General features: G+C 42.7%; 96 protein-coding genes, 1 pseudogene, 1 riboswitch and 1 other annotated feature (2 of these 99 cut by a window edge). Of the genes and pseudogenes, 11 read left to right on the plus strand and 86 right to left on the minus strand.

The features are described 5' to 3' along the window. The 6 genes in view from INP51_RS10060 to INP51_RS10085 are tightly spaced (at most 41 nt apart) and all read right to left on the minus strand, a layout consistent with a single transcriptional unit that may run on beyond the window. Nucleotides 1–678: the 5' portion of a phosphate acyltransferase gene (locus INP51_RS10060; RefSeq protein WP_193734722.1), read on the minus strand. 228 nt of this gene lie to the left of the window's left edge; only the first 678 of its 906 coding nucleotides appear in the window; the start codon lies at nt 676–678; its stop codon lies off the left edge, out of view. A gap of 10 nt (nt 679–688) precedes the next feature. Then, entirely contained in the window at nt 689–1,234 is a 546-nt protein-coding gene (locus INP51_RS10065) for a 2-oxoacid:acceptor oxidoreductase family protein (RefSeq protein WP_193734723.1), read from the minus strand. Beyond that, nucleotides 1,234–1,989, minus strand: coding sequence for a thiamine pyrophosphate-dependent enzyme (locus INP51_RS10070; protein ID WP_193734724.1), 756 nt, complete (start codon nt 1,987–1,989; stop codon nt 1,234–1,236). The genes INP51_RS10065 and INP51_RS10070 overlap by 1 nt, the downstream gene beginning before the upstream one ends. A 12-nt stretch (nt 1,990–2,001) precedes the next feature. After that, nucleotides 2,002–3,078 carry a 3-methyl-2-oxobutanoate dehydrogenase subunit VorB gene (gene vorB / locus INP51_RS10075; protein WP_193734725.1) on the minus strand — a complete coding sequence of 359 codons (1,077 nt, stop codon included), beginning with the start codon at nt 3,076–3,078 and terminating at the stop codon, nt 2,002–2,004. Further along, on the minus strand, nt 3,071–3,301 hold the full coding sequence (locus INP51_RS10080; RefSeq protein WP_193734726.1) for a 4Fe-4S dicluster domain-containing protein: 231 nt from the start codon (nt 3,299–3,301) through the stop codon (nt 3,071–3,073). The genes vorB and INP51_RS10080 overlap by 8 nt, the downstream gene beginning before the upstream one ends. 41 nt (nt 3,302–3,342) lie before the next feature. Next, nucleotides 3,343–4,032 carry a hypothetical protein gene (locus INP51_RS10085; protein WP_193734727.1) on the minus strand — a complete coding sequence of 230 codons (690 nt, stop codon included), beginning with the start codon at nt 4,030–4,032 and terminating at the stop codon, nt 3,343–3,345. A gap of 282 nt (nt 4,033–4,314) precedes the next feature. On the opposite strand from INP51_RS10085, the gene INP51_RS10090 reads away from it, so the two are divergent. Beyond that, the gene (locus tag INP51_RS10090) at nt 4,315–5,208 is read left to right on the plus strand and encodes a LysR family transcriptional regulator (RefSeq protein WP_193734728.1); all 894 of its coding nucleotides are present in this window, start codon (nt 4,315–4,317) and stop codon (nt 5,206–5,208) included. Nucleotides 5,209–5,230: 22 nt separating this feature from the next. Here the strand turns inward: INP51_RS10090 and INP51_RS10095 are convergent, their stop codons facing one another. Continuing rightward, nucleotides 5,231–6,184 (minus strand): N(5)-(carboxyethyl)ornithine synthase, encoded by a 954-nt coding sequence (locus INP51_RS10095; RefSeq protein WP_193734729.1) that lies wholly within the window; start codon nt 6,182–6,184, stop codon nt 5,231–5,233. A 412-nt stretch (nt 6,185–6,596) separates the two neighbouring features. Here INP51_RS10095 and INP51_RS10100 point away from each other — a divergent pair, with 412 nt between their 5' ends. The 4 genes from INP51_RS10100 (at nt 6,597) to INP51_RS10115 (ending at nt 9,392) form a co-directional block, all read left to right on the plus strand. Then, a complete protein-coding gene (locus INP51_RS10100) occupies nt 6,597–6,950 on the plus strand; it encodes a PadR family transcriptional regulator (RefSeq protein WP_193734730.1) in 354 nt (117 codons plus the stop codon). 8 nt (nt 6,951–6,958) lie between these two features. Continuing rightward, nucleotides 6,959–7,345: a DUF6120 family protein gene (locus INP51_RS10105; protein ID WP_193734731.1), complete on the plus strand. Its 387-nt coding sequence runs from the start codon at nt 6,959–6,961 to the stop codon at nt 7,343–7,345. Then, nucleotides 7,342–7,821, plus strand: a complete 480-nt coding sequence (locus INP51_RS10110) for a hypothetical protein (protein WP_193734732.1) — start codon at nt 7,342–7,344, stop codon at nt 7,819–7,821. Before INP51_RS10105 ends, INP51_RS10110 begins: the two co-directional genes overlap by 4 nt. A gap of 173 nt (nt 7,822–7,994) precedes the next feature. Further along, nucleotides 7,995–9,392: a hypothetical protein gene (locus tag INP51_RS10115; protein WP_193734733.1), complete on the plus strand. Its 1,398-nt coding sequence runs from the start codon at nt 7,995–7,997 to the stop codon at nt 9,390–9,392. A gap of 194 nt (nt 9,393–9,586) precedes the next feature. Here the strand turns inward: INP51_RS10115 and INP51_RS10120 are convergent, their stop codons facing one another. The 41 genes and pseudogenes from INP51_RS10120 to INP51_RS16565 form a co-directional block, all read right to left on the minus strand. After that, the gene (locus INP51_RS10120) at nt 9,587–15,217 is read right to left on the minus strand and encodes a Spy0128 family protein (RefSeq protein ID WP_193734734.1); all 5,631 of its coding nucleotides are present in this window, start codon (nt 15,215–15,217) and stop codon (nt 9,587–9,589) included. After that, nucleotides 15,205–15,591 carry a hypothetical protein gene (locus INP51_RS10125; protein ID WP_193734735.1) on the minus strand — a complete coding sequence of 129 codons (387 nt, stop codon included), beginning with the start codon at nt 15,589–15,591 and terminating at the stop codon, nt 15,205–15,207. Before INP51_RS10125 ends, INP51_RS10120 begins: the two co-directional genes overlap by 13 nt. Further along, the gene (locus INP51_RS10130) at nt 15,572–15,958 is read right to left on the minus strand and encodes a hypothetical protein (RefSeq protein ID WP_193734736.1); all 387 of its coding nucleotides are present in this window, start codon (nt 15,956–15,958) and stop codon (nt 15,572–15,574) included. The genes INP51_RS10125 and INP51_RS10130 overlap by 20 nt, the downstream gene beginning before the upstream one ends. Before the next feature lie 342 nt (nt 15,959–16,300). Beyond that, complete coding sequence (gene iolE / locus INP51_RS10135; protein ID WP_193734737.1) at nt 16,301–17,200, minus strand: myo-inosose-2 dehydratase; 900 nt, start codon at nt 17,198–17,200, stop codon at nt 16,301–16,303. Nucleotides 17,201–17,210: 10 nt separating this feature from the next. Continuing rightward, nucleotides 17,211–18,221: an inositol 2-dehydrogenase gene (iolG, locus tag INP51_RS10140; RefSeq protein ID WP_193734738.1), complete on the minus strand. Its 1,011-nt coding sequence runs from the start codon at nt 18,219–18,221 to the stop codon at nt 17,211–17,213. A 45-nt stretch (nt 18,222–18,266) separates the two neighbouring features. Then, nucleotides 18,267–19,052 (minus strand): 5-deoxy-glucuronate isomerase, encoded by a 786-nt coding sequence (locus INP51_RS10145; RefSeq protein ID WP_193734739.1) that lies wholly within the window; start codon nt 19,050–19,052, stop codon nt 18,267–18,269. A 12-nt stretch (nt 19,053–19,064) separates the two neighbouring features. After that, nucleotides 19,065–20,582: a CoA-acylating methylmalonate-semialdehyde dehydrogenase gene (locus INP51_RS10150; protein ID WP_193734740.1), complete on the minus strand. Its 1,518-nt coding sequence runs from the start codon at nt 20,580–20,582 to the stop codon at nt 19,065–19,067. Between the two features lie 22 nt (nt 20,583–20,604). Then, complete coding sequence (iolD, locus tag INP51_RS10155) at nt 20,605–22,539, minus strand: 3D-(3,5/4)-trihydroxycyclohexane-1,2-dione acylhydrolase (decyclizing) (protein WP_193734741.1); 1,935 nt, start codon at nt 22,537–22,539, stop codon at nt 20,605–20,607. Beyond that, the gene (gene iolC, locus INP51_RS10160; RefSeq protein WP_193734742.1) at nt 22,536–23,582 is read right to left on the minus strand and encodes a 5-dehydro-2-deoxygluconokinase; all 1,047 of its coding nucleotides are present in this window, start codon (nt 23,580–23,582) and stop codon (nt 22,536–22,538) included. Before iolC ends, iolD begins: the two co-directional genes overlap by 4 nt. A 25-nt stretch (nt 23,583–23,607) precedes the next feature. Beyond that, on the minus strand, nt 23,608–24,528 hold the full coding sequence (locus tag INP51_RS10165; protein WP_193734743.1) for an AraC family transcriptional regulator: 921 nt from the start codon (nt 24,526–24,528) through the stop codon (nt 23,608–23,610). A 32-nt stretch (nt 24,529–24,560) separates the two neighbouring features. Then, a complete protein-coding gene (locus INP51_RS10170; protein ID WP_193734744.1) occupies nt 24,561–26,201 on the minus strand; it encodes a hypothetical protein in 1,641 nt (546 codons plus the stop codon). Next, nucleotides 26,185–27,309, minus strand: a complete 1,125-nt coding sequence (bglB, locus tag INP51_RS10175) for a beta-galactosidase BglB (RefSeq protein ID WP_193734745.1) — start codon at nt 27,307–27,309, stop codon at nt 26,185–26,187. Before bglB ends, INP51_RS10170 begins: the two co-directional genes overlap by 17 nt. Nucleotides 27,310–27,329: 20 nt before the next feature. Continuing rightward, on the minus strand, nt 27,330–28,022 hold the full coding sequence (locus INP51_RS10180; protein WP_193734746.1) for a hypothetical protein: 693 nt from the start codon (nt 28,020–28,022) through the stop codon (nt 27,330–27,332). Beyond that, nucleotides 28,003–29,583 (minus strand): extracellular solute-binding protein, encoded by a 1,581-nt coding sequence (locus INP51_RS10185; RefSeq protein ID WP_193734747.1) that lies wholly within the window; start codon nt 29,581–29,583, stop codon nt 28,003–28,005. The genes INP51_RS10180 and INP51_RS10185 overlap by 20 nt, the downstream gene beginning before the upstream one ends. 58 nt (nt 29,584–29,641) lie before the next feature. Next, nucleotides 29,642–30,508 carry a carbohydrate ABC transporter permease gene (locus tag INP51_RS10190; protein ID WP_193734748.1) on the minus strand — a complete coding sequence of 289 codons (867 nt, stop codon included), beginning with the start codon at nt 30,506–30,508 and terminating at the stop codon, nt 29,642–29,644. Further along, on the minus strand, nt 30,508–31,440 hold the full coding sequence (locus tag INP51_RS10195) for an ABC transporter permease (protein ID WP_193734749.1): 933 nt from the start codon (nt 31,438–31,440) through the stop codon (nt 30,508–30,510). Before INP51_RS10195 ends, INP51_RS10190 begins: the two co-directional genes overlap by 1 nt. A gap of 34 nt (nt 31,441–31,474) precedes the next feature. Further along, entirely contained in the window at nt 31,475–31,996 is a 522-nt protein-coding gene (locus tag INP51_RS10200) for an HAD family hydrolase (RefSeq protein ID WP_230406764.1), read from the minus strand. A gap of 345 nt (nt 31,997–32,341) precedes the next feature. Continuing rightward, a complete protein-coding gene (locus tag INP51_RS10205) occupies nt 32,342–33,274 on the minus strand; it encodes a metallophosphoesterase family protein (protein WP_193734751.1) in 933 nt (310 codons plus the stop codon). A gap of 275 nt (nt 33,275–33,549) precedes the next feature. After that, the gene (gene leuD, locus INP51_RS10210) at nt 33,550–34,044 is read right to left on the minus strand and encodes a 3-isopropylmalate dehydratase small subunit (RefSeq protein ID WP_193734752.1); all 495 of its coding nucleotides are present in this window, start codon (nt 34,042–34,044) and stop codon (nt 33,550–33,552) included. Then, nucleotides 34,041–35,327, minus strand: coding sequence for a 3-isopropylmalate dehydratase large subunit (gene leuC / locus INP51_RS10215; RefSeq protein WP_193734753.1), 1,287 nt, complete (start codon nt 35,325–35,327; stop codon nt 34,041–34,043). Before leuC ends, leuD begins: the two co-directional genes overlap by 4 nt. A gap of 72 nt (nt 35,328–35,399) precedes the next feature. Further along, nucleotides 35,400–36,500 carry a 3-isopropylmalate dehydrogenase gene (leuB, locus tag INP51_RS10220; RefSeq protein ID WP_193734754.1) on the minus strand — a complete coding sequence of 367 codons (1,101 nt, stop codon included), beginning with the start codon at nt 36,498–36,500 and terminating at the stop codon, nt 35,400–35,402. Nucleotides 36,501–36,514: 14 nt separating this feature from the next. Then, nucleotides 36,515–38,173 carry a 2-isopropylmalate synthase gene (locus tag INP51_RS10225; protein ID WP_193734755.1) on the minus strand — a complete coding sequence of 553 codons (1,659 nt, stop codon included), beginning with the start codon at nt 38,171–38,173 and terminating at the stop codon, nt 36,515–36,517. 85 nt (nt 38,174–38,258) lie between these two features. Next, nucleotides 38,259–38,518, minus strand: a binding site (T-box leader). Nucleotides 38,519–38,582: 64 nt separating this feature from the next. After that, nucleotides 38,583–40,223: a DUF4091 domain-containing protein gene (locus INP51_RS10230; protein WP_329602299.1), complete on the minus strand. Its 1,641-nt coding sequence runs from the start codon at nt 40,221–40,223 to the stop codon at nt 38,583–38,585. Between the two features lie 77 nt (nt 40,224–40,300). After that, nucleotides 40,301–40,723: an IS200/IS605 family transposase gene (gene tnpA / locus INP51_RS10235; protein ID WP_193734757.1), complete on the minus strand. Its 423-nt coding sequence runs from the start codon at nt 40,721–40,723 to the stop codon at nt 40,301–40,303. Between the two features lie 139 nt (nt 40,724–40,862). After that, complete coding sequence (gene lpdA, locus INP51_RS10240) at nt 40,863–42,272, minus strand: dihydrolipoyl dehydrogenase (RefSeq protein ID WP_193734758.1); 1,410 nt, start codon at nt 42,270–42,272, stop codon at nt 40,863–40,865. A gap of 29 nt (nt 42,273–42,301) precedes the next feature. Continuing rightward, nucleotides 42,302–43,300: a lipoate--protein ligase gene (locus INP51_RS10245; protein ID WP_193737335.1), complete on the minus strand. Its 999-nt coding sequence runs from the start codon at nt 43,298–43,300 to the stop codon at nt 42,302–42,304. Further along, nucleotides 43,284–44,753, minus strand: coding sequence for an aminomethyl-transferring glycine dehydrogenase subunit GcvPB (gene gcvPB / locus INP51_RS10250; RefSeq protein WP_193737334.1), 1,470 nt, complete (start codon nt 44,751–44,753; stop codon nt 43,284–43,286). Before gcvPB ends, INP51_RS10245 begins: the two co-directional genes overlap by 17 nt. Continuing rightward, nucleotides 44,754–46,073 carry an aminomethyl-transferring glycine dehydrogenase subunit GcvPA gene (gene gcvPA / locus INP51_RS10255; protein ID WP_193734759.1) on the minus strand — a complete coding sequence of 440 codons (1,320 nt, stop codon included), beginning with the start codon at nt 46,071–46,073 and terminating at the stop codon, nt 44,754–44,756. Nucleotides 46,074–46,082: 9 nt separating this feature from the next. Further along, a complete protein-coding gene (gene gcvH, locus INP51_RS10260) occupies nt 46,083–46,469 on the minus strand; it encodes a glycine cleavage system protein GcvH (RefSeq protein WP_193734760.1) in 387 nt (128 codons plus the stop codon). Nucleotides 46,470–46,494: 25 nt separating this feature from the next. Further along, entirely contained in the window at nt 46,495–47,583 is a 1,089-nt protein-coding gene (gcvT, locus tag INP51_RS10265; protein WP_193734761.1) for a glycine cleavage system aminomethyltransferase GcvT, read from the minus strand. A gap of 161 nt (nt 47,584–47,744) precedes the next feature. Continuing rightward, nucleotides 47,745–47,829: riboswitch (glycine riboswitch) on the minus strand. 372 nt (nt 47,830–48,201) lie between these two features. Then, complete coding sequence (locus INP51_RS10270) at nt 48,202–49,407, minus strand: MalY/PatB family protein (RefSeq protein WP_193734762.1); 1,206 nt, start codon at nt 49,405–49,407, stop codon at nt 48,202–48,204. A 55-nt stretch (nt 49,408–49,462) separates the two neighbouring features. Then, nucleotides 49,463–50,959: a glycerol kinase GlpK gene (gene glpK, locus INP51_RS10275; protein WP_193734763.1), complete on the minus strand. Its 1,497-nt coding sequence runs from the start codon at nt 50,957–50,959 to the stop codon at nt 49,463–49,465. Between the two features lie 147 nt (nt 50,960–51,106). Next, complete coding sequence (locus INP51_RS10280) at nt 51,107–51,856, minus strand: DeoR/GlpR family DNA-binding transcription regulator (protein ID WP_193734764.1); 750 nt, start codon at nt 51,854–51,856, stop codon at nt 51,107–51,109. Between the two features lie 20 nt (nt 51,857–51,876). Next, nucleotides 51,877–53,241 (minus strand): GntP family permease, encoded by a 1,365-nt coding sequence (locus INP51_RS10285; protein ID WP_193734765.1) that lies wholly within the window; start codon nt 53,239–53,241, stop codon nt 51,877–51,879. Between the two features lie 26 nt (nt 53,242–53,267). Continuing rightward, nucleotides 53,268–54,572, minus strand: a complete 1,305-nt coding sequence (locus tag INP51_RS10290; protein WP_193734766.1) for a four-carbon acid sugar kinase family protein — start codon at nt 54,570–54,572, stop codon at nt 53,268–53,270. A gap of 80 nt (nt 54,573–54,652) precedes the next feature. After that, entirely contained in the window at nt 54,653–55,645 is a 993-nt protein-coding gene (gene pdxA, locus INP51_RS10295; RefSeq protein WP_193734767.1) for a 4-hydroxythreonine-4-phosphate dehydrogenase PdxA, read from the minus strand. A gap of 261 nt (nt 55,646–55,906) precedes the next feature. Further along, nucleotides 55,907–56,635 carry a glycerophosphodiester phosphodiesterase gene (locus INP51_RS10300; RefSeq protein WP_193734768.1) on the minus strand — a complete coding sequence of 243 codons (729 nt, stop codon included), beginning with the start codon at nt 56,633–56,635 and terminating at the stop codon, nt 55,907–55,909. Nucleotides 56,636–56,656: 21 nt separating this feature from the next. Continuing rightward, entirely contained in the window at nt 56,657–57,208 is a 552-nt protein-coding gene (locus INP51_RS10305) for a glycerol-3-phosphate responsive antiterminator (protein ID WP_193734769.1), read from the minus strand. An 80-nt stretch (nt 57,209–57,288) separates the two neighbouring features. Then, nucleotides 57,289–57,651, minus strand: a complete 363-nt coding sequence (locus INP51_RS10310) for a DUF1667 domain-containing protein (RefSeq protein WP_193734770.1) — start codon at nt 57,649–57,651, stop codon at nt 57,289–57,291. A gap of 6 nt (nt 57,652–57,657) precedes the next feature. Continuing rightward, nucleotides 57,658–58,974 carry an NAD(P)/FAD-dependent oxidoreductase gene (locus tag INP51_RS16560; RefSeq protein ID WP_230406942.1) on the minus strand — a complete coding sequence of 439 codons (1,317 nt, stop codon included), beginning with the start codon at nt 58,972–58,974 and terminating at the stop codon, nt 57,658–57,660. Nucleotides 58,975–59,013: 39 nt separating this feature from the next. Then, nucleotides 59,014–60,354 (minus strand): annotated as a pseudogene (locus INP51_RS16565) (FAD-dependent oxidoreductase); the annotation flags it as partial. Nucleotides 60,355–60,796: 442 nt separating this feature from the next. Between INP51_RS16565 and INP51_RS10320 the strand changes: the two are divergent. Both INP51_RS10320 and INP51_RS10325 read left to right on the plus strand, forming a co-directional pair. After that, a complete protein-coding gene (locus INP51_RS10320) occupies nt 60,797–61,249 on the plus strand; it encodes a LytTR family DNA-binding domain-containing protein (protein ID WP_193734771.1) in 453 nt (150 codons plus the stop codon). Between the two features lie 4 nt (nt 61,250–61,253). Continuing rightward, nucleotides 61,254–61,961, plus strand: a complete 708-nt coding sequence (locus INP51_RS10325) for a LiaF transmembrane domain-containing protein (protein ID WP_193734772.1) — start codon at nt 61,254–61,256, stop codon at nt 61,959–61,961. A gap of 68 nt (nt 61,962–62,029) precedes the next feature. Here INP51_RS10325 and INP51_RS10330 read toward each other — a convergent pair whose 3' ends face one another. From INP51_RS10330 to INP51_RS10400, 15 genes are all read right to left on the minus strand, one after another. After that, nucleotides 62,030–63,277, minus strand: coding sequence for a M28 family metallopeptidase (locus tag INP51_RS10330; protein ID WP_193734773.1), 1,248 nt, complete (start codon nt 63,275–63,277; stop codon nt 62,030–62,032). 24 nt (nt 63,278–63,301) lie between these two features. After that, nucleotides 63,302–65,800 carry a transglutaminase-like domain-containing protein gene (locus INP51_RS10335; RefSeq protein ID WP_193734774.1) on the minus strand — a complete coding sequence of 833 codons (2,499 nt, stop codon included), beginning with the start codon at nt 65,798–65,800 and terminating at the stop codon, nt 63,302–63,304. A 5-nt stretch (nt 65,801–65,805) separates the two neighbouring features. Next, nucleotides 65,806–66,561, minus strand: a complete 756-nt coding sequence (locus INP51_RS10340) for a copper homeostasis protein CutC (RefSeq protein WP_193734775.1) — start codon at nt 66,559–66,561, stop codon at nt 65,806–65,808. A gap of 224 nt (nt 66,562–66,785) precedes the next feature. Then, nucleotides 66,786–68,090: an alpha-L-fucosidase gene (locus INP51_RS10345; protein ID WP_193734776.1), complete on the minus strand. Its 1,305-nt coding sequence runs from the start codon at nt 68,088–68,090 to the stop codon at nt 66,786–66,788. Further along, on the minus strand, nt 68,077–69,081 hold the full coding sequence (locus INP51_RS10350) for an ABC transporter ATP-binding protein (protein WP_193734777.1): 1,005 nt from the start codon (nt 69,079–69,081) through the stop codon (nt 68,077–68,079). The genes INP51_RS10345 and INP51_RS10350 overlap by 14 nt, the downstream gene beginning before the upstream one ends. Next, nucleotides 69,078–70,079 (minus strand): ABC transporter ATP-binding protein, encoded by a 1,002-nt coding sequence (locus INP51_RS10355; protein ID WP_193734778.1) that lies wholly within the window; start codon nt 70,077–70,079, stop codon nt 69,078–69,080. Before INP51_RS10355 ends, INP51_RS10350 begins: the two co-directional genes overlap by 4 nt. 10 nt (nt 70,080–70,089) lie before the next feature. Next, nucleotides 70,090–70,992: an ABC transporter permease gene (locus INP51_RS10360; RefSeq protein ID WP_193734779.1), complete on the minus strand. Its 903-nt coding sequence runs from the start codon at nt 70,990–70,992 to the stop codon at nt 70,090–70,092. Between the two features lie 10 nt (nt 70,993–71,002). Beyond that, nucleotides 71,003–71,923: an ABC transporter permease gene (locus tag INP51_RS10365; RefSeq protein WP_193734780.1), complete on the minus strand. Its 921-nt coding sequence runs from the start codon at nt 71,921–71,923 to the stop codon at nt 71,003–71,005. 84 nt (nt 71,924–72,007) lie between these two features. Continuing rightward, nucleotides 72,008–73,684 (minus strand): ABC transporter substrate-binding protein, encoded by a 1,677-nt coding sequence (locus tag INP51_RS10370; protein WP_193734781.1) that lies wholly within the window; start codon nt 73,682–73,684, stop codon nt 72,008–72,010. 310 nt (nt 73,685–73,994) lie between these two features. Next, nucleotides 73,995–75,173: a serine hydrolase domain-containing protein gene (locus INP51_RS10375; RefSeq protein WP_193734782.1), complete on the minus strand. Its 1,179-nt coding sequence runs from the start codon at nt 75,171–75,173 to the stop codon at nt 73,995–73,997. Between the two features lie 103 nt (nt 75,174–75,276). After that, nucleotides 75,277–75,690 (minus strand): EamA family transporter, encoded by a 414-nt coding sequence (locus tag INP51_RS10380; protein WP_193734783.1) that lies wholly within the window; start codon nt 75,688–75,690, stop codon nt 75,277–75,279. A gap of 279 nt (nt 75,691–75,969) precedes the next feature. Beyond that, on the minus strand, nt 75,970–76,971 hold the full coding sequence (locus tag INP51_RS10385) for an ABC transporter permease (protein WP_193734784.1): 1,002 nt from the start codon (nt 76,969–76,971) through the stop codon (nt 75,970–75,972). Between the two features lies 1 nt (nt 76,972). After that, nucleotides 76,973–78,472: a sugar ABC transporter ATP-binding protein gene (locus INP51_RS10390; protein ID WP_193734785.1), complete on the minus strand. Its 1,500-nt coding sequence runs from the start codon at nt 78,470–78,472 to the stop codon at nt 76,973–76,975. A 29-nt stretch (nt 78,473–78,501) separates the two neighbouring features. Continuing rightward, entirely contained in the window at nt 78,502–79,485 is a 984-nt protein-coding gene (locus INP51_RS10395) for a substrate-binding domain-containing protein (protein WP_193734786.1), read from the minus strand. Nucleotides 79,486–80,006: 521 nt separating this feature from the next. Continuing rightward, nucleotides 80,007–80,570 (minus strand): TetR/AcrR family transcriptional regulator, encoded by a 564-nt coding sequence (locus INP51_RS10400; RefSeq protein ID WP_193734787.1) that lies wholly within the window; start codon nt 80,568–80,570, stop codon nt 80,007–80,009. 129 nt (nt 80,571–80,699) lie between these two features. Between INP51_RS10400 and INP51_RS10405 the strand changes: the two genes are divergently transcribed. After that, on the plus strand, nt 80,700–81,479 hold the full coding sequence (locus INP51_RS10405; protein WP_193734788.1) for a hypothetical protein: 780 nt from the start codon (nt 80,700–80,702) through the stop codon (nt 81,477–81,479). A 178-nt stretch (nt 81,480–81,657) separates the two neighbouring features. On the opposite strand, the gene INP51_RS10410 is transcribed toward INP51_RS10405, so the two are convergent. The 7 genes from INP51_RS10410 to INP51_RS10440 all read right to left on the minus strand — a co-directional run bounded on the left by INP51_RS10410 (nt 81,658) and on the right by INP51_RS10440 (nt 90,042). Next, nucleotides 81,658–82,122: a flavodoxin family protein gene (locus INP51_RS10410; protein WP_193734789.1), complete on the minus strand. Its 465-nt coding sequence runs from the start codon at nt 82,120–82,122 to the stop codon at nt 81,658–81,660. A gap of 49 nt (nt 82,123–82,171) precedes the next feature. After that, nucleotides 82,172–82,732 carry a flavin reductase family protein gene (locus INP51_RS10415; RefSeq protein WP_193734790.1) on the minus strand — a complete coding sequence of 187 codons (561 nt, stop codon included), beginning with the start codon at nt 82,730–82,732 and terminating at the stop codon, nt 82,172–82,174. Nucleotides 82,733–82,749: 17 nt separating this feature from the next. Then, the gene (locus INP51_RS10420; RefSeq protein WP_193734791.1) at nt 82,750–85,146 is read right to left on the minus strand and encodes a glycoside hydrolase family 3 C-terminal domain-containing protein; all 2,397 of its coding nucleotides are present in this window, start codon (nt 85,144–85,146) and stop codon (nt 82,750–82,752) included. A gap of 62 nt (nt 85,147–85,208) precedes the next feature. Next, nucleotides 85,209–86,168: a D-2-hydroxyacid dehydrogenase gene (locus INP51_RS10425; protein WP_193734792.1), complete on the minus strand. Its 960-nt coding sequence runs from the start codon at nt 86,166–86,168 to the stop codon at nt 85,209–85,211. An 82-nt stretch (nt 86,169–86,250) separates the two neighbouring features. Continuing rightward, nucleotides 86,251–87,123, minus strand: coding sequence for a VIT1/CCC1 transporter family protein (locus INP51_RS10430; RefSeq protein WP_230406766.1), 873 nt, complete (start codon nt 87,121–87,123; stop codon nt 86,251–86,253). An 88-nt stretch (nt 87,124–87,211) separates the two neighbouring features. Then, a complete protein-coding gene (locus INP51_RS10435) occupies nt 87,212–88,639 on the minus strand; it encodes a glutamate synthase-related protein (RefSeq protein WP_193737337.1) in 1,428 nt (475 codons plus the stop codon). 230 nt (nt 88,640–88,869) lie between these two features. Further along, a complete protein-coding gene (locus INP51_RS10440) occupies nt 88,870–90,042 on the minus strand; it encodes an iron-containing alcohol dehydrogenase (protein ID WP_193734793.1) in 1,173 nt (390 codons plus the stop codon). Between the two features lie 270 nt (nt 90,043–90,312). Between INP51_RS10440 and INP51_RS10445 the strand changes: the two genes are divergently transcribed. Further along, complete coding sequence (locus INP51_RS10445; protein WP_193734794.1) at nt 90,313–91,656, plus strand: TRAP transporter large permease subunit; 1,344 nt, start codon at nt 90,313–90,315, stop codon at nt 91,654–91,656. Between the two features lie 71 nt (nt 91,657–91,727). Here INP51_RS10445 and INP51_RS10450 read toward each other — a convergent pair whose 3' ends face one another. The 4 genes from INP51_RS10450 to INP51_RS10465 form a co-directional block, all read right to left on the minus strand. Beyond that, the gene (locus INP51_RS10450; protein WP_193734795.1) at nt 91,728–92,570 is read right to left on the minus strand and encodes a YitT family protein; all 843 of its coding nucleotides are present in this window, start codon (nt 92,568–92,570) and stop codon (nt 91,728–91,730) included. A gap of 90 nt (nt 92,571–92,660) precedes the next feature. Continuing rightward, nucleotides 92,661–93,446, minus strand: coding sequence for an ABC transporter ATP-binding protein (locus INP51_RS10455; protein WP_193734796.1), 786 nt, complete (start codon nt 93,444–93,446; stop codon nt 92,661–92,663). Continuing rightward, complete coding sequence (locus INP51_RS10460; protein ID WP_230406767.1) at nt 93,443–94,462, minus strand: FecCD family ABC transporter permease; 1,020 nt, start codon at nt 94,460–94,462, stop codon at nt 93,443–93,445. The genes INP51_RS10455 and INP51_RS10460 overlap by 4 nt, the downstream gene beginning before the upstream one ends. A 14-nt stretch (nt 94,463–94,476) precedes the next feature. Continuing rightward, entirely contained in the window at nt 94,477–95,619 is a 1,143-nt protein-coding gene (locus INP51_RS10465) for an ABC transporter substrate-binding protein (protein ID WP_193734798.1), read from the minus strand. 207 nt (nt 95,620–95,826) lie between these two features. Here INP51_RS10465 and INP51_RS10470 point away from each other — a divergent pair, with 207 nt between their 5' ends. Further along, entirely contained in the window at nt 95,827–96,429 is a 603-nt protein-coding gene (locus INP51_RS10470; protein ID WP_193734799.1) for a nucleoside-triphosphatase, read from the plus strand. A 12-nt stretch (nt 96,430–96,441) separates the two neighbouring features. After that, complete coding sequence (locus INP51_RS10475) at nt 96,442–97,335, plus strand: class I SAM-dependent methyltransferase (RefSeq protein ID WP_193734800.1); 894 nt, start codon at nt 96,442–96,444, stop codon at nt 97,333–97,335. A gap of 21 nt (nt 97,336–97,356) precedes the next feature. Here INP51_RS10475 and sdaAA read toward each other — a convergent pair whose 3' ends face one another. From sdaAA to INP51_RS10535, 12 genes are all read right to left on the minus strand, one after another. Next, nucleotides 97,357–98,262, minus strand: coding sequence for an L-serine ammonia-lyase, iron-sulfur-dependent, subunit alpha (sdaAA, locus tag INP51_RS10480; protein ID WP_193734801.1), 906 nt, complete (start codon nt 98,260–98,262; stop codon nt 97,357–97,359). A gap of 70 nt (nt 98,263–98,332) precedes the next feature. Further along, entirely contained in the window at nt 98,333–98,995 is a 663-nt protein-coding gene (gene sdaAB, locus INP51_RS10485) for an L-serine ammonia-lyase, iron-sulfur-dependent subunit beta (RefSeq protein ID WP_193734802.1), read from the minus strand. Between the two features lie 165 nt (nt 98,996–99,160). After that, nucleotides 99,161–101,464, minus strand: a complete 2,304-nt coding sequence (locus INP51_RS10490; protein ID WP_193734803.1) for a hypothetical protein — start codon at nt 101,462–101,464, stop codon at nt 99,161–99,163. A gap of 6 nt (nt 101,465–101,470) precedes the next feature. Continuing rightward, nucleotides 101,471–102,361 carry a carbohydrate ABC transporter permease gene (locus tag INP51_RS10495; protein ID WP_193734804.1) on the minus strand — a complete coding sequence of 297 codons (891 nt, stop codon included), beginning with the start codon at nt 102,359–102,361 and terminating at the stop codon, nt 101,471–101,473. A gap of 15 nt (nt 102,362–102,376) precedes the next feature. After that, entirely contained in the window at nt 102,377–103,303 is a 927-nt protein-coding gene (locus INP51_RS10500) for an ABC transporter permease (RefSeq protein WP_193734805.1), read from the minus strand. Nucleotides 103,304–103,316: 13 nt separating this feature from the next. Next, nucleotides 103,317–105,056: a type 2 periplasmic-binding domain-containing protein gene (locus tag INP51_RS10505; protein WP_193734806.1), complete on the minus strand. Its 1,740-nt coding sequence runs from the start codon at nt 105,054–105,056 to the stop codon at nt 103,317–103,319. 116 nt (nt 105,057–105,172) lie between these two features. Further along, a complete protein-coding gene (locus INP51_RS10510; protein ID WP_193734807.1) occupies nt 105,173–106,459 on the minus strand; it encodes a glycoside hydrolase family 30 protein in 1,287 nt (428 codons plus the stop codon). After that, the gene (locus tag INP51_RS10515) at nt 106,428–107,849 is read right to left on the minus strand and encodes a response regulator transcription factor (RefSeq protein WP_193734808.1); all 1,422 of its coding nucleotides are present in this window, start codon (nt 107,847–107,849) and stop codon (nt 106,428–106,430) included. Before INP51_RS10515 ends, INP51_RS10510 begins: the two co-directional genes overlap by 32 nt. Nucleotides 107,850–107,851: 2 nt before the next feature. Further along, nucleotides 107,852–109,636 carry a sensor histidine kinase gene (locus INP51_RS10520; protein WP_193734809.1) on the minus strand — a complete coding sequence of 595 codons (1,785 nt, stop codon included), beginning with the start codon at nt 109,634–109,636 and terminating at the stop codon, nt 107,852–107,854. Nucleotides 109,637–109,860: 224 nt separating this feature from the next. Continuing rightward, nucleotides 109,861–112,071, minus strand: a complete 2,211-nt coding sequence (locus tag INP51_RS10525; protein WP_193734810.1) for a family 43 glycosylhydrolase — start codon at nt 112,069–112,071, stop codon at nt 109,861–109,863. Between the two features lie 46 nt (nt 112,072–112,117). After that, complete coding sequence (locus INP51_RS10530; protein ID WP_193734811.1) at nt 112,118–115,240, minus strand: glycosyl hydrolase; 3,123 nt, start codon at nt 115,238–115,240, stop codon at nt 112,118–112,120. Then, on the minus strand, nt 115,233–115,343 hold the 3' end of the coding sequence (locus tag INP51_RS10535; protein ID WP_193734812.1) for a family 78 glycoside hydrolase catalytic domain. The gene runs 2,520 nt beyond the window's last position; only the last 111 of its 2,631 coding nucleotides appear in the window; its start codon lies off the right edge, out of view — the gene reads right to left on this strand; the stop codon is at nt 115,233–115,235. The genes INP51_RS10530 and INP51_RS10535 overlap by 8 nt, the downstream gene beginning before the upstream one ends.

Below are 115,343 nucleotides of genomic sequence, written 5' to 3' on the forward strand. Positions count from 1 at the left end.
GATCTCTTTGTCCATAGCACAGTCATAGGAGATCGGTCCTTCGACAATACAATTCTTAATTTCACCGTCTTTGTTCATCTGTGCAAGCTGTGCAGCCTCGACGGTCTCGGGCATCTTCGGGTTTACCTTTTCCACGCAGGTTAAAACGCCAACCTTCGGACAGTCATATCCCATCGAACGCAGGGTATCGACGGTATTCTCAATGATCGCTTTCTTCTGATCCAGCGTCGGATAGGCAACCATTCCGCCGTCAACCGGTACAAGAATCTTCTTATATCCCGGAACTTCAAACATAGAAAAGTGAGACATCAATCCGCCTTTTTGAAGACCTGTCTCTTTGTTTACCACAGCCTTTAAGATCACCTTGGTATCCAGATACCCTTTCATCAAAAAGTCTGCCTTTCCCTCTCTCACCAGCGATACAGCGAGTTCTGCCGCTTCTTTATTATCAGCCGCGGCATAGATATCTTCCTCGGGAACCTCTTCGCCGAGCTTTTTCAATATGGCATGGATTTTCTCGATATCTCCGACAAGAATCGGTTTTGCGATTTTATCTCTTCTGGCATGAAGAGCCGCCTGCAAAGTGTGTTCTTCTCCTGCAGCCGCAATTGCCATTCTCTTCATGGTCGGATACCCTTTTACTCTGCTCACCAGTTCATCAAAATTATTATAAACCATCCGTCTCTCCTTATCTCTGCGATTTTCCTAATTCAAGACCTCTTTCAAAAGCCTTTTTATTAAGGGGAAGAAGTTTTGGTTTCCTGCTCATCTTCTTCTCAACTGCAGACCATACGATATCTGCATCGATAACATTGGTATAACCGATATATACTCCGAGCATGATGATGTTGAGTACCTTCGAATTGCCAAGTTCCAGTGATATATCTGTTACCGGAGCTTTTACAATCTTTACGTCATCACGGCCGACCTCATCGGATACAATGGAACTGTTGATAAAAAGAGTTCCGCCCGTCTTCAAAGTTCCGATAAATTTTTCAAGAGACGGTCCGTTCATGATGATCAGGTCATCCATCACATCACCAAGCGGAGCTCCGATCTCATCATCTGAGATCACAACGAAACAGTTCGCCGTACCGCCTCTTTGTTCAGCCCCATAAGAGGGAAAGAATGTAACATGTTTATCGGTAGAATCGCAGGTTGCCTGGGCAAGGATCTTACCCAAAGTCATAACGCCCTGTCCGCCGAATCCTGCCACGCATAAATTTGTCTCCATTACTTTGTCTCCTCCTTATCACGATCTCTGATAACACCCAGAGGAAATTCTTTTAACATCTTCTCATCTATATAATCCAGTGCCTGAATCGGATCCAGTCCCCAGTTTGTCGGGCAGCTGGTCACGATCTCAACCATTGAGAATCCCTTACCGTCAAGCTGATTCTGAAATGCCTTTTTGATGGCTTTTTTTGTTTTCATTACATTTGCAGGAGAGTTGCAGCTGGTACGTTCCAGATAATAAGGCGCTGTCAGCTGATTCAAAATCTCACACATATGCATCGGATATCCATGCTCTTTCGGATCACGCCCTTTCGGTGAGGTCGTTGACTTCATCCCGACCAGCGTAGTAGGAGCCATCTGACCACCTGTCATGCCATATATCCCATTGTTAATAAAGATGACAGTAATATTATCTCCTCTGTTAGCCGCAGACATAGATTCTGCCAGACCGATAGAGGCAAAATCTCCATCACCCTGATAGGTAAACACCAGACTGTCCGGGTTTGCCTTCTTCATACCATTTGCCACTGCACAGGCACGTCCGTGAGGAGCTGTAGTATTATCATAGGCCATATAGTCCATCTGAAGACCACAACACCCGATGCCAAGTACACATGCTGCGCGGTCGACCACATTCATCTCATCAAGCACTTCACCGATCAGTTTCATCACGGTGCCGTGCATGCACCCAGGGCAAAAGCCTGAAACTTTGTCTTCCTGAATTGTTTTTGTTCTTGCATAAATCTGTTTCATCTTTTCCTCCTGTTACGCCAAGATTTTCTTTACAGCGTCTATCACGGCTTCGCGGCTCATGATATTACCGCCTGAGCAAAGACACGTCTCAATTGGACATCGATCCTTAACACCGGCCTCAACATCTGTTACAAACTGTGCAGGAATCGACATCTCAACATCCAGAACAGCCTTTATGTTCTTATAATCGATATGTTCAAAAGCCTGATAAGGGAATGGATGAACTGTAATCGGACGAAGCAGTCCGACTTTGATTCCCTCTTTACGCAGAACATCTACCGCCGATTTGGCGATACGAGCGGAAATACCATAAGCTGTAATGACAATTTCGGCGTCTTTTAACATATACTCTTCTGCTTTTGCGTCTTTTTCCCAACTCTTGTAAAGTTTCGCAGCATCTTCGTTCGCTTCCTGCATATCCGTCGTCTTCCAGTGACCCGGCTGAATCCAGGAACGATTCTCATAATCCAGAGGATGTCCGATACAAGCCCAGTCTTTCTTAGACTCTTTGATCGCGGCGATCTCTTCGTCTGATTTCATATCAGGCAGAACCACAGGCTCCATCATTGTCCCGATCACACCGTCTGCCAGTATCAGCACCGGATTTCTGTCCTGATCCGCATAGTCAAAGGCAGCGTAGGTCATATCTACCGCTTCCTGTACTGTGGAAGGAGCAAATACACGCATCTCGAATCCGCCATTTCCGGAAGCCTTTGTTGCCTGATAATAATCCATCTGAGCAGGCTGAATGGATCCGACACCCGGACCCCCTCTTGATATATTCGCATAGACCATAGGTATTCTGGCTGATGCACAGTAGGAGATTCCCTCACTCTTAAGGGCAATTCCCGGACTTGAAGAAGATGTCATCGCTCTGACACCTGCACTCGCCGCGCCATATACCATATTCACGGAGGCTACTTCCGACTCTCCTTGTACAAAATTACCTCCAACTTCCGGCAGTCTTCTCGCAAAATATTCCGGAATTTCATTCTGAGGTGTGATCGGATAGCCGGCAAAGAAACGACATCCGGCTCTCACAGCTGCTTCTGCAATTGCCTCACAGCCCTTCATAAACACTCTAGACATTCTTTTTGGCCCCCTGTTCTTCTTTATAAATTTCTAATGCACCTTCCGGACACATTCTTCCGCAGATGCAGCATCCGATACAGTTCTGTATATTCTTTGGAGTTACATATTCATACCCCTTAGAATTCACTTTTGTTCCGATCTCCAGAACATTTTTAGGACAGAATTTCACGCAATAGCCGCAGCTTTTACAGCGTTCTGATACTACTTTTACTTCAGGCATATCTTTTATTATCCTCCTTCACAGATAGATTTTTTCCTGTGCTAGTCCCAGGGATAGGTAAGATATAGATGAAGAGGCATGACAGGAAGATCAAGTCTTTGTCTTGCTTCCTCATACAGTGCTTCCCTTACACAGACAAAATCCAGTTTCTTATAAGGTGATATCAGTTGATTTAACTTCGTATTACCTTTCACTATTTCATCAATATCCGTCTGAAACCCCATGTTCGGATTGCTGATCATGTGGATTTTCTTGATATCAATATGAGAGACGCCAAGGACTTCACCTAAGACCAGATCAATATGATCCAGGTCATAGGACCACGGGCGATACGGGTTGATCACATAATAGATCAGCGTATCCTGCCGGTTGATCATCGGTGCATAACCACCGATTGATCTGGCACCAATATAATCCCCTCCCACATCCAGAACCGTGTAAATCGACGTATCATTCAACTGCTGATTAACACCGCCTGTAAGAACAGGTGCATCCATAAACTGCTCCTCAAAGTGGACGTGAAGCCCAAAGCTTTTCAGTTCTTTGGTCAAATCTCTAGATCGAAATAAAGGCTTCGTCATATCCAGATCGAAGAAATGAACCTCTTTCTCATTCAAATCGGCAATCCGCCTTGCAAAGTTTACTGCAATCTCACTTTTTCCGCATCCGGCTTCACCTATAAATAAGAAATTGTTGTAACCCTTACAACTCTCCAGTATTTCATTGTCCATAGAACCTCTCCCTTCCAACGAAAGACTTTCATATCTAACTTTCATTTCTCTTATATCATAACTTGATCTTTCATCAAATTCAAATATCCGTTTTTCATTCAGTCATAAGTTAAAGTTATTTGTTTGTTATATTTCACAAGTTTTGTGTTCACAATTTGTACAGGTTACCTAATAGCAAATATCTCGCTTTTCAAAATCTCATTTTTGATTTATAATAACAATTAATTATTAATGGAGTCTATGACTGCCGATTACAGTCATTAGTAAAATATGGAGGTTCATATGAATTTACGTCAATTAGAATATTTTGTATCTGTCGCAGAGACCTTGAGTTTTACCAGAACAGCCGAGAAGTTTTATATCTCGCAGACGGCCGTGACACAACAGATTAAGACACTTGAGAATAATATTGGCGTCAAGCTTTTAAGACGCACGAAACGACATGTTGAACTCACACCTGCCGGAAATGTTTTTCTGTCGGAAGCAAAGGCAATCTTAAATCGCACACAAGATGCAATCAAGAAGGCCCAGAAAGCAGCCACCGGATTTACCGGGAATCTGAATCTGGGAATCGTGGAAGGATATGACAATCCCGATCTGCCTGAAATACTCCGCTCTTTTAAATCGGGCTATCCGAATGTATCACTTTCAATAGTTGAAGCTGATACTTCCACCTTATATACGAGACTTCTCGACAACACGCTCGATGTCGTCTTGAACGTTCTCTTTGCCTACAGCAACCTGGAAGAAAAGGAAATTCTATATAAAGAAATTAATAAGTACAATCTGATTGTTCTGCTGCCCACCTCGCACCCGCTGGCATACCGCAGTGTTTTGAAACTGTCAGATCTTAAAAATGACTCTTTCATTCTTACGGCAATGGGTGACCCGGAGGACAGTTTTGGACAATATGAAAGTACGATGGCACACTTTATCCGATCAGGATTCACACCAAATATCGTACAGCAGACTTCAAAATTTGACACCACTGCGCTCATGGTCGCGGCGAATATGGGAGTTGCCATTGTTCCTTCCTATGCCTTATCTTCAAGCAGAAACACCAGAAGTCTTGTGAAAATTCCTCTCGATGAAGATACCGAAAAGTTTGAGATTGTGGCTGCAAGATACAAGGAAAATCAAAACCCGACAATAGAAAAGTTCTTGTCTTATATTTGAAACGCAGTTATCGGAAAACAAATCAGCGGTTTTGAAACTTCACGATCTCCGGATCGATAATCTTTCCCTCTCTGACAACCTGGGCATCCTGAAGTACCTTATCTTCTTTGCCTTCTATGAGCTGATCCAGATATGGATACAGTATCTCACTGTTACAGTAAGTAAATGTCTTATAGAAAATGGCCGGAGTATGGTCCACGACATAGTGAAGAATGCCTTCAACCATATAGGTTGGATCATCAATCGTGGTGGGAACGCTGGTTTCCACTGCGCCGTTCTTATCGCAACTCACATCGATGATCATAGACCCTCGTTTCATCTCAGACAGATCACTTTTATAGATGATATGCTCTTTACGGGTGATATCCCACAGAACACAGATCACCACCACATCATACTTCGACAGCTCTTCTTTAAAGAGTTCGACCGTATTTCGATTATACTGCGTTACAGATGCCCCAAGTTTATTTAATATCTTTATCGCCCCGCGGGCAGTATTGCCACGTCCCAACACTGCTGCTTTCACCTCATAAGGCATCTTTCCATAACATTGAAATGCATGCAGCACAGCCGCCTCACCTGCGAGTTCATTGTTCTTCCAGAAGACGTGTCTGCCGCGGTCATACATCTTCTCCCAAGCATACGCTGTAATCTTTCCCTGAACTAATTGATCGGTCAGTTCTTTATTCTGTGTTGCATGAACCCACCCAAATATTATCTGGTTTTGCAGTCTGCCAATATATTCGGCATCTCCTATTTTTGGCGCACATATGATATCCTGATCCAATGTCTCTTCTCTGCTTATCATATGGCATCCACAGGCCCGATACTCTTCATCACTGATTCCCAGAACTTCCCCATATCCTTTTTCAAAACACAATTTATCTGCATTTTTCATGCGCATGATGTGTCGGGGAAGAACCGTCCTCCTTTTTTCATTTTCTTTGTGACAGATTGGAAATCCAACCGTTTTCATAAAATCCTCTCCTCTCTTTTTTGCAGAACATATGGAATTAAAAAAACGTATACATGAATCAGAAGTTCTGTTCGACAAAAAATTAAGAACTTCTAACAAATTAATTATATGATTTATACATTATTGATTTCATATCAGATATTTTTGATCAACAAATATCCCAGATCTATACGCGTAATAGAAATGTTTTATAACACTAATAACCATAACACTTATTTTGATCCATTGCAAGTGCCCTCCCAGGGGTTCACTATGTTTTTCGGACAAACTTCTTTTTGTGACTTGTTGTTCATGTCAACCCCCCAATATTTTTTATTATTCATGTCGCAAATACAAGATTTTTCATAAAAATCAAAATTTATTGTTGAATTATTTTAGAAATTATGTATAATAAGTAAAGTGAGGTGATCAAATGGGAAAATATTGCGAAAAGCTAAAAAGAGGCAGCATAGAATTACTATTGCTGAAATTATTATCAGAAAGCGATTTATACGGTTATCAAATTGTTCAGCTTTTTAACGACCTGACGAATGAGACTATTACTCTTACCATCGGGAATATGTATCCGACTTTATATAAACTTGAAGAAAAAGAGTTTGTAAAAAGCTATCGAAAGTTAACCGGAAAAAGGATGGAGAGGGTTTACTACCATCTCACAGACCTTGGCAAGAAAGAACTAAAGGAAATGATTCATGATTATAACTCCGTTATTGACGCAACAAATAATATTCTTAACTATAAAAGCATAATATCCGAAGCAGAATAAGGAAATAGATGGGTAAAAATGAATCATTATATTATAAGAAACTGCGCTGTCTGTTTCCTAATATAGGATTTAGTGAGGGCAGATTCTTAAGAGATATAAAATTACAGCTTAATGAGTACTCTATGACACATCCCAATGCGTCATATGAAGAAATATGTTCCTTTTATGGTGAACCAAAAGATGTTCTGATGGATTTTATCTCATCCAGAGAGGGAGAAAAGTTATACGAGGAAGCAAAAAGACATAAGCAAAGGGTAATGTTTCTACATGTATTTTTACTGCTGGTGGCGGTTATGTTTATCAGTATGGGCATTTACTGGTATAAATCTTATCAGACATTCAATGAGGCCGTACCATCCACGCAGGAAATCATCGTCAAGGAGGAAAACAAATGAAAAAGAAAATCAAGAGCATATTGACTATGGTCCTGGCACTTTGTCTAACGCTTGGATTGACTCCAGGTGTCATGACGCAGGCATCCGATCTTACGGAAACATCAATAACAAAAGAATATCTGCCGTACGGAAGCTATTTTGAAACGGAGATCATACAGACCTCAACACTTTTAAGATCTTCTACAAAATCAGCCAGCAAGACCACAACTTATAAGAATGATAAGGGAGAGTCCCTGTGGTATGCCAAGGTGAGTGCAAACTTTACATATACCGGAAGCACTTCTTCCTGCACCAGTGCAACAGCATCTGCCGGAAGTTACAACAGCGTCTGGAAAATAATCAGTAAATCAGCCAGCAAGAGCGGGCACACCGGAACTGCAAAAGTCTCCGCAAAGTGCTACTTAGGTTTTCTTCCGGTTGGGACCATCAACCAGACGGTCAACATCTCATGTGACAAAAACGGGAACATCTCCTGATTCCTGAAAAGACATCAGAGCATCAAAAAGAGAGCATAGATGCTCTCTTTTTTCCTGCTTTGCCAATTTTTTATCATCTTTTTTTATTTTATGTCAAGTATTTTTGTAAAATTGATGTATAATAGGAATTAATACTTTTAAAATGAGTATCAATGATAGGAGATATTTGAGTAATGAAGATAAGTATACTATTAGAGGAGTTAATCAAGATTTCAAAGGTTTCTAAAACCGACTATGCTCTTGCTCTTCACATGACTCCGAGCGGCCTGAGCAAAATTCTCTCCGGAACCAGGTTTCCGCTTTGGAAAGAAAGGAAACTGTTCATCAGACAATCTGCAGTTTATTTTGCAGATGCTACCTATTCATATAACTGTTATCATAAATTCCAGACATTGTTTCCAATCGTTTATGATTTCAACTCCAAAAATGAGTTGGAATTATTCCTGACTTACGCAATTGGCTATGCACTGGAATATGATTATACGCAGGCGAATCATGAAAGCATCGAATACCCGGATTATGAGATTAGTTATATGGGTAATCAGCAGATTCTTAATATGTTCTGTGTAATCTTGTCAGACTATATTTTCTTTAGGAACGGAAAGCCTTGTGAAGCTTTTCTTGCTCCTCCCGTCATGGAGAAATCTTATTCAGAAATCTTCTCCCGTATTGTTTACAACCCTTCTGAAAAAAGGAAGCGATCTAAATACCATTTATTTTTTAACATGGATCATTTTAAAAACGCAGATGATCTGACAAGGATTGATTATCTGGAACAATTAATCAAGGCTCACCGCCGCTTTGATCAAATTATTCATCCCACAGATGGAAGAATCGGCCCATTTTTTCTTTTGATCAGGGGAAAATATCTCTTATATTTCACAACTTTGATTGATGGAATTCCACTGATGACGGTAATACGTCAGAGAAACTACCAGACCATCTTCTACAATTCTCTCATGAAGAGAAACTACGAGCCAATCAGTTATAACGCCAAAGAATTATTGGATATACTGGAACAGAAACCAGACATGCGAAATTCACTGAATGCACTGAACGTTGACTGCGTCTATAACTTTATCTCGATTGGTTATCTGCTTACCAGAAAGGAACTGGATCAGCTGGACGCAAGCGATGATCTGAAAGATTGTATCTATCAATACTTTCAGAAAATTCTAAACTCTGACACAACTTTTGTGGTAACCATTAACGCAATGACCAATTTCTTTGCAACCGGTAAGGCGCTTGTCCCACTTTTGGGCTATGTGGAGATTCCTCTGGAAGAACGTACAGCATATCTCAGACGGCTGGATAGTCATCCCTCATCGAATACCTCCGGCAAAATATATATCTTAGACCAGAACATGCCAAATGCTTCTATCATCTGTTCCGGAGATTTAACTATTATTTACCTGATTGATGAAGATGGAAACCCGGAGAAAATACATATTTTTCAAACCGAATACATGAATCCATCGATAGAAAGGATACTCCTGCACGAAAGTGCCCGGCTGCTGGACTTCACACCAGATCTCTGGGACAGCTATCTGAAGAAGATGTCGCCGGTGTAACAAGATTATCTAAATATTTAACAGGAATTCTTAGCTTGAATTATAAACAATGATCAGAAGGTCGGCTAATCATGAATTGATTAACCGACCTTCCTCTTTGCACGTGCGGTCTGGAAAGTCAGTCGAATGACTTTCTAAACCGTACATTATTGCTCATTCCATTTGAAATATAAATTCATTAGGAGAACTTTTAGTTATTTACTTCTTTTCCTCTTGATTCTGAGTGCCCCTGTTATTGCAACAGCACTGACTAACAAAACCACACCATACATCAGCGGTTCATTGGAATCACCAGTTTTCGGTGATTTTGTTTTCGAAGATTTACCCGTTCCTGTCTCTCCTGACTCACCCGGTTTACTGGGTTTTCCTGGTTTTCCTGGTTTCCCTGGTTTTCCTGGTTTCCCTGGTTTTCCTGGTTTCCCTGGTTTCCCTGGTTTTTCAGGTTTGTAATTATTGGTAAAGGTTTGATCTCCTTCGTATACTGAGGATGCCACAAACTGTCCATCTTGATCCTCTACAGTTACTTTTACTTTTATCGCATGACTGTCATAGTCAACATGAGCCAACTTACCAATTACTTCAGTAATTGTATATTCATAAATTCCCTTTTCACTATATGCAATCGGATCGAAGTAAATCTTTCCCTGAGCATCATTTTGTTTCGTCTGAAGTACCTTTCCTGCTTTATCTTTCAGTACAAAGCTAAACTCTCCTGCTTTTAATTTTTTTCCTTTCAAAATCTTTTTCGCTTCTAAAACAATATTTCCATCTGCAGGTTTATAAGTATTGGTGAAGGTCTGATCTTCCTCATATACCGGTGTCGCCACAAGCTGTGCTTCTTTGTCCTCCACCGTTACTGTAACATGGATAACATGGCTGTCGTAGGTAACTCCTGCCTGTTCACCACTTAGCTCAGCGATTGTGTATTGATAAGTTCCGCCTTCTGTGTAGTCAATGGGATCAAAGAATACCTTACCCTGGGCATCGTTCTGTTTCGTCTGAAGAATCTGTCCCTCTTCATCTTTCAGTATAAAGCTGAAATTTCCGGCTTCCAAGTTCTTTCCTTCCAGTACTTTCTGTGCCTCCAGTACAATATTTCCATCTGCAGGTTTATAAGTATTGGTGAAGGTCTGATCTCCCTCATATACCGGTGTCGCCACAAGCTGTGCTTCTTTGTCTTCCACTTTTACCGTGACATGGATAACATGGCTGTCATAGCTGATTCCGGCAAGATTTCCTTTTACTTCCTCAATGGTATAGTTGTAGGTTCCTGCTTTTTTGTAGTCAATGGGATCAAAGAATACCTTACCCTGGGCATCGTTCTGTTTTGTCTGAAGGACTTTTCCGTCTTCATCTTTCAGTTCGAAGCTAAAGTTATCGGCTTCCAAGTTCTTTCCTTCCAGTACTTTCTGTGCCTCCAGTACAATATTTCCATCTGCAGGTTTATAAGAATTGGTGAAGGTCTGATCTTCCTCATATAGCGGTGTCGCCACAAGCTGTGCTTCTTTGTCTTCCACTTTTACCGTGACATGGATAACATGGCTGTCATAGGTAACTCCTGCCTGTTCACCACTTAGCTCAGCGATTGTGTATTGATAAGTTCCGACTTCTGTGTAGTCAATGGGATCAAAGAATACCTTACCCTGGGCATCGTTCTGTTTTGTCTGAAGAACTTTTCCGTCTTCATCTTTCAGTTCGAAGCTAAAGTTATCGGCTTTCAGTTCTTTCCCTTCCAGTACTTTTTGTGCTTTCAATACAACACTTCCGGCTGCCGGTTGATAAGTATTCGTGAAAGTCTGATCTCCCTTATATACCGGTGTCGCCACAAGCTGTGCTTCTTTGTCCTCCACAGTTACTATCACATCTATCACATGACTGTCATAGCTGACTCCTGCAAGATTTCCCTTTGTCTCTTCGATTGTATACTGATATGTTCCGGTTTCCTTGTACTCTATGGGGTCAAAGTACACCTTACCCTGGGCATCATTCTGTTTTGTCTGAAGGACTTTTCCATCCTTATCTTTCAATTCAAAACTAAAATCTCCACCTTTTAGATCTTTTCCTTTCAGAACTTTCTGTGCTTCCAATACAACACTTCCGGGTGCTGCCTGATACATATTAATAAATGTCTGACTGCCTTCATACACTGGTTCTGCTACAAGTTTTGCATCTTTATCTTCCACAGTGACAGTAACATTTATCACATGACTGTCATAGCTAACTCCCGCAAGATCCCCTTTTACTTCTTGAATCGTATACTTGTAGGTTCCGACTTCTGTGTACTCAATCGAGTCAAAGAACACCTTACCTTGTGCATCGTTTTGTTTTGTCTGGAGGAGTTTTCCGTCTTCATCTTTCAGTTCAAAACTGAATTCTCCGACTTGCAGGTCTTTTCCATTCAAAACCTTCTGTGCTTCTAATGTAACACTTCCGGGTGCTGCCTGATACGTATTCGTGAATGTCTGGCTGCCTCCATCATATACCTGAGTAGCCGTAAGTTTTCCATCTTTATCTTCAACATTAACCGTTATACTGATTACACTCTTATCATAGTTAATTCCGACTTCGTCTCCTGCTACTTCCTGAATGGTATAATGATACTCTCCTGGCTCATCATATGTTATTTCGTCAAATACAATATTTCCATCGAGATCATTCTTCTTTGTCTGGATCGTCTTTCCATCAGTGTCTTTCAGTTCAAATTTGAAAGAAGCATCTTCCAGATTTTTTCCTTCCAGAATTTTGTTTGCTTTCAATATCACAGATGTAGGAGCATACTCACCCTCTTTATAATTTTCAATAGCAATAAGGTTTGCATCATCTCCAGTTTTTCCATCAATGGATACTGTGGTCGCATCTTCTGTTTTCACCACCTCAAGTGTGTGATCGCTTGTGTCCAAATTATATCCGTCCGGAACTGCAGTTTCTCTAAGAATAAGGTTTCCGGCAGGTAAACCTCTGAGTTTCAATTTTCCGTCTGTTCCTGTAGTTCCTTTTCTGATGACAGTTGTTCCATCTGCCGCAAAGATTGTGAATTCAACGCCTGCAAGAGGGGCTTTTGTAGTTCCGTCAATCTTTGTGATTTCAATCCAACCACTCTTTCGCATGGTGGCACTACCATCTTGATCGCTGATCTGATAGGAACTATTGGTATTCTCACTTTCTTCATCGCCGCCGTAAAGTTTCACTTGGTTCGTCACTTTTCCTGGCTCACCTGTTACCTCCGTCAGATAACTGAAACGATATGCTTTGCTATGATCCGGAATATTGAATGTGAGTACTCTCGTTTCATTATCATAAGAAACATTCTCTCCAATAACAGGTGATATCTCTTCGCCTTCTGTATAACTGCCATCTGCGTTAAGACTTAATTCCGTAATCCTAATATTTCCATCCAGGAGCAGATTTCCATTCGCATCGGTACGCAAATCAAGTCCAGCCGGTAATGTGTCTTCGATTTTCGTGAATTTGTTATCGAGTTCGTAAGGTTTGTAATCTACAGTCCAGTTCACAACACCAGCTTCGACCAATGCTGCCTCTTTTGATAGCAAGGAGCTATTAACCGTAACATTACGTTTCGATTCGATTCCTGTCTCCCAATTCTCGGAATTCATCTTTATCGTGTTTGTCACCGTATTGCTGCTGTTCTTTCCAAAATATTTTTCTAATGTTTCAGCATTTGGTTTTGCCTTGATCAAAATCACATAAGGTTTATCCAATGTTTTAAACGTGAAAGAAATGCTGCTTTTTGTCTTTGTATGCGTTAATCCCTCTACTGTAACTGGTGTTGTATCTTTGGCCGTCACACTTTGTCCGGCATCATTTGTATTTCCTTCAAATATCAAGTAATCTTGTCCGGAAGTAATCTCCGACAATTCCCAACCATCCGGCAGTGTATCTGTAAGGGTCACAGCTCCCAGTGATTGTCCATTTGCATCTGTCAGATTTAAGCCGTCTGCATTTACACTGATACGGAATATTGCCGATTTATCCTGATAATCAAAGCCATCATTATTCCAATCGTCCATGATGTCGTTCACTCCAGAAGCCGGATCATCTGTATGACCACGTTTCAGTAATTCCTTTTTCAGCATAAGACTCGGATAAGAAACTTTTGCATCGGCCTTATTTAAGTTTGTATTTTTGCTATAAAGGAAAGCGGTATTCTTAACATCCTTCCATGTATTTGATACAAAAATATCTGGATTTGTGACAATAGATTCAAAATTGAAAGTAACTTTCTCGGTAGTAAATCCGGTAACGACCAGTAGATCACCTACCCGTTCTCCGCCCTTTATAACAGGAAGTATCTTTGACTTAAGTCCCTCTCCTGAGAACGAATCATCTTTATACTTCTGATCGAACTGAGGCGTCAAACCTTTGATGACATCAGCACTAATACCATCCACAGACAGATCCGTTACTTTAGAACTGCCTTCCTTTCCATATAACAACAGATCATAGACAGTTGCGTCTGGTATGGTCTGACCTCTCGGATCAACATTAACCGTCCATTGAATCGTCTGGTTATCCTTGTCGGAAATCTTACCGCTTTTACTAATTGCATTGTATCCAATTCCTACATTGACATTACCAGTTCCAATCTCTCCATGGTCTTCCCATTCAATAGACGCTTTATTCTTATAGTTTGTCACACCTGTCGTGTAATCTTCATCTGGGACTTCTGACACAATCGTCAAAAGAACTTTCGTATTCAATATCCGATCATCCCCAGATGTTGTGTTTCCAATTTTATATACACCATTCTCATCTGGTTTAATATCTGTTCCCTCATCCCAGCCGCTTCCGTTCCAATACTGTACAGTTGCCTGTTTCAATGTCAAACCTTTCGGCAAGACATCTGTCAGTGTTGGGTTTTTTAGAGTAGCCTCCATATCATTGGCTGTGATCGTCCACGTGATTGTGCGGTCTTTTGGATTATAAACTCCGCTACTGCCGTCCTGGTCGCTCTTTCCTTTTTTTTCAATCCACTTTGGTTTGAAGGAAATAGAACCACTGCCTTCTGTTATGTAGTTGTCTTCATCATAAAGTTCCGCTTTATTCCGGATCGACTGTGATCCACTTGCATAATACTTCTCATCCGGTATAGCTGTTTTGAATTTGACAATCTGTTCTCCGACTGAGCTATCCGGAAATGTATAGCTTAAAAGTCCATCTGTAATTGTCGGATCATCGGTCTTGTTCTCATTTATAATAAATGATCCTGGTACATATTCACCGACGTCTTTCAGATTGTCTCTCAGTTCATATCCGGCAAGATCGACAAAATTCTCTCCCTGTTTTCCAGAAACCTTTACTGTCCATTCCACCGTCTGATCTGCAAGGTTCACCTTACCAGATTTACTCATGGAATATTCCGTTTCGACTACCGGCTTCTCGAGATTGAATTCGCGGTCGAAAATTTCAATAATCTTGTCACCAGAACCTGAAGATCCGCCTTCTTCTTTCAATTCAAATGTAGCTTTAAAAGAAGCACTTACTCCTGCTTCTTCTCCATTAAAAGCGTCATCGTCCCCATCAAAGTCAACTCGTGCCGTCACGACTCCATCCACATCTATAAAAGTTACATGTCCGGCAACAACCCCATCTGCTGTCTTCAGAACAATTGCTTCGGAAGAATTTGGAGTTTTAATCGAATCACTTAATGCAATGAATGCATGGTCGCCTTTGTTAATGTATGTCCCTTCGGTTCCTCCATCTCCCAAAACAGGAATTCCAAAAGAGGCAGAAAGTTCTATCGGCTGATCATCAAGGATAACTCCGCCTTCCCCTATCTCACTTCCATTTTGTTTTATCGATGGCAATATAGAACTAAGAAGACCTGTGACATCTTTCCCCTCTGCCTGCGCATTCTGCTCTGCTGCCTGTTTTTATCAGAGACTAGGGCATTTTCACTGGCAAACTGATTGTCTTGCCTTTCATTTGATTTGGATCCCTGATTTGCAGTTTCTTTTTGACTTTCATCGGTTTTCTCTTCTGGTATATTGACAGTGTAGTTGTTACTAAGAATGAATACACTATGATCTCCAGAGGTTCCATTCTCTCCATCTGAATTATATATCAGGTTTGTCTGGAATTGTGCAGATATACCATCATTTGTTTTTTCTAATGCTGCATCATCCCACTTAAAAGTCACATTTGCACGAATCTGTTTAGAACTATCCTCTTGGATAAACAAAACACTTCCAAGTTTCTTTCCATTTTTTTGTCAAAAGATCTGTACTCTTTTGTCCGGCAAGGTTAAAACCTTTAGACAGGATAAAAGACGCGGTATCGCCACTCTTTACCTGTGTAGCTGAGGATGCTTCACTACTTGCTGCAGGTATATTGAATGACACTACCGCTGATACTTTGTCTTTGCCGGATATAGATGCTTTATCGGCAATCTCTGTTCCATTTTGGCTGACAACAGCTTTGACATTCGTAAGTACAGATGTTTTGTCTGTTATCGTATCTTCAGCAGAGGCAATACTCACAGGCATGCTGCTGAAAATCATCAAAACCGTCATTACCCAACTAAATAATGAATGAATTTTTCTTTTCATTTCTAGTTCTCCCTTCTCAAATTTTATTTCTTGTAAATGGCAAAGTCCTCCATTTGAGTAAATACTATACTAAATCAAGTAAATTTGCTTGAATTTTAGAATAAGTAACTGTTACTATTTTTACTTTTCCGGTAACTAATAATATTCAATTTTCTTTTTTTGGAAAATTAGAAATGTTTCTACATTTAATGTTTTTGACAAAACAAAAAAGCCTGCAATATCAAGTTAATGACATTCAGACTCTTTTCTCCAACCAGATATATAAATAATTTCTTCTGTAAGGATGCCGCATATATGTAAAAATGCCGGGCTGACAATATTCCCTGTCAGTCCGACATTTCTCTACAGCCCTGTCTTTTGTGCAATATACTCTCTCGCCCGTATTGCATATTCCAGTGGATTAGCCACAGCAGGATCCTGCTCCGCCTCTACCAGCATGTAACCTTCATACCCGTAATTCTCCAGTGTCTGAAAGATCGGTACAAAATCGATGCACCCGTCTCCCGGTATGGTAAAAGTCCCCATCCGCACACCATCCAGAAAACTTAAGTTTTCGCATCTTACTTTCTCAACAATTTCAGGCCGAATATCTTTCAGATGAACGTGTTTAACGCGGTCAATGTGTTTTGTCAGTTCCCCAAGCGGGTCAGCACCGCAATATGCGAAGTGACCGGTGTCATAGAGAAGACCCACGTAAGCCGGATCCGTGTTTGCAAGCATATCATCCACCTCATCCGGATTCTGCACAACCGTTCCCATGTGGTGGTGGAAAGTCAGACTAATCCTATATTCTTCTTTCGCAATCTTGCCCAGTCTGTTCAGCCCGTCACACAGAGTCTTCCACTGTGAATCGTTCATCTCATATTTATGTCCGAAAATCGGAGTGTCAAGTTTTCCCTGTACACTATAGCTCTGCTCGGATACACCAATGATCTTCGCTCCCATTTCTTTCAGAAATGCCAGCTGCATACGAAAGTCCCGTTCCACCTCTTGAAAGGGCTTCGTGAGAAGAAAAGCGGAAAACCACTGATTGCAGATTTCTATCTTTCGTAAATTCAGGGATTTTTTCAATATTTCCGTGTCTTTTGGATAGCGGTTTCCTACCTCCGTTCCGACAAATCCTGCCAGTGCCATCTCGCTGATACACTGTTCAAAGGTATTTTCTTTTCCCAATTCGGGTAGATCGTCATTCGTCCAGGCAATCGGTGCAATCCCAAGTCTTACTTTATTCTTATCAAGCATGATCTTTCCCTCACATAAGTTCTGATAATTTCACTGGCCGGTGTTCTTCATACGATTTTTTCGCGGCAAGGCCCATAATAACAGGCATCAGTCCATCTCGAATCGTAAGCGGAGTTTCTTTGTCATGTTCAATTGCATCAATAAAGGTTTCAATTTCTTTTCCGTAGGCATCCATATAGCGCTCCAGGAAGAAATACAACGGTTTTTCACCAATAATTCCATCACAATTACTGAGTACTGCCGTCGACGGATGATCATTATCCACGGATACCATTCCTTCTGACCCGAATACTTCTGCTCTCTGGTCATATCCGTAAACCGACTTCCTGCAGTTATCAATCACAGCAATCGATCCATTTTCCATCTGAAGTGTGATTACCGCGGTGTCGATATCGCCGGCCTCTCCAATCGCAGGATCGACCAGATTTGCCCCCTGAGCATAAACTTGCGCCGCTTCGCATCCAGACAAAAAACGCACCATGTCAAAATCATGAATCGTCATATCAAGAAAGATTCCGCCCGATACTTTTACATAATTGATATCCGGCGGCTCTGGATCTCTGGACGTAATCTTGATAATCTCCGGTTTTCCGATCTTTCCGGCTGCAACCGCCTGCTGCATCGTCTCAAAATTATGGTCGAATCTGCGATTAAAACCAACCTGATATTTAAGGCCCGTACCTTTTAGTGCTTCTTCAACTTCACGAATCCTAGCCACCTTATGATCCACAGGCTTTTCGCAGAAGACATGTTTCTTTGCACGAATTGTTTCTAATGAAATAGTTGCATGGGTGTCCGTGGAAGAACAGATTAAAACCGCATCAATCTCGGGGTCTTCCAGAATCTCCCTGTAATCTGTCGTTGTATGGAGAACTCCCATACTCTTTGCAAAATGTGCCGTCTCTTCATTCATATAGGGATCCGCTGCTGTTTTTATCACTGCATCTTTTACTCTTGTCCGGATACTTTTGATATGTACTTTCCCAATTCTCCCCGTTCCGATAATTCCTAAGTTTACCATCACATGATCTCCATCTTTATCTTATTTTTAATCGAAGACGTTTTTTCAATCCTTTACATCGTGAAGCCAAATATATTTCTCATCTTCACACCGGTCTGTCTGAAGCCATGGATTTCCGTCGATATGGCGGATCATCCAACACGTATACATCTGATAACCCGGAGCCACAGCCTGAGGATGCAGTTTTCCTCCCGGTATTGCCGAAAAACTCCCATCGACACTCTTAAACACTTCATCGCCCACAAAACTTGCTCCAAACCCTTCCGGATGATCGAACTTGAAATAATACGTCTCCGGCTGCGGATGTCTGTGAGGCAGATAACCGGACCAGTTTCCCTTGTCATTAAGAACTTCGCCTAATACCATGTTAGAATACGGAGCAATCTCATGGTCAAAGATTGTGTTAACTCTGCGCTTTGCAACATTTCCAAATTCACCGACACAGGAATACTTGTACGGTGCATCTTTGGGTGCATAGATTTTCGATGGAAAGGTTGTATCGTTCTTGGTGCATTGAAGCAGGATTTCACAATCCGAAATGGCTTTGACCCTTACACTTTTGCCTGTGCAGACATGAACGCACCATGGGCCTTCCGTAAATACATCCTTTCGGCTTACTTCCCGGCTGCCCTCTTCCCATTCATATCGAATCTCACCGGAAAGCAGCAATACAGCCAGCTCCTCTCCTGCCCGACAAAACTCTCTTGTACTATCCTTTTTCATACGATAGACACGGATATCCATGTTCATCGCCTTGTACTCATTCTCATATGTTGTCAGTATCTGCTCCCCGTCTGCATCAAAGGTGGGATATCCGAATACTTTTTCCATATGCTCTCCTCCTTAAAGTTCTGTGCTGCCTTCCCATGTCCCTACTTTTCTGGAACCTGAATTCTCGTCAAACCAATGTGTTGTGACTGTTTTTGCTCTTGTAAAGAAATGATAGCCGTCTCTTCCGAGAACGTGGAGATCTCCGAAGAAAGATTCTTTGTTTCCTGAAAATGGAAAATAAGCAGTCGGAACCGGAATCCCCACATTCACACCAACCATCCCGCCATCAGTATCCATCACAAATTTTCGGCTGTAATAACCACTCTTTGTAAAGATGCAAGAGCCATTCGCATAAGGATTCGCATTCATGACTTTGATTCCTTCTTCATAATTTTTTACACGTTTCACACAGGTTACAGGTCCGAAGATCTCGCGATCCCCTACTGTCATACCCGGCTTTACATCATCCAGAATCGTCGGTCCTGCAAAATAGCCTTTCTCATATCCCTGAACGGTTATATTTCGTCCGTCCAAAACAACTTTTGCACCCTCATCAATTCCTTTTTGAATCCAACCGTATATCTTGTCTCTATGAGAACCGCTCACCACTGGTCCAAGGTCTGTCTCTTCCTCATAAGCGCATCCAATCTTCAGCCGTTCTGCTTTTTTCTTTAAAAGATCTACGAATTCATCCGCAATGCTTTCCTGCACGCATACAACCGGCAGGGCCATGCATCTCATACCCGCACATCCATAAGTAGAGTTAATAATTGCATTTACTGTGGTCTCAATATTACAGTCTTCCAGAACCAGAGCATGATTTTTTGCTTCTGTCTGTGCCTGTACACGTTTTCCATGAGCGGCTGCTTTGGAATATACTTCTTTTCCTACATGCGTGGTACCTACAAATGTGACTGCTTTTACACGTTCATCTGTCAAAAGAATGTCTGCTTCTTCTCTGCTGCAGGTAATAAGATTTACCACACCTTTCGGAAAACCAGCTTCCTTATAAAATAAATCCATAATTTTCATCGATGTCAGTGGTGTCTGAGAACTTGCTTTCAGAACTACGGTATTTCCACATGCGATAGAGAGTGGAACCATCCACCCCCAGGGGATCATTGCCGGAAAATTCATGGGGACAATTCCGGCTGTGACTCCAAGCGGAAAGCGATAAGCCGCTGTGTCATAACCTGTTGTCACCTGCATGGCCGCATCTCCCTGTATCAGTGCGGGCAGTGCACAGGCCTCTTCTGTCGGCTCAATTGCTTTTTGCACATCTCCTCTGGCCTCTTTAATGTTTTTCCCAAGTTCCATTGCACAAATTCTGGCCAGATCCTCTTTGTGAGCATAGAGAACATCTCTCCATCGAAACATATACTGTTGTCTTGCAGAGAGTGATAATCTCGACCATGCCGGGAAAGCTTCCGCGGCAGATGTAATTGCTTCCTCTACCTCCTCCGCCGTACAACGTGGTGTCCTGGCAATCACTTCTCCCGTACTTGAATCTGTGATATCCACATATTGATCACTTTTTGACTCTCTCCACTCCCCATAAACACAATATCCCGTCTTTTTCATTGCTGTCATTGAATTTACTCCTTTTTCTCCTTTAATAGTCTCTGGCTTCTTTTCGGTGTTTTATCACATCTTCACTTGCTTCTTGTACGCTCTTTTTCCTGGAAGTAGTCGCGATTCCTACATTCCACCATGATTCATAGCCGTCCGTCATCGTCTTTGGGAGTACCTTCAGGTCAAACATGCAGGCCCTTTTCTGACCTTTCGCGTCATCTAGTGCCTGGGTAAGTTCTTCGATCGTTTTGCAGGTGTAAGTCACAAGTCCATACCCCTCACCAATCTTAGCATAGTCTACCGGAATCAAATCTCCCGTTGGCTTTTTACCGTCTGTATACCGGAATTCTGTAGCAATGCTGCCAATCCCATGAGTCATCTCAAGATTGTTGATACAGCCGAAACCGCAATTATCGAAGATCAGGATGTTCACCTTCTGTCTCTCCTGCATAATTGTCATGATCTCACTGTGCAGCATCTGGAAACTCCCATCTCCGACCACACAGTAAACCTCTGTCTCTGGCTCCGCCAGCCTGACACCTAGTGTAGCCGCTACCTCATAACCCATACAGGAATAGCCATATTCCGCATGATATCCGCCTCGTTTATCTGTTTTCCACATCCGCTGCATACAGCTTGGAAGAGACCCTCCTGCGGTGATAATAGTAGAATCTGGTGCAATTGTCCGATTAATTGTGGCAATAGCTGCCGTCTGTGTCAGTGTTGATCTGGTCATATGGACAAATTCCGGAATTGTCCTGGGATCGCGTGCTTCAATAGACGGTTCAAAATCGTCACCCGTATAAGATATCGTTCCAAGCCTCTTTAATTCTATATCCCAGTCTGCCTTTGCTTTTTTAATTTCCCCCTGATAGGCTGAGCAATATTTCTTCTCTCTTAAAAGATCAGCAACCGCCTGCAGCGTTACCTTCACATCTCCCACAGCTTTTGCGGCATCCATCTTAGATGCATGGAAACGATTGTTATTGATCGTGACAATCCGGTCACCATCCTTTTGGAACAGATATTTTGAACTTGTTGTGAAATCGGAAAGCCTGGATCCCACAGCAATCACGACATCCGCATCTTTTGCGATAAGATTGGATGCCGATGTTCCTGTCACACCGATTCCTCCCAGACAATACGGATGACTGGATTTGCAGGCACTTTTCCCCGCCTGTGTCTCACCAAATGGGATATGGAACTCTTCGCAAAAGGATTCGACTGTTTCTCCCGCACCGGAATACTTTACGCCTCCGCCTACAATCAACAGAGGCTTTTTCGCCTGTCCAATGATTTCTGCGATATCTTCCAGTTCCTCTTGTACCGCCACCGGACGAGTAATACGATGTACTCTTTTTTGAAAAAAATATTCAGGAAAATCAAAGGATTCGCCTTCCACATCCTGTGGCAGTGCAATACAACAGGCTCCCGTTTCAGCGGGATCTGTCAGCACCCGCATGGAATTTAAAAGTGCTGTCATCACCTGCTCCGGGCGATTGATGCGATCCCAGTACTTACACACCGGTTTGAAAGCATCATTCGTCGTGGTTGCCATACTATCCTCCTGTTCCAACTGCTGCAGCACAGGATCAGGTTGTCTGGAGGCAAAAGAATCAGCCGGAAACACCAGCAGTGGCAGATTATTCACTGTCGCTGTCGCGCATGCTGTAATCATATTGGCAGCGCCGGGCCCGATCGATGAAGTACATGCAAGGATTGATGTGCGATTCTTCTGTTTTGTGTATGCGATGGCCGCATGACACATCCCTTGTTCATTTCTTCCCTGAAGAACTTTTAAATTTCCCGGATCGGTATCCAAGACCTCCCCCAGTCCCACAGCAATTCCGTGACCGAATATTGTAAAAAAACCTGTGACAAATTTAATCTCTTCACCATCCACAGACACATACTGCTGATCCAAAAATCTCACAATTGCCTGTGCGGTTGTCATCCTGCTTGTGTGTTCTGTCATATCTGCTCTTCTCCTTTCGCCACCATTTCACCATACTCCTCTTTTTCCCGTCTTATAAATTCATGAACTTCTTCTGTATTCGGAAGGGAATCAGAGCAATTATTGCTTCTCACCATCATAGATGCTTCAGCGGAACCGAATTCCAGGCAATCAATCAGCTCCCAGCCCTCAAATAAGCCATAGAGAAATCCTGCCCCATATCCGTCTCCTCCGCCAAATCCTTTCCTGGCTTTTACCGGGAACGGACGAATCGAATAACTTGCTCCATCACGCGTATATGCCGTTGAACCTTTCATGCCATGTTTAATTACCACAATCTTCGCGTGATACCTTTGCCAGAGCGCCGCTGACTCACAATCTTTCAGATTCTCCTGTATCAGATGTTCGGTCAGATCATATTCTTCCCGTGACCCCATGATGATGTCTGCATTTTTTGCTGCTATGGAATAATAAATCGAAATCTCATCTTGATTTTTCCAGTTATAAGCACGGTAGTCAATATCAAAAATAATTCTGGTACGATACTTCTTCGCAAGCATGATCGCTTTTAAGGCCGCCTCTCTGGATGGACTCTCGGCCAATGCTGTTCCTGAAATCAGAATTGCTTTCGCATTTTGTATATAGTCTGCATCAATATCATCCACTGAAAGCTGTAAGTCTGCGATACAGTTTCTGTACATCAGGATATTACTTTCACTTTGGGAGAGCATCTCTGTAAAAGTAAGTCCAAGTTTTTCACCGCCGGTACACCTTGTAATATGACTCGTGTCGATTCCCTCGGAATCAAAATAATCAATCACAAAATCACCAAACTGATCATCCGATACTTTTCCGATAAATCCGGCCTTCAGACCATGCCTTTGGACCCCCACTGCTATATTAGCGGGAGAACCTCCGACATATTTTTCAAACATATGTACATCTTCAAGCGGCTTAAATTCTTCTTTTACCTGGTCTGTATAAGCTGGATTAAAATCAATCGCCACCCTGCCAAGCAGAATCAAATCAAGCTTTCTGCTTTTATCAAAACTGATATATCCCACGTCTGTGATCTCCTCTCTTTTGACTTTAACTTTTCTCCTGAAGCTCAAATGTCTCGAGTCCATGGACGGTATATGCTGATCTGTATTCAGATGGTGACATGCCGCAGGTTTTTAAAAAACATCTGCTGAACTGTGAAAAGCTCGTAAACCCGCAGCGCATTGCAATCTCTGTAATCTTGTCATTGGTAGAGATCAAAAGAAGCTGTGCATTACGAATACGCACCGTCTGAACATAACTAATCAATGTAAATCCGGTCACTTCTTTAAAGGTATGAGAAAGATAGTAAGGACTAATATAAAACTTTTGGGAGAGAAGATCCAGTGACAGACTTTCCGTGCTATGTTTATGTATATAAGCTGTAATGTCATAGATCCTGTCTTGAAGTCTCATCCCTGAGTTGACAGGCTTATAGCAGTTGTATTCCTGTTCCTCATAAAGGAGGGATAAGAATTCCAGAAACTTATTATGTATCAAGAGGTTCTTGCACTCTGAAGTTGAATCTGTCAATCTATAAATCTCATTTAACACCTGGTAGAGCTTCTTTTTCTCTTTCTCCGGGAAACGATAGATAGGAATTCTTGCATCAAAAAGAGAAAGAATTTTAGAGAAAATTTCTTCCATTCCATATATGTGGTTTGGAAATCGAAAATTAATGATAATACGCCTGCTCGGTGACCCTTTTGGATAAACTGTCTTGTGCAGTAGGGACGGACGCAGAAGGACCATATCGTGAAGCTTTATGCCGTAATATTTTCCATCTATGAGATGCCCCGCTGATTCCTCCAGCGGGATCATAATTTCATAGAAAGTGTGAAAATGCTGGAACTGCATGTTCTCTTTATAACACCGTTCATCGTAGTCGAAAAAAAAGTACAGAGAATCTATCGGTGTATTGATGCGATATAAATGTCCCCTTTTATACAAGCTCAACCCATCTATCAGCATAGTTCACACCCTCCTTCGATCAAAGTTATATCTTAAACTACTTTATGACCTGTTTCAAGATGAATTACATGATCTAATTTTGTGTAGTCCGTAAAGTACAGAGTGAATGCCTGCTCAGAACGGGGTTCACTTCCGAATAATCCATTGATATACAGGTGCTCTCCAAATCCCGGACCTATCTGTAGACTCTCAGAAGAATTGGAAAATATGGCCATACCTTGTTTTAATACCATACTTTTTCCATTCTCTGCCGGAAGCGCAAACTGATCATTCCAGAGGAGATCTGCACCAGATACCTCGATCTCCAGACGAAAAGGTGCCTGCTCTACTCCGGATACTTTGATATGAAGGTCGATCCCATGTTCACATTCGAGGACATCGCAGAGAATCTGAAGATTGGGTCCATGAAGTTTTTCTCTCTTCGTGTGGTCCATCTTCCACCAGTCGTTCGTATCAGGTTTTTCTTTGAAAGGAAGATAATACCACCCTCTCATTGTCTGTGTAAGTCGATATCCATCTTTCATCTTTTCCATAGATTCCGGGATAAAGGCCCGATGTTCACAAAAGCTTCCTCCCAGTTTTACCTGAAGATGCATCGTCTTTTGGGAATAATGGAAAAAATCTGATTTTCCCAAAAGCAGTGTATAAGTATTATCATTCCGACAGGCTCTTACGATCCCTGAATCACGATAATAGTTTTGATAAGAACCCGGCCTAAAGACGCCATCATGTTCCACACTTTTAAGTTTAGGATGGTTCATAAAGTGAATCAAAATATCCGGAGAAGAGATTCTTTTTTCTTCAATCAGTTGGAAAATATAGTTGGCAACATCTAAAAACTCCGGGATGTTCTTTCGATATCCCATCGAAAGATACTGCAGATAATAGTCTTTCGGATAGATCAAAGCACCTTGGTCCTGCCTCGTGGAATTTGCCGTAAAGATACTGCCATCAGGTTCCAGATAAGTCAGCATCATATTCAGATTGCGAATTGCATCCGAATAATATTCGTCATTGCCTGTTATATCTCCCAGTGTTATCATCGCATCGTTGTTGATCCGGTTATAATTTCCGGACGACTTCTCCGCGTACTCTCCGTCCTGATTGCAGTCAATTCCCTCATTCAGATAAAGTTGTGCCTGCTTAAAACAGTCATCATCATCAAAAAATCTGCCGCATTCCATTAGATTGGATGCGATAACCCAGCGATGATTTGGAGTGTGAAACCCACCCCTTTTCAGTCCGTTCATTCCGCATCTGACAATCTCTTTTAAATTAATATAGATGGATTCTTCCATATCATCTCTTTGTCTTGCATCCAGATATTTCAGAGGCGGAAGCATTCGTTTCACACAGAAAGCCGTGTCCGGCGCCGAATGAAAATTGCAGTTAATCAGATCGAAAAGCCCGTCTTCGTGTTGATTCAAAGCAATATACTTGAGTCCCAGCCGGATCATCTCGTAAACATCTGCATTACGATAATAACAAGAATCAAAATTGCAGTATGCTGCAATCGCTGTAGTTACCTGGTATATAGCATATTTCGGTTGGACTAAGCCAACCGAATCCAAGAATCCCCCACGGTGGCAGCCTTTCGTTCTTATCTGCGTCTTCAGACTCCGGGCTACTCTTTGATCGGTATCTTTTAAAATTCTCTTATAATGGTTTAACATCTGTATCCTCTTCTTTCAAAACTTCAAGCATAAACAGAATCGCCAATGCCTGTCCATATGGCATGGACTTTAACTCTATGTTTTTGTAAAATTCCTTGTCTGATCTTCCCATTGGCGTTCCATAAGAAACCTGATGAAGGATACCCTGTTCGTCCGTGAGATCCAGAATCGGTTTCACTGCATTTATGGCACATACTTTATCAGACGGATCAAGTATTCCCATATGAACTCCTTTCAGAATGCCATAGGCAAAACCGCAGGTGGCACTTGCTTCCACATAAGACTTGGGATCGTCTACCAAAGTATGCCACATACCATTAGCCGTCTGATACTTTTTCAGTGCCTCAGCCTGGCAAGCCAATGTTTCAATCAAATATCTCCTGAGACCATCTTCACATTCTATCATGTCCAGAAACTCTGGTATTGCAGCAGTGACCCAGCAGTTCCCCCTCCCCCACAGACCTTTTGCAAAATTATGATTTCCATGAAAAGTCCAGCCATGAAACCAGAGACCTGTTTTGTTGTCTGCGAGATACTTGATATGAATCAGGAACTGATATTTTGCCTCTTCTATATACTCCTGCCTTTTTAATATTCTTCCCATATTGGCAAGGAAAAGGACCGCCATGAACAAAGTATCGTCCCATAATTCCTGATCATTTACAGTATCGGAGGTCATATGCTGAAATCCTCCCCCCCTTGTTCTCGGAAAACTTTGCATCATCCAATCTGCCCACTCCCTGCAGATCTTCATATAGTCCTCACGGTTTTGATTCTCCGCAACGTATGACATAGCAAGAAGTGGTGTGGTTGTATTAACATTTCTGGCCGGAAGTCCAATGCTAATCTGTCGGTCATAATACTTCAGCAAAATATTCAGGTACTTTTCCTTATTTGTATAACAATACAATTTCCAGAATCCAAAAAGGCCCACTCCCTGTGTCCATTCCCAGAATTTGTAACGATTGATATCATCTCCCGCCAGGTTTCGATTCTCCATGCCTTCTAAAAATTTACTGTCTGTCTCATATAATACGGATTCAAAACTTTCGGCATAAAGTTCAATCGTTCTGAAAATCTGATTTTTGTTAATTTTAAATGAGCCCATTTCGTCATTGATCCTTTCTTTCAGTTATAGTATCTTCTTATCAGCTCCAATTGCATATTGACTCTTTGCGGAATAGACTCTTTTAATTGTTCCCAGGGCATAAATATCGTATCATCCGGACAGAATGGCTTATACTCCATAGCCGGTTCAAAGGAATATTTCTTTTTGATATAATTTCTCACTTTATTCTGATCCTGATCATCTGCCACAATCTGATTCCTGAACATTTCCTGAATCAAAACTCCAGCCTGTCCGGCTGTAGTATTGCAGCTTTCTTTCCATCCAGGAATAAGAGGAACCATTCTTGCGTCCGGCAGCACAGCATGCTTTCCCGGCTGCAGATATACCACAAGATGCGTCTGATTGGACACTGGAACTTCTTTTGTGTCCAGCGAAACAATATTGAGGTATTTTCCGTGAAAGCTGCCTTCTGCATGATGAACACTTCCGTCAGAGGCAACATACACCCACACATGTTCCAACTCATAGAGATGTTCAATATCATAATCAAACCAGACAGCATATTCTATGGCAAAAGCAACGCTTTTCTCATCTACAGCCACAAATCTCTTTGGAAATGAATCGCTCTTTTGTGTCTGTTCAAAGAGGGTATATCCAATGGCAGAGATCGCAAAAGGCTCATGTAGGTCCATCATGAAAACTGGTTTATATTTTAGTGCCAGCTCCCTTTCTTTATTTTTCAATACTGTCATAATATTTTTCTCTCGCATCCAATACCTTTTTAAGTCCAGCGCTCTCAAGTTTCGCATATTCTTCCTTCTGAGTCTTATCAAAGTCAGCAGTCGGGCAGCTGATACATTTGTAAACATACTCGATCATCGTATCTGTGATATTCTTACCGTAATTTGCTTCATCTTCTGAGATATACGGATAGGTAGGATGGCGATATTTTCCTACTTCACACACATCATAATAATTCTCAAACCACTCTTTACTCTCCCATTCCGTGGACTGATCATTTACACATTTTGATATGATGGCCTCTTTATCATTCGTATAATCCAGCGCCAGATTCACAATATTCAGGTCATCACAAGTTCCCGGATATCCTTTTTCTGATAATTCTTCTTGCGACAGGAATTTCGGCACTCCGTTTTCATCTCTCTGGTGATCCTTTGTGTATATAATATTTTCCGCCACTTCCGGATCCGCCTGCCAGTTCAGATATTTCATGCAGGCATCTACTTTGTCTTCACTCGTCTTAGGGATCATGACAAACATGCCAAATCTCGGTTCATATGGATCTCGATAGGATCCATCGGGCAAATCAAAGCATTCCACCGGTACAAAGGTCTCGTGACCTATAGTATTGTTCAAAACTTCTATATACTCCCATGGCCTTGAGGTATCATCCAGAATAAATCCAACATTTCCCGCTGTCACCTGTGCTTTGTATATATCTTCGGTTGTATCCGTCGAGAAGTCCTTGGAGATCAGGCCTTCATTGTACCATTCATTAAGCTTTTTCAGTCCCTCTTCGGCACCCGAAGCAACTGCCATGTAGCCCTCATTGTACATATAGCCTTCCTTATCATCTTTTAAGTCCACATAAGATCCAAGGAAGTTTAGGTATCCTTTTTCTGTGTCATTTCTCCCACTCATCGCCCAGGGGATAACATTCTCCACATTGCCGGGGTTTTTCTCTTTTACAGCTTTCAGATAAGCTTCAAGCTCTTCCTTTGTTTTTGGAATATTCATTCCCAGAGCATCCAGCCAGTCTTTTCGGATATATGCAGTGTGGCGTGCCTTTTCCTCGCCTCTCTGCTTCATAATCGCGAACTGCTTTCCGTCAATCACTCCCATATCCTGAACATCACCTACATATTTCGCAATGTCCTTTCCCTCTTTCTTATATGCCTCTGAAAGGTCTGCCAGACCGCCATTCGATGCGTAGTTACTGAAAAGATCCTGCCCATAGCTGAAGACAATATCCGGGGCGCTTCCGCCTGACATCATAATATTTAACTTATCATCCGAAGACGATCTGGGCACCGCTACAAACTTGACATTGAGATTCAGTTTTTCCTTCACTTGCTGCTGAATCCATTTCGTCTGTTCATTATCTTCCGAAGTAGTCCCGGGGGCAGCATCCCCTCTGTCCCACACCATCACCTTAATTGTCTCCTCTTTGCCACTATCCTTATCTTTTGCCTCATTAGCACCTTTTTGATTTCCTTCACCCGCACATCCTGTAAGCACTGCCGACGAAGCTAGTACGACTGCCATTCCCTTTAGCAAACTTTTCTTTCTCATACCCGTTACCTCCATTTATATTTTTTAGTTTATTACATCCTTAATCATTTCGAAGGCACTAGCCCTTCACTGCTCCCAGCATAATACCCGATGTAAAATATTTTTGAATAAATGGATATACAATCACCATCGGTGCCATAGATATCACAATACTTGCAGACTTAATGTTATCTGCAACAAGTTGTGATGTCAGTCCTTCCTGCTGAGAGATCTTAACAGATTCTATCATCTGTTTCAAAACCATCTGTACCGTGTAAAGGTTTGATGAATTCACATAATATAACACATCACTTAGTCGATTCCACCTTCCCACTGCATAGAACAATGCCAGCGTCGCAATCGTCGGAAATACCAGTGGCAGTGCAATTTTAATCAATGTCTGTGTTTCATTACAGCCATCAATCTTTGCAGCCTCATAGAGGGAAGAATCAATCCCACGGAATGCCTGACACATGATAATCATGTTGTAGGCTGAAAGAGCCTCCGGAACAATCAAAGCCCATACGGTATCAATCATATTGAAGTCTTTTACATTGAGATACTTAGGTATAATTCCGGGATCTAGATACATGGTCAGTACGAACAAGGTCATGATCACACCAGCCCCTTTCAGCTTCTTTTTAGAAAGGGGGTAGGCCGCCAGGACTGTCATAACCATACTGATGACTGTCGATATAACCATCAGTACCACCGAATATAAAAATGAGGAAGTAAAACTCCCACTCTTTATGGCTTTCTTATAAGCATCCAGCGTAAACTCGACAGGATATAGGAATACTTTTCCTGACAAGATCGCATTTTTGGAGCTAAGCGACATGGAAATCACACGTATAATCGGAATCAGCGCTATAATACTGATCAATATGAATAAAATCTTCCAAAACAGCTGAAATCTCTTTTCCTCTTTACTTTTCACTCCATTCATCACATAATTCCCTCCTCTCCAATCTTCTTTGAAATCTGATTCACAGAGAGAATCAGAATAATTCCAACCACAGACTGGAACAGGCCTACGGCAGTTGCAAAATCAAACCGACCTGACTGAAGTCCCACATTATATACATAGGTGCTGATGACATCAGATGCACTTTTCACCAGGGTATTTCCCAACATATAAGGCCGGTCAAAATCGATAGAAATGATCTTACCTAACTGCATAATCAACATAATAGATATCGTTGGACGAATCTGCGAAAGTGTCACATGCCAGATTCTCTGAAGCCTCGTCGCACCATCAATATAGGCTGCTTCTCCAAGTGAAGGATCTGTAGATGTCAGTGCTGCCAGATAGATAATCAGTGAATATCCGGCTGACTGCCAGATCCCGGAAATCCAATAGACAATTCTCCATGCAAACGGAGAACTTAAGAATCCCACTTCACCAAATCCCATCTTGCAAAATAATTCGTTAACAAGTCCGCTGGATGAAAACAACTGAGTCACAATACCGGCAATGATAACCCAGGAAAGAAAATTAGGCAGATATAAAATTGTCTGTGTCACTTTTCTTATTTTTTTACTATTAATCTCGAATAAAAATACTGCAATCAGAATCGGGAATGGAAATCCTAAAATCAGATCTCCGATATTCAAAATCAATGTGTTTTTTAGAGCACTCCAAAATTCGGCCGAGCCAAAAGCTTCTCTAAAGTGTTCCAGCCCCACCCATGGGCTCTTCCAGATTCCTGCAAATACATTAAACTTTTTAAAGGCTGCCACAACGCCGAGCATTGGCTTGTATTTGAACAGAATTATGTAAATCACTGGTATCAGAAGCATCAGATAAAGCTGCCAAGTGTTCCTGAAGTAAACTTTTACAGGTACCTTCTTCTGCTTTTGTTTCCTACTTTTTATCATTGAACTCCTCCTGTCCTTTCGTTTTATATCGGATTTATTCTTTGTCCAGCCTGCTTACCAATTCCAATAGGTCAAGCGGATGGTGAATTACATAATCCGGCTGATCTTCTTTCCCGGATGGAGTCATATTATACCTTGGTGACCAATCAAGAAGCACGGAAGTGATTCCGAAACGATTTGCTCCCACGATATCCTTCTTCAGGTTATTTCCGACCATAATAATTCTCTCTTTATCTTCATCTGAAAGAGAATTCTTTTCCATGGCGTCTTGAAACATCTCCCGCGCCGGCTTTTGAACCCCTACAATTTCGGAAATTGTTCTCGTTGTAAAACAATGACCTAAGCCATTCTCTTCATATGTATTCGCGAAAGAGCGCTCTTCTCCATCTGCCACCATAGCAATGATATAATCTCTTTCATGCAGTGTCTGCAGAATCTCTTTTGCTCCGGGAACTAAACCTGCATGAATGACTATCCCTTTTTCATCTCTCTGTTCTGTTCCTTCATCAACAATTGTGTCCCCGCTGTCGATAAAAATGATTGTTTTTTTATTCACACGCATCTTCTCCGTATTCTAATATTGTGTAAATTCCATTAATTCAACATGTTCATTATACATTTTTAGTCACATTTTTACTATGCGTTATTTGTTATAAATTCAAACAAAGTATTGCATAATTTGCTATGATACCAGGGTCAAAAGGTCCTGCGTTTCATGCTCACATGAAAAAGCACGACCTTGGGACCCGAACAAACATGAGAATATCAGAAACTAAGAAACGTGCTGTAAAGCAATTCAGACTTTACCGCACGTTTTAATAAATAAAATTATTCAAACATCTCCACATTCACCTCATTCGTGATAAATTGATACCGGACTTATATGCTTTTGTCTTTGATTTCAACCTTCATCCCTCCTCATAAGTGGCTGATATTTCCACGGTTCCCGAACATATCGGTCATTTTCCAGATATTCATACGTCTCAAATCTGTGTGTGTCATCTTCTTTTAGCACAAACATGCGGCAGCCATATAAGAAATCTTCCGCTCCATAGTTTCCATATCCACTCTTTCTTCCATATCCCAGGATCAAACCGTAATAATCTCCCCAGAAAGAATTCACGTGATCATGGCCGAAGAAGAGACCTTTGGTATGCCCGTCTTTTACCATGGACAAACACTGTCCGGAATTGACAAGCGGAGATCCAAATCCGTCTCTCTTCACTCCAAAACACCTTTCAAATTTCCATACATCTTCAATCTCGGGAACCGGTATATGCTGAAATGCCAATACAGAAAAATCTTTTTGTCTTTCTTCCAGCTTCTTCATCTGATTCTCATACCACCGGATCTGGTTTGATGTCACATAGGCATATCCGCCAATTTCTTCCATCGGATTATAATTTCCGGAGTCAATTCCCGCGATAGCCCACGGCATACCCTCATCATTTCCGTAAATTGGAAGAATATGGCTGCCATAGCCATCACCTGCCTCTCTGTCATCATACCCGATAAATCCATCCATCTTCTCCAACCTGGAGAACAAGGTCTTTTCATCACTGTTTTCTTCCACATCGTGATTTCCAAAGACAAAACTCCATGGAATCTTCGATTCAACGAGCGGAGCCATCACTTTATCCAAATTCTTCAGATTATCCGGGCCATACACAGCATCACCGGTCACCATAATAAAATCCGGTTTCTCTTTCTCAATACACTGACGGACGAGTGCCACACTCCTGTGATCTCTCTCGTCATCATCTGTATAATGAATATCCGTAAGCTGCATCACCTTGAAAGTACCATCTTGTCTAAACTTCAAGTTCTTTTCCATCTTTCTCCTTTCCATCTGCTAAAAATCTTATTCTTTCAGCAGACATATCCGCCTATTCTCTTTGACTCATAAAGCTATTATAGCATACATAAAGCTTTCCCATAATGGACAATTCTACGATAGATTCTTTCAATAAGAAAGAACACTCCAGGGACCTGCTTCGACTTTGGAAAATTTCAGACACATATATAGCAAAATATAAAGAAAAGGCATAAAAGGTGGTCAAATAGATAACCGCTTTTTATGCCCTTCTTTATATTTTTAGTACTAACATGTTAATTGTGGTTTGTTTTGTTAATGTAGTTAATCAGCCCCTCAGACTCGATAATCTTCTGCATAAACGGTGGAAATGCCTGCCCCTGATATATTGTATTTTTCGTGAGATCTTTGATTCTTCCAGTATCGAAGTCCACCTCAACCTCATCGAAAGGTTCGATTTCTCTGGCTGCCTTTGGGCATTCAATGATAGCAAGACCAATATTGATCGCATTTCTGTAAAAGATTCTGGCAAATGTCTCCGCAATGACGCAGCTGACCCCAGACGCCTTGATGGCAATTGGTGCATGTTCTCGCGATGAACCACAGCCGAAATTCTTCCCTGCTGCGATAATATCTCCCTGATTTACTTTCTTATTAAATTCAGAGTCAATATCTTCCATACAGTGTTCTGCCAGCCAAGCGGGATCTGACTGATTCAGATACCTTGCCGGGATGATGACATCGGTGTCTACATTATCTCCATATTTAAATACTTTTCCCTGAGCCTTCATACTTTCCTTTCCTCCCACATTCCAAATTCCTCCGGACTGCTGATCTTTCCGGTCACGGCGCTTGCAGCTGCAACTGCCGGACTTGCCAGATATACTTCTGATTTCACGTGTCCCATACGTCCAACAAAATTCCGATTCGTCGTGGAAACACAGCGTTCGCCTTCGGCCAGAATTCCCATATAGCCGCCGAGACAAGGCCCACAAGTCGGTGTACTCACCACGCACCCGGCTTCGATAAAGCTACGGAGAAGTCCCTCGTCCATCGCCTGCAGATAGATCTCCTGAGTTGCAGGGAGAATGATGCATCTGATATTCTCTTTAACTTTTCGTCCGTTCAGGATCTCAGCCGCAACACGCAGATCGTCAATTCTTCCATTCGTGCAGGATCCAATCACAACCTGATCAATCACAACATCCTCTTTTATCTCATCAATTGTCTTCGTATTCTCGGGGAGATGCGGAAATGCCACAGTCGGGCGAAGTTTTGACAGATCAATCGTATATTCCTCATCGTATCTTGCATCCTTATCTGCCTCATAAACCTTATAAGGGCGTTTTGAATGTTCTCGCATATATTCGGCAGCTTTCTCATCAACCGGAAAAATACCGTTCTTGGCACCGGCTTCGATTGCCATATTTGCGATTGTAAAGCGATCATCCATCGTGAGATGTTTGACGCCGTCGCCAGTGAACTCCAATGATTGATACAGTGCACCATCCACACCAATCATCCCGATGATATGTAAAATCACATCTTTTCCGCTCACCCATCCGCACGGCTTTCCTGTCAGATTGATTTTTATCGCTGAAGGCACCTTAAACCATGCTCTTCCTGTCACCATGCCTGCGGCCATATCTGTGCTTCCGACACCTGTGGAGAATGCACCGAGCGCTCCGTACGTGCAAGTGTGGGAATCTGCTCCTATAATCACATCTCCTGCCACGGTTAGTCCCTGTTCAGGAAGAAGCGCATGCTCGATGCCCATCTGTCCAACATCAAAATAATTCGTGATATCATGTTTACAGGCAAACTGTCTCACACATTTACAGTTTTCTGCAGATTTGATATCTTTATTCGGAACAAAATGATCCATCACAAGAGCAATCTTTTCCTTATTAAAAACTTCTTTTTGTTCAAACTTATCCATCTCACGGATGGCAACGGGAGATGTGATATCATTTCCCAATACCAGATCTAAATCCGCTTCAATCAGCTGCCCTGCTTCCACCTGATCCAGATGTGCCGCCTGAGCCAATATCTTCTGAGTCATTGTCATTCCCATGTTTCTATCCTCCAGAACTTTTCTAACTTATTATAAGAAATCTTAATTAATCCGATATGCCAATTACTTCTATCAGACAGCCTGCATCACCGAAAGGTTTTCGGCCAGAAGGTCTCCCATCTCGGATGTCGAGACTTCCTTGCACCCTTTAGACATGATATCCGGCGTTCGATAGCCTTCTTTCAAAACCTTTTCTACCGCTCTTTCCACAGCAGCGGCTTCTTTGTCGAGGTCCAGTGAAAACCGAAGCATCATGGCAGCCGACAAGACTGTCGCAAGTGGATTTGCTATATTTTTCCCCGCAATATCAGGTGCCGACCCATGACTTGGCTCATACAGACCAAATTTCGTCTCATTCAGGCTTGCCGACGGGAGCATTCCGATGGATCCTGTGATCATACTTGCCTCGTCTGATAAGATATCGCCGAATGTGTTCTCAGTCACAACCACATCAAACTGCCCTGGATTCGCAACCAGCTGCATCGCACAATTGTCGACCAGCATATGTTCTAATGTCACATCCGGATAGTCCTTTGCTGTCTCCTCCATCACTGCTCTCCAGAGTCTGGAGGATTCAAGTACATTCGCCTTATCTACACTGGTCACTTTCTTCCTGCGTTTCCTCGCGATGGCAAATGCGCGCTTTGCAGTTCTTCGAATCTCATCTTCGCTATATATTAACGTATCAACCGCCGTTTTTCCTCCGTCTGTCTCGGTGGTCTTCTTCTCTCCGAAATAGAGACCGCCGGTGAGCTCCCGAACAATCATCATGTCAAATCCATTTCCAATGATTTTCTCTTTTAACGGGCAGGCGTCTTTCAGTTCCTCATAGAGGTATGCCGGCCTTAAATTTGCAAATAGATTCAATGACTTTCGAATCCCCAGAAGTCCCGCTTCCGGACGTTTCGATGGTTCCAGCTGATACCACGGAGATGTCATGGCATCTCCGCCGATAGACCCCATCAAAACAGCATTACATTGTTTTGCCTGGCAAATAGTCTCGTCCGTCAGAGGTACCCCGCAGGCATCAATGGATGCACCCCCGAGAAGTAGATTCTGATAGTAAAATGTCACTTTATACTTTTCCGATACCGCATCCAGGACCTTTTTTGCTTCACTTACAATCTCCGGACCGATTCCGTCACCATGTATTAATCCGATTTTATACTTCATATTTCGCCTCCGCCTTATCTGTTGTTGATGGCACTCACAAGTGCATCGATGGATGCCCTGATGATATCCGGATCTACACCTGCACCCCAGGAAAGTTTACCATCCGGCTTTTTGATTCCCACATAGGCAATCGCTTTGGAACTCGTACTCTGGGTAAGTGCATGCTCCTGATAAGTGACAAGATCATATTCCAGATGACATGCCGCTTTTAGTGCATTGCTCACAGCATCCAGACGCCCATTTCCTCTCGCTGTCTTTGAAGTTTCCTTATCGCCTGCTGTCAAAGTAACCTCTGCCTCAATCTCGGAATCCGGAAGCTGTCGGAAATGCACTTCATTTACGTCGTAAGATCCGTTTACATGTTCAAATGTTTCTTTGAAGAGGCTGAAGATTTCATCGGGCAGAAGTTCTTTATGCAGATGATCGGATCGATCCTTTGCCACATAACTCATGCTTTCTTGCATCTTCGGCGGAAGATTCAGTCCGTATCTTGTCTCAAGGATATACCCTACGCCACCTTTTCCAGACTGACTGTTAATCCGAATGACATCCGCGTCGTAGTTTCTTCCGATATCCGTAGGATCAATCGGAAGGTAGGGAACCGTCCAGTGATCTGGGTCTTCGCTTTCGATCCAGTGCATTCCCTTGGCAATTGCATCCTGATGAGATCCGGAAAATGCCGCAAAGACAAGTGCACCACTATATGGGCTCCTCTCATCAACTTTCATTCCAGTGTAGCTTTCATACTTTTCACAAATATGCGGCATATCCGAAAAGTCAAGTTTTGGGTCTACTCCTTGAGCATACATATTCATCGCAAGAGTGACGATATCCACATTTCCGGTCCTCTCTCCATTTCCAAATAAGGTTCCTTCAATGCGGTCAGCTCCGGCAAGAATTCCCAGTTCTGAATCACTCACCCCTGATCCGCGATCATTGTGAGGATGTAAGGACAGGACAACATTTTCACGATATTTCAGGTTTTTGCTCATGTATTCAATCTGGCTTGCGTACACATGAGGCAGAGAAAGCTGAACCGTACTCGGCAAATTGATAACCGCCTTCTGAACCGCTGTCGGCTGCCACACATCAAGGACTGCATTGCAGACCTCAAGAGCATAATGCGGCTCTGTCCCGGTAAAACTCTCCGGAGAGTATTCAAATCGGTAATTACCGCCGGTCTCATCGGTAAGTTCTTTTAGAAGTTTTGCACCGTCCACTGCAATTTTTTTGATTTCCTCTTTCGATTTCTTAAACACCTGCTGCCGCTGTGCAAAGGATGTTGAATTGTACACATGTACGATTGCCTTTTTGCATCCTTTCAGAGCTTCGAATGTTTTGCGGATGATATGTTCTCTTGCCTGAGTCAGAACCTGAACTGTGACATCATCTGGTATCAGATCCTGTTCAATCAGTGCACGCAAAAACTCATATTCTGTCTCGGATGCCGCTGGAAATCCAACTTCAATCTCCTTAAATCCGATCTTTACCAGCAGTTGAAAGAAATCAATCTTCTGCTCAAGACTCATGGGAATGACCAGTGCCTGATTCCCGTCGCGAAGATCAACACTACACCAGATCGGTGCTTTTTCCACATATTCTTTTTGCGTCCATTTTTGATACCCCTTCGGGGGCATGAAATATTGTCTTTGATACTTGCCTGGATTCATCATACAAATTTTCCTCCTGCCAATGAATAAAACGTGAACTTGTTTCCTTCGGATAAAAGAAAAAGCCTTCCGTCTCCTACATATCTTTGTAAGAGACGAAAGACTGCTATTAGTCCTGCGCGGTACCACTCATATTTGCGAATTTCTTCGCACACTCTGCGGATACGGATCAAGATCGATCTTATATCCTGCCCGTATAACGGTGGGCTTCCGTCTGTGCTTACTCTTCCGAAGAATTTCAGGCAGCCGCTTGGAGGGCAGTTCCAAAAGTTTTCTCTGCCACTTCTCATCACCCAGCGGCTTTCTGGAATCAAAAACTGATGTACTAATCCTCGTCATAGCATTTTTGCTTTTTCTTTGTCTATTAAGATAACATTTAAGATAAAATATGTCAAGTACCAAAATTTTTTTCTCATTGTGCTCTTCTCACACAGGTTTCTATCCGATCATTGATCCTTTCGCGAAATCCGAGCAGCCAGACATCCGAAGTCGGATATCTTTTGAATGTAATCTCCTCACTTAAGTCCTTTTCCATCTCTTTTATCACTTCATCTTTTCCGATCATACTCTCAAGCAGTTCCATGGCACGGATATCCTGCATGGCATGAAAGAGATTCATAAGACGCAGAGATTCCTCTGGCTTTTTCTCTTCCCCCGGATAGACCAGAAAGGCATCTCCAGATGGAAATGCGGATCCCGCATCCGTCACCGCATAGGGGTTGATATGTTCCAGTGAATACTGTGAATTATAAAAATTAAATCCCCACTGCAGAAATCCTTCTATTCCAAATTTATATAACTGAACTCCCAGTATCCGATTTCTGGCGGATGGCATAGACATGAACCGATTGGAAACTTCTGTACTCTGTGCTGTACAGTAATAAGTCCAAAGCCCAGGTACCTCTGCTTTCAAAAATGGTTCAATATGATTGGTCCCCGGAACCGGCTTTTCCACCAGTCCTCTTTCATAGAAACTATAATCAGACAGTGCATCTAACGTTTTAAAGCCCTTGATATACGGATCAATCTCCTGTCTCGCTGCCTGGTAAGCCTCCAGATGCTCTTCGGAGGGCTCATCGGAAGTATGAAAATACACCTGATCCACTATACCCCATTTCCTGAACTGTTCTGTCAAAGCTGTGAGAAATTGTTTCAAAAAGCTGCTATATTCCAGAGAATCCGATTTTGTCTCCCATCCAAAGATTTTGACTGGCTTACCATCCTCCCATGCCATCACCTTCGGAGCACTCGTCGCTCCCCATTGTGTGAAAAGATGGGCAACTTCAAAATATCTGATCCCATATCTGTAACAAATATCAATCCAGGTTTTTAATCGCGAAAAATCAAAGTTATAACCATCACCGTTCTTTTCGATGACTGCAAGCTGAATCGTCGTACGCTCTCCCCCTACTGCAGTATCAAGAGGAGGTGTAAGTACCGGTGTAAGAATTGCATTCATACCACGGCTGCCATATTCCTGTATGAAATTCTCGAGCATGCTCCAATATTCATCGCTCCAGGGTCTTAGATGGTAATAATCCGCCAGACAATCGGCGTGAAACCACTCCGTGTGAATCAGCCTCTGTTCCGGCAGCATGGCATCAATTACCTTTATTTTTGTAGTCTTTGTATCCAGGATCTCCCCGACACTATCCTCCTGCATGATAAAAGACATCTTGTAATTTCCCGGATCTGCATCTTCAGGGATTGTTATATCAATCCAGAGAGCTCTCCACTGATGGGCGATCACCGGTACTTGATTGTTTTTCAGATCTCTTAAAAGATCTGGAAACATGCCGGGAGTTGTTCTAAGATAATTGTCATCATAGACTGCATTGCACGGCAGCGCAGATGGCACCAGCTCCACGGTTCTCACTCGAATCCAGTCCTTTATATCTGAATCAATCTCTAGATGGACATACTCCTTAGAGTTTACATTCCCATAATAGGCAATCTGAAAAGAAACTGTCTCTTTCTTCAAACCACTTAAGTTCGTACACTCCGGTTTTGCAACAGGCTCTTCATCCGGAAATATCTTTTCAAGTGAACTCACTATCTTTGTGTTAATCATGCCCTTTCCCTTTCCCAATTATCTTTAGTTTTCACGAACCCAAGCTTCACCTTTTTGCATTATCCCAGCTTGTCCTTTTGCCTTTGTGATGTTTTCTGATTTTCAATGTATTGCTTAATGACTTCCGGTGCAGCACCTCCCACTGTAGATACAAAATAGCTGTTTGTCCAAAGTGTAGGTATTTTTGTTTTAAGAAACGGAAACTCATTTCTTATTATCCTTGAAGTATATCCCTTGAAAGACTTCACAGCTTTGTGAATGCCGAACTGTGGGTCTACTTCCATCAGTATGTGTACATGGTCTGGCATGATTTCTATTTCCAGAATGTCTACAGAAAGATTTGCAGCATACTCAAGGAGTAATTCCTTTAGTCGAACATCTACACCATTTGTTAATACTTTTCGCCTGTATTTCGGACACCATACAACATGGTACTTACAGGAATAGACGATATTGTTGTTTGATTTATATGTTGTACTCATATTTGTATTATACTGTATATTTCCACTTGATACAATATATTTTGTTCATCTTCGACAATTAAAATATGCATATTCGTTCTACCGCCTCTTTTCATATCCTGATTTTAACGCATATGTAAGAAGTTGTAAACGAATCCTTTCATTTTCGAATAGATGTATTTCGATCAACTTGCGCCTCTGCAGATATCTTAAGTGCTTCCCCGATCAATTCGTTGTAGGTAGGATGAGCACGCATTGCCCTCATAAGCTGTTTTACAGTCATATGATTCGCTATAGCTGTCCCCATCTCACCGATCATATCGGTTGCCCTTGCACACATAATCTGTGCACCGATCACGTAATCTGTCTCTCGATCGATTACGATTTTGGCAAACCCTCTCTCTTCTTTCGTGATCACAGATTTGCAGTTTGAATGTGTAAGCGCTTTTCCTGAAAAGGCATCGATCCCTTTCTCTTTCGCCTCTTGTTCGGTAATTCCCACGCATGCAATCTCCGGATCTGTGTAGACACAAGACGGTACAACTGCAAGATCTATGGAAGGCTCTTTCTTGTTCATCAGTTCCACAGCACAGACTCCCTGTGCACTGGCCACATGTGCCAGCATAGTTCCTCCTGTGACATCTCCGATTGCATAGACACCTGGCAGACTCGTCTCGAACTCCTGATTGACCAGGATTCTTCCCCTCTTTGTCTCAGGTGTCACCCCCTCGTTGAAAAGCCCATCTGTGTTCGGTGTGCGTCCAGCGGCGAGCAGCAGATATGGCGTTTCAATCTCCCCAGTCTTATCCCCTTTTTTCGATTTCTCCAAGTAGGAGCAGAGAAAGCCCTGATCTTTCTTTTCGATTTTCTGAACAAATGTATCCGTATGGATTTCAACACCACGTTTTTTCAACAGTATTTTGAGATTTTTAGAGATATCAGAATCCATTCCCGGTAGAATACTCTTTTCGGCCTCCGCAATTGTAACCTTTGTGCCAAAGGAAGAAAACACCATAGCGAACTCCACTCCAATCACCCCACCGCCTATGATCACCAGTTTTTTTGGAATCTGTTCCATCCGAAACATATCATCACTTGTCATGATGTCGGGGATGTCTATTCCGGGGATCGGAAGCGACGCCGGCTTTGAACCCGCTGCAATCAGTATTTTTTCTGCATCGATGTCCTCCGTCTTCTTGTCTCTAGTAACTTTGATTTTACCGCTTCCAACAATAATACCTGTTCCCCGGATCAGATCCACCTTATTCGCCTTCAGCAAATGTTCTATCCCTTCCCGCAGAGTCTTTGAAGCTTCTTCTTTGTAAAAATTGATTTTTTCATAATCGCAGGCCACATCCGTTGAGATGATCCCAAATCTTTCACCGTTTTGGACGTTCCGATATAACTCTGCGGCATGCAGCAGGGCTTTCGCCGGCACGCATCCGCGATTCAGACACGTGCCGCCAACTTCCCTGTTTTCTACGACAGCAGTTTTCATTCCCAGCTTTGCCGCTTCAAGTGCCGCCTCATAGCCCCCCGGTCCCGCACCGATCACTACCAGATCATACATATATATCTACCTCATCTCTACCCTTGTTTTTATAATTCAACACTTGTAAAATATATCACCAGATCTTCTTTCATCTCCTGTCTGGCTTTGATTGCCGCAGGTACCAATGATAATCCGGCAGTCAAATCCTGATTCTCATATCTGCACCCTTTCAAGTATTCCGGGATGCTGTCAATAAAATCCGGGTCCATGGAGTCTGAAAAGAGCTGAATATCCCTGACTACTCCCTGATTCACCTGAAACTGAAAATCAACATTTCCCCAGATGAATCTTTTCGATAGCTCGTATTGGAACTTCATATCACGCCCAAAGAGCCATTCCCAAGAGGAGAATTTCTCTCTGCCTTTTTGAAGAGCTTTTTGATCCAGATCATTCTGCGCATAAATGACTGCTTTTTGGCCATAAACCTCTTCAAATGCCTCGATCAGTTTCTCCTTGAGTATATCAATATTCAGATCCGGATGGTACACTGAAAGATTAGTAACCCGGGAGCGGACAGAGTCCACTCCCTTGAGTTTTAGCTTTTCTTTTGAGACCTGAAGATATCCTGATAACTTTGTCAAATCCGAATTCACCATCATCGTCCCGTGATGGTAACACCTGTCTCCTCTGGTATAAAATGCATTTCCCGAGAACTTTCTGCCTGATACCGTAATATCATTACGTCCTGATTTTTCAGCTTTGATTCCCAGTTTTCTGACGGCCTTTACAATGACTTCAAGCTGCCTGTCGACATCATAATCTTGCTTCCGGATAAGAAATGTAAAGTTCAAATTCCCCTGATCATGATAAACTGCGCCTCCTCCGGAAAGTCTTCGAACGAGATGCCCGCCGTCTCTTTCAAATTCATGGATCTTACATTCCTTCCATGGGTTCTGATTCCTTCCGATCACAATGGTGTTTTCATTCTGCCAGAGATATAGGATACATTCATTCTCTTTTACGTTCTGCATCAGATACTCTTCGAGCGCAAGATTCAGATAGGGGTCAAAACCTTTTCCATCTACATATTTAATATTTTTGATCATCATCTGCACCTTTTTGCCGCTCATCAAAATCATACCGCAGGATCAGATGCCTTGCCGCCCGAAGTTCATCCATCCTGCCTGCCGGTGTATGAACAGGTGCCCGATGCAGGCTTTGGGGATCTGTCTGAGCCCTCTCATAAAGCTCTCGAAACGCCTGAATCGCCCCATCAATCGCCGCAAGAGATTCTGTCTCAACAGGTTCTGCCATCAAGGCCTCCGGCACAATCAGTGGAAAATACATCGTCGGCGGATGGATTCCATAGTCAAGCAGCCCTTTCGCAATGTCTGTCGCCGATATGTCTGTCTCCTTTTTCAGGCCTTCCAGGCTCATGACAAATTCGTGCATACATGGTGCCGGATACGGGATATCATAGAGATCTTTCAGTTCTTCCATCATGTAGTTGGCATTTAAAACCGCATGACATGCGACAGAGGGCACGCCTTCTTTTCCCAGTGTGAGCAGATAAGTCAGGGCCCGAAGCACAACCAAAAAATTTCCATAAAAGCTTCTCACCCTGCCAATACTGTTCCCGGGATTGGTAAACGTATAACTACCGTTTTCTTCATCCACCAGATTTTTGGGAAGGAAATCAACCAGAAACTTTTTACATCCAACAGGTCCGCTTCCCGGGCCTCCGCCTCCGTGAGGTGTCGAAAATGTCTTGTGAAGATTCAGGTGAACGACATCGAATCCCATATCCCCAGGTCGAATGATACCCATAATTGCATTCAGATTGGCCCCATCATAATAGGTGAGCCCGCCGGCTTTATGAACGATATCGGTGATCTCTAATATATGCGGATCAAACAATCCCAGTGTATTTGGATTCGTCAGCATCAGACCGGCTGTATCTTCGCCGACCACATTTTTGAGCTCATCCAGATCCACACCGCCGTCTTCTCTGGATTTGACGCTGACCATCGTATAGCCGACCATTGAAACACTCGCCGGATTTGTTCCATGTGCAGAATCCGGTACGATAATCTTCGTTCTTTTTCTGTCATCCTTGCCCTCATGATACGCCTTGATCATCAACAGCCCGGTAAATTCGCCATGTGCTCCCGCCGCCGGCTGAAAAGTCATGCGCTCCATACCGGTAATCTCACAAAGATATTCTTCCGCTGTCTTCAGTACTTCCATACACCCCTGAACACAAGCTTCAGGTGCCAGCGGATGTATATCACGAAATCCGGACAGAGATGCCATATCTTCATTGACTTTTGGATTATACTTCATCGTACAGGAACCAAGCGGATAAAAGCCATCGTTGACACCATAGGATTTCCTCTCAAGATCCGTATAATGACGGCTGATGTCATTTTCAGATACTTCCGGAAGGTGTAAGGGTTTCTGTCTCATGTTATCGTCATCCGGCAGGACCACCGGCACATCACATGCGGGAAGAAGACTTAAGCCTCTCCCTTTTTCTCCTCTTTCAAATATCAGCAAAATTTACACCTCCTTTAACATCCGGACAACCGTATCAATCTCTTCTTTCGTGTTCATCTCTGTGCAGCACCATAAAATCTGACCTTCTCGTGCACCGTGCAGGGGATATCCGCCGAGGATATTGTTTTGCTCTAATTTTTGCATCACTTTTTCCACAGGAGTTTTGGAATTCGTCACAAACTCATGGAAAAACTCGTGTCGGTTTACCAGTGTATAGCCGGCAGCATCCAACTGTCCCGCCATATAATGTGCCTTAGACATACACTGTATCGCTGTCTGTTTTAATCCTTCCGGTCCCATTGCCGAAAGGTAAACAGATACTGTCAGCGCACACAGAGCCTGATTAGAGCAGACATTGCTCGATGCCTTCTCTCTTCGGATATGTTGTTCTCTTGCCTGCAAAGTTAAGACATATCCTGTTTTTTTATTGGAATCAACTGTCTGCCCCGCAATCCTTCCCGGAAGCTTCCTGGTCAGATCCTTTGTACAAGCCATAAATCCCAGATACGGTCCTCCAAACGACAGCGGCAAGCCAAGCGGCTGTCCTTCTCCTACAGCGATATCCGCCCCATACTCTGCAGGCGTTTTCACAACTCCCAGGGAAATCGGATTGACGCTCATAATAAAGTGCGTTTTATGCTGTTTCGTCATCTGTCCAATTTTTTCTGCCGGTTCCAAATTCCCATAGTAGTTCGGATGCTGGATGCAGACACAGGCTGTCTCATCATCCAGATGTTCATCTAACCATGCAAGATCTGTCAGCCCCTCTTTTTCCGGGATGGTCACCAGTTCTATTTCATTTCCGAAACAATACGTTTTCATGGTTTCGAGGACTTCGGGATGTACTGTCTCAGAGACAAATGCCTTCTTTCGCTTTCTGCTTTGGCACATGACCAGTGCTTCCGCAGCCGCCGTCGCTCCGTCATAAACCGATGCATTCGCCACATCCATGCCGGTGAGTTCACAGATCATCGTCTGGAATTCAAAAATCGACTGCAGTACACCTTGACTGATCTCCGGCTGATAAGGTGTATATGCCGTGTACAAAGATTCCTTAGAAATCACGCTCTTTATCACAGATGGAATGTAGTGGCGATACGCCCCGGCACCCCTGAATATGGTTGGATAAACCACATTTTTTTTCGAAATCCCCTCTATTTTTCTTCTCACTTCCAGTTCTGACATACCCTTTGGAAGATTCAAATCCCCTTTTAGTCTTGCTTTGTCAGGAAGCTGCCTGTAAAGTTCATCAATGCTCTCTATGCCGATCGCATGCAGCATTTTGCCGGTATCGCGATCCGTTGCCGGTATATATGATCCCATAGCCTCCTCCTATTCTTCCTGTTCTTTTTCCACAAATGTTTCGTATTCTTCGGGACTTAAAAACTCCTCCTTCTCTGTGATGTCTGTGATTTTGACAAACCAGGCTTCATATGGTTCATCATTGATTATCTCCGGGGAATCGAGCAGCTCTTCATTTACTTTTGCCACGACACCGGTGACCGGAGAATAGACATCCGAGACTGCTTTTACAGACTCCACATCCGCAAATACTTCGCCAGCCGTCACTTCATCTTCCTCCTCCGGGAAATTGACGAACACAATTCCGCCAAGCGAATCCTGAGCATAATCGGTAAGCCCGATCTCTGCCGTCGTCTCATCCTCAAATTTCACCCATTCGTGTGTCTTTGTGTAAAGCAGATCTTTCAATACCTTCATGTGCAAAACCTCCTCTATTTAATAATTACTCATTGCTGCTTCTGCTATAGAACGGAAGTGGAACAACTTCTGCCTCCACGTTGCGTCCTCTGACATTTACAGTGACCCTGGTGTTTTGTATGGCATATTCCGTATCCAAAATCGCCATTGCTGCCGGATAGCCGAGATATGGCAGATAGGTCCCCGAAGTGGTAAATCCTATTCTTTTGTCATTTAGATATACCTCTTCATTCCCCCGGATGATTCCACGTCCTGTCACTTTCAGGCCGACACGCTTTCTTGTAAGCGCCCTTTTATCCGGCAGATGATCCTTTCCGATAAAATCATCTTTTTTCATCTTCACGGCAAATCCGAGTCCTGCCTCGACGGGATTTATATTTTCACTCATCTCATGTCCGTAAAGCGGCATCCCAGCCTCGAGTCTCAGTGTATCTCTCGCACCGAGTCCGCAGGGTATCAGGCCTTCTCCGTGACCGGCATTTAGAAGCTCTTCCCACATTTTCGGAGCATAGGAACTCTCCATGTAGAGTTCAAAACCGTCTTCTCCTGTATACCCAGTCCTTGAGACCATGCATAAAACTCCGGCGACCTTTGCATCAAAGATCGCGTGATAGTACTTCTTTGGGATATCGGATGTCAGCTTTTTCAGGATTTTCAGGGCTTTCGGACCCTGCAGTGCAATCATCGCCGTCTGATCCGAACAGTCACAAAAACTGACGTCGCCTTGACTGTGATCTCTCATCCACGTGAAATCCTTGTCTTTGTTGGATGCATTTACGACGATAAAATAGTCATTTTCCTCTCTCTTGTACACAATCAAATCATCCACAGTCGTCCCATCTTCTTTGCACATCGGACTATACCTTGCCTGCCCCACTGTCATACCGTTAAAATCATTGGTTAACAGCCACTGCAGATTTTTCAGAGCATCCCTTCCCTTACATGTAATCTCCCCCATATGGGAAACATCAAAGATTCCGGCACTGTTTCTGACGGCATTATGTTCTTTTATCACCCCCTCCTTATATTGAATTGGGAGAAGATACCCGGCGAATGGCGACATTTTTCCGTGATACTTCAGATGCGTTTCGTAAAGCGGTGTTTTTCGTTCCATTTCCTACCTCCAACTTATATAATCTGACCCCGAAACTATGACAACTTGTCATACAGCAAAAAAGGCAGTCAGGGATATTCCATTATAGAATATCCCGACTGCCTCTGTCCTTTTACCTGAGAGATTCACCCCGTCGGTACAAAAAGCGTTCTCCAGAGTCACGTCCGAATTCGATCCTTTTGCCTGAGAGTTTTTTGCAAGCCCCTTCGGCGGCACTTATCCCGTGCTCTCTCTCGAATTCATCACCCGTCTTATATTTTGACGTTAATGATACACAAGTCCCCAAGTCATGCTTTCCCATAAGTCTGTAATGTATGACCCTTTGACCTTAGTATCATATTAGCAGACAGGTTTGCTTATGTCAATAATGAAAGCGTCAGTTGCTTTCTCATGTTTGTTCGGGTCCCAAGGTCATGCTTTTTCATGCAAGCATGAAACGCAGGACCTTTTGACCCCTATGATACACGGATTACTCCGCACTTTGTGCTCACGTAATCCTACAAACATTCGAAATACACCCTAATCGGGTTGCTTTCTCATGTTTGTTCGGGTCCCAAGGTCATGCTTTTTCATGCAAGCATGAAACGCAGGACCTTTTGACCCTAGTATCATATCAATTTAAAAAACATATTTGTCCAGACGCTCAAATGCTTCCTTCACACGGCTAATCGGCAGTGCGAGGTTCATTCGAATGCTGCAGGGTCCGTGAAACATCCGCCCATCCTGCCATGCCACACCGACATCCCAGCCGGCTTTTTCCAGCTCATCAATCGTTTTATGATGTGTCTCACACCATCTCGTACAATCCAGAAACAGCATATACGTTCCTTGGGGCTTTGTAAAGCTCACTCCGTCAAAATGTTTTTCTATATAATCTGCTGCGTAACTGATATTTCCAGTGATCACCTCGCACAGTTCATCGACCCACTCATAGCCCTCCCTCTTGTACGCCCCAATGAGTGCGTGCATGGACAGAACATTCATATCATTGTAATGAGAAAGGGAGGACTCTTTCGCCACGCGATCTCTGATCCAGTCACTGTATATGATGTGGTAACTGCCAATCAATCCCGCAAGATTAAATGTCTTTGACGGTGCGTAAAATGCAACCGTCCTCTGGCGGGCATCTTCGCTGATGCTCTGTGTCGGAATATGTTTATAGCCTGTCGTAATGATATCTGACCAGATCTCATCGGAGATCACAAAGACATCGTGTTTCTTGTAAATCTCCATCGCCTTCTCGATCTCATCCCTTTCCCAGACTCTTCCGCATGGATTATGCGGAGAACAGAAAATCGCCGCATGGATCTTGTTGTCTGCAATCTTTCTCTCCATATCTTCATAATCCATGCGCCAAATTCCGTCCTGATCCGTCACGAGCGGCGAATGGACAATATTATATCCATTATTTTCTACACACTGTGTGAATCCAATATAAGTCGGAGAATGCAAAAGAACGTTGTCACCCTTTGAACAGAATACATTCAGAGCACTGACAACCCCTCCGAGAACCCCGTTCTCATATCCGATATTCTTGCTTTTTAGGTTCTTAACACCATGTCTCGTCTCCTGCCATCTGATTATGGAATGAAAGTACTCATCCGTCGGCGCAAAATATCCGAATGCCGGATGTTTTGCCCTTTCAATAATCGCCTCCGAAACTGTGGGAACAGTAGGAAAACTCATATCCGCAACCCACATTGGGATGATATCGAATCCCTCCTTTGGTGCATCGGGAGCAAATCCCGGATTCTTGCCCAGTGCATCCACAGCAATCGCATCCTTGCCATGACGGTTCATAATACTTGTAAAATCAAACTTCATGCTTTTGTGTCCTTTCTGAGGTAAATCTAAAGTGTATACCAGCGAGAAACTTAAGTTATCGCTCTTCCCATCCCAGTGACCGATTCACTGCTTTGTGCCATTCATTGATCACTTTTTCGCGTCTGTTATCTTCCATATTTGGTGAGAATTCAAAGGCGGGCTTGCAATTTTTTTCAATATCTTCAAGATCATCCCAATAACCGACTGCCAGTCCCGCAAGATAAGCCGCTCCGAGTGCGGTGGTCTCGATCACAGCCGGTCTTTCTACTGGTTTATTCAACACATCTGACTGAAACTGCATTAGAAAACTGTTCGCCGATGCCCCTCCGTCTACTTTTAACTTTTGTAATATGATCCCCGAATCTTTCTGCATGGCCTGTAGTACATCATAAGTCTGATATGCCATGGACTCAAGGGCAGCACGAATCACATGTTCCTTTTTCGCTCCCCGGGTAAGGCCAACCATCGTTCCTCGTGCATAGGCATCCCAATATGGAGCACCAAGGCCTACAAAAGCTGGTACAAGATAAACACCGTTCGTATCGTCAACCGCTGCTGCATATCGTTCCGAATCTGCCGCTGAAGGAATCATCCGGAGTTCATCTCGCAGCCACTGAATCACAGCACCTCCGACAAAGATACTTCCTTCAAGGGCGTATCTATGTTTTCCGTCATGGCTGGCAACTATCGTAGTGAGCAGTCCATGTTCGGAAACAACCGGAGTTGTGCCTGTATTCATGAGCAGAAAACATCCCGTTCCATATGTATTTTTTGCCATTCCCTTATCGCAGCACAACTGTCCAAACAGGGCGGCCTGCTGATCTCCGGCATCCCCTGCGATCGGAATCGGTGCACCAAAGATCATATCATCTGTCTCGCCATAGATCTCACTCGACGATTTCACTTTTGGCAGCATAGATACTGGTATATTGAATTCTTTTAGCAGATCCTCGTCCCATTTTAACTCATGAATATTATAGAGCATCGTCCTGGAGGCATTTGTCTCATCCGTGACGTGGACACGTCCCTTTGTGAGATTCCAGATCAGCCACGTATCTATCGTTCCGCACAACAACTCTCCGGCTTTGGCCTGTTCTCTCGCTCCTGGTACATGTTCAAGGATCCATCGGATCTTAGTCGCAGAAAAATATGGATCCAGGATCAGGCCAGTTTTCTCTTTAATTACTTTGTCGTAGCCTTTTGCCTTTAGTTCATCACAATAGCCGGCCGTTCTCCTGCACTGCCAGACAATCGCATTGTACACAGGAAGTCCTGTCCTTTTATTCCAGACTACTGTAGTCTCTCTCTGGCTGGTAATACCAATTGCGGCGATATCGGTTGCATCCAATCCCGCCGTCGCCAAAGCTTCTCCTGTGACACCGATCTGTGAACCCCAGATCTCCATAGGATTATGCTCCACCCATCCGCCATGCGGATATATCTGTTCAAATTCCTTCTGAGATGACGCGACAATCTCGCCTTTTCGGTTAAAAATGATACATCTCGAGCTGGTTGTCCCCTGATCCAATGCCATAATATACTTTTTGTCCATTACTGCCTCCATTATTCATTACTGTCAAACAGATCTCTTGTCTACTACTTTATCATGATTAGAGGGATTCTTCCATACCCCAATTAGGATTTTATGGCCAAATAAAAAGCCAGAACCCAATATAGTCACATGGATTCTGACTTTATTCTACTTCACTTGTATCATCTCTGTTCCAGCATTTTTCAGTCTCTGCCGCTCTTCTTTTGAAAATGTAAAATCCGTGACTATGTGGTCATAGTCCTCCAGAGAATTTACATAGGTAAGTGCAGTTTTGTCAAATTTTGAATGGTCGGATACCAGAAAGGAATTCTGGCATTTCTTTACAGCCAGTCTCTTCAAAAATGCCTTATCCGTCGTCGGAGTCATCACACTCAAATGTTCATCTACTGCCGCCGTCCCAAAGAATCCTATATCAAATTTCATCTGCTCTAACATCTGTGTCGAATAGTAGCCATAGATGCTCCCGGTACTTTTCTGTACGTTCCCACCACAGACAATAAGTTCGACATCACTGTCCATCAGCAGTTTGACAATTTCAATGTCATTCGTCACCACTGTAATATCCTGTATTCTTGAAATCTGTTCTGCAATCTGATAGGTTGTCGTCCCGGCATCGAGAAATATAACATTCGACTCATGCACATAATTCCTGCACTCATTTGCAATCTTCAATTTGATATCGCTGTTGTGCACACGTTTGTCGGCATACAGCACCTCATGCTTTGATACTGCACCGCCGTGACAGCGATTTATGGCACCACAGGCATCCAGCTTTTCAAGATCCCTTCGTATTGTCATTGCACTGACATGCAGTTCGTCGGCGAGTTCACTTGCCTGTACACTTCCGCGTTTTTCTATGATACGTAGGATCTTTTCCTGGCGTTCTGCCATCAACATAACCTTACCTCCAAATCAAATCAGCCCCAGACAGCATTTAATATGAGTAGTGCAATCAAAGATGTCACACAGCAGAGGGTTGATGTCACACTCCACACCTTCATCTGTTCTTTCGTGTCTTTGATACCTATTGTTTCATTGATCACCCAGAAATAGGAATCATTGAAATAAGAGAAAAAGATTGCTCCGACACAGGCTGCAAGACCGGCGAATACCGGATCCAAACCAAGTGTCGCAAGCATGGGTGAAACTACAGATGCTGCAGTCATCATGGCAACAGAGCCGGATCCCTGAATGACACGAAGCAAAAGAGCAATCAGAAAAGGCAGCAGAATTGCCGGAATACCTGTTTTTGCAATGCCTGATGCAATAAAATCTCCAAGGCCGCTCAGCTGAATGATCTTTCCGAGGACACCGCCTCCTCCGACCAAAAGCATCAGTTTCCCTGAAGCCTTCAAGCCTTCTTCCATAGTTCCCAGCGTCTGCTCTTTTGTCATACTCCCAGTCAAAGCAAAAATTGCAATAAACAGTCCAATTCCAAGTGCAATGATCGGTGACCCTACAAAGGCACTGATTTCACCTGCAGTTCCTTTAATCAGGCCGGCTGTCGTGAGAATATTATTGACAAGGATCAGTAGAATCGGAACTACAATCGGTGCAAAGGAACGAAATGCGGACGGAAGCGTCTCGTCTTCTTCTTTTTTGGCATCTGTCATTTCCAACTGCTTTTCCGGGCGAATCCAGGTATCATTCTCACCGGGAATCTGATAGATCTTTTTTCCAAGATATTTGGCATAAATGATCACAACAATCAATGATGGAATTGAAATCAGAGTCCCCATAATCATCATTCGTCCGATAGAAGCGTCTAAGATTCCCGCAACTCCGATTGGTCCTGCCGCAGGTGGTACCAGACTGTGACTTAAGACAAGTCCTCCGGCCAGAGCAACCCCCAAAGTGACAACAGATTTCTTCGTCTTCTTAGACAATCCTTTCACTAGCGGTGCAAGAATGATGAATCCGGAAGTACAGAATATAGACAGCGATGTGATAAATCCTACGATACCCATCGCCTCTGTTTCTTTATTTTTCCCCAAAAGTTTTAGCAGGGAGTTTGCCATCGTCGTTGTAGCTTTAGAGTCCTCAAGCAGTTTACCGAGCATCACACCAAAACCGATGATAATTCCAATACTCCCCAGTGTTCCGCCAAACCCCTCTGGAATTGCATTCACGATGTCCTGAAGATCCATACCTCCGATGACACCGATCACAACTGCGCTGGTAATCAAAGCAAGAAAAACGTGAACTTTTGTCCTGGTTATCATATAGATCAACAAAACCATACCTATCAAAAGGCCTATCAGCATTTGAACATTAGCACTCATAATATATCCTCTTTCATTATAATATATCAGATGACATCCTGCAAATAATCAATGCAGGTAATTAACGTGTTTTCATCGCCTACCAGACCACCTTTTGTGATCATATGTGTCCGGTTCATATCTTTATCAATAATCTCACTGTAGATGGCAAGCGGAATCACTTCATCCTTCACATCGAAGCCAATCGCCTTAATCCGCTCACAGTATGCCGCAGAGATATCCCCGCCAGTCAGATAAACCCCGCCAATTTCTTCCTGAAGTTCTTCTTTAATGCCTTCACAGATTTCTGCCATAGCTGTTGCAATATAAACAGCACATTCGCTCTTAGTCTTCCCCTTTAACCCTTCGATTTTCGAAAAATCCAGCACATCTGAATCGTCCAAAGCTGTCACAACGGCAAGAATATCAGAATATTCTTTCTTTTGCACAACATCTTGAATCACCCGGCTGATCTCTTCTTTTCTCTCAGATTCTTTAAAAAAAGCAAGTGTATTCACTTTGATAACATACGGATCTCTCTGATTTTTCAGCGCTTTGATTTGTATTCTGGTGAGTGCCGAGGCACTGCCGATCGAACAGAGAATCTTTTTGTTTTTATTTACGATCTCTTTTCCTTTTGGCTGATCGTTCGCATACAATTCGCGAATCACACTACCTGTGAAGGGACCTGGATCAATCGCTGTGAATTTTAGCTTTGAACCAATACATCCCTTAGCGATCTCTCGAATGTCCTCATCGGTTCTTGCATCTATAACAATCACCCGACAATCCTCCGCATTCTCCAGAACTTCATTTTTAATTTCTTCGTGCCCTTTCATAACCGTGCTAAGGGAAATATAGCCAACCTTATGTTTGCTCTGCAGCCTTACAATATCAGTTACCTTGGAAATTGTAACCGGTGAGATAGGATCTCTGGACACTTCTGTCTTTTCCAGCGGTACATGATTTACCATCAGATAATCACCGACAACGGTTCTTCCTGATCCGGGAAATGAAGCGACTACAACTGCGTAAGTGTCTTCACCCAATTCTTCCAAGATCGCATCGATTTCAGCGCCAACATTTCCACGAAGTGTAGAATCAATCCGTTTGCTGAAGAACTTACAGTCCATAGTTTTGAATCGAGCGGCAGCTTTTTTTACCGCCGCATATGCATTTTCCTGCTCCATACCACGGCTTTCCGTGCTGGTACTTAAAATATCATATCCCTCGAATCTGTCAATATAATCCAGATTCAAGACTGTTCCCACCGTGTATCCATCCTGTGCTATGATGGCTCCCGTATCGTTTGCTCCCGTAAGATCGTCTGCTACAATTGCTGCTTTTAACATAGAAAATCCCCTTTCCTTTATGCTGTCGAATACAGCAAGTGAATCAAATGATTCACCTTGCTTAATCGACAGGTTTTATCTTATTTAAAGTTTGGGCAGTATTTTACTGCCAGAAGAATTGCCTCGATCATGCTCACAGCACTTACTTTTCCAGTCCCTGCAATGTCAAACGCCGTTCCATGGTCAACAGAAGTACGAAGAATCGGCATTCCGCCTGTAATCGCAATTGTTCTCTCAAAATCCAGAGTTTTTGTCGCGATATGTCCCTGATCATGATAGAGAGAGAGCACACTATTATATCTTCCCTGCAAAGCCTGATGAAAGACAGAATCAGCGCCAATCGGACCGGCTACGTCATAACCTTCTTTCTTTAACTGCTCAACTGCCGGATAGATCTCTTCTTCCTCGTTTCCAAATAGTCCATGCTCACCACAATGAGGATTTAAACCGGCAATCGCCATAGTCCCCTCTCTGACACCGAGCTGTTTTAACATTTCCGTGCATCTGTGCACATAATCAACGATCCTGTCTTTCTTCACCATATCACACGCTTCCCGCAGGGCAACATGTCTGCTCAGGAAGAACACTCGCATCTCATGAACTTCAAACATGGTAAGCGGATCTTCCGTGTTTGTCAGCGCACCAAAGATCTCCGTATGTCCGATATATGGGATTTTTGCTGCTCTCAATGCCTCTTTGTTGATCGGAGTTGTCGATACTGCCGCGACCTTTCGATCCATGGCAAGCTCGATGCTCTTTTTAATATAGTCAAACGCCGCCTGTCCACACATCGCAGATACTTTTCCGAATTCGAACTGGTCACGATCTATGTTATGAAGATCGATCAAATTCAAAACATCCCGATCGTATTTTCCCTGATCTGGTTCTTCAATGACATTAATCTTCAAGGGAGCCTTCAAAATTTCCACTGCATTCTCCATCACACCCTTGTCACCAATCACTACAACCTTTGCTGATTCATAAACCTTTGAATCCAAAAGGGATTTTACAACGATTTCCGGCCCCACTCCGGCAGGGTCGCCGATCGGAACTGCAATATAATATCTATCCATGTTTTCATACCTCTTTTCTGTACATGTTTGAAAATGTTAATATGTTCGTTTGTGTTCATTATGATCTGCCATATCTTTCATGTCAATAAGATTCATTGAATTAATCATATTTTGTCGTTTTAGACAAATATTATGTGCATTTTTTATTACTATTTACATTCCCAAAAGGCCCCGTGTTTCATGCTCGCATGAAACAGCAGGACCTTGGGCACGAAAAAAGAAGCGTTTGAAGCGCTTCTTTTTTTGTAAAAAGCCATAAGATTAATATGAATCGACGATTTCCCGGCACAGATCCGGTTTATTAGTGATAATCGCATCCGCATCGTATCTTAACATGAGCTTCATATGCTTCTCGTCATTAACTGTCCATGGATGGATAAGGATACAGTTCTCCCTACATCTTGCCACAAAATCTGGAACCTGTAGAATGTTCATGGACGGATGGACTGCATCAAATCCTAAATTTGCAGCATAATCGGGTGCGTCTACGATGATATCAGAAATCAAAATACCTGTTTTGACTTTTTTCGACAGTTCCTTTAATTTCAACAATGAGTAATGATTGAATGAAGAGTAGATGACGCGATCTTCCATCCCGTATTTGGCTGCCAGTTCCAGCACCTTCTCCTCGATACCGGGATAGAAATTGACGGATGTCTTCAGTTCTACATTGACAGTCATTCCTGTCGGCCTGACAAGCTGATAAACTTCTTCCAGTGTCGGTATTGTCGCCTTTTTATACTTTGGAAATTTCTTATTTACGTTGATTTTCTTCAGTTCCTTCAGCGTATACTCAGCTACCAAACCCTTCTGTTCGCTGACACGATTCACGGTTTCATCATGAATGACTACAACAGATCCATCATGTGTAAGCTGTACGTCAAGTTCTATACCGTCCGCTTTTTGTTTTGCAGCCAGTTCATAGGCCTCCAATGTATTTTCCGGTGCGTAAGCGGATGCTCCCCTGTGTGCCCAGACTTTTGTTTTCATAACTTTTAACTTCCTCCATTTTTAGATTTCGTTCATCTGCCAAAGTTCCCTGCTTGATGCAGTCACTGCCACTGCTCCGGCTTCCAGAACAGACTGAATATCTTCCGGTGTACTGATCAATCCGCCTGTGATAATCGGAATATCCATCTTTTCTTTCATTTCAGAGATGATTTTTGGCATCAGTCCTGGGAGTACTTCGACATAATCCGGTCTCGAATTCTCAATAAAATGATAACTTTTATCGAGAGATTGCTGGTCAATCAAAAAGATTCTTTGAATAGCAAGCTTTTTTCTCTTCTTAGCCATGGAGATCACACTGGAATGTGTTGAGATGATACCTTCCAGTTTTATATTCTGACACAGGTATACGACAGCATATTCATCACAGCTTAGGCCTTTGATCAGATCTGCATGAACGATCAGTTTCTTCCTCCGTCTTTTCGCCATATCGGATATTCCCCTCAGCTCACCGATATAAAAATCCATGATGATACAGAATTCATAAGGACTTTCAAGAAACTTCTCATAATCCTTCATATTGGAAATTGCAGGTAAAACTTTTTGATCAATCATTACTTCCTCCTTCCAGCATGAAATGAGCACTGCTCCTACAGACATTATATCTTTCTGTACTGATACCCGCAAGCGCATCGTCATATTTTATTCATGCCTTTCGATGCAATGACATTCACTCCAAATCCCAATATATCTTTCAATATAACCTGATCCCCTGCCACAGGAGCCTCCACTTCAAGATGGTTTATCACTTGCATCGCCTTCATTAAGGATCCTTTTGGTATTTCACCATCTGTCACTACGGGCAATCTATCGTGAACTGCATGTTTTATCTTAACTGTCGTGGTCAGAACCCTTGTAGGATTGGTAAGTTCTTTCTTTGCATAAACGGGACCTCTTTTACATCCATTTCCGGTTACATGAAAGCCATCTTGATCTTCTGTGATTTTAAGATGGCACCCTTTCGGACATACTATACAGATCAAATCTTTTTTCTCCAATTTTATTCACTCCTTTGACACTTCAACGGTTAAGGTTCCTATATCGCCGCATAGCATAGAACGATCGATCTTTATCCGTTCCATCTCACCGGGTGCCATATATGATTTTTTAGTTGTTTTAATTATTTTGCCATCGCCTTTAACCAGCAGCTCTGCATCTGTGTATACACCTGTCGGCCTCATCGATAATGTGATCGTTTCATCTGACAGCTCCTTTACAATCATTTGGGGGATCACATAACCAATGCCTTCCCCAGCCTCTGTCACAATATGAGTCGAAGTTGTCTTTTTTCTCATGCTTTCTCCCAATACATACTTCGCCGCATTTCTCCCGGCTCTCTGACTTTCTTCTGTTACAAAATCTACCAGATCATGGACATGAAGTACATTTCCGCAGGCAAAAACCCCCTCTATGCTTGTTTCCATCCACTGATTGACTTTTGCTCCTTTTGTATGCGGATCCATCACCACACCCATCTCACGTGTCAGTTCATTCTCAGGAATCAGCCCGACTGACAGAAGAATCGTATCACAGTCATAATCAACCCCTGTTCCTTGTACCGGCTGTTTGTTTTCGTCTACTTCAGATATTGTAACACTCTCCACCCGATCTTTACCCCGTATATCCGTGATGGTATGACTCAGCAGAAGTGGAATGTCGAAGTCATGCAGGCACTGAACAATATTTCGATTCAGGCCGCTGGAATAAGGCATGATCTCCGCCACCGCCAGTACCTTGGCCCCTTCCAGTGTCATGCGCCTTGCCATAATCATTCCTATGTCACCGGAACCCAGAATGATTACCCTTTTTCCCACCATATATCCATCAATATTGATATATCTTTGGGCGGTTCCCGCTGTCATGATTCCTGACGGTCTCGTTCCCGGAATACTGATCGCACCTCGCGGACGTTCGCGGCATCCCATCGCAAGGATAATGCTTTTTGCATAAAAGGTCTGATAACCATATTCTTTGCTTACAGCTTGAATCCTTTTATCCTTTGTAATGTGAAGAACCATCGTACCCAGTTCGTACACAATACCGATCCGTTCGAGTTCTTCGATAAATCGGCCGGCATACTGAGGTCCCGTCAGCTGTTCTTTAAACTGGTGAATACCGAATCCATTGTGAATACACTGCTGCAGGATACCGCCCAGCTCCTGATCCCGTTCCAGCACAAGAATATCTTGTAATCCATTTTGATATGCCTCTATTGCTGCCGCCAGTCCAGCAGGACCGCCTCCAACGACAATTAAATCATATTTTGAATTGTTTTCTTTTGTTCGCCCTGTCAAAATATAGGAATCAGGACCATCATACATAATCTTCTCCCTGTTCACTTTTAGTTCCCTTGCCAGAATCTCCACTACTTTCGGTTCACAGAACCCCCCCTGGCATCTTCCTGTGCCCGGTCTCACTCTTTTCTTGATTCCTTTTACGGTTGTCGCTCCCGCATTGCGATGAATCGCATCGACAATTTCTCCCTCTGTAATTGTCTCACAACGGCAAATCACATTTTTATACCTTGGGTCTTTTTCAATCAGCTTCTCTTTTTCCCCGACAGACAAAGACTTAAAGGAGACAATGCCACGTCTGTTTGGATTGAACTTCCAATCAGGCTGTATATCTCCTAAAATTTCTGTCACAATCTTTTTCACTTCAAGTGCAATCGCAGGCGCTGATGTCAGACCAGGAGAATCAATTCCCGCTACATTGATCAGGCCCGGACATGCTGCAGATTCTTCGACGATAAAGTCATCCCGATCAGAAGATGCCCGTAAACCGGCGAAAGACCGGATCACATTCTGGAAGGGAATATGATCAACCAGCCGCATCACCTGACTGCGGATAAACTTTAGACCCTCCCCTGTCGTCTCCAGTCCGTCTTTATTATGCCTTTGCACAGAAGTTGGTCCAAGCAGAACATTGCCGTGAACAGTCGGAACAACCAGAACTCCTTTGCTCTCACGTGTGGGACATGGGAAAATTACAGAGTTTACCAATGATGATGAGTCTTTATCCAATACAAAATACTGACCACTCCTTGGTATGATATGAAAATGCTCACCGCCTGCCATGGCACTGATTTCGTCTGCATAGACTCCGGCACAGTTTATCAGAACTCTGCTCTTGCAGCTTTCTTGATTCGTTCTGATCTCAAATCCAGAATTTACTTTATGTATCTGAGTCACCATATGATTAAGTGCCAGTTCTACACCATTATCCATTGCATTTTCCATATAGGCAATGGCAAGTTCCCAAGGTCCGACAATCCCCGCCGTTGGCGCCAGCAGACCTTCCTTTACATCCTTTTTCACATTTGGTTCTCGTTTTAAGATCTCTTCTCTGTTAAGTCTCCTTACCGGAACACCATTTTCCTGTGATCGCACTTGCAGCTCATCCAGAATCCTTATTTCATCATCTGTAAACGCCAGTGTCATAGATCCTGTCTGTCTATATGGGACTTGAAGTTCCTGACAAACTCCCGGATATAAGCGATTTCCCTCTACATTGAATCTTGCCTTTTTCGTACCCGGAACCGGATCATATCCGGAATGAACAATTGCACTATTCGCCATAGTGGTACTGTTTGCTATATCATTTCCTTTCTCCAATACGAGAATATTGGCCTGATATCTGGATAATTCTCTTGCTATCGCTGATCCGATAATTCCTGCACCGATAATCACAATATCATACATAACAATCTCCTTTAAAATATCTCATACAGAAAAAGCACATTAAGCCGATCAGATATCTAAATCGGCTAATGTGCTTTCTCTCATTCTCTGCAACTATTAACTTAATTTCATAATATCATGTGAACTATTCAAAGTCAACAACTGTTGTGATTTATTTCTGACCTTTTTTTTAAATCTTCACACTTTTTTCTTGTAAAATGTCATATTGTTTGGTATAATAGAGACGGTTAGATTATATCACTTCTTGATATATCGCCTGAACTATCGGATATATGGGTGTCTGGTGTTTCAGGAGATATTTCCATTTCCGGCAAACTCTTATTGGCTTTTTGCCCATCTTTCTGTGAATTCTACCACATACATCATAAAACCGACCACTTAATTAAATGATGTTTACAATGTTGACTTTATATGATTATATTATTGTAAAGGGAGACGTGTTATGAAAATAAAATTTGAAACAGATGATTCCTTGGATGAAGATGAAATCATCGTAAAATGCCGTTCCTTCGATTGTCATATTCAGGAACTCAAGGCGGCAATTCAAGAAGTATATGATTCTCAAAGTAAGATTACTTTATATAAAGAAAGCACTGCTTATTATATACCGTTGGAGAATGTGCTGTTTTTTGAGACGGAAAACAGTCATGTACAGGCCCATACCGAAAAAGATATCTTTCAGGTGAAATACCGGCTGTATGAGCTTGAGGAAATATTGCCTGGATATTTTATACGTATATCCAAGTCATCAATCTTGAACATAAGACGTATCTACGGTATAGATCATTCCTTTCATACACCCGTCACCATTCATTTTCAGGACACACATAAGCAGGTCTATGTATCACGTTATTATTATAAATCGTTGAAAGAGCGAATCAAAGAAATGAGGTAGCGCTATGAAAAGGAAAAGAATTATCTTTGGAATCATATTAATTGCAGGGGCTGTTCTTCTGCTTCTGGGAAATATGCAGCTGTTAAATGGCATCCGCGTCAGCACAATTATATTCACAGTACTGTTTGCTGCTACGTTTTTTGAGAGCCTCTTCCGCCGCAGTATACCAGGCGTTTTATTCTCCATCGCTTTCCTGGCAATTGTATACTCCAAACCTCTGGGGATAGAATCACTGACCCCCTGGCCGGTGTTGGGTGCAGCTTTTCTGGCAAGTGCAGGTCTCTCCCTGATCTATCATCCAAAACGGAGATATCAAGCTCATAATGAGTGGTCTGCAAAAGAATGGGAAGATTTTTATGACACAGATGATATCATAGATGAAAACAATATAAAATTTACCACCACATTTGGAAACAGTATCAAATATGTAACTTCGGCAAATTTTAAGAGTGCCCAAATTGAGTGTAATTTTGGTAATATGAAAGTATATTTTGACAATGCTGTCATCCTGGAGCAAAAAGCAGTGATCCATCTTGATATCTCTTTCAGCGGAATAGAACTTTTTATCCCGAAAGGATGGACTGTTATTGATCATACAGAGAGACCTTTCAGCGGCAGTAGGCAGATAAACGAGAGCCAGCCCGATGGAAGCGCCACAGTTCTGCTGACCGGTGATATCAGCTTTTCTGAAATCACCCTCAACTATACCTGATGTAAAAACAAAAGTTTATGCTTTTTCATGCATGCATGGAAAAGCATAAACTTTATAACCAGAACACTCTACATTTCATCAAAGTACATGTTCAGTTTTTCTTTCATCTCTTCCGGAACTTTTCTGGCAAATGGGAAGATCTCGATATTTGCAAGGTTCTTTGCTATACATAGCAGAACATTGGCACTTCTTCGAAGCGACCACGGAGAAATAAGATCTATGGTATCAAAGCGTGTATGCATGCCGAAACCATCACGATTCAACGTCATGGCCGGAATCCCTTTCCATGCAAAACTATTCGAATCGCTTCCCCAGATATCATTCTTAATTGAGACACCCATGCCCGCCTCATGCATCATATAAGAAAGTATCTCGCATACCGATGAATCCGCGGTGACACCCAGTACTGTTCCTCCAATCAGTTGTCCGGCAAGATCAACATTCATGTTAAATCTGTGTTTGTCGAGTTCTGTCTCGTGTGCTTTTACGTAAGCCTGACTGCCGCAGAGTCCCACTTCTTCGGCTCCAAACCAGAGGAATTCAATCGTACGCCTCGGTGCGTTTTTCGCAAAGTATCTTGCTAGTTCCATAATAATTGCGGCCCCTGCAAGATTATCATATGCTCCTGGCCCCTGTGGAACCGAGTCATAGTGAGCACTCAAAGTCAGGATTTCATCCGGTTGGTCACTGCCTTCAATTTTAACGACAATGTTTCTGGAAGATCGTCTTACTTTTTTTTGTTCCAGAATCAGTTTTACCTGAGCTGCACCTTTCTCAACCAGCTCCACGGCATCTTTATAGTGTACACTCACTCCTTGTATCGGCGTCCTGGCCAAATCTTTCAGACGGAAACTATCCGGTTTTAAGTCTTCTCCCTCGTCATTCGGGGTACCTGATATTGTAACAAAGCCGGCGACTTTGCAATCCACAAGTTTCTCATAAACCGCTTTTTTCACTGGCCCATTAATCATGACAATCTTTCCCCCTGCGCCGGAAAGACTAATATCATCCCCGTTTTCAACATATAAAAACGGTGCTGTAACACCACCTTTAGGAGTGCTGCCACATCTTTGATATCCACTCACCAGATATTCTTTCTCATAAGGCTGTGTGACAATCAGCCTGGCCTGTGTAATCTCATACGCCGAAAACAGAAATTCTTCTGATGTCCCCGTAACACCTGCCTCAGCCAGACTTTGTAATATCTCGTCACCGGCCTTTTCTTCGTTTTCGGTTCCTGCTTCTCTACTGTATTGGAATTTTTCCATAAACTCGTATTGTCTTTTTCCACTAATTTCATCATAAGCCGATTCCATAATCTTCTCCTCCTTTCGTGTTCTTCATATTTCTCTTACGGTCTCCATGATTCGCAGCAGCATATCGCCGGTTCCCACATTATATCCGCTTTGTGCATAGACACAATGGAGCCTTTGGTCTGTAATAAAAATCAGCGGAAGTTTTTCGAAATCGACATACATACGTCTGCCTAACATCTCTATATTCTTTGCAAAGTCATCATAACAAACCTGTATCTTCGGGAACCTGTGAAGTACTTCAAAGATATTCTGATTCTCCAACACTTCTTTCGACCGCACAATAAATATCATACGTTCCTGATACTCTTCATACTCTTCCTGATTCTCCAGGATTTCGTTTAAGATATGCACAGTCGGCTCTCGATTCCCCTCCAGCCAGAAAAATATATATTTATGCCCATCGCTGATTTTGCTTCCGCTGATTTTTTCGCCGTCCTGATCCTCTACAAAGAAATCCGGCATATCAATATCGAGAAGCATATCTGCCAGATTCGCCTGCCTCATCTTAAGAGGAATTTGTTTTTTCTGGTTTCGATCGAGATCAAACTCGAATTTATTCGTCAGAACAGAGCCATTTGGCAGGCGGGCTGCCGTCAGGATCTGATATGTCCCGACTGCAAGATTCAACCGAAGTTGTCCCTCTTTCCACTCATGATCAGAAAGATTCAATGAATAAAAAATTCCATCTTGTTCTCGTGAAATGCTCCAATTCTGATGATAAATCCAGGAATCGTCGGGATCGGAACAAAGCGTCAGTATGCAGTCACAGACATCCTCTTTCAACACCGGAACAAAACGGTCCTCTCTCCAGTATTCCATCGCATCTGTGGCGGGATTTAATCTTGCCGCCAGCCCAAAAGTACGTGCAATAGCGACAAAAAGTACTTTTTTTGATCTGGTACTTGCTGTCTGAAGCCGCATACATGCCGCTGGAACTGTGATGAGATTGTCATACTCTCTCTTAGGATCTGAAGAGATATTCTCATCAATCCATTCCCAGATCTTTTCTGGATCATTTTGAAAACATTTTTTCTCTGTATCAGAAAACTTCTCGGAAATCTCTTTTCGCCAGGTGGTCAGTACTTCGTTCTCCACTCTGGGATTCACCACATATGACATGAATATCTCACTGTTTTGCTCCCAGCTTTCCTGATAAGATAGAGCATACTGCAGATGCTCTTCGAGAACCTTTCGGCTGCAGTCAGCTTGATCTTTTATAGTCAGACACCCAAGCATCTTCTCTCTTTGATCTTTCGTTTTTGGATCTGCACTCAGGAATGTTTCCCTGTCCGGATTCGAAAACCGATTGATCTTTTCCTGGCGAAGCTTAGCAGCATGAGTCAGGCGGATATCGTTTTCTCTGATCCGCTCGATGCTTGGGACCTCCGTGTGAACTGGCATGTCACGCGGAGCGGACAGATCATGGGACACCCATATATTCTTTGAACTATCTTCAACACCTGAGCTTCTTTTTTTATCGGATATAACCACTGTACAGTGTTCTTCTCTTCGCACATCAATGTATGCCTCTCCCAGACGTTTCTCGTGTTCTCCGGATACGACATAGATGCGCAGACTTCCCAGTCCGGTAAAAAGTTGTGTCTTTCCCTCATTGTCTGTTCTTGTCTCTGCAATCGGGACAAATTGCGCATAATTGACAACCTCAAAGAAAACCTGGGCATCCGAAACCGGCCTGTGAGCTTCATCTCTTACTTCGACGGTAATCCTTTTTACGACTGCATAACGGTCCAGTTCGTTTAGCACTGTAACTGTCTGTTTCTTTCCGATCAAGTTTATCTCATCTTGTGCAGAGTCAAACTTTCTGGAATGAATCATCATGGCCCGTGAAGATGCATTCAAAAACCATCCTTGATTTAAAATTGGCTGTGGTTCACAGGCTCCGGTAAAGTACCACGTTCCGTCACACCACATTTCCACCCATGCATGATTATCATCACAGTGTGCCCAGTACGGAGCATATACCTGTCTTGAAGGAATCCCGACACTTCTCAGTGCATTGACCATAAAGGTTGATTCCTCGCCACACCTTCCAATTCCTCTTTGATAAACGCCCAGAGCAGACAGCGTTCTTGCATCTGTACTCTGATAGGTAACCTCTTTGGCACACCAATGATTGACTTCCAGCAAAGCCTCTTTTTTGTCTAAATCCTTGATACGGTCTTTTAGACTCTCATAGAACAGACTCCTGCAGGGACGTATCTCTTCCTCATTGACCCTGTGAAACAGAACATAATTCAGAAAAATGTCCTCTGGCAGACTGCGGACTTCACTATATTCTTCATAAAGCCGATACCCGTGACATGCGTAGTCAAAAAAGTATTCAAACGGATAATTACCGATATCGCTGCAGGGCATGAATGCATAAAGGTACTTTACTGCCAGTGCCACTTCCTGCGTACAGGCAGCAATTTTATCATCTATCTTCGAAAATACTCTCGGAATCTCCTCTTTTCTTATAATATATTCCTTTTCAATTCGCTGCCTGTTTTGCTGTAAAAACATAGTATTCACCTCTTCTGCAGTCTGTTGATTATCTGTCTTGCTTCTTTTATCTTTCCTTCGTCTGTACGCCAGATCTCATATTCACTGATACCGGGCGCTCCCATATTCACGTTCGTTTTTCGGTATGTCATAGGGCTTTCAAGTACAATTTTTCCGGACATATGGTAACACGTGGCACCTGTATATGGGTATAACTCCTCGATAACCTGTGCATTTACTCCACTACCCGCCTGAATGGCAACCTTTCCCTCTGATGCCTGAACCAGTTCCCGGATCAGATCTTTTCCATCGATACAAAGATTTTCCTGTCCGGAAGTTAGAATCGTATCAATCCCCAGATTTATAACCTGATCCAGTGTGGTAAATGGATCCTTACATACATCAAAGGCACGGTGAAGCGTCACAGACATATCCCCACGTTTCTCCATAAGTATGTTCATCCGTTCCATATCCAGCGATCCATCTGCTTTCAGGACGCCGATGACAATCCCATCGGCTCCCATTCTGCGATAGGCATCGACAGCGTCACAGATCAGTTTAAATTCAAAATCTGTATAACAAAAGTCTCCAAATCTTGGCCGGATCAATACATGAATACGTATATCCGTCTTTTTTCGAACCTCGTCAAAAAGCCAGGGATCTGGTGTTGTTCCCCCAATGAGAAGATTCTGGCACAGTTCCAGCCGGTCTGCACCGCCCTTATATGCCGCAACTGCAGATTCTACTGAATCTACACAGGCCTCTAATGTGATATGTTTCATCACCCGTCCTCCTGATAAGTTGAATGATTTTTTTATATTAATGATGTTGGGGTCAAAAGTAATTTGACCCCTTATGATACACGGATTGTTACGCTCTTCGAGCTCTCACAATCCTACAAACATTCGAAATACACCCTAATCGGGTTGCTTTCTCATGTTTGTTCGGGTCCCAAGGTCATGCTTTTTCATGCAAGCATGAAACGCAGGACCTTTTGACCCTGGTATCATATTAATGTAACTTCAAGAACGGTATCTACATCATCCGGCAGAACCGGATCCGGTCCCAAATTAGCGAAGACAATATCCGGATAATCACTGTGAACCCAGCTTGTGGAGACCGGAATCTCTGCTCCTGTAGCCAGCCAACGGATCTTCTCGACTTCTTCTTTCCTGATTCCCATAAGCGGAATCGGTCCTATCGTATTCTCGAAAAGATGAAAGTATAACTTCTTTCCTTTCCTGGTAATCCTTCCATAATCTGGCTTTTCAATCCCGGCTTTTGTGCATCCGTAGATACTTTCACTGTTCTTTTTCATCCATTTTCCAATCGTCTTTAAGATCGCCATTGACTCTTCGGGTATGTTGCCTCTGGCATCCGGTCCGACATTCAATAGCATGTTCCCACCCTTTGACACACACTCTACCAGCTTCTTGATCAACATACCGGCAGGTTTGAAATAATGATCGTTCGCACAATAACCCCAGTTATTATTCATAGTGACACAGGCTTCCCAGATCAGATCCTTCCCGTTCACATCACAAATTCCGTTCGGAGGAATCATCTGTTCCGGACTCACGAAATCTCCGTGATATGGTTTCGGATTGCCCTCAGCCAGAGAGCCATGACCTTCACCGCTTACTTCCAGACGGTTGTCGATGACGACGTCCGGCTGCAGGGATCGAACCATATCCATCAGTTTGGTGGCATGCCACTTTTCCCCTCTCATATCATCATAAGAGAAATCAAACCACAAGACATCCAGTTTCCCATAATTAGTACAAATCTCGCGGACCTGGTTATGCATCAGCTGAAGGTAATTGTCGAAGTTTCTGTTTTCATTTCCGTATGCGGGATTGTTCCTCATTGGGTGGTTTTTATCCCGGTAATGCGGATAATCCGGGTGATACCAGTCCAGAAGAGAGAAGTATAATCCGACTTTTAGTCCCTCTGCCCGGACGGCTTCCACGAATTCTGCGACCAGATCCCGTCCGCACTTTGTATTCGTGGATTTAAATTCTGTATACTTACTGTCAAACAGACAGAATCCATCATGATGTTTTGCAGTCAGAACTACATACTTCATGCCGGCCTCTTTCGCAGCTTTTGCCCATTTATGTGGGTCGTAGTCGGTCGGGTTAAATTCATCAAAATACGGCATGTAATCCTCTTTTGGTATCTCCTCTGTGCTGCGTACCCACTCTCCGCGGGCGGGAATCGCATACAGTCCCCAGTGGATAAACATCCCAAATCGGGCATCTTGATACCACTCCATACGCTTCTCGTATTTTGCCAAGTCAAACTGATACATCCTTCTCCTCCTTTTCCCCTTCATCAAAGACAGGGTAGTGACATTTGATAAAATGTCCTGTGGAAATTTCACGGGTTTTTGGTCTTTCTTTGATACATCTTTCCTGACAATACTTGCATCTTGTGCGGAACAGGCATCCACTGGGCAGATTTGTCGTACTGGGCAGATCTCCCTTCAATATAATCCGGTCTGACTTTTTTGTGGGATCCGGGATCGGAACCGCAGAAAGAAGGGCCCTTGTATATGGATGTCTGGGATGATCGAACAGCTCTTTTTTTGAAGCTGTCTCGACAATCGTTCCCAGATACATAACGGCAATCCGGTCAGCAATCATTTCCACAACACTTAAATCGTGGGAAATGAACAGATACGTAAGATCGTAATTCTTTTGAAGTCTGCTCATCAGATTTAACACCTGAGCCTGTATGGAAACATCCAGTGCCGAAACCGGCTCATCCGCTATAATCAGCTTTGGATGAACGGTCAGCGCTCTGGCAATTCCGATACGTTGTCTCTGACCACCTGAAAATTCATGAGGAAAGCGTTCCCCATGAGCGGGACTTAACCCCACTACTTTCAGGAGCTCATTTACCTGTTTTTTCCGTTCATTCTCTGACGAGTCAGTATGAATCAGAAGGGGCTCTGCGATTAGATCCGAAACCCGGATTCTCGGGTTCAGAGAACCATACGGATCCTGGAATATCATCTGAACATCTGCGCGCAGCGGACGCATCTCATTCTCAGTGAGTTTCGTGATATCTTTTCCATTGAACCAGATTTCTCCTGAATCAGGTGTCAAAAGATGATCAATCAGTCTTCCTGTCGTAGATTTTCCGCATCCGGACTCGCCAACCAGTGCAAATGTCTCCCCGGGCATTATGTCGAATGAAACACCATTAATTGCATGTACCACAGGTTTCTTTGAGAAGAACCCTTTTCCTCCTCCAAATGTTTTTATTACATCTTTTACTGATACAAGGGGTTCACTCATGCCTTTTTCGCCTCCTTTTCTTCTGTATCGTGCAGGACACATCTGCACCGTCTGTGCTCTGCCCCCCAAACGGGAGTGAGATCTGGTTCCCTCTCGCGGCAGACATCCATAGCATATCTACACCTTGGGGCGAACTTGCATCCCTCAGGCATCGCCGCCAGATCCGGAACACTTCCCGGAATAGAGGGCAGAGAGGTCACATTGCTCCCCAGAATCGGAACTGATTCAATCAGCCCCTGTGTATATGGGTGTTTCGGGGAAGCAAACAATTCCTTCACGGGTGCTTCCTCTACAATTCTGCCGGCGTACATCACAATCACCCTGCTGCACATCTCTGCAACAACGCCGAGATCATGTGTGATCATCAAAATTCCCGTGTTTCTTTTTTCCTTGATATTTTCCATCAGCTCCAGTATCTGAGCCTGAATGGTTACATCCAGTGCCGTTGTCGGCTCATCTGCGATCAGAAGATCCGGTTCGCACGACATCGCCATAGCTATCATCACACGCTGGCACATGCCGCCGGATAATTGATGCGGATAACTGGCAAGCGTCATCTCTGGATCCGGAATCCCAACCAACTTTAGAACATCGAATGCACGCTTATGAGCCTCCTCTTTCGAAATGTCATTGTGGAGCAAGATAGCTTCTATAATCTGTTTGGATATCCGCATACACGGATTCAGTGAATTCATGGGTTCCTGGAAAATCATAGAGATCTCATGTCCCCTGATCTTTCTCATCCCCTTTTTATCTGTTTTGAGGATATCGTCTCCATTTAAGAGAACTTCTCCCCCCGATATCTTACTGGTTTTCGGCGGCAGGAGACGCATCACAGATAGTGAAGTCACAGACTTTCCACATCCTGATTCTCCTACCAGCCCCAGTATCTCCCCCTTATCGATATAAAAGGATACATCATTTACAGCGGTTACCCATTCTTTCTCTCGTATAAACTCCGTTCGGAGATTTTTTACATCTAATAATCTTTCAGCCATATCGTTCCTCCTAATTCATTCTCGGATCCAGGGTATCCCGAAGTCCGTCACCTAACAGGTTAAAAGCCAGAACTGTGAGGAAAATCAAAATACCGGGGAACAATACAATATGTGGAGCAGTATTCAGGTAATTTCTGCCCTGTGATAACATAGCCCCCCAGTCAGGCTGTGTCACATTAGCTCCAAAGCCCAGGAAACTCAGGGAAGATGCTGCAAGTATTGCAGTTCCCACCCGCATCGTAAAATTGACAATCACGGACTGGATGGTTCCGGGAAATACATGTATCCACAGAATGCGCCAGTTCTTACATCCGATTGATCTCGCAACCTCGACATACAGGGATTCCTTTACAGAGATGGTGGCACTCCTTATAATTCGGGCAAATGACGGTACCGTAAAAACAGCAACCGCTATGATGACATTCGTAATACCAGGCCCCAGAATTGCAACGATAGCGATTGCAAGCAGAATATCCGGAAACGAAAAAAGTATATCGCAGATCCTCATGATCAGTGAATCAATCCATCCGCCATAATATCCTGCAATCAGGCCAAGAATGATACCAAGGGCTGTCCCGACGATTGTCGCTGACAGGGCAGATGCCAAAGAGAGTCTTGTTCCGACCAGCAGACGGCTGAAGATATCTCTTCCAAATTCATCGGTTCCCCATATGTGTGCAGACGACGGACCCTGAAGAATACTATTGTAATCTGCCTGATCAGCATCGTATGGCGCCACGAACGAGCCAGATACGGCCGCCAAAAGAAGCAGTACAATAAAAAACAGAGAGATCACAGCCGTTTTTCTTTTCAAAAACTTCTGAACAAACTCTTTTCGTCTGCTCTTTTGCACCGGAAGAGCCTCGGCGTCCTCAAATTGGTTCACACTAGTGTTCTTATCTATATCTGACATACTTCTCCTCCTAACTGTAACGAACCTTTGGATTGATTACACCATACAGTAAATCGACAATCAGATTAATGATGATATATTCAAGTGCAAAGAATAAAAGCAAAGCCTGAACCACTTTGTAATCTCTAAAGTTGATCGAATCTACCAGAAGACGCCCGACACCCGGTATGGAAAAAACCGTTTCTGCCATAACAGACCCCGAGAGGAGCCCCCCGACCTGAAGTCCGCCGACTGTCACGATCTCAATCAGAGAGTTCTTGAATGCATGCCTCATGACAACCAGAAATTCCCCAAGCCCTTTCGCACGTGCTGTGCGGACATAGTCCTCTCGCATCGTCTCCAGCATTGAGGAACGGGTAAACCTTGCCAGAATCGCCATGATCCCTGCTCCTTCTGTAAGTGACGGCAGCACATATGCCCTCCAACTTGCAAGCCCTCCCGTAGGAAACCATCCAAGACCCACGGAAAATAGCTGTATCAATTCTAGTCCCAGCCAGAATCCCGGAAGGGATATTCCTGATATGGCAATCAGCATAGCAATATAATCGAAAGCCCTTCCCTGCATAACCGCTGACACGATACCCAAAGATACGCCAATAATCACAGCCCAGATCATGGAGCAGACCGTCAGCATAATTGTGGGCTTGAGTCTGGGTATAATTGTCTGCACGACTGTTTTTCCGTTTTTCACTGAAAGCCCAAGGTCCCCGGTAAAAAGTCCTTTCATATATTTCCCATACTGGACAAGTAACGGGTCATTCAGTCCCAGCTGCTCTCTTACAAGTTCCACATCCGCCTTTGTTGCATCCTGCCCTGCAATCTGTCTCGCCGGATCGCCTGGGATCATGTGTATAAACATAAATATTAAAAATGATATGACAATAAGGAGCGGAATTGCACTTAGTATCCTTTTTATCGCATAGCGTCCCATTCATCTAACCTCCTATTCTAATAGAACTGCCATCATAATAATGGCAGTTCTGCATCTAAAACAATCCGTAAATTCGCTGGGATTTTACTGAGCGAGTTTTGCATCAGCAAAATTAAAAGCTCCGTCCGGTGAAACATAGACCCCTGACAAATATGATTTTTCAGCAAAGATAACCTGATCATTTCCCAGGAATAACCATGGGCAGTCCTTCCATGCACGCTCCTGCGCATCTGCATAGATCTTTTTCTGATCTTCGGGATCAGCATTCGAAAGACCTTCATCCAGATCTTTATCAAAATCCTTGTTGTTGTAATATGCCGTATTCGCACTTACCGGCGGACACATGGTGCTGTAAAGCAGTGAACGCAGAGAGCCATCCATTGTGAAATCAGATGCTGACCAGTTGACATACCACATATTGATTTTCGATTCCTCTTTGTCTACATAAATTTTGTCGTTAATAGTTGCCGGTTCCATCGGCATAACATCCACTTCTATTCCAATCTGCTGAAGCTGCTGTTTAATAAAAGTCATACCTTTGATTTCCTGTGTGGTATTATCACCCCATAACGTCAGCTTAAATCCGTCCTCGTATCCAGCTTCTTTCATCAGTGCTTTCGCCTCATTCAGATCATATTTATAAGCCGGCTGCTCAACGTAGCCGCTGATGCTCTCAGGAACCACAGATGAGGCTGGTTTTCCATAACCGGAATACATCAGCTGAACATATGCATTCTTGTCGATTGCAAGATTCATAGCTTTGCGGACTTTGAGGTCTTTCAGTTCCGGCTGATCCATGTTCAATGTCACATATCTCATAATATTGGAATCAGATGCTTTTACACTCAGATCATCTGTGCCTTCCACAGCCTTAATCTGATCCACCGGCATCGGATATACAAAATCAGCTTCTCCTGTCTGCAGCATTGCAGTACGGGTTCCTGCCTCTGGTGCCTCCTTGATCGTGACTGTATCTACACCTGGTTTATCACCCCAGTAATTATCATTACGTTTCAAGGTTGTATGATCTCCCTCTTCCCATTCAACAAAGGTGTAAGGGCCTGTCCCAACCGGATGATTCATGATGTCATTCCCATACTGTGCAAGTGCAGCTGGGCTGATAATACAAAACTGGGTCAGGCGATTGATGAACGGACTCCATGGTTTTGTCAGTTTAAAGATAACGGTATTCGGATCCGGGGTCTCAACACTGGCAACTCGTGGTTCCTCAGAACCGTCATCATTTGTCACGATAAAAGTTCTCCTCTGCCTCAGATCGTTGTTCTTATCCACAACCCTGTCATAATTTGCCTTGACTGCCTCTGAGTCAAAATCGGTTCCATCATGGAATTTGATTCCTTCATTCAGATGAAAGGTGTAGGTCAAAGAATCATCTGAAATCTCCCAATCCTTTGCGAGCTGCCCTGCAATTTCATTGTTCTCGTCAAACTTTACAAGGTTCTCATAGACACCCCGGGTAGCCGATATCGCATTCGTATCCGGAATATTTGCGGGATCCATTGAACTTACACTTCCCTCAATTGCAATCACAAGATCATTGTCTTTTGATTTTGAGTCTGTATTCTTAGCTTTAACGATGTATCCATCCTTGTCCACTTTTCCATTTTCAGCTGTACTTGCATCTTGGCTGCTGCTGTTGGCAGATGAACTGTTGTTGTCCTTCTTTCCGCCGCATGCGGCCAGTGAAAACATCATCGTTCCTGCCAGTAAGACTGATATTACCTTTTTGTAATTCTTCATTCAATCATGCTCCTTCTTCATAAGGTTAATAAGTATACCTATACGGTGCCGCGTCTCACATCAAGATCATATTGCAAGTTGTCTTTAATCACCCTGCATTTACATGATAAAACACAGTCAACCGCAAGTATACGTCTCTCACTGTAAGATTATATCAATGTTTATGATAAATATCAATACATCCAATCGACAAGAATCTGCCCATATTGATCCAATAGTGTACATGTTTTGAAAGAGAAGTTCCTCGATGATTCATATCATCGAGCGAAATAAATATAAATTCATCCCGGACAGATCATAATTTTTACTGTTAAAATGATGATCGATATAAAATATTACGTATTTTTCGGATAATTGGGAGCATTCCTGAATCTGTCTGCTGGACGCCTGCAAGAATCGTCATGCGCTCTTTCGGATCATTTGAAAAATAGCACCCCAACCATCCATCCCAGCCATATTCCCCAAGGTTTCCCATAGAAAGAGCCTGTCCGGGATCTTTAAGAACTCTCATCAAATTCCCATAGGTGTGCCCCAGCAGTGCCGGAGCACTTTCCAGTCCCTTTTCCTGTCCGGAGGTAAGCGATCCCTCTGTCATAAACTTTACTGTCTGCTCACTTAGGATTCTCTTTTCTCTGTAAATACCGCCGTCAAGCAACATAGTGGCAAAAGACGCATAGTCATCCAACGTTGAAACCAGTCCGGCGCCACCGGATTCAAACGCATTTTTCTTCGTGACGTCATTTTGGACGCCGAGATTGCAGCCCTTGTATACATTTAAGGTCCCATCCGGTGTACTTTGATAGGGAATCACTACACGGTCCGCTTTGCTCTTTGGCACATAGAACCCTGTGTCATTCATCTGGAGAGGTTCAAAGATCTCTTTTTGCAAAAAATCCCCGAACTTCATACCGGATACAACTTCAATGACGGCGCCAAGTACATCAGCCCCTGAACTATAAAAATATGTTTTTCCCGGCTGATATTTCAGAGGACACTCTCCAATTGCATTGGCTGCCTCCACAGTAGACACCTGATGATCCGTCCCAAGGTTTGCTATGATCTTATCAAATACCCTTGCTGTCTGTATCTCTGCCTCTCCGTCCGTTCCCGGATAAACCAATCCGGCCGTCATGTTCAGAAGATCGCGAATAATTGCAGGACGATCAGGCGCAAGCAATTTTTCTTCACTGCAGACCTTCTGATCTCGGAATCCCGGCAAAAAGTCCGAGACAGGCTGACCCAGATCGAGCAGACCACGTTCCACCAGAATCATTGCTGCAGCTGCCGTCACTGGTTTTGTCATGGAATACAGGCGAAAGATAGAATTTCTTTGGACTGGCCTCTTATTTTTAACGTCTGCATAACCGTCGCTGCAATAAAGCAGTTCTTCACCATCCTTTATTATTAGCAGATTCATACCTGCTATACTGCCAGATACAATCGTCTGATGTACAACCTGTTCGATATCTCTTACTTTACTATGATTCATAATACTCCCTCCTGTTTCCTCTGACACATCAAAATCACAACATTTTCTGGTTGAAAATCTGCCTGTTTATCTCTCTTTGTAAGTAGTTCTCATATATATGAATTTATAAAACCATAAATAACGTTCCTGCCGTGATAAGAGTGCAGCCAATCAACGACTTTGACGTGAAATTTTCATGTAGAAATATAAATGCCAAGATCAAAGTAATCACAACACTCAATTTGTCAATCGGAACTACCTTTGATGCATCTCCCATCTGCAATGCTTTATAATAACACATCCATGATGCTCCTGTTGCCAGGCCTGACAAAATCAGGAATGTCCAGCTTTTATGGCTGATTTCTGATATTCCTCTTTGCGTATTAGTAAGAAAAACCATTCCCCATGCCATAATCAGCACAACCATTGTTCGAATAGCTGTGGCAAGATTGGAATTCACTCCTTCAATTCCTACTTTCGCCAAAATAGATGTCAAAGCTGCGAAGACTGCTGATAGTAATGCAAAGACTGCCCACATGTTAAAAATCCTCCTGTTTCTTCTGATGTATCATCAGTTATTTTGTGCTGTCAGCCTGCCTATATTATAAATAATCCGTTTCAAAAAGTATGTTGACAGTTATATTTCTAATTATGATTAGTATATCATGAACGTAATTTCATTGAAAGAACGTTCTGTAATATTTCTCTAAAAAGCCATATTTCCCATCGGTCTGCAAAGAAACAGGCACATAAAACCAATCATCAAAATTGGCTTTATGTGCCTGTTTCTTTGCAGAATACATCAATTAAACTGCGGTTAATTTTTCGATTTCGATTTCTTTAAGTAATCGATATAAACAGATCCAAGAATAACACATCCTTTAACTATAAACTGCCAATAGCTGTTAATTTTTAATAGATTCATCCCATTATTTAATATTCCTATAATGAGAACACCTAGCACGGTTCCGCTTAAGGAGCCAATACCTCCGCTGAAACTTGTCCCACCTATAACTGATGCAGCTATTGCATCTCGTTCAAACCCTTCACCAACAGATGGTTGTCCCGAATACAAACGTGCCGCTAACACAACTCCAGCTAATGCCGCCAAAGCACCACTCATCATAAATACGCGTATTTTTACCGATTGAATATTAACACCGGAATATTTTGCAGCTTCTGCATTTCCCCCAGTTGCGTAGATGTGGCGTCCAAAAGCTGTACGATATAATACAAAATACAAAACAACAAATACCACAACTACAAACAGTACTGGAGTGGGTATACCAATAACACTCCCCGTACCCATATTATTAAATGATTGATTCTCGCTTTGTGCAGGTTGTCCGCCTGTCAAAACATAACTTACGCCTCTCACAATTATCTGCGTGGATAAAGTTACAATAAACGGGGGCAAAGTAGTTTTTGCAATAATACTGCCGTTGATTAATCCTATTAGTGCACCAAATAGAACAGGTACAAGCAAACAGATAATAATCGGGAAATTATGGTTAGCAAGCTGAACAGAAATCACTCCTGCTGCCGCTACAACTGATCCCACTGATAAATCAATTCCCCCTGCAAGTAATACACATGTAATTCCAAACGCTATAAGACTGTTTACGCAAATTTGCCTGAGAACACTAAGCAAATTATTTTTGACCATAAATGTATCAGTTGTAATAGATAATATTGTTGTTAACAATGCTAATGCCACAATGGCACCCAGGTTCTTCTTGATCCATGCGATAAAAGGATTTGCAGATTTGCTTCTTTTAGATGTCTGTTTTAAAGCTATTGTGTTTTTCATGGTTTCCATATTATCTTCCTCCCGTGACTGCATAAGACAGAATATTTTCCTGGGATATATCATCTTTTTCAGGATCTAAGATTGTTACTAACTTTCCTTCACTCATCACAACAATTCTGCTGGAGTTATTGATAACTTCCGGCATTTCAGAAGATAGCATAATAATAGAAATCCCCTCATTTACAAGTTCATTCATTAACTTATAAATTTCTGCTTTTGCCCCGACATCTATCCCTCGTGTGGGTTCATCTAATATCAGTATCTTTGGCTTGGCCGCCAGCCATTTTGATATTACAACCTTTTGTTGATTTCCACCTGATAATTCACTGGCAAGCTGATCAACAGAACTCATTTTAATTGAAAGCTTCTCTTTATATTCATGAATAATCTGTTTCTCTTTCTTTTTATCTACTTTTAATCTTCTTATAAAGGAGTTTATAACTTGAAAAGAAAGATTCTCACCGATTGAGTGATTTAAAATTAAACCCTGTGTTTTTCTTTCTTCAGGAACCAATGCAATCCCTGACCTAATCGCATCCGCAGGCTTTCTAATATTGATTTTCTTTCCTTCTATATATATTTCACCTGAAAGAATAGGATCAATACCGAAAAGCCCCAGTGCAACTTCTGTTCGTCCTGCACCTACAAGACCTGAAAATCCTAAAATTTCACCCCTTTTAAGCGTAAAATTGATATCTTTGACTTTTTTTGTAGTTAAGTGTCTGACTTCCAATAAGATATCTTTTCCCTTTGTATGTCTTTCCCCATAAATAGTATCGATTTCTCTTCCCACCATCATACTAATAAGTTCATCTTCATCCGTATCGCATGTTTTCTTTGTCCCTATAAATTTCCCATCACGTAACACACTGACGGTATCGCACACAGCAAAAGTTTCTTCCATTCGATGTGATATGTAAATAATAGCTACGCCATTTTCTTTTAACCTTCTGATTTCACCAAATAAATGATCAACTTCCAAGTTGGTCAAAGCTGCTGTAGGTTCATCCATAATCAAAATGCGCGACTTTTCATTGATCGCACGTGCAATTTCTACAAGTTGCTGCTGCGCCACTGATAATTCACTGAGTAATTGATGTGGATCCAGATTTAAGCCTGATTCTACCAGAGCTTTACTGGACTCCCCATACAATTTTTTATAATCCACCAGACCAATTACATTTCTTGGCTCACGGCCCAGAAACATATTTTCGGCAATACTTAGGCTTTGAACATTATTTATCTCCTGATGAATAAAACCAATACCATATTTCTTTGCATCCTCTACAGAATGAATGGAAGTTTTCTCTCCATTAATTATTACGGTTCCCTTATCAGCACTATAAAGACCGCCCAATATTTTCATTAGTGTTGATTTTCCCGCCCCGTTTTCTCCAATTAGTGCGCGAATCTCTCCAGGCATAACAGAAATATTGATATCATCCAATACCATGTTAGATGCGAATGATTTCGTGATGTTTTTCATTTCCAAAATATACTGCTCCGGCATTATCTTCCCTCTTCTCTCACAAAGAATCTTTAGTCGTAATCGTCGATATTATCCTGAGTGATAATAAACATTTCGATTACCACCTTTTTATCCACATCCTCTCCGTCAATGATCTTTTTTGCAGTTTCCACTACTGTGGATCCAATTTTTTCCGGATCTTGTGCAGCAGATGCAATCATTTCTCCCGCTTTGATAAATTCCTTTCCTTCGTCTGATCCATCAATTGCAACAACCTTTGTATTCTCCAGTACTCCGGCCTCCTTTAAAGTAGCAATTGCACCACGTGCTGTTGGATCATTAATTGTAAACACCCCATCGATATTTGGATTTGCATTTAGCAAGTCTACCATTACTGGCTGTGAGTAATCTGCTCTAGGTTTTTCAACATCTCTGCTTTGTAGAATATGAATATCTGAATGGTTTTCCATTTCATCTTCAAAACCTTTTTGACGATCATAGCATACTTCGGTAGTACTATAAGTTATCTCCACAATCTCACCTTTGTCATGCAGTGCCTCCGCCAAAGCCTGTGCGCAAAGTTGTCCAGCTAAATAATTATCTGATACCACTGTAGATTTCACTAAATCTTCATTTTTTACAGCTGTATTAAAAGCTATAACAGGAACGTTTGCATCCTGACATGCTCGCAGTGTTGCCTCCACGCCTTCACTATTTATTGCAGAAATAGCTATTGCATCAACTCCCTGGTTTATCATATCTGCAACATCATTCATCTGTTTATTCTGATCTCCTGCCGCATCCTGTATAATCAATTCATCGTTCGGACCTAAAGCGTTCTCCATAGCATCTTTTATTTGTATAAAAAATACATTTGTTAAATCTGGGGCCGAAACACCTATTTTAATTCCATCCTTTTCTGCTTTCTCGCTCGTACTTGTTTTTCTTTCCTGCTTTTCACTTTTTTCATTTGAAGAACTGTTTTCAGAACATGCTATTAAATTAAAGGAAAATACTAAGCACATAATAGCTGTTAAGATTCTTTTCATTTTCATATTAATTTCGCTCCTTTATACTTTATAGATATTCTTATTTTTTAGTTTGTGTTTTTCAAAATCTGTTCATCAATTCCCTTTGCATTCAATCGAAACTTTTCCAGTAAGTCTCCCGGTTTTTTGGACTTTTCAAATTGATCTTTCATTCCTATCCTTATCAACTTTGTTGGTTTTTTCAGTTAGCAACCCTGCTACTGCACCTCCTAAACTACATGATATTCGGCATGTCCCGATTGTGTTTTTAGTACAGTGCTCCGATGTACTGCATCTTCAACATTTATATATCCAAGCTACAATTGAATAATACATTCGAATAACTTTTCCCTCAATGAGAACTATTACAGAATCTGTATATTATTCTCAGGACGCTTTTATATAGAAAAAACAGGCATTCATATCTGCATTAAACAGATATGAATGCCTGCACGTACAGCGATACAATGACAGATCCAGCAGCACGGCCACGGTCATCAGAACGTATCTACTTTGATGAGCTGATGATGTCTCTTCCTATTTTTTACTTATATATTTCCTTTCTTCCCCATCCCTGCCTGTGTAAGACCTCCTTTATACAAATCTGCCACAAGCTGCATCAATTCATCCACAGACAAATCTTTTCCTCTGTGCAGCCATAACTGGAAGATGGATATTACAGCAGAGAGATGGTATTCGATCAGATATGGCTTAAATCGATTGTCATCCGGCAGATCAAGCTCGGGAATATTTAACCCTGCCTTCGACATTAGCTTATCTATAAAATGCTGTTTGCCATAATCACCTAACAGGGCATTGACATATATAGACTTTGTATCGTACAGATCTACAAGACTGCTTACGAATGAAGCACCATATATGTCAATGTTTCCCCTGTTTTTACAAATATACTCTGCCATCATCTCTTCCAGCTCATCCAGTAAATCATAAATATCCAAAAAATACTGATAAAATGTGCTGCGATTATATCCCGCTTTTTTCGCGACTTCCTGTACTGTTATCCTTTCAACTGGTTTCTTCGAATACAGGAGACAAAAAGCTTCCAAAAAAGCCTGCCTTGTCTGATCTGCTGTGTTTTTATTGTTCTCCATTCAGGCCGTCCTCTCAAAATCCAACACTTATCTATCCCAGTGTTGTAGGTTTTTATATTTGGATATACTATACTTATCATACAACATCTAGTTAGCTATTATCAAGACAAGGAAAGTGAGGAATTGAATATGTCAGAAATAAAATATACTTTTACAGCAAACGGTGAAAATTGGACTAAATCTCAACTCGAACGTCTGGAATATGAACGTAATCTTCATATGCTGCACCTACTCAAACGCCATGGAGTAGAAATCAAAGACGGTGATAAAGTCCTCTCCGATGCAGAAATCGATTACCTGACTATGGAAAAAGCATGGGATGTCTCTATCAAGACACGTATGCAATATAAAGGTGATAAAATCATCGATCTTTATAAAGATGATTTTAAGCTGTCCGATGAAATGTGGAAAAAACTTGGATTCTCACAAGAGAAGCCGATGAAAGTTTCCCGCTGTAATATGTCCGTCACTGGAATTTCTCTTCAGGATTTCGCAGGAATGATGAAATCTATGCAGACAAATGACTATATTGGACTCGCCTCTCACCCAGAGCATTTCATCTGCCATATCTCTTTTGATGATGGAAAACTTTTGGGAATTGAACCTTTTGGCATGTATGGCACGCCAACCCTTGTCAATGTTGACGTAGTTGAGGACTCTAAACTGAGTGATCAGATTCGTGCAGACAAGGATCCCTCATTCCCAATGGCTATGGCAGGCGAAACTTTCCTTGCCGACGGTGTGACGCCGGTAAACTGCCCCTATCATCAGTTTAAACCTACAGCTGACGGATTCGAGACCAAAGCGGCTGTTTACTGGCCGGAGAATACACCAGACGAAATTGTAAGCGGTCATGCACTGCACCTCGCTATGGAGTTTTCACGAGGCATGCAGTTATCACAGAAATAATAAATTAGAGAGTTCCTAGGTCTTCTTCACCTGCCGTGTTGGATTCTATTGCTAAATTACTGAAATCCAAAGGCATATCAGGGAAACATCTCATAGACGATACCATGAAAGGTTATTGATCGTTATCAGTAAAAGCGCAAACTATTCATCTAGTTTGCGCTTTTACTATAATCGGAGGTTATTTCATTTGTTTAAAACTACGAACCCATTCATCATAGTTATCTTTTTTCGCAATCCCATAATTAAAAGGATGAGCAATCTTCGATTTTGGACAAACCTCCTTGATTGTATTCAGAGTCTTTCCGACATTTGCCAGCCCGCAGGTGGCAAACGGAATCACTACTTTTCCTTCCAGACTGCATTTGCTGAGGAAATCAGACAAAAACTCTGGCGGATCCATATACCAGATTGGATAACCGATAAAAACTGTATCATATGCCGAAAGATCCGGAACCGGAGTCACAGAGTGGACCGGAACTTTATTTTTCCTCTCTTTATTTACACGAACCAGCGATGAAACATAATTCCCATAAGGATCCTCCGGTTCTACTTTGAGCATATCACAGTGGAGATCCGCCTGAATTCTCTTCGCAAGTTTCTCTGTGTTTCCTGTCTTTGAATAATATAATATGATGGCTTTCATTTAACGTCCCTTCTCGGCTGAATTTCTTTTTACTCGATAATATCACTGATTATTTTAGCTTCTTTCCATCTTTAAATGCATACCCCGCGATTTCATTCGAGTGAAAATACAGATTTCCCACAGAATCGAAGGTAATCGGATCCAGTTTGATCGGATCAATCTCGCCTTTTTCATTCAGAATAGAATTGTCTGCACTGACATTCACAATCTCGCCGACCAGCTTACAGGTCTCTTCGTCATAACTGATCTTTCTGCATTCTAAAGTCATTGCAAGTTCATCAATCAGCGGAGCGTCCACATGCTGACTTTTGGTCGCATGGAATCCGGACTTTTCAAACTTATCCGGCGTGTCATTCGCCGATACAATTCCTACATAGTCCGCTTCTGTCACATGTGCCCCGTCTGCCATGCTCACAGTAAACTCACCACGATTCAAAATATTCTTAAGCGTTTTACGCCATGGACTGATATAGATGGAAATCTCATAATTCCCGCTGATTCCACCCCAAGCTGCATTCATGGCATCCGGTGTTCCATCCTCACAGTAGGTACCGATAATCAGTACCGGCATTGGATAAATATACGACTTTGGTCCCAAATCTTTTCTCATTAAAAAATACCCCCTTTTCAAAGCTCAATGATCAATTCCTCATTCGCTGCTGCCAGAACTTTCTGAATCACGTCCTGGCTTAGCTGCTCCTGGCCAAACATTGCCAGGGAGCGCACCGGCATTTCCTGCAGCATGTTCTGCAGCATAGTCTCCATGCCATCGTCATCATTTCCTTCGCCCATGGACTTTATCTGACTTGTAATCTGTTCCATGAACGCTCTTCCAGCCTGTGTCTGTGCGATTTCTGCAAATGTAGAATTCATCGTATAGCGTTCGCCCGGCATTCTCACAGGCGGCGGCAGTTTCCGTACACAAAGTTTTTCAAAATCATCATGCCCAATATTAAAAGGTGCCTCAGGATTTATATATACCTTTGGGATCCCTGCTGCCATACTGGAATTCGCATTCATATCCCCTTCAAGTTCAATCACACTTTCAAGACGGATATCTCTGCTGGATGAACCTGCCTGAATGTGATATCTGCCGGCCGGAACTGCCCAGTTCTTCTTATCCACATCATAATATGCGAAAGCACGTTTATCCAGAATGACGCTGACCTCTTTTTCTTCACAAGGTGCAAGATCTGCCTTGCAGAAGCCTTTCAGTTCCCTGACCGGTCTTGGTATCTGCGGATTTTTCTCCCCAACATAGAATTGAACAACCTCAGCTCCGCGAACTTTTCCAACATTTCGGACAGTTACTCTTGCAGTGACTGTTCCGTCGCTTTGTATGTCCGTCTTAAGATCGCGATATTCAAACTCTGTATAAGAAAGGCCATGTCCGAATGGAAACCTGACATCTAATCCTGCCTTGTCATACCAGCGGTAACCGACATAGATACTTTCCCTATACTCTACTGTCTTTTCGTCTCCCGGAAAATTCTCATAACTGGAACGATCTTCAAGCTTCATCGGAAAACTCTCTGCAAGTCTACCGCTCGGGCATACATCTCCAAAAAGAAGATCCGCTGCTGCAAGCGCCCCCGCTTCACCGGCGAGGTACAACATCAAAACGGCTTTTGCATCCGTAACCCAAGGCATTTCCACCACGCTTCCACCTGACAGAAGCACCACAATATTGGGATTCACCTTTGCAACTTCTTCCACAAGCTTTATGTGGCTTTGTGGAAGATGCATATGCTTACGATCAAACCCCTCACTCTCGTACGAATCAGGCAGTCCGATACAGAGCACAGCTACATTCGCATCTTTAGCTGCCGCCACAGCTTTTTTGATCTTCTCTTCATCTGCTTCATCACGATTCAAGTCATAGCCATCTGCATAAGTGAAGTGTGCACCTCTGCTTAGAAGAACATCAAATAAGTTATCAAGCTGATTCGGATTAATTCGACTGCTGCCCGCACCTTGATACCGCGGCCTCTTAGCGAATTCTCCGATCAGCGCCAGTTTCGTATCTTTTTTTAATGGCAATATATTCTCATCGTTTTTCAGCAGCACACAGCTGTTCGCAGCAGCTTTACGTGCAAGCTCATGATGAACGGCCTTATCATAGTTATCATCTTTCTTTTGTTTTTCCTGCCATCCAAGCAAGAGTTCCAGAATTCTTCCTGCGGAGATATTTACCTGTTCTTCTGAAATGATGCCTTCCTTTACCGCCGAAATGATTGCTTTATCATTTTCAGAACCAACATAAGGCATCTCAAGATCAATTCCTGCTTCTAAGCCCTTTACACGGTCGACAATCGCACCCCAGTCAGTCATCACTGTCCCTTCAAATCCCCATTCATCACGAAGAATATCCGACAAAAGTCGTTTATTCTGACTTGCCGGTTCTCCATTTATCTGATTGTAAGAGCACATCAGTGTCTTTGGTTTCGCCTGTTTGACTGCTTTTTCAAATCCGGTAAGGTAGATTTCGCGCAGAGCTCGTTCGTCAACTTCCGCATCAATGACCAGACGTTTTGTTTCCTGATTATTGCACGCAAAGTGTTTCATGCTGGTACCAACGTCCTGACTTTGAATTCCTTTGATCAGTGCCGATGCCATTTCTCCGGTCAAATAGGGATCTTCCGAAAAATACTCAAAGTTTCGTCCGCACAGAGGATTCCTTTTTATATTTGCCCCCGGCCCGAGAAGAACTGCCACGTCTTCCTGCTGACACTCCTCCCCAAGAGCCTGTCCCATCTCTGTCAGAAGTTCCGTGTCAAAAGAGCATGCTGTCGCCGCAGCAGTTGGAAAACAGGTAGCCGGAACACTTTTGTTTAGTCCCAGATGATCTGCATCCCCTGCCTGTTTGCGAAGTCCATGAGGCCCATCGGTCACCATCATTTTTTTGATGCCCAAACGCTCGACATCTTTCGTGTGCCAGAAGTCGCTTCCACTTAAAAGTCCTGCTTTTTCTTCCAATGTCATCTGCTGCAGTAATTTTTGAATTTTTTCATCATATTTCCCCATATTCAAAATCTCTCCTTCTCTGCAAATGTCTTAACTTCTTTTCGTGATACTCAAAGCATTCCTTAACTATTTACGACATTGACTGGTTCCCCCCTGAGATAGGACTCCAGATTGGAAACTGCCGTATTCATCAGTCGTTCTCTGGCTTCTTTTGGTGCCCATGCAATATGCGGTGTCAGGATAATATTCGGTGCATTAAGCAGCGGATTTTCGCTCCTTATAGGTTCCGAAGAGACAACATCCACGGCTGCACCTGATACTTTACCTGATACCAGTGCTTCATATAGATCCTGCTCATTAATCAGAGGTCCCCTGGAAGTATTGATAATCATGACATGCGGCTTCATCTTCAAAATTGTCTCTTTATTGATGATTTTCTCTGATTGAGGGGTTAATGGGCAGTGTAGGGAAATCACATCAGATTTTTTGAGTAGTTCTTCCAGAAGAACAAACCTCAGGTGCACGCTATCCTGATTTTTATCGGGGTGAGGAGTAAACACCAAAACATTCATGCCAAACGCATTTGCAATCTGAGCAGTTTTCTGTCCGATTCTTCCAAATCCAACGATTCCCATCGTTTTTCCATGCAGTTCAATTAAAGGCTCATTCCAGTAACAGAAATCCCGGCTTCTCTCCCAATCCCCTGCTTTCACACTATCAGAATGTTCTCCCACATGATGGCAAAGTTCCAGAAGAAGTGCAAACACATATTGAGCAACTGCATCCGTGGCATAGCTTGGAATATTAGTAACCGTAATTCCTCTCTTACTGGCAGCTTCTATATCCACTACATTGTAACCAGTGGCCAGAACTCCGATGAACTTCAGATTCGGACACGCCTCCATCGTTTTATTGCTGACAGGCGTTTTATTGGTAAAAATCAACTCTGCATCTCCAATCCTCTTGGCCGCCTTTTCCTCCTCTGTGCGATCATAAACTGTAAGAGTTCCCAATTTTTTTAGGCTGTCCCAGGACAAATCTCCGGGATTTAAGGTGTATCCATCAAGAACAACAATTTTCATAATCATCCCATCCTTTCAGTCTTAAATTTTAAGCTTGATTCATATTTTCATGCTCTTTTATCCCATTAGGATTCTTAAGCAATTACAGATCAATTCCGAGTACATTTTTCACAATAACACCAATTCCGAATGTGATCACGGAAACACCGAGACTGATCGCGGACATTACAAGGAAATTCTTCTTGAATCCTCTGCCCTTGGCTATGGAAACGTAAAAGTTAAACCCTGCAATAATCGTAATCGCTATGACTAATGTAAGTAAAAGTGCAAGCATATAACTTTTGGCTGGCAAGACGAGATAAGGAATAATCAATAGTGCCACCGTTACCAGATAGGCTACTCCTGTGTATATCGATGATTTAATTGCGTCTTTGTGGCCTGCTTCCTTGGAGGAAAGGTATCCGGATGCTGCCATCGACAAAGTGGCGGAAACACCGGTAATCAGACCCGCCATCGCAATCACATGTGTATTCTGCATTGCAAGTGTATATCCTGCAAGTGCACCGGTCAGCTCTACCAGAGCATCGTTCATTCCAAGCACTATATCACCCACATAGTTTAATCGTTCCTCATCCAACATATTCAATAATTCCTGCTCGTGCTTCTCTTCGTCATCCAAAATGTCAGACATCTCCGGAATCTCATCGAGCATCGTCTTGTATTTTTGAATACCGAGGTCTTCACCTTTTTCCATCAGTTTGATCACGAATGTGTAGCCTAAAATATGTGCACACGCCATATAAAGCCAAATTTTGAATTTATTCAGGGTCACATCCCCGGCATCCGCATACTTTCCAAATACAGCAGAATGCATTTTCTCTTCTTCCGACATTTTAAGCAATGTATCTTTGTTCTTCTTATCTTTTAATGAGTTTCCTATCTTTCCATACAGAACAGCCCCAAACATCTCGCTTTTCTGTAGTGATCTAAAAACTTTCTTTTTATTTTTGTTCAAAATAAGCGCCTTCTTCAATGGATTTGTAATTAGGGGCAAGAGGAATCCCGCCCCCTGATACCAACAGCCTTTTCGGACTGCTTAGATTTTATGCATGTAATATATTCGTATGTTCTGATATTTCTGCGCTGATCGTACACAAATCGGAGACTGTAAATTCGTGTATATCCATATGACCGGTAATCCTTCCATACATTTTTATTTCTTCAAATGTGCAGTTGAGGTAGTTCGCAACTCTTTGTGCTGAAGCCTCTATATTCACTCTCTGCCGAAGAGCGGGATCTTGAGTAGCAAGCCCCATCGGACATTTTCCGCTTCCGCAGATACGATACTGCTGGCACCCGGCAGCAATTAACCCTGATGTGGCCACAGCAACCGCATCGGCACCCATTGCCAGTGCCTTGACGAAATCTGAAGAAACTCTGAGCCCGCCTGTGATCACAAGATCAATATCTGAACGTATTTCATCCAGGTACTTTCTGGCACGATAGAGTGCGTAAATTGTAGGAACACTTGTGGAATCACGAAGCAGCCAAGGGCTGGAGCCTGTGGCACCACCGCGCCCATCAATTGTGATAAAATCCGGATTTGCAAAAACACACTCCTCCAGATCTCTCTCTATGTGCCCCGCTGCAATCTTGATTCCAATGGGTCGTCCGTCAGAACGCGAGCGCAAAGTATCAACCAGTACTTTTAAATCTTCTTTCGTGTCTATGCCGGGAAATCTTGACGGACTGATGATCTCTCTCCCCATCGGTTTGTTACGTACAGCGGCAATTTCAGCCGTGACTTTAGCTGCGGGGAGATGCCCGCCCATACCCGGCTTTGTCCCCTGACCAATTTTAATTTCGATCGCATCTGAGGCCTTAAGATTCTCATCTGTGACACTATACTGGTTGGGTACATATTCAAATATGTATTTTTCTGCAGCCTGCATTTCTTCCGGCAGAATTCCTCCTTCTCCTGAACACATCGCGGTGTGAGCCAACGCGGCGCCGCTTGAAAGAGAGATCTTTGCCTCCTTTGACAAGGCTCCAAAAGACATATGAGAGATGTAGACTGGCCCTGCCAGGGTCATTGGTTTTCTCGCCTTTTTTCCGATTACCGTTTCGATATTTACATCCACGTGTTCATCCAGTGGCTGAGGATTTAGCTGTGCCCCTAAAATCAGAATCTCGTCCCAATCAGGCATAGGCATCTTTGTTCCCATCGCCGCGTCAATGCTCTCACCTGTCACGGCAATCTCATGAATTTCATCCATATAGCGACTGCTGCTGTCCGTCCTGGCAAACTTTGGATCATAGGATAAATCCAGTTGCCTTAGAGGCGGCTCCTTCTCCGCCAAGGGAATATCCGCTGCCTTCTCTATATTCTCATCGCCTTCCTCATCCGATATCTTTATAAACCTGGATGTGGGTTGTCGGCATACCGGACACTCCTTCAACTCCGAAAACGAAAGCTCCTCTTTTGACTCATCATAGATGGTTCCGCATATTGTACACTTATATATAGCCATCATCAAATCCTCCTGATTGTATTCGATATGAGCAGTCAGAACTTTTGCTCTTGTCTCAATCATACTAGAATTTCAGACGCAATTCAAGTATCACATGGAATATTTTGACACATTTTCCGAACCTTTTCTGATATTCTCAGATATTTTTACAAATGTATTTTTTTCTTTTGAAAACAGAAAAAACGCCAGATATCTCTGACGTCTCTTCTTGTACAGCAATCGCAATTGTATTAAAAATCCACTGTCTTCCCGTAATAAGTACATGTAAGTAGTTTTTCCATTTCAGCCGGGGTAACAGGTCTGGGGTTTGAGCCTGTACACGCATCCTCAACGGCTAATTCTGCAATATGGCCTACTTTATTCTTAAATTCTTCTTCCTGAATTCCATATTCCTGCAGCGTTTTTGGAATATCAAATTTAGCATTGTAATCGCGGATCTTATCGCACAAGATATCTACACATTGATTGTCATCCCCTTCGATACCTGCACTTCTTGCGATATCAGCATAGCGGGCTTTTGCATTTTTTGCATTAAACCGAATAACATAGGGCAGGTAAATCGCATTCGCACAACCATGTGGGATATGACCTGTTGAAAAAGCCGCTCCCGTTTTGTGCGCCATCGAATGGGTAATACCCAAAAGGGCATTAGAGAATGCCTGACCGGCCAGACATTGTGCATAGTGCATCTGCTCTCTGGCATCTTTATCGCCTTGATAGGAATCCGGCAGGTACTTGAAGATCATCTGAATTGCCTTGATTGCCAGAGGATCCGTGAATGGGCTATGCATATCTGACACATAGGCTTCAATCGCGTGTGTAAGAGCATCCATCCCCGTATGCGCTGTCAATTTCGCCGGCATGGTTTCTGCCAGTTCGGGATCTACAATTGCAATATCCGGAGTAATATTGAAATCCGCCAATGGATATTTCACACCTGTGGAATAGTCTGTAATCACTGAAAATGCAGTGACTTCTGTCGCTGTCCCCGATGTAGACGGGATCGCTATAAACTTTGCTTTCTTTCTCAGTGTGGGGAATGAAAAAGGCTGTATGATTTCATCAAATGTTGTATCCGGATATTCATAGAATACCCACATCGCTTTTGCTGCGTCAATGGGTGATCCTCCACCCATGGAAATGATCCAGTCAGGCTGGAACTCCCTCATGAATTTGGCACCTTTCATCACGGTTTCCACGGAAGGATCTGCTTCCACATTCTCAAACAGCTTTGTTTCAATTCCAGCTTCTTTCAGATATCCAAGAGCCTTATCTACGAAACCGAATCTTTTCATAGAACCGCCACCCAGAACCAAGACCGCTTTATCACCCTTGATGTTCTTCAGTTCTTCAAGGGCACCCTTTCCATAATACATATCTCGTGGTAAAGTAAATCTCATCATAACAATAACCTCCATTTCAAACATCCATCTCATGTTCAATCATTATTATAACATTGTTAATTAATTAACTCAATGGCAGATACCATTGTTTCTCTTTTAAAACAATCCTGATGAGTCGAAAAATTATAACCCAAAAAGGCCGGGTAAAAATAAAGTATTGTCTCTTTACATATGTCTGTGCTAAAATATATACTTAGTCTGTGCATCCCAGAGGTCAAAATCCTTTTCGGCCCCTACGTCACAGTATGTGAAATCAAAGGAGGAAATTATATGGAACTAGCATTAGGAAGCTGGGCGTTGATCAAGACGACTCCATCACTGCTTGCACTGATACCACTTCTTGCCTATCTTGTCATGGTTTTCATGAACAAATCAAATCTGGCAGGTCTGATCGTCGGTGTGATTGTGGCAGCTATCTTAACGGGACAGGGAATTGGATCTCTCGCTTCGATCTTTAATTCCGCACTGGGATCGTTTCTTGGAACGATTGGTTTGATTATCATGTTTGGAAGCGGCCTGGGATATCTGATGAATAAATCCAGGGTAAGTCACACAATGGTATACTGGATTGTTAAGAAAATCGGCGTTAATTCCGAGAAAAAAGGAATGCTTGCGATTATCGTCTCTTCGATTGTTATCTGTGGTCTTCTTGGAACTCTGGCGGGCGGTAATGCCGTCATCGCTCCTGTTATCATACCGCTGGTTGCAGCAGTCGGGCTGACTCCCACGGCCGTTGCATCTCTTCTTCGTGTATCCGGTGAAGTCGGACTGATGGTTGGTCCTCTTACCGGTGTCACGATCGCTACGATGGAAGTTACCGGCCTTTCTTACGGCAAACTGATGCTGTGGGCTGTGATTCCATTTTCACTCGTATGGCTGGGTTCTACCTGGTTTGCCGTGCTTCGTATTCAGAAAAAATACAGAGGAAAAGAAGTTTATGAATTGACCGACGATATGGTCGATCTGAACAGCGTGGAAATCACAAAAGAAGAAAAAAGGACAACCATTCTCTTCCTACTATCCTTTATTCTTCTGGTTGCTTACGGAATTATTGCAAAACAAGGTACGGAATATGCTATTATCGTAATGCTAATTCTATCTCTTATCATTGCCATCAGCAGCAGAATGAAGATTGATGAGGCCATCGACGAGTTCGTAGACGGTGCCTCACAGATGACAAATATGTTCCTCGTCTTTATTTTCTTCGAGGCAATGTTCAGCATGATCAATCTCGGCGGAGGTTTCGAAGCTCTGGGGGATCTGCTCACAAAGTTTGTATCCGGAGGCGGAAAAGCACTAGTTGTGATCATGGCATCTCTGGTCGGCGGGTTCGGTATCGAAGCTGCAGCTGTTGCCGAAATCAACATTGTTCACAAGATGTTTATCGGACTGGTAAACAGTGTACATCTGCCGATGACAATCTGGGCTACTGCTCTGGTTGCGGCAACAAGAATCACCGGTTCCCTATATCCAACTGCCAACATGGCGGGACAATTGGGAATTGCACGATGTGATAATATGAAAGAAGTGCTAAAGGCCAGCTGGATTGGTGCTGCAGCACTTTGGATCTGGGTATTTGTCTGGGCATTTGTAGGTCCTATGATAGCCGGATAGACATTTTAAAGCCTCTGGCGTATTGCCAGAGGCTTTAAAATTGTGCTCTCACAATCCTGTAAACATTCGAATTATACGTCGTGGAATCCTTTTCCGATGATTTCGCTTGTATTTGAAATCAGAATGAACGCTGTTGGCTGATTCGTTTTTATAAAATTACGGAGGGCAACTGCCTGCGGGCGATTTAATGCAGTAAAGATAATATACTTGTCTTTTCCCGAGAATGCCCCCTGGGCATAGCAGACGGTAGCGCTTCGATCCAATGTGTGTACAATAAAATCACAGATCGGTTCAGGTTGATCACAAACCACATTGAAGTACTTTGAGAGGTTCAGACTCTCTATAAAGGAATCAATCATAAATGAACGGACAATCAACCCAAGTATAGAATAAAGTCCGGTCTTGATATCAAATACAAAGAAACTGGAAATTGATATTAATGCATCCGAAATAATCAGCGCCTTTCCTATGTCCGTACTGGTATATTTTTTCAAGATCATGGCAACGACATCTGTTCCGCCGCTGGAAGCACCAATATTGAACAGAATAGCCGATCCAAAAGACGGAAGCAAAAGTGCAAAGCAGAACTCCAGCATTGGCTGATCTGTCAGAGAATGACTCATCGGCTGGATTCGTTCTAAAAGCGATAGTGTAACAGAAAACAATATACTGCAGTAAGCTGTTTTCTCGGCAAATTTCTTCCCAAGTACTACCCAGCCAATAGCCAGCAAAATCATGTTTAATATCAGATTAAAGTCACTGGCCGACATCAGATGTGATTGAGCCAGCAATACAGCAAGACCGGCAATTCCCCCGAAGGTAAAGTTATTGGTAAATTTAAAGTAATACGTTCCTATTGACATGATCAGGGTGCTTCCGGTCATCATCAAAAAATATTTTATTTTATCCTGCATATAAGTATTTAACCCCTCGTACGTTGTGTATTTTGTATCTCCATTCGAATTGTAACGCGGGGAAATCCAAAAGTCAACGTACTTTGTGACTCATTCCCATTCCAGACATGGAACAAATACAGGCACCATCCCATTTTCCGTACTGATATTCTTTAATTCCACTTTGACTCCGTAGATATTTTGAATCATCTCTGGATCCAGTGCATCTTTTGGGGGACCGCTCTTTATGATATGATTATCTTTCAGAACAACAACCTGATCTGCGAATAAAAGTGCATGCTCCGGATTATGTGTAGACAACAGAACCAGATATCCCTGATCTGCAAGTTTCTTCACCTTTTCCATAATGCGATACTGATTCCCGTAATCTAAGTTTGCCGTCGGCTCATCCATAATCAGGATATCTGAATCTTGGACCAGTGCCCGAGCAATCAGCACGAGCTGCCGTTCACCTCCCGAGAGATTTGCGTACCCACGTTCTGCCAGATGTGTAATACCGAGTAAATCCAGTTTTTCAAATACAATTTCTCTTTCCTTATCTCCCGGTGTGTGAAAATTATCCATCAGCGGGTTTGTACCCATCAGTACAGTCTGGAAAACGGTATAATTAAACGTCGGGAGATTTGCCTGTGGTATATACGAGATCAGGCGGGCCATCTCCTTGACAGATTTATGTCTGCAGTCAGCACCGTCGATTAAAATTTCTCCTTTATATCCTCCAAGCAAACCTAGAATGCATCGAAATAAAGTCGTCTTTCCCGCACCATTTTCACCGAGAAGGCAGACACACTGATTCGTATCAGCCGAAAAATTCACACGATCCAGTGTTCTGTGGGTTTTATACGAAAAACTGAGATCATTGACTGTAAGCTTCATATCTTATCTCCTCTGTTTAAGATCAGGTACAGGAAGAATGGTGCTCCGACAAACGCTGTCAGGATACCGATCGGAATCTCCTGCGTCGCAAGCAGCCTCGCAAAGTTATCGACAATCATCAGAAAACCCGCTCCCATGAACATAGACATGGGAAGCATAATGCGATAATCATGTCCAACCGCCAGTCGGGCAAAGTGCGGAATCACAAGACCGACCCACCCGATCATTCCACTGATTGAGACACAGGCTGATGAGATCAACGTCGCGGCTGCCACTATGACGACACGCATAACTTTCGTGTTAATGCCCATAGATCGCGCTTCATCTTCTCCGACTGCAATCAGATTCATCTTCCATCTCATCAAAAACAACACCATCATTCCACCGAGTATCGGTATACAGGCAGCTTTCAGTTCACTGACGCGGATAGACGATATGCTTCCCATCAGCCAGTAGGTAATAAGCGGCAGTGTATTATTCGGATCTGCAATCAATTTAATATAAGATGTTCCCGATGAGAACAGAGAACTGATCATAATACCTGCAAGAACCATTCCAAGTGTAGGATTTTGCTTCACTCTGGTGCTGATCAGATAAGCCACAGACACTGCCAACAGTCCGCAGATAAATGCATTCACCGACACCATCGCAAATCCCAGACCCAGCAGTAAAGATAAGGCAGCACCAAATCCCGCACCGGCAGAAGCCCCCAGGACATCGGGGGATACCATGGGATTTCTAAATAAGCCCTGATATGCCGCGCCGGCAGATGCCAGTCCCGCCCCGATCAATGCCCCGGCTAGTATACGGGGCATACGGATCTTAAAGATGACAAGTTCAATATCATCCGGCCAGTTTTTTGGTGCGCCGGTGAGTTTCCCCCAGAGAACATGTATCAGTTCCCTGGGGGAAACAGGATATTTTCCCAGTGCAAAACTTGTCACAAAAATAACAACGAACAAAACAGCCGCCAAAAGTAAAAACCATCTTCCTCTTTTTTCAGATGTCCCTTTCATCTGCAGGCCTCCGTTCATTGCTTTTTCGTAGAATTGGCGAGCAGCTGGTCAACCTGTTCATCCGTAACCTCACAATGATAAAATAGCTTATAAAACTCCTTGGTCTCTTCTTTCATGTCATACTGAAAGACATCGGGATAAATCAAATTTCCCAGCCATTTGATTCCAATGATACGATTCACAGAGGGCGGTTGTCCTATCCAGCTATAGGGATTTGCCGGAACCTCATAGACTTTTTTATCTTTTACTGCCTCAAGACCCTGCCACTCCTCTCTCATATCGACATCTGAATAGATACTTCCAGGTGTAAAGAGAATCACGTCTGGCTGCCACAACATCAGCTGTTCCATAGAGATATCACTGACTCCGCCCCTGGCACTCTGCTCGACATCGGCCACATTCTCTCCACCTGCGGCATCAATAATATCCGAATGGACGGTTCCCTTTATCAAAGCCGTAAGACCCGCATCTCCGCTTCCGCAGTATATCCTGACCTTTTTGTCATCTGGAATCGATTCAGACTTTTCTTTTGCCTCAGAAAGGGTTTTTTCGACATAAGATGCAATTTTCTCAGCCTGATCTTCCTCGCCGACAATCTTCCCCAAAGTCCGGTATGCTTCCGCCATGGAATCCAACTCCATATGTATAAAGATGGAGGGAATGCCAGTCTTATCCTGCACGCCTTTCATGTCCTCTTTCGCCGTTGGTTTCATCTCACCGATATCGATCACAACTTGAGGTTTTGCGCTCATAATTGCTTCCATATTCAAGGTATCCCCATAGAAATTCCCAAATACAGGAAGCGAACGATATTTTTCATCGATAAACTCCGTCTGGCTATCCTTCATCTCCGCTGCCAATCCGACCAGCTTGTCCGGACACAGCGTATATAAGACAACTTGTGCCAACGGCCCCGAAGGTGCAATTCGGTCGATGTTTTTTGGGATCTCAACTTCCCTTCCCGTGGAATCCGTAAACTTGACCTGTTCATCTTTGGCACTGTCCGATGAAACAGATGAACTTTTGGACGGCACAGATTCCGATTTTGCCGACGTAGAGCTCTCGGACACAGAAGTGTTTTTATTTCCGCATCCCATTGCAGAAACCACCATAGAGAATACGAGTATCAGACTCAGTAGGGTACTTTTCTTTTTCACTTTCTTGATCTCCTTTCGACTTCGTTATATTCTATAAAACATAACGTAATTCGTAATATTTATAGCATAAAAATGACAAAAAGTCAATCACAGCCTGAAAAACTTGTCCAGACTCATAGACAACTTGCGGTGATTCGCCTATACTTAAAAAAAGATAAAGATTAAACTTAGAAAAATCGAGTCAAAAAAAGGAGGATTTCCCACACTATGAACTTCTTTATACAGGGAAAAACAGGAATTGGAAAATCCTATACCATTCGGGAATCCCTGAAAAATCATGTCGAACACACCGAAGGTTTTATGGTGCAGCGGCTTTACGAGGATAACAACTTGTGGGGCTTTCGCGCCGGTATCATAGAAGATACACTTGTCTCACTTGATGCCGGGCCAGACGCCGCTAACAAAGACGGTATTTTTCTCTCCCCTGAGGGAAAGGATTTGTCCGTTCTTGAAGGAATCATCTCGCAGGTGGAAAAAAACTTCTGGAAACCTTCCTGTCGAGTTGTTGTTTTAGATGAGATCGGCGGATTCGAGCTGTGCTCTGATATTTTTATGACAACTCTTTATCGGATTTTAGACAGCGACAGACTCTGTGTCGGAGTTTTGAAATCTCAGGAAAACCTAATGCACACACTCAAAGGGCGCGGCTTTGACGCCGGTGAACAAACGAAGTTGTATCTTGGCAGGCACGACCAGTTAAAACGTGTGATTGAAAGTAATGGAATCTTGTATACTATGACAGATGACAATCGGGATCAGATACAGGAAAAATTACAGACGTATATAGATCAGTACACACCTTTCATGTAAAAAGGAGCAGTTATGGAAAACAATCATTACAAAGTACCGGACCGTGAATATTTTCAGAAGTTGTGGGAACACCACAGATCAGACAGTGTGAAACACACAGCAAAAGTCTGGGATTCCCGTGCCAGAGAATGGGCACAGGATCTGAAAACAGATAGTTTGTTTCAAAAAAAACTGGATGAAAGAGTACAAGAGACGACGAAATATCTGAAAGATCAGGGACTTTTAAATCCCGACGTCAGCATCATTGATATCGGATCCGGAAGCGGGCGCTTTACGGTCGAGTTCGCTAAAAGAGCCGGCCATGTCACCGGTATTGATATCTCTCCGGAAATGCTGAACCTTGGGAAGAATTATGCCCTATCCGAAGGCGTCTTTAATGTTTCTTTTACCGAGTGTGACTTCAAACAAGCCGACATCGAGAATCTGGGATGGAGAAAACAATTCGATCTTGTTTTCTCCGCCATGTCACCGGCTACCGGAAATATGAGCGGTTTGAATAAGATGAATGCCATGAGCCGGGGGTATTGTTTTAACTGTAGTCCTATTGAGGAAACAGATGAATTGAAAAACAAGATTCAAAAACAGCTTTTCGGGAAATACAAGGAACAAGAATCACTCTGGAGTGAACGCTATTTCTACAGTCTTTTCAATCTGCTGTGGCTGGATGGCTATCTGCCCATCACCTCTTACCACACACAGAAGATCAGTGATTTCGTGGAAGTAAATGAGGGTCTGATATCTTATTATGTTTCACATTTTGAAAGACAGTTTCCGAATGAAAAAAATCTAAAGCAGCGAATCTATGACTTGCTGATGAATAATGCCGATTCTAACCAGAAGATTTTAAAACAATCCAGGCGACTGTATGGATGGATTCTGTGGGATGCCAATCACAAAAGAATATAAAAAAATCATAGCCTTGTGAGTTTACGGTTTGGTTTCACTGTTCGTGTGTTCTCCCTGCGTCTTTCCAAGAATTGCTGTCTTCCATCTCTTCCCAGTCGGTGTTGCGGCGAGCCCACCCATGGCGGTCTCGCGAAGTGCCGATGGCATGGAGAGACCAATCTGGTACATTGCCTCGATGACTTCATCCCACGGAATTTTGCTCTTTACCCCCGCGATTGCCATCCACGCTGCTGTAAGTGCATTGGACGCCCCTGCTGCATTTCTTGTAATACAGGGGACTTCCACAAGCCCTGCTACAGGATCACAGGAAAGTCCAAGCATGTTGGTGAGAGCAATCGCCATCGCATCGGCAGCCTGACTCGGAGTACCTCCAGCCAGCTCAACTGCCGCTGCTGCGGACATTGCGCTGGCGGATCCGACTTCTGCCTGACATCCTCCAGTAGAACCGGCGATGCACGCATTATTTGCAATCACATATCCAATTGCTCCGGCCGTAAAGAGATAAGGGGTAATTTCTTCATCCGACATCTTATACTCTTCTTGAAGCGCGACAAGAACTCCGGGAAGTACACCGCAAGATCCTGCTGTCGGTGTCGCACAGACGACCCCCATGGAGGCATTTACTTCATTTGTCGCCACCGCATAACAGACAGCCGCTTTAAAAACAGAGTCAGAAGTATCTTTTTGCCTTTTTTGAAACTCATAGAGTTTCTTTGCGTCCATCCCTGTCATACCGGATCTGGATGTCACCCCATGAATCCCTTGTTTTACAGCATCTTTCATAATCTGAAACTGACGTCTCATATTTTCGGTAATCTCTTCTTTCGAAACCCCTGTCTCTTCCATTTCCTGTTCGATCATGATTTCATAGATCTTTCTTTTTGAATCTTGGGCCTGTGTAACCAGTTCATCTATATTTTTGAACATACAATTTTTCCTTTATCTGCTATCTGCAATTTATAGTGCTTATCCTTTCGTTGTTCGGATATCGAAATGATCAGGTATTTAACAGAATTAACTTCTTAATATTTTTGCCAATGGAAATTTCCTCTTGTATCTTATTGTTTACAACTTGATCAGTTTCTATGACCATTAAAGCTGTACAACCTTTCTCCAGTCTTGAAACCTCCATATGGCCGATATTAATTCTATGCTCCGTCAGTATCTTCGTCACATCTGCGACCGCCCCATATGCATCTTTATGGAAGATTAACAGTGCCGGATTCTCACCTGAAAGTTTCAGTGCGAATCCATCTAATTCTGTGATCTGAATCGCTCCTCCGCCGATTGAAACGCCGACGATCTCCATCGTTTCCCGGCCCGCTTTCAAATCAATTCGCACCGTATTGGGGTGATCCACAATTGCCTCTTCCTCAAAGAATTTAATCTTAATACCCTTTTTTTCAGCTATTGAAATTGAATTCTTTACTCTCGCATCATCCGTAGAAAATCCTAAAACACCTCCGATTACTGCAACATCTGTCGCATGACCGCGATATGTTTTTGCAAAGGATCCATAGAAATGGACCCCGATCTCATCTGGCTCTTTTCCAAATATATTCCTCGCAACTTGTCCGATTCTGACCGGACCTGCAGTATGAGAGCTGGAAGGACCGATCATGACAGGACCTATGATATCAAAAACACTTTTATATTTCATCTCAGTACCAGCAGAGTGCACTTCTGCATTTCCTTCCTGGTTTTTAATTATTGATTTAACATCTACTGTATTTATAATATCCCATAACTTCCCCAAATACAAGAATTTCTGAAAAAAGCCAGATGGAAATCATAAGTTTCCATCTGGCTTATAAACGTAGTTAATTTATTTCACATAAAACATCAATGTATCCCCCATCCGCATCTCTACTTCAAGTTTTGACAGGTTGTGGCCATAGTACCTCTTTTCATACATTTCGTATGGGCTGCAAGGCTTTTTGAAATGTATGATGTGTTTTCCTTTAAAGGCTGCATGGATGGTGACAAAGTGTTTGTTGGCATAGATAACATCATCCTGTCTGTTATAGAGATGGCATCCTGCATATTTTGCAAGAGAGGCGATAAGTTCCGACCTCAGAATCTGTGGAGCACAATAGACGCTTGTCCATCCATCCATGTCCTTGACCGCATAAGCGGGAAGTTCCATCTCACAGTATGTGCCTAATATATCTGCATCCGGATCGTCGATATAAAAGCCGGGGTTCATGTAGGCTGGCTGTATTACATTCTCAAGCCACACATTACTGTGGACATCCCGATCGATAAATCCGTATCTGCGATCCTCCACTGCATAGCTGACAGCTGGATGTGACAAATCTTTGATCTTAAAACGTGGAGAACAAGTGCGGTCAATTCTTCCAACTTTAAAGCCTGTCAGGTCTTCGATATTTTTATTGCACATGATATCCGAACGGTCTGGATTGATAAAACCTGGTGCATACAGCCACAGAACAACCGCGTGATTCTTTCTGAATTTCCTGATGAGTGCGTCCCTCTCATCATCCGAAAGGTAAAAAGTATTCATCATCACATACAGTTTATAGTCCGGCATATCTTCTCTAGAACAATCATTATGAAAATAATAATCCACCGGTGCGCCAATCCTGGACAAATCCGAGGTTCTATAGTAATCCAGCATCAGCGTGTCCGTATAAGCGGAAACGGTATGGCAGCTTTCCTGATCATAGATCAGCGCAATTTCATTTTCTTTGCTTCTGTCTAAAGTATATGCATAGGCAGCAATCTCCTCCTGCCTTTTAAAAAGCCGGTAAATTGCATCCTCCTGATATCGGCCCCCAGTCGAATGCTGGTCAAACCACCAGGCATAGATATCCTCACAGAGCACCCGGGCAAAATCACGTTTTAGTGTGGCGATACTGTCCCTGACATCATATAGTCCAAAAGAGTCCCGGTAAAAATGATCCTCCAGATGCGTTCTGCTGTCCTCCTCCGCCACAAACATCTGACCACGCAGACGAAAGGAATCCTGCATCTCCCGCTGTGCCACACATCCTCCCGACTCTCTGTTGTTATATACACCAGGAGCCGCCAAAAAATCCACAAATCCACTGTCCAGAATCGATAATGTCGAAGTGGTCGTGCTGCTGTTATAATAGTCCGTGCATCCATATGATCCGTAAAATGCACCTACAACTTTGCCCCGATACCTACTTTTCAACAGTTTTGCAAAGTAGATGATTGCATCAGCAGTTGCCTCATGAAAGGCATCATAGAAATCAGCCACATACCGATAATCTTTCATGTTCAAAAACACACCCAGGTTAGCCGGTTTTTCACTGTCCATATCGATTGATTTTCCAAGGATGCGGTCGGCACTTTCATAATATTTCATTGCATCCATGATATTTTCCTCGGCGAACAGATAATGCTGATCTTCTATATCAGGGATCACAGGCTTATCGAAAGACGCATCTTTTCTGTTCCATGCCTGTTTCAGTTTCTCTTTTGTTCCATATCTCTTCTTTAAAAAGTTTCCGTAGAAATCAATAAATGCGGGAGAAAAATCCCCATATTTATTTTTCCCCCTGTCACAGATGGAGTTGACAGGATACCACTCTGAAGTTCCACCTGCAGCCAGAAAATAGCCAATGACCCGGTCAGAAAAGGGGAGCTGATCCACTTCATCACAGAACTCTGTCAGCGCAATGGCCGCATCATGCCTCCACTTTCCGGAAGCAAAGGAATACATGCCGGGAATCTCATCCCTGTGAACCTCGGATTCCAGAATTGCCGGCTCATGAGACCCATCTTGGTAGGTAATCAGCTCATCCGCATTTTCCTTCATCCACTTTACAGGTGGATGAAGGCCAATGCGAACAATCATATACGCATCCGGTACCTGTTTTAGCAGTATAGAAGCATTCTTTTTAAATGCTTCCATCCCGCTATTTTCATGCTGTTTTTCCTCATTTTCATCCGTATAATCCCTTCCGGGCCGCAGCCAGTCCGTATTGGTCATTAAAAAGAAAACTTTCATCCCTGATTTACCCAGGTTTTTTATATAATCCGGTTTGTCAAATCTTGTAGTCATCGCCATCGGCGGGCATACTTTCCCGTCGATGACGAATGCCGGACTTCCATTTATATTCTTTATTTCTGCATAACTCATATAAACTTACTCCTTCACGGACCCGACCGTAATTCCTTTTACAAAGTATTTCTGTAAAAATGGATAGACAATCAGGATCGGCACAACCGATATAAAAAGCTGAGCACTCCTCACTGTTTTTTCACTTAATGAGGAGAGTAATGCCAGCTGCTCCGGTGTCATATTGGTCATACTCTGGTTATTGTTAATAATCTGAGTTGCAAGGTAGGTTGCCATCGGATAATGATTCGGATTATTCATATAAAACATGCCGTCAAACCAAGAATTCCAATGCCCAATCATGCAAAACAGAAGTAACGATGCAATGGCCGGTTTTGCCATTGGAAGAACCACCTTGAATAATGTCTGCCAGTGATCTGCCCCGTCCAGATAGGCGGACTCCTCCACTGCTTTCGGCAAACCCCTGATAAAGTTCATCATGATGATGACATTCCAGATATTCATCGCCCCCGGAAGAATCATAACCCAGAAGTTATCGAGAAGATGCAGACCTTTGATAACCATATAGGTTGGAATCAGGCCTCCGCCGATAAACATGGTAAGTGCAAAGAAAGACATGTAGACATTTCTCTTTGGAAACTGCTTCGTCGTCCTGGAAAGAGGATAAGCCGTAATCACAATTAGAATCATGTTGACGATAGTACCGACTAGAACGCGCCAGCCGGAAATGGAAACCGAGTGAAAGAAATCCTTCTTTTTGATCAGGTATTTATATGCTGCAAGTGAAAAATCAACCGGAAAAAATGTCACCTTTCCGGCCATCGCCGCGCTGCTGCTGCTCAAAGACATGGACAGAACATGCAGAATCGGAAAGATACATGATAATGTCACAAGAACCAGAATTAAGGTATTGAACACCTGATATACATAGTAAGATACTGAATGTTTTACTTTCAAATGTCACACCTCCTTTTAAAATACTCTATAATCGCTTTTTTTATAGAGAATCAAATAGCTGGTTCCTACAAAAATCAGTGAAATCACAGATTTAAATAATCCCATCGCAGCGGCTGCCGAATACTGATGATTAACCATGCCGAGACGATAAACCAATGTATCCAGAATATCTACAGTTTTTTCAACCGTCGGGTTATACATGATCAGGATCTGTTCGAATCCGGCATTTAATATGTTGCCAAGACCGAGCACCGTCAGTACGGCAATCATCGGAGCAATATCAGGCAGTGTGATGTGAATTGCCTGCTTCCATCTGCCTGCACCATCCACCTGAGCCGCTTCATATAAAGTCGGATCCACACTGGTGATAGCCGCAAGAAGCAGTACTGTATTATATCCCATACCTTTCCAGACATCCGAACCAATGATAATTGAGCGAAAATATCTGTTACTCACAAGAAAGGCAATCGGTGATGTATGAAAAAGACTGTTCAGTACATTATTCACGACACCGTCATAGGCAAAAATTTCAAGTATCATCCCGGCCAGGATTGCCCAGGAAAAAAAATATGGGATAAATACAATCGTCTGGACGCTCCGTTTAAACCAGCTTTTTGTAACTTCATTTAACATGAGAGACAAAATCAATGGAACCAGAATACTAAGTATAATTTTAAAGAATGCAATAATAATCGTGTTCACAAATGCCTGCCTGAAGCTTGGCATTGTAAAGATATACTTAAATTGTGCAAGCCCCACAAAGTCTGACTCCCGAAATCCAATCAGCGGTTTATAATCCTGAAAAGCCATAACCAGACCAAAGATTGGGAAATATGCGAATATGGCAGTAGAAATCACTGCGGGCAGCAGCATAAGATGCAGCTGCCCAGTGTTATAGAGACCCCTCTTTTTCTTTTTTTGTTTTTGTCTTAACTTTGTCATAGCGGCCTCCCTATTATTTCTTTTGTTCTTTATACCAGTTATTTACTTCCTTCGAAATCTCATCGCCACCTTGTGCCTTCCACTGTTTTACATATTTATCAAATTCTGATACAGATGATTCTCCCATAATCATACTGATAAATGTGTTATCTCTCAGCTTGTCAAGCTCTGCTTTTTTCGAGACCATGGCGGGGGTGCTGATGTAAACCTCATCATAGATGGTGTCAGCGCTTTCAACCGTTTTGATCATATTGGCAACACCGCCGTCGGGATCAAGTCTGCTGAAATATGTCCCCCATGCAGCACCATCATCCGGGTTTTTCTTATAATTCAGATATTGTGACCAGGCTCCCCAGAACTCATTATTCTCAAGACCTTCTTTCGATGTAATTGAAGTTTTCCCGGCGTCGACTAACTCATTAATCTTTTTATAGTTATCTCTCAGTGAAGTCGGATAATAGACACGGTACGGAAGCCAGGTATATACATAACTGTCAAGTTCTTTTTTCTGTTCATCCGTCATTTTTTCCTGAACTTCCGGATTCGTATTCTTGGATTCATACTGAAGAGACCAGTACATCATCTTGAAGATTGCTTCCGGGTGCTTGAAATCACGTCCTGCGACAACAAAGTTATTGACCGGATAGCGGTCAATCATAATCTTTGGCTGTTTTCCATCCGGGGAAAGATTCGGCCCGATCACCCAGTCGGCATCCGGATGCTCTGTTTTGTTACTGTTAAGCGGCCAGTTTGGAACCCACCAGGAACCCGGAACAATCGCATACTTTCCTGCGACAATATCATTTACCACTGGTGAATCTGCAGCCCAGATATCATATGCGGCAAAGTCTTTCGCAAAGTAACCCTTGTCATACCACTCATTCAGCTTTGTCAGAGTTGTCTTGATTCCCTCATCAATACCCGCATACTGCAGTTTTCCATCTTTATCATACCATCCGTCATTCCATGACTCATATGCATGGAAGAATGGAGAAAAATCAGCCAGCTGAGCATCTACATAGTTCTTACAGGCTGGAAGTACAGGACCACCTGTCTTTCCGTCTCCGTCATAGTCTGTCTTCTGAAGTTTATCACAGAGTTCTTCAAACTCGTCAATTGTCTTCGGAAGCTGATCCTTCGAAGTAATCCCTACTGTCTTTAGCTGCGTCATGTTATAAAGCATCTGAGACGTCATCTGTGCCGGGTCAGTACCCATTGGCAGGCCATAAAGCTTCCCGTCTTTCTTTCCGACGTCGATGAACTTTCCATCATAATTGTAAACCTTATCCAGTTCCTCACAACTGTACTTCTTGTATACGTCAGACAGATCTGCCAGTCCTCCCTGGCTTGTCAGATCTTCAAAATCATTTGGACTGATCATCATCACATCTGGTAGATTACCGGCCGCCAGCTCTGCACCAAACTTCTGCTGGAACTGATCGGCATTTACAATCCAGTCGTATATAAGGTTAATATTCAGATCCTCTTTCAGTTTTTTCACAGCAGTTGACGTCTCCGGTGTCACATCCTTCGGAGTATTCGGATTCTCTGACTCTCGATACTGCAGAACAACATGCACATCCACCGGCTTGTCATATTTTTCCGTCAATAATTCTTCCGCAGTTTTCCCGGAATCATCCTTCCTTGAACTCTCCCCTTTTGACGCAGGCTCCGGTTTTTCCTGTCCACATCCGGCGAGACTTACAGCAGAAAGTGCTGACAAAAGTAAAATCGTTACAAGTTTCTTTTTCATACAATGATCCTCCCGTTTTGATATTTTATGTAGTACTTCTCTTCATCATAGTTATAATATACCAAATAGAGTTCATATTTAAGTCATTATTGTGCATGAATACGAGATAATTGTGTTTAAATATTCTTCTCACCCACAAACGTAACAACACTTCTCGGCGATAAAAGAATCTTATACTTTCTACTTTCAGAGACAATATCATGTCCCCGTTCCATATTCAGGCTGTCGTTTGTAATATAAGGGGTCAGGCCAGCCGAATCAAAACCTTCCGGAAATAGATTTAATTCTGCCGTACTGTCACGGTCATTCACTACAACGATAGTGAACTCATCGGTATCCGGATTTCTATAGGCGGAGAGATACACACCTTTCATTGGACGATCCTCTGTCCCGATCCTCACGTATCCCGGCCGTATGAATTTACTGTAATTTCCGAAGGCATAATATCTTTTCGTAAGCTGATAGGTGTCTGTATCCTTATATACATTAATCAATCCCTCATCATTGTCTCCGGGGATCGCCCCGGTCCAGTAGAGCCAGGCATTGACATCAGCCTCCGTCATAAAATGATGTATCTGTTTCGCAAACTTCAGGCCGGAAGTCATTCCTGTGTCATAGGAGTTCACCTGAGAAACCTCCGTCATCCATACCCTTTTTCCTTTATCTACAGCCAGTTGAAATGATTTCGCCGGAAGCTCTCTATTCACGATCGGGACAGGGTAATTGTGCGCGGCGACTATATCAATTCTCTCACAGGCATCTGGATCATTCAGAGCATCCTTTGTAAGCTTTTCCGACCACCAAGAAGGCTCCGCCGCAATCACTTTTGTATCTTCAACCCCCTGAGCAGTCATTTCCTGTTTTAGATAATCCCGCAGGAAAACCCGGATATTCGTCGAATTCCACTGACAGGAATCCCATGATAGAAACTTCATGGAATTCGGCTCATTGCACATGGATATCGCATAAAAATCAATTCCAAACTGCTCGCGGTATTCCCTGATACATCCAGAAAGCAGTTTTGCGTAATCTGCATAATATTTCGGTTTCAGATATCCACCGTGAGTGGTGCTGTTATTGGTCTTCATCCAGGCAGGCGGACTCCAGTTCGTCGCAATTATTTTGTCAACACCTCTTTTCTCTGCCTGCTGCATTACCCAGACCTGGTCAAACCTTTCATTAAAATCGTATTCTCCCGGTGCGGGGTTAAAACCTGCGAATATCTCTCCACGAAATACGGATGCACCAATACCTTTCTCCTGATCAAAGAGCAGATCCATGATCTTTGATCGTACAGGCTCTGACAGTTCATAGATTGCACCGGACCAGTCGGCCTGGGATACCCCAAATCCGTCAATTTCCTGTTTTACATCATTCCATCGAACCGTGACAGTCTTCTCCATACATAAGCTCCTTTCTATAACTTTGCTTTTTATATTTTTCTCGATATTGTTTCGGCGTTTTTCCAGTCTTTTCTTTGAAAACCCGGCCAAAATAATGTTCATCGGAATATCCAACTTGTGCTGCCACCCAGTAAACGGGCTGATTCGTCTCGATGAGATAACTTTTTGCAGACTGAATTCTCATATTATTCAGATAAGTAACATAAGTCTCCCCCGTAATTTTCTTGAAACTTCTTGAAAAATAGCTGCGGCTCATTCCACACAAATGTAAAACATCCTCAAGTGTAAGGTCCTGATCCATATGCTCTCTTGTATATATCATTGCTTTATGAATCAAGTCAACCGTATCTGGATCGAGTTTTATATTTCCAATTTTTTCGAGAACCCCAACTCGAATTTCGTCGAACCACACTTTCCACTGATACCACCATTTGAAAAGAGAAACTTCATCAAAATAACAGGAAATATCTTTTCCCGAAAAATCAGACCAGAACAGATTGAAATGATAGAAGACTGCTGTCCGTTCCTCCGGGATCAGGCCGACATATTTTACTTCATCAAGAACCTTATTATATTCGTCTACATCTGTAATAAACCTCGTGCTTCTCGTCATCTGGAGAATCTCTTCTCTGGAGATACCCGGTCTTTCTTTTTGTATCTTTGGATAAATGTAACTGTAGTGAAAGCGCCCTGGTCTTCTGTCAGAAAATACTCTTCTCTTCAGTGCGGTCTGTAAAACATGTTTGAGTTGATCATATGTAACATCTTTCACCTGTTTTACTTCAAAGAGTGTCGAGTCATCCAAGTCATAATGTTCTATGATACCTTTCAGTTGTATTACATTACATTCCCCGGAGAAAAGGAGTTGATTTTCACTTAAAGCTTCGTAAGAGATCTGTTCTTTGTCCAATAAAGCTGTAACCTCATCATGCTTCATATGATCTGCAAACTCCCAGATATAAATCGTATGCCATTCAATGGTTCTCTTTTTGACTTTTGATTCGTAGCGTGTGTTGAGATATCTCCTTTTTACACTCTTCATGAATGTATCAACATTTTCCTCTTCGATCTGTGCTTTCGTGATATAATCCAGAATTCCGACACGAAGCGCGTTCTGTATCATCTCAAATTCCTGGTGCATAGTGAGGACCACAATCTGTACTTCTGGACAAACCTCCTTTACCCTAACCAGAAATGATATGCCCGACAGCCCCGGCATCTCCAAATCAGAAAAGAGAAGGTCTACCTGATTCATCTCCATAAATTGAATGGTCTCCTCGCTGCTTCCGGAATCGCCCACTACTTTCATATCATATTTTTCCCAATCAATCAGACCTATAATTCCACGGCGGACCAGCTTTTCATCATCCACAACATATACATTAATCATGGTCATACCCCCTTAGAAATGATCCAGTCATCTGTAATCTTATCAGCCATAAAGGGAATCCGGATCTCTACCATATTGACACCATCTTCCATACTCTCTGCTCTCAGATCAAATTGATCGCCAAAACGGTCTTCAAGCATCCTTGCTACATACTGAAGACCAATACCATTCGATGAGCTGTCGTTTTTCTGTACCAGCACATCATGAAACTTTTCCATATTTATCGGTTGCCCAACATTTTTTACGATCACTGCTATCTTGCCATTCGCCAGAAGCTCTATGTCAATCTGGATCTTACCGTGATCAGAACCACTGTGAAGAATCGCATTTTCAACGAGGGGCTGAAGAACAAAGCGGGGAAGCTCAGCCTGCAGTACTTCCGGATGTTTTCCTGTATTGATATGGAAATCAATATCATATTTCAGCTGCTGCAAAGTAATATAAGCCCGGATGGCTTCCAATTCACCTTCTAGGGTAGCTTTCGGACTCCTTGACATATTGTAAAGAAGTAATTTATTCAGAGAAGTGATAAAATGAACCATTTCCTTATCACTTTTTCCGGCCGCATACCATTTTAGTGTGTCCAGGGTATTATATAGGAAATGGGGATTAATCTTCCCCATGACCTCTTTGATCTCAAGCTTTGAGCGTTGTTTTTCCTCTGCCTGTACTTTATTCATTAAAAGAAGAATGTTCTTCTTCATATTCGTAAACAGTGTAAAATTCTCGTCAAACTCCTGGATATTCATCTGTTCCAGTTTGGTCTCGGCATCGTCATCCATCGTAATCCTCTGAAGCTGCTTTTCAAATTTGACAAATGGCCTGTAGATACTTTTCCATTGAACAAAAGACATCAGAATACAGACCAGCACGGCAAGGATCGTGATAAATCCGAAGTTGATTGCCATTCCATAGATCTGCCGGTAGTATTCATGCTCGGGAATCCACAGATGTATCTTCCAGTTTCCTTTTTCTTTCTTTTCATAGACCTTATATTGATGTTTATCTTCGCTGAACTTTTTTGTATAATGTTCTGTCTTAGAATAAAGGGGAACCAATTTTTGATCGGATGAATACATTGTCCTGCCGTCATCGGATTCTATGAGCAATATGGTGTGCATACCCATAACATTTTCCGGGAACATAGTCTGAAGATACCGAAATCCGGACTCCATATAGATATAAACCTTTCCATACTGCTCGTCACTCTTATAAGGCCGGAGCAGGGAAAGGCTCTGATAAGAGGCTGCTTTCGACTGGGATGGATGCGGGCCGTAAAAAGTGACATCCTTCCACTTACAGAGATAGTCCTTCTCCTCTGGAAGTTTTCCATCAGCCAGGGAAGAAACATTAATTTTCACCGGATCTTTATGTCCGGGTTCTGCCCAGAGATAAGTCAGATTACTGATCGATGAATTAGCCGCTTCATAGTTCGCGATCTGTTCTCTCATATAGATGAGAAGTTCACTCTTTTTAAGCATATCTTCATCCTCAAAATACTGGGGAAGATTCTTTCCCACCGTCCCATCTTCCCGCAAAAGCCAGGAGACTGAATTCATGTTGTCCATCAGATTATTCATGTTATCGGATACAGTCTGCAGGACATTTTTCATGGTTTTGTCAACCTCCTTATGGTTTTCCTTATAAGACTGCCACAAGATCAGTCCTCCAACTGCAAGAAGTGGAATCACCACACCAAAAATCCAGACCTTTACAAGCCTCTTTGAAAATGACTTTTTCAGCCTGCTCTTTGCAGCATCTCGTTTTAAACCCCATAGTTTTTTCATATGTAACATCCTCCCACTTCCCCAATTATAGCAAATTTTATACTCCTATGATACAAAAATACATGAAAGAGCTGTATCGGGAAAACTTCTTCTCCCAGATACAGCTCCTATATTACTCTCTTCTATTAAGTTTTCCCTTTACCTGACTACACTTATTTTTTGATCGCTGCATACTGATCTGAAAGCTCCTGATAGGATCTTGCAGAGTCCCATCTAGCAGTTCTTTAAATTGATTCTTTTCCCAAAATCGAAACTTCAGGAATTCCGATAACTGATTTACCTTCAGGAACGTTTACCGTGAATCGTATTGCTTTCACATTCTCCGTGTTGAATTCTGCGCGTAAACCCGCTCCGCGAACCACGTCCAAGAGAATTGTTTCACCGTCTTTTTTCTCCTGAACAAGATCGGTCTTCTCGTCTATCTCCAAATCAGGAATTGTAAATGTTCTTGTCACACTGTTATCTTCACAGATAAGCTCTATATTAGTGACAGTTTCAAAATACCGATCTTTATCGCTGGAATTATAGAACATAATACCTCTAGCCTTTACAGGCTCATTCATTGACAGCAGAAAAGTAGAATCCTGTGTGATAAGAGTTTCTCTGATATACTGGTCGTTAAACCTTTTTGAAACCTTATTATTTATGGACAATAGCCCGTCAGTCATATAGTCTGGTGAACTATTCTCTGCCAGCTGGCCCTTTTCAAGCTGCAAAGACATCCGATTCGGATTGAGCACAGTGTATTCCTTATTTACCCCAAATGTAGGCTGCTTTGATTTCGTCGGTCCGTTGACATGGAGCACATCAAGGTCTTCATTATTTTTATCCTTAATGGTCACCCAACGGCACTCGTCCAGCTGAAGATGTCTGCCTGCATTCGCATTTCCATATTGGTTGTGGGCATGATAAGCAATAAATAATTTCTCTTCTCCACCGACATCAGCAATGACAAAAGAATGATGTCCGGGACCAGATACTGATTTATTCTCTCCCAAATCCGCGTTGAGCAAAGGCCCATTCTCACTTTGATCCAGTTTGCGGAAAGGTCCCATGGGACTCTCTGCGACAGCCTGTATTACACTGTACGCATTTTGAGTATATGATCCCATTGAAAATGAAAGATAATACAATCCGTTATGTTTAATCATGAATGGGCCTTCATTACACTCGTTTGCGTTTAACTCATATTCGAATTTCTCTATTTCCTCACCATTGCTTGCAGCGACCCAGTCTTCTACCGTATAATAAGACGCATGGGACAATACGGTATAAGTCTCATATTTTGGTTTCAGCCAGTTTTCCATCTCCATGATTACATTACAATTGGGTGTAGCACTGCTCATCAGATATTTTTTACCAGTGTCTGGATCCTCATAGGGACTTAGATCAATATTGCGTATGAACTGCCCCTCTGGGAGATACTTTCCGTCAAAATACAGCAAATCTTCTTCAAGATTCAGACGGGCGGCTTCTCTCTTCACAGTACTTACATACTCGTCCATATCGAACAGCACATTTCTCGAATAAGTCTGTGGATAAAGTTTTTGGTCATAGGTATGAATATTTTCAGATCCGCAGCTCGCTTCATCAAGAAAGTCAACTAACGTGAATGGTCCGGCAGGACTATCCGACGTTGCTGCAAGGGGAAGCTGTGCTACATATTCATCTGTGCCCACATCTTCCTTTGGCGGCGTAGCACTGAAATACATGATGTACTTTTCCAGGTCTTTATCATAAACAACTTCCGGTGCCCAGACCATCGTCCATCCTTTTTTCCCCTGTGACGCAAAGTTCAGACACTCCTCACCACCGGTCCAGTTCTCTAAATCTTTCGAAACATAATAATTAAATCCAACGGACGATGTTGTTCCGTAAGCATAATATTTTCCATCTCGTTTCACATTATTAAGAATCATCGGATCAGCAAGTTCTGGCATATCCTCGTTATCACGCCACAGGTCTTTTTCCGATTCACTGTCATCGGAAGGGATCTCTGTGTATATTGTCTGTGTCTGACTATATGGGCTCAAGTGATTTGTATTGTCTGGCAGCCCGTCTGAAACGCTGACTGAAAACAAGTATGCCGGTTTCTCATCGGATTTTACTATGAGTTCAAAATCGAATTCTCCCTGTCTTCCTTGAATAGAAAGACTGTCACGATCATAATTAATATCAAATGCATGATCAGTATCATGAAAGGAAACGGCTGCATCCCTGATCGCATCCTCATCACCGGAAAAATTCACTTTCGCATGTACTTTAAATTTTTCGCCAATCCTGGCTTTTCGTACACCGGAATTGAAACCCTGAAAATCTCCTTCTAAACTGATATTGTTTACTTCTGCATACGTCTGTTCCTCTGTCCCCATGGCAGATACCTCCTGAGCCGGAACCACATTTACAATAAGATGCATGCTTAAAATCAACGTCATTATTTTTCTAAAACCACCACTCATGCTATTACCTCTCCTTCTCGTCTTATACCCCATCTATTATCTCAAAATACTCTGGACCTTTCATCAAGCCATATGGCAGCAATACATATCCGTCTGACCAGTCTTCACCTGTTGTCATAAAGTTGTTTGGCGCGTAAGATTCCACTACAGCCGGCAGCTGATGCAGCGGCCCGAATGTATTTCTTCTTGTAAGAATGATCTGAATGCCTTTCAGATCTCTGATTTCACTTTCATAGGGAGAAAAAGCGATCATTTTATTCTTTTTGCCAAATAGTTTCACACACGATCCACTGATACCATCTAATCTGACAAGAATTGTTTTATTTGCAAATCCCTCTATTTGATAAGTAATCTTACCAGAATAAAACGGCAGCCCTTGTGTTGTGATATCACCAATCTTCAAACGTTTGGGCAGTTTCGTCAAGTACGGCGTTTTTCTATCCTCTGACAGTTTTACACCAAAATTGCCTAGCAGATATATTGCTTCCAACCCACAGGTTTTATAATAATCGTATTCTATTTCAATCACATTGTCTTCTTTTAAAGAATCTGCTGGAAGTACAATCCTGTCGAAACAGATATCTACCCATTTTCCGAGACTCACTAACTTTATTTTTCTGCCATTCAGGCTAAGAGACCGTATGTGCTCAATATCCTCAATAGCTAATTCCAATTCATCCGGACAGTAATCCACCTTAAAATCAAACTGTAAAACCAGACGGCAGATTTTTTTTTCCTTTCCTTTCCGTTTCTTCTCGAACCAGGGCTGAAGCATCTCTCCGCTGCGATAAGGTACATGAAAAAGATCTCTGAGGTTTCTGTCAGCTTTCAGTACTTCCTGCCTGTTCAAAAAATCCCCGGCATCCGTCATCACTTTTACCTGGTCCAATACACAAATGTTTTTCTCAGATAAGGTATATGAATAGCTTTCTGGTACATTCAAAATTGGTGTAATCCCTTTTTCCGAACCAGACATTTGTATCAGTTCAGCTGGCACATCTCGGGGACTGCTTTTCTTATCAGGGGAATCTTGCGTACTTTTCTCATTATCATCGAAGATCGCAATTAGCTTTTCTTCTCCTTTTTCAAAATTCAGATTGATATACAGTTTCCCGGCTTCTCTGAGACACCCCAGCTTCTCTCTCTTTCCACTCCTGGCATCCCATAATTCCAGTCTTGTCCCCTGACCCAAACAAATTCGCAAGCCTCTGTAGGAACGATTACGCCTGATATTTAATAGGAAAACAACTCTCATTCCTTTAAGAAGCCTTGTCTGGGCAAAAATATCATCGGATCCCTCTCCTGTTATCCCAATTTCATTCCCCGAAAGACAGTTCTCTTCAAATGCATCCGAAACTTTATATACTTTGCAGTCTCTGCTTAAATCTAACACTTCATTCGAAAACATAACATCGATATATCTCGGAATGTCTCCTGCGAATATCACTTTTCCACCCTGTGATACAAATTGCTTCAATAGTTTCAAGGTTGAGGAACGCATCGTATCCATACCAGCGACCAAAACCTTATGATATTTCGCCTTTCCTACTTCGATACATCCGTCGATGATTTTTGCATGTCTTGCAAGAATATCTTCCTCCCCATAATCAAAATCAATTCGACGGCGAACCAGTCTGCGAAAAACTTCTTCATAGCACATTTCCAACGCATTGATTTTGCCGTCACGAGAAGCTAACACATCAAATGCTCCGCTGTACGCTCTGGCCCAGACACTTTCGATCGGATTTAGAACCAGCAGATCACACTCCGGCTCTCCCTCCTCAAAAAATACATTAATTCTGGAAAAGTAATCCTCCATATATTTGTACTCCTCATACCAGGGCGACTGATGCAAAATGCTGGAAGGATAATCTCTTTTTGCCTCACCTTTCATCGTGTACCATGATAAATGGGGGCATCTGAGGTTTACCCCAAATAATGCCTGCCAGTCACCAACATTTTTATATGATTCCAAGCTCATCTGCCAGCCGGTTGCCCCGTAGAGTTCGGACAGCACCCTGGGTTTATTCAACTGTCTGGCAGCCGATGTGACCTGTTTTGCAACCCACCAGCATTCATTATGCTCAGTCAAAAGGTCCATCCCGGGATAATCCATATACTCATAAAATCTCATGAGCGACCCTTGCATCACGGTCTGAGCAATCAGAGAATCCTCGTGTAACACATGCCCCGTAAAAATCATGTGATGATCATGGCACCAGGTCTGAATGGGAACCGCAAAATTTTCAATAAATAGTTTCTGGCATAGTTCGACAAAATCGCGGCTGATTTTTGAAAGTTCGCATCTCTCATTTCTGAAAAAAAGATCCATCAAATTTGATTTCAGATCATATCCGAATCTCTTTTCAAACTCTTCAAACAGATGCGGTGTGTAGGGAACCATATTTTCTCTGCCTCCGGAAAAACTTGAAAACAAAGCTCCACGATGGGGTTCGTCAGTAAAAATACCCGGTATGCTTTTTCCTATACGACTACCGCAGTTTTCTGAATACTTTTCATGGCTTTCCCGGATAAACTTCTCTACACCTTCCCTGTTCATCGTATCGAGATAGGTATATCCATTATAAACATCCTCGCAGTCGGCATAGTGAGTACTGAATATAACCAATGTTTCTTCTTCATTTATCTCAAAAGTATTGTTCAGTCTTCTCGCGTCACTGTAATGTATTCCATCGAAGTGACAAGCAAACGCAGCCACAACATGACGATCCCATTTCAATCCATCTATCTGATCAAAACCATAACGGTCTGCCACCAGAAACATGGCACGGTATTTTTTATCTTCTGTCACTATGCCTCCGGCCGTTCCCGATGGCCACCGGTCTTCATCATAGAGCCAGGATTCCATGTCATGCTCTTCTCCGTAATCCGCACATGCATCGATGAGTTTAAACCACTCTTCACCGAGATATTCGGTTTCCAGTCCGGTCCTGGAATGCATGAAATATCCGCCGAACCCCATCTTTTTCATGATATCTATCTGTCTTAATAATTCATCTTTCTTTAATTGTCCATTCCACGACCAAAAGGGCTTTCCCTTATATTCTCTTGTAGGATTTTGAAATAATTGATACCTTTCTTCAACATCCATCTTATGTACCAATCCTTTCAAGATTTCATCCAACTGTTATGATCTTATAATCACCTGCAGACAACATTACTTCCGAATTTTCTACTAAATCATGATTGTACTCTCCGTTTATTGTTGCCTGACTGGAAGCTTTAGG

This window comes from Blautia liquoris, assembly GCF_015159595.1.
GTDB classification, from domain to species: domain Bacteria; phylum Bacillota; class Clostridia; order Lachnospirales; family Lachnospiraceae; genus Novisyntrophococcus; species Novisyntrophococcus liquoris.

Coding starts and splice junctions, on each gene's coding strand:
- INP51_RS10065 (WP_193734723.1), bottom strand. CDS start 1,234: ATGGAGACAAATTTATGCGTGGCAGGATTCGGCGGACAGGGCGTTATG.
- INP51_RS10070 (WP_193734724.1), bottom strand. CDS start 1,989: ATGAAACAGATTTATGCAAGAACAAAAACAATTCAGGAAGACAAAGTT.
- vorB (WP_193734725.1), bottom strand. CDS start 3,078: ATGTCTAGAGTGTTTATGAAGGGCTGTGAGGCAATTGCAGAAGCAGCT.
- INP51_RS10080 (WP_193734726.1), bottom strand. CDS start 3,301: ATGCCTGAAGTAAAAGTAGTATCAGAACGCTGTAAAAGCTGCGGCTAT.
- INP51_RS10085 (WP_193734727.1), bottom strand. CDS start 4,032: ATGGACAATGAAATACTGGAGAGTTGTAAGGGTTACAACAATTTCTTA.
- INP51_RS10090 (WP_193734728.1), top strand. CDS start 4,315: ATGAATTTACGTCAATTAGAATATTTTGTATCTGTCGCAGAGACCTTG.
- INP51_RS10095 (WP_193734729.1), bottom strand. CDS start 6,184: ATGAAAACGGTTGGATTTCCAATCTGTCACAAAGAAAATGAAAAAAGG.
- INP51_RS10100 (WP_193734730.1), top strand. CDS start 6,597: ATGGGAAAATATTGCGAAAAGCTAAAAAGAGGCAGCATAGAATTACTA.
- INP51_RS10105 (WP_193734731.1), top strand. CDS start 6,959: ATGGGTAAAAATGAATCATTATATTATAAGAAACTGCGCTGTCTGTTT.
- INP51_RS10110 (WP_193734732.1), top strand. CDS start 7,342: ATGAAAAAGAAAATCAAGAGCATATTGACTATGGTCCTGGCACTTTGT.
- INP51_RS10115 (WP_193734733.1), top strand. CDS start 7,995: ATGAAGATAAGTATACTATTAGAGGAGTTAATCAAGATTTCAAAGGTT.
- INP51_RS10130 (WP_193734736.1), bottom strand. CDS start 15,958: ATGAAAAGAAAAATTCATTCATTATTTAGTTGGGTAATGACGGTTTTG.
- iolE (WP_193734737.1), bottom strand. CDS start 17,200: ATGCTTGATAAGAATAAAGTAAGACTTGGGATTGCACCGATTGCCTGG.
- iolG (WP_193734738.1), bottom strand. CDS start 18,221: ATGGTAAACTTAGGAATTATCGGAACGGGGAGAATTGGGAAAGTACAT.
- INP51_RS10145 (WP_193734739.1), bottom strand. CDS start 19,052: ATGGAAAAAGTATTCGGATATCCCACCTTTGATGCAGACGGGGAGCAG.
- INP51_RS10150 (WP_193734740.1), bottom strand. CDS start 20,582: ATGACAGCAATGAAAAAGACGGGATATTGTGTTTATGGGGAGTGGAGA.
- iolD (WP_193734741.1), bottom strand. CDS start 22,539: ATGACAGAACACACAAGCAGGATGACAACCGCACAGGCAATTGTGAGA.
- INP51_RS10165 (WP_193734743.1), bottom strand. CDS start 24,528: ATGCTGATAGATGGGTTGAGCTTGTATAAAAGGGGACATTTATATCGC.
- INP51_RS10170 (WP_193734744.1), bottom strand. CDS start 26,201: ATGTTAAACCATTATAAGAGAATTTTAAAAGATACCGATCAAAGAGTA.
- bglB (WP_193734745.1), bottom strand. CDS start 27,309: ATGGGCTCATTTAAAATTAACAAAAATCAGATTTTCAGAACGATTGAA.
- INP51_RS10180 (WP_193734746.1), bottom strand. CDS start 28,022: ATGACAGTATTGAAAAATAAAGAAAGGGAGCTGGCACTAAAATATAAA.
- INP51_RS10185 (WP_193734747.1), bottom strand. CDS start 29,583: ATGAGAAAGAAAAGTTTGCTAAAGGGAATGGCAGTCGTACTAGCTTCG.
- INP51_RS10190 (WP_193734748.1), bottom strand. CDS start 30,508: ATGAATGGAGTGAAAAGTAAAGAGGAAAAGAGATTTCAGCTGTTTTGG.
- INP51_RS10195 (WP_193734749.1), bottom strand. CDS start 31,440: ATGATAAAAAGTAGGAAACAAAAGCAGAAGAAGGTACCTGTAAAAGTT.
- INP51_RS10205 (WP_193734751.1), bottom strand. CDS start 33,274: ATGGAAAAGAACTTGAAGTTTAGACAAGATGGTACTTTCAAGGTGATG.
- leuD (WP_193734752.1), bottom strand. CDS start 34,044: ATGAAGGCTCAGGGAAAAGTATTTAAATATGGAGATAATGTAGACACC.
- leuC (WP_193734753.1), bottom strand. CDS start 35,327: ATGGGAATGACAATGACTCAGAAGATATTGGCTCAGGCGGCACATCTG.
- leuB (WP_193734754.1), bottom strand. CDS start 36,500: ATGAAGTATAAAATCGGATTAATACATGGTGACGGAATCGGTCCGGAG.
- INP51_RS10225 (WP_193734755.1), bottom strand. CDS start 38,173: ATGATGAATCCAGGCAAGTATCAAAGACAATATTTCATGCCCCCGAAG.
- tnpA (WP_193734757.1), bottom strand. CDS start 40,723: ATGAGTACAACATATAAATCAAACAACAATATCGTCTATTCCTGTAAG.
- lpdA (WP_193734758.1), bottom strand. CDS start 42,272: ATGTATGATCTGGTAGTGATCGGTGCGGGACCGGGGGGCTATGAGGCG.
- INP51_RS10245 (WP_193737335.1), bottom strand. CDS start 43,300: ATGATCAAAAATATTAAATATGTAGATGGAAAAGGTTTTGACCCCTAT.
- gcvPA (WP_193734759.1), bottom strand. CDS start 46,073: ATGGGATCATATATACCGGCAACGGATCGCGATACCGGCAAAATGCTG.
- gcvH (WP_193734760.1), bottom strand. CDS start 46,469: ATGAAGGTATTGAAAGATCTGCTTTACACAAAGACACACGAATGGGTG.
- gcvT (WP_193734761.1), bottom strand. CDS start 47,583: ATGGAACGAAAAACACCGCTTTACGAAACGCATCTGAAGTATCACGGA.
- INP51_RS10270 (WP_193734762.1), bottom strand. CDS start 49,407: ATGAAGTTTGATTTTACAAGTATTATGAACCGTCATGGCAAGGATGCG.
- glpK (WP_193734763.1), bottom strand. CDS start 50,959: ATGGACAAAAAGTATATTATGGCATTGGATCAGGGGACAACCAGCTCG.
- INP51_RS10280 (WP_193734764.1), bottom strand. CDS start 51,856: ATGTTGATGGCAGAACGCCAGGAAAAGATCCTACGTATCATAGAAAAA.
- INP51_RS10285 (WP_193734765.1), bottom strand. CDS start 53,241: ATGAGTGCTAATGTTCAAATGCTGATAGGCCTTTTGATAGGTATGGTT.
- INP51_RS10290 (WP_193734766.1), bottom strand. CDS start 54,572: ATGTTAAAAGCAGCAATTGTAGCAGACGATCTTACGGGAGCAAACGAT.
- pdxA (WP_193734767.1), bottom strand. CDS start 55,645: ATGGATAGATATTATATTGCAGTTCCGATCGGCGACCCTGCCGGAGTG.
- INP51_RS10300 (WP_193734768.1), bottom strand. CDS start 56,635: ATGAAAACAAAAGTCTGGGCACACAGGGGAGCATCCGCTTACGCACCG.
- INP51_RS10305 (WP_193734769.1), bottom strand. CDS start 57,208: ATGATTGATCAAAAAGTTTTACCTGCAATTTCCAATATGAAGGATTAT.
- INP51_RS16560 (WP_230406942.1), bottom strand. CDS start 58,974: ATGTATGATGGTCCTGATTCCTATATTTTGACAGGGCGAACAAAAGAA.
- INP51_RS10320 (WP_193734771.1), top strand. CDS start 60,797: ATGAAAATAAAATTTGAAACAGATGATTCCTTGGATGAAGATGAAATC.
- INP51_RS10325 (WP_193734772.1), top strand. CDS start 61,254: ATGAAAAGGAAAAGAATTATCTTTGGAATCATATTAATTGCAGGGGCT.
- INP51_RS10330 (WP_193734773.1), bottom strand. CDS start 63,277: ATGGAATCGGCTTATGATGAAATTAGTGGAAAAAGACAATACGAGTTT.
- INP51_RS10335 (WP_193734774.1), bottom strand. CDS start 65,800: ATGTTTTTACAGCAAAACAGGCAGCGAATTGAAAAGGAATATATTATA.
- INP51_RS10340 (WP_193734775.1), bottom strand. CDS start 66,561: ATGAAACATATCACATTAGAGGCCTGTGTAGATTCAGTAGAATCTGCA.
- INP51_RS10345 (WP_193734776.1), bottom strand. CDS start 68,090: ATGTATCAGTTTGACTTGGCAAAATACGAGAAGCGTATGGAGTGGTAT.
- INP51_RS10350 (WP_193734777.1), bottom strand. CDS start 69,081: ATGAGTGAACCCCTTGTATCAGTAAAAGATGTAATAAAAACATTTGGA.
- INP51_RS10355 (WP_193734778.1), bottom strand. CDS start 70,079: ATGGCTGAAAGATTATTAGATGTAAAAAATCTCCGAACGGAGTTTATA.
- INP51_RS10360 (WP_193734779.1), bottom strand. CDS start 70,992: ATGTCAGATATAGATAAGAACACTAGTGTGAACCAATTTGAGGACGCC.
- INP51_RS10365 (WP_193734780.1), bottom strand. CDS start 71,923: ATGGGACGCTATGCGATAAAAAGGATACTAAGTGCAATTCCGCTCCTT.
- INP51_RS10370 (WP_193734781.1), bottom strand. CDS start 73,684: ATGAAGAATTACAAAAAGGTAATATCAGTCTTACTGGCAGGAACGATG.
- INP51_RS10375 (WP_193734782.1), bottom strand. CDS start 75,173: ATGAATCATAGTAAAGTAAGAGATATCGAACAGGTTGTACATCAGACG.
- INP51_RS10380 (WP_193734783.1), bottom strand. CDS start 75,690: ATGTGGGCAGTCTTTGCATTACTATCAGCAGTCTTCGCAGCTTTGACA.
- INP51_RS10385 (WP_193734784.1), bottom strand. CDS start 76,971: ATGGAAACCATGAAAAACACAATAGCTTTAAAACAGACATCTAAAAGA.
- INP51_RS10390 (WP_193734785.1), bottom strand. CDS start 78,472: ATGCCGGAGCAGTATATTTTGGAAATGAAAAACATCACGAAATCATTC.
- INP51_RS10395 (WP_193734786.1), bottom strand. CDS start 79,485: ATGAAAATGAAAAGAATCTTAACAGCTATTATGTGCTTAGTATTTTCC.
- INP51_RS10400 (WP_193734787.1), bottom strand. CDS start 80,570: ATGGAGAACAATAAAAACACAGCAGATCAGACAAGGCAGGCTTTTTTG.
- INP51_RS10405 (WP_193734788.1), top strand. CDS start 80,700: ATGTCAGAAATAAAATATACTTTTACAGCAAACGGTGAAAATTGGACT.
- INP51_RS10410 (WP_193734789.1), bottom strand. CDS start 82,122: ATGAAAGCCATCATATTATATTATTCAAAGACAGGAAACACAGAGAAA.
- INP51_RS10415 (WP_193734790.1), bottom strand. CDS start 82,732: ATGAGAAAAGATTTGGGACCAAAGTCGTATATTTATCCAATGCCGGTA.
- INP51_RS10420 (WP_193734791.1), bottom strand. CDS start 85,146: ATGGGGAAATATGATGAAAAAATTCAAAAATTACTGCAGCAGATGACA.
- INP51_RS10425 (WP_193734792.1), bottom strand. CDS start 86,168: ATGAAAATTGTTGTTCTTGATGGATACACCTTAAATCCCGGAGATTTG.
- INP51_RS10435 (WP_193737337.1), bottom strand. CDS start 88,639: ATGGCTATATATAAGTGTACAATATGCGGAACCATCTATGATGAGTCA.
- INP51_RS10440 (WP_193734793.1), bottom strand. CDS start 90,042: ATGATGAGATTTACTTTACCACGAGATATGTATTATGGAAAGGGTGCC.
- INP51_RS10445 (WP_193734794.1), top strand. CDS start 90,313: ATGGAACTAGCATTAGGAAGCTGGGCGTTGATCAAGACGACTCCATCA.
- INP51_RS10450 (WP_193734795.1), bottom strand. CDS start 92,570: ATGCAGGATAAAATAAAATATTTTTTGATGATGACCGGAAGCACCCTG.
- INP51_RS10455 (WP_193734796.1), bottom strand. CDS start 93,446: ATGAAGCTTACAGTCAATGATCTCAGTTTTTCGTATAAAACCCACAGA.
- INP51_RS10460 (WP_230406767.1), bottom strand. CDS start 94,462: ATGAAAGGGACATCTGAAAAAAGAGGAAGATGGTTTTTACTTTTGGCG.
- INP51_RS10470 (WP_193734799.1), top strand. CDS start 95,827: ATGAACTTCTTTATACAGGGAAAAACAGGAATTGGAAAATCCTATACC.
- INP51_RS10475 (WP_193734800.1), top strand. CDS start 96,442: ATGGAAAACAATCATTACAAAGTACCGGACCGTGAATATTTTCAGAAG.
- sdaAA (WP_193734801.1), bottom strand. CDS start 98,262: ATGTTCAAAAATATAGATGAACTGGTTACACAGGCCCAAGATTCAAAA.
- sdaAB (WP_193734802.1), bottom strand. CDS start 98,995: ATGAAATATAAAAGTGTTTTTGATATCATAGGTCCTGTCATGATCGGT.
- INP51_RS10490 (WP_193734803.1), bottom strand. CDS start 101,464: ATGAGTTATGCAGAAATAAAGAATATAAATGGAAGTCCGGCATTCGTC.
- INP51_RS10500 (WP_193734805.1), bottom strand. CDS start 103,303: ATGACAAAGTTAAGACAAAAACAAAAAAAGAAAAAGAGGGGTCTCTAT.
- INP51_RS10505 (WP_193734806.1), bottom strand. CDS start 105,056: ATGAAAAAGAAACTTGTAACGATTTTACTTTTGTCAGCACTTTCTGCT.
- INP51_RS10510 (WP_193734807.1), bottom strand. CDS start 106,459: ATGGAGAAGACTGTCACGGTTCGATGGAATGATGTAAAACAGGAAATT.
- INP51_RS10515 (WP_193734808.1), bottom strand. CDS start 107,849: ATGATTAATGTATATGTTGTGGATGATGAAAAGCTGGTCCGCCGTGGA.
- INP51_RS10520 (WP_193734809.1), bottom strand. CDS start 109,636: ATGAAAAAACTATGGGGTTTAAAACGAGATGCTGCAAAGAGCAGGCTG.
- INP51_RS10525 (WP_193734810.1), bottom strand. CDS start 112,071: ATGACGTTGATTTTAAGCATGCATCTTATTGTAAATGTGGTTCCGGCT.